Genomic DNA, 112107 nt, shown 5'->3' with positions numbered 1-112107 from the left:
CGCCGCGGCCGCCGACGAGGCCACCGCGGTCGGCCGCGAGCTGCGCTCGCCGGAGGTGCTGGCCTACGGGCTGATCCAGCAGTGCCTGACGGCGAGCTGGACCGGCGACCACGAGCGGGCGCTGCGCGCCGGCGAGGAGGCCGTCGCCTGCGACACCGGGTCGGGCGAGTGGTGGACGCACATGGCGCACGTCGCGCTCGCCACCGCGATCACCAACGCGGGCCGCACCGAGGAGGGCGCGGACGCCCTGGTCGCGGCGTGCGGGGACGGCACGCAGGGCCTGGACTTCAGCACGCTGGTGATGTGCGCCGAGCAGCTGGCCTGCGCGCGCGCCGCCCTGGGGGACGGCGAGGGCGCGGCCGGCTGGGCCGACATCGCCGAGGCCATCGTGCATCCGGCGCTGGCCGGTGACGCCGGGCTGGCGCGGCTGGCGCGCGCGCACGCCGTCCGGCTGGACGAGCCGTCCCGCGCCGCGAAGCTCGCGGCGGAGGCGGCCGGGCTGCTGGCGGGGACCGGGCGGCGGCCGGAGGCCGCGCGCGCCGACCTGACCGCCGGGATCGCGCACGCGGCGGCCGGCGAGCGCGGCCAGGCCCGCGAGCGGCTGCGCGCCGCGGCGGAGGTCTTCGAGCAGTGCGGGATGCACGGGCTGCACGCGCAGGCCGTCCGGGAGCAGCGGCGCCTCGGCGTCCGGGTGCCCGGCGGGCCCCGCACCGCCCCCGCCAGAGGCCGCGGCAAGAGCGCCGGCAAGGGCGAGCTGCCGTTCGGGCTGTCGCCGCGCGAGCACGAGATCGCGCTGCTGGTCGCCGAGGGCTGCAGCAACCAGCAGATCGCCGAGCGGCTGTTCCTCAGCGTCCGGACGGTCGAGACGCACCTGTCCCGGGTGTTCGCCAAGATCGGCGTATCGTCGCGGGTCGGGGTGGCGACCGCGATGAACCGGCATGAGTGAGCCGGCGCCCGCCGGACCTCTCACCTCACGTACGTAGTCATCCGGGGCCCCGCGCCCCCTTTCACACGTAAGTACGAGTTCTCCACGATGCCGGGCGGAAGGCCGCCTTTGGCAAGGTTGGGGCGTCAGGAAGCCGGAGGGAATGCCATGGACCAGCGGATCGCGCGCTTCACGCTCGCGGGCGTCGCCGACGCCGAGGTCTCCGTGCACCCCTTCGCGACCGAGGACGGCCTGGGCCTGAACCTCACCCGGTTCCGCCGCGCCGACAGCGACGACGTCGTCCTGCTGGTGCACGGGCTGACCACGTCCAGCGACATGTACATCATGCCGGAGCACCGGAACCTGGTGAACTTCCTGCACGACTCGGGCTTCGGGGACGTGTGGGCGCTGGACTTCCGGATGAGCGGCCGGTTCCCCTACGACGCCGAGACGCACCGCTACACCCTCGACGACATCGCCCAGTACGACCATCCCGCCGCGATCGCCGAACTGCGCCGGCACATCGGGGCCCGCCGGGTGCACGTGATCTCGCACTGCCTTGGATCGGTGTCGTTCGCGATGGCGGTGTTCGCCGGCACCGTCACCGGCATCACCAGCCTGACCTGCAACAGCGTCGCGCTGACGCCGCGGACGCCGCTCTGGTCGAGGATCAAGCTCGGCTACGGCCCGGCGTTCCTGGAGTACCTGCTCGGCCCGGCCCACCTCGACCCGCGCTACGGCACCGCTCCCGTGCTGACCCGCGGCTGGATGATCGCCAAGGCGGTCGGGCCGTTCCACCCCGCCTGCGACGAGCCCGCCTGCCACATGCTCAGCTTCATGTGGGGCGGCGGCAAGCCGATCTTCACCCACGCGAAGATGTCGCCGGTCACGCACGGGCGGCTGCCCGACCTGTTCGGCTCCGTCGGCGTCCACTACTACCGGCACGTCCACAAGATGGTGAAGGCCGGCCGCGCGGTGAGGTACGACCCGCGCGACCCCCGCCACGCCGGCCTGCCCGCCGACTACCTGTCGGGCGCCGCGGACGTCACCACCCCGATCCTGTTCCTCACCGGAGACCGCAACCACGTGTTCACCGACTCCAACATCGTCTGCCACCGCACGCTCGAGCGGGTCGCGCCGGGCCTGCACGAGCTGGAGATCCTGCCCGGCTACGGCCACCAGGACCCGTTCATGGGCGCCGAGTCCGCCGCCGAGGTGTTCCCGCAGGTGCTGGACTTCCTGAAGCGGAAGGCGGGCTGACATGGGCGCGTCCCGCGAGAGCGCCGAGCACGCCGACACCGTCGTCATCGGCTCCGGGTTCGGCGGCTCGGTGGCCGCGTACCGGCTGGCGGAGGCCGGGCGGCAGGTGGTGCTGCTGGAGCGCGGGCAGCCGTACCCGCCGGGAAGCTTCCCCCGCTCCCCCGCGCAGATGCACCGCGCGTTCTGGGACCCGGCGGCCGGGCTGTACGGGATGTTCGACGTCTGGAGCTTCGACGGCTGCGACTCGGTGGTGTCGGCCGGCCTCGGCGGCGGCTCGCTGATCTACGCGAACGTGCTGCTGCGCAAGGACGAGCACTGGTTCGTGCACGACCAGCCGATGCGCGGCGGCGGCTACGAATCGTGGCCGATCTCCCGCGCCGACCTCGACCCGCACTACGACGCGGTCGAGGAGATGCTGGGCGCGACGCCGTACCCGCTGGACCAGGCGCCGTTCGACGACACCCCGAAGACGCACGCGATGCAGGACGCCGCCGCCGAGCTGGGCCTGGACATCACACTGCCGCCGCTCGCGGTGAGCTTCGCCGACCGCCCCGGCGGCACGCCGGGCATCAGCCTGCCGATCGCCGACCCCGGCTACGGCAACCTGCACGGGGTCGGGCGGCGGACGTGCCGGCTGTGCGGCGAGTGCGACATCGGCTGCAACGAGGGCGCCAAGAACAGCCTCGACCACACCTACCTGTCGGCGGCGGCGCACCACGGCGCCGACATCCGCACCTCCCGCGAGGTGAAGGCGATCCGGCCGCGTCCGGGCGGCGGGTACGAGGTCGACTACGTCCACCACGCCGACCTGACCGCCCAGGAGAAGCGGCCGCGGGTCGCGACCATCTCCTGCGACCGGCTGGTCCTCGGCGCCGGCACCTACGGGACGACGTACCTGCTGCTGAAGTCGCGGGAGGCGTTCCCCGGGCTGAGCGAGGCGCTCGGCACCCGGTTCAGCGGCAACGGCGACCTGCTGACGTTCCTGCTGAACGCCAAGGACCGCAACCGGGTCCGGCCGCTGGACGCCGCGCGCGGACCGGTGATCACCACCGCGATCCGGCTGCCGGACGAGGTGGACGGGGTGCCCGGCGCGGGCCGCGGCGCCTACATCGAGGACGGCGGCTACCCCGGCTTCACCGACTGGATCGTGCAGGGCTTCGACACCGGCCACGAGATCGAGCGCGCCGTGCGGTTCCTGTGGAGCCGGTTCACCGAGTTCTTCAAGGACGCGCCGGACACCAACCTGTCCAAGGAGATCTCCGACCTGATCGGGGACGGCGCGCTGACGGTCAGCTCGCTGCCGCTGCTCGGCATGGGCCGCGACACCGCGGACGGCCGGCTGCACCTGAAGGGCGGGCGGCTCGCCGCGGACTGGACGGCCGAGACCAGCGAGGCGCTGTTCACCCGCGTCCGCAAGACCATGCAGGGCATCGCGGACGTGCTCGGCGCGCACTACGCCGACAACCCGATGTGGTTCCGCAAGCGGATCATCACGGTGCATCCGCTGGGCGGCGCGCCCATGGGGGCGCATCCGGGCGAGGGCGTCTGCGACGCCTTCGGCGAGGTGTTCGGGTTCCCGGGCCTGTACATCGCCGACGGGGCGGCGATGCCGGGCCCGGTGGGCCCGAACCCCTCGCTCACGATCGCCGCGCAGGCCGACCGGCTCGCGACGCGGCTGCTGGAGGACCTGCCCGCGCCGGGGGGCGCGGGACGGGCGGAGGGTGCGGGGACCGTCCCGTCCGACACGGGGGCCGAGCCGGCCGGGGGTGCCGGCTCGCCGGACGGGGCGGGGCGCGACTCGGCGTACGGCCAGGGCTCGGGGAGCCGCGGGGGTCCGGGGGGACCGTCCGCCGCGGCGCCCGGCCGTACGTCGCTGTCGTTCACCGAGGAGATGAAGGGGTCCATCACCTTCGGGGAGCGCGACCCGCGGGTCGGGGAGCGGGCCGACGGGCGGATCCCGCTGTCGTTCCGGCTGACGATCACCGCGCACGACGTGGACCGGTTCCTGGCCGAGCCGGGCCACACCGCGACGGCCGAGGGGTGGGTCGACGCGCGGGGGCACGGGGGCCGCCGCGAGGTGGAGCGGGGGTGGTTCAACCTGTTCGTCCCGGACGGCGGGGAGGACCGCCGGCTGATGAAGTACCGGCTGTACTTCACCGACGGGGCGGGCCGGCCGCTGACCCTCGCGGGGCACAAGAACGTCCTGCACGGTCCGCCGACGCGGATCTGGCCGGACACCTCCACGCTGTACGTGCGGCTGCTGGAGGGGCACGTCCCGGAGGAGGCGGAGGACGGGGCGCCGGTCGCGGGGGCGGGCGTCCTGCACATCCAGCTGTCGGACTTCGCGCGGCAGCTGACCACGTTCCGCACGTCCGGTCCGGGCGGGGTGGAGTCGCTGCTGCGGTTCGGCCGGTTCTTCGCCGGGGAGCTGTGGGAGGTCTACGGTCCGGATCACGCGGACTGACCGCACCGGGCCGGTTCGGGGGATCGGGGGTTCAGAACGTGCAGGCCGAGGGAACTGCGGGGTGCTCTCGGCCTGCACCTCTTTTCCGGCCGCCCCTGCCGCGGCGGGGGCGGCTCAGAGGTCGCCGGCGCGGCGGGCGGGGCAGTCGGGCGGGCAGTGCTCGGCGTGCGCGGGCAGCCAGCGGGTGAAGGCGTCGATCATCGCCTTCAGGCCGAGGCGCAGCAGCGGGCCGGTGCCGGGGATCAGCGGCTCGAAGCGGGAGTTCCAGCGGATGAACGTGCCGGTGCCGCGCTGGTCGAGGTACACGTCGGAGCGGTAGCGGCGCAGCGGCAGGCCCTTGAGCGCGATGTAGGCGAAGTGGGTGTCGGGCTCGTAGGCGACGGTCTGCTCGGCGGCGGGCCAGATCGCCTTGACCGCGCCGACGCCGTAGGTGGAGGTGTCGCCCTTGCGGGTCTGCTTGGCCGGGGTGGGGAACTTGCCCCACGCGCCCCACGCCTCGGGCACGGCGAGGTGCCGGAAGACCTCTCCGGGCGCGGCGGTGGTGGCGGCGGTCGCCTCGATCTCGTACGCCATGCTGTGCCCCTCCCGGTCGTGATTACCGCACGGTAGCCAGCCGGGTACCGGCGCACAAGCCCTTCACGTCGGCGGTGGTCACGCGGTGTGTGCGCGCGCACGGAACGCGGCCGTCTTGACGCGGTTCTGGCAGGCGGTCGAGCAGAACCGGCGCTTGCCGTTGCGGGAGGTGTCGACGTAGACGCGGTCGAGCTGGCCACCCTGCCGCGGCCCGGCGGGCTGTTCCTCAACGGCGACAACCTGCACGTCGACGACGTCTCCCCCGGCCTCGCCGGGGGAGACGACGCGCTGCGCGAGCGCGGGATCGCGCGCCGCGCCGCCGCCGGCGCCCGCCCGGAGAACTGGGAGCAGTGGTGGAAGGCGATCGGCGCCGACCCCGCCTTCGCCGAGCTGCGCGGCGCGAGCACCGAGGAGGTGACCGGCCACCACGGCTCGCCGTCGCGGCTGCTGTCCGCGCACGCCGACGCGCTGCGCGCCGCCGGGTTCGCCGAGATCGGCACCCTGTGGCAGCACGGCGACAACCGTCTGCTCGCCGCCCTCCTCCCCGGCTGAGCGGTGTCCGGCGCCGGGCCGGGCGCGTCGGCGGCGGCGCCCCGGCCGGCGTCAGCGGGCCATCCCGTACAGGTGCTCGACGTGCAGCTTCACGACCAGCCGGCCGTCCTGCACCATCACGCGCCGGTACTCGTCCCAGTCGGGGTGCTCGCCGCGGATGTCCCGGTACACCGCGACCAGCTCCTCCACCGCCGCGTCGTGCGGGTCGGCGGCCACCTCGCTCAGCTCGGCGGTGCCCTCGGCGACCGCGTACGACCAGCCGTCCGGCGCGCTGACGTGCAGGCTCGCCCGCGGGTCGCGGCGCAGGTTGCGGGCCTTGGCGCGGTCGGCGGTGATCGAGACGCGGATCAGCCGGGACGCCGCGTCGAAGTGGTAGTTGACGTTGGACAGCTGGGGCCGCCCGTCCCGCTTCAGCGTGGCCAGCACGCCGAGGTCCCGCTCCTGCAGCAGTTTCACCAGCGCCGCGTCGTCCGCCATCGTATGCCTCCCGGTTCGTGATCGTCTCCTGGGCACAACCGCGCCCGGTTCCGATCACTTCCCGGTCGGACGGCCCGGACACCGGTCAGCGCGCCGCCAGCGCCGGGAAGTCGAACACGCGGGCGTCGCCGGCGGGAACGTCCCCGCCCGGCCCGCCGCTGCCGCCGCTCTGGCCGCCAGGGCCGCCCGCCGGGGCGAGCACGGCCCCGTCGGTGAGGATGTGGCCGCGGAACACCGCGCCCTTGGCGGTGACCTTGATCGGGTGGAACGCCTCCGGGCGCAGCGCGCAGAACCCGGTCCGCACCACGTCGTCGAAGAGCGAGTCCGAGACCACGTAGGCCAGGTCGCGCTCGGGGTCGTCGGACAGCAGCCGGCGCAGCGGCCCGGCGTCCAGCAGCCGCTGGACGACGATGGGCGCGTCGCCGGCGGGCCCGAACGGCCCGGCGGTCATCGTGCCGTGGTGCAGCGAGAGCCGCACCCGCAGCCGGAACCGCGCGCCCGCCCCCAGCGCCGCGCGGTTGATCTCGCGCAGCGCGCCCGCCAGCCCGATGACGAAGTCGCCCGCCACCGGCGCGGGGTCGATCCCGTCCGGGAGCGTGGCCAGCTCGCCGTCGCCGCCGACCTGCTTGTCCCAGCGGGACCGGTCCAGGCCGACGCCGCGCGCGGCGCGGTCGAGCGTCTCCGACAGCTGGTGCTGGGCCAGCAGCTGCTCGCTGGTGTCCCGCTTGCTGTATCCCTGTATGTCCACCGCCATCAGCAGGCGGTAGTGCAGCGGCTGTCGCTCGTTCCCTTCCACTCCGAATCCGCCCCTCGTCCTCCGAGCAAATAGAGGGCCGGTTGCCCCGCATTCGCTCCACTGTGGAGTGAGTGTTGCCTGATGGAGGATCGCCGCGGTCGTCCGGTGTCATAGGGGGGGTCGTGCGTCGCCTCCTCCGCTCTCGTGTGACGTCGTTTCCGGTCACTTGGACGGGACGGCGGCGCCGTCGGCGCCCTCGAGTAAGTAATACCTAGCGAACAAGGAAGGGCGCTACCGGAATAACCACCGCAAACCGGCGGGCGGGGCCGCGGGGCCCATGCCGTTCCGGTCCCTTTTGAACCGGCCGTCGCCTCCGTCGCGTACTGCCTCCCGACGCGACACCCGGCGCACCCACCGTCCCGTGCGCCGCGTCCCCGCCCCCGCACCCGCCGGAGAGCACGATGGCCAACAGATCGTCCACCGCAGCGCCGTCCCGCGCCCGCCCGCCCGCCGCGTCCGGCCCGTGGAGCTGGTTCCGCGGCCCGCGGCCCGCCGGCGCGGTCGACGACCAGGTGATCGTGACCGAGCTGTACCGGGTGTACGGCCGGCCGCTGCTGTCGTTCGTGCTGCGGCTCACCGGCGGCGACCGGCACTGGGCCGAGGACGTGGTGCAGGAGACCATGATCCGCGCCTGGCGCAGCGCGCACCAGCTCGACGAGAACGCCGCGTCGCTGCTGCCGTGGCTGGCGACCGTCGCGCGCCGGATCGTCATCGACGACCAGCGCCGCAAGAACGCCCGGCCGCAGGAGGCGGGCGAGGGGCCGCTGGAGAACATGCGCGTCCCCGACGGGCTGGAGGACCTGCTGCGCTCGGTCGTGGTGTCGGAGGCCCTGCTCGCGCTGTCGCCCGCGCACCGCGAGGTCCTCAACGAGACCTTCTTCCGGGACCGGTCGGTGAACGAGGCCGCCCGGCACCTCGGGATCCCGGTCGGGACCGTGAAGTCGCGGGTCTACTACGCGCTCAGGGCGCTGCGGGTCGCCCTGGAGGAGAGGGGCGTGACGCCATGACCGCGCCCGCCGCGCACGTCGACGTCGGCGCCTACGCGCTCGGCCTGCTGGAGGAGCCGGACCGGCGCGCGTTCGAGGCGCACCTGTCGACCTGCCTGCCGTGCCACGAGGAGCTGGCCGCGCTCTCCGGCGTCGCCGCGACGCTGGACGGCATCGGCCCGATCGCCGAGGCGCCGGGCGGGCTGCCCGAGCCGGCGCCGGTGCCCGAGCTGCTGCGCCGCCGCATCCGGCGCGAGCGCCGCGGCCGCACGGCGCGGGCGCTGGTTGGCGCCGCCGCCGGGCTCGTCCTGCTGGGCGGGGCGCTCGGCGCCGGGTACACCGTCGGCGCCGACCGGTCCCCCGCTCCCGCGCGCGCTTCGGGCGGCGCCGACGCCAGTGCCGCCGCGCTGCTGCGCGACGGGCACCAGGTGAGCGCCTCCGACGCGGGGACGGGCGCGTCCGGGACGGTCTCGATGCAGGGCACCGCGTGGGGCAGCCGCGTCGCGCTGCAGCTCAGCAAGGTCCGCGGGCCGCTGGAGTGCGAGCTGGTCGCGGTGGACGGCGCGGGCCGCGCGCACACCGTCGTCGGCTGGTCGGTCCCCGCCAAGGGGTACGGGCTGCCCGGCTCGGCGCAGCCGCGGCTGACCGTGCAGGGCGGCGCCGCGATCAAGCCCGCCGACATCACCCGGTTCGAGGTCCGCACGCTCGGCTCCGGCGCGCGGACGCTGCTCACCGTCCCCGCCTGACCGGCGGGTCAGGGCGTGGCGGGGACCACGGGGGCGGGTCGCCTAGGCTGGGCGGATGAGCAGGACCCGACCGTCCCCCGGCCCGCGGCTGATGCTGCCCGGCCTCCGCGAGGTCTACGCGGCGTTCGTCCGGGAGGCCGGCGCGCTGCCCGCGCTGCCCGGCGCGCTGCAGGCCGAGGTGTGGACGTCCGCGCAGCTCGGCACGCTGGAGGCCGCGGCCCCGCACGAGGCGGGCCGGCGCGCCGCGCTCGGCGACCTGATCATGTCGCTGCGGGCCGCCGCGACGCCCGGCGCCCGCACGTTCCTGCGCGCGCTCGCCGCGATCGGCCCGCAGGTGGGCCGCACCGCCGCGGGCAAGGCGGCGGACGCGCTGCGCGACCTTCCGGCGCCGCCGTGGGAGGGCATGCTCGGCCGGGTCGTCCCCGGGCAGGCGTGGCTGATCCAGGAGGGGCCGCTGGACGGCGACCGCCTGGTGTGCGAGTTCCGCTACGCCGACGCGGGCACCGCCGGCATGCACGCGCTGGCGGCCCGGCTGTCCTACGGCGGCTCCCCCACCGAGGTGGTGATCGTCGGTGACGTCCCGGCGCTGATGACGGCGGCGCGGCAGGCGATGCAGGCCGAGCTGTGCGTCGTCCAGCCCTACGACGCGGCGGCAGCGGGCGAGCGGCTCCGCACCGCGCTGAACGGTACGGAGCCGCTACCCCAGGCGTGCTACCCGGCGCTGGCCCTCGCCCGGCACCGGGCCGCGCTGCTGGCCTAGCGGCCGAGGGCGCGGTAGCGCCGGACGGCCAGCGGGAAGAACACCGCCGTGATCGCCAGCGGCCACGCGACCGCGAGTAGGACGCTGTGCCCGGCCGCCCACGAGCCGCTCGACAGGGCGTCGCGGGACGGGTCGCCGAACAGCTCGCGGCAGGCGGTGACGGTCGCCGACATCGGGTTCCATTCGGCGATCGCGCCGAGCCAGCCCGGCATGGTGCTCGGCGCGGCGAGCGCGCTGGACAGCAGCCCGACCGGCCACACCAGCACCTGGATCAGGGTGACCGACTCCGGGCCGCGGGCGAGCAGGCCGAGGTACACCCCGATCCAGATCAGCGCGAACCGCAGGAGCAGCAGCAGGCCGAGGCCCGCGAGCGCCCGCGCGATCCCGTCGTGCACGCGCCAGCCGATCGCGAGCCCGCACAGCGCCATGACCGCGAGGGAGGCGAGCGCCTCCGCCATGTCGGCGGCGCCGCGCCCGACGACGACCGCCGACGGCGCCATCGGCATCGCCCGGAAGCGGTCGGCGATGCCCCGCGCGGCGTCGACGGCGATCGCGGTGAAGGTGCTCTCGACGCCGAACACCATCGTCATCGCGAACATGCCGGGGATGATGAACGCCCGGTACTCCCCGCCCGGCACGTCCACCTGGCCGCCGAACAGGTAGCCCATCATCAGGACGACGACCACCGGGAACAGCATGCTGACGGCGAGCTGGTCGGCGCTCTTGATCCGGTGGGTCAGCGCCCGCGCGGTGAGCGTCCAGCCGTCGGCGGCGGCCCACCGCAGCCGGCCGAGGGAGGTCGGCGGGGCGGGCGGAATGTAGGGCGCGGTCACGCGGGCACCTCCTGGTCGTGGGCCGGCCGGTCGGTCCCGGTCGCGGTACCGCCGGTGAGGTGCAGGAACACCTCGTCGAGGGTGGGGCGGCGCACGCCGATGTCGGCGACCCGCACGCCCGCCTCGTCCAGCGCGCGGACGGCGCCGGTGAGCGCGGCGACTCGGTCGGGGACGGGCGCGCCGACCGTCAGGGCGGCGGCGTCCACCTCGGGTTCGGCGCCCGACAGCCGGCCGGCGATCGCGGCGGCGGCGCCGAGCGCGCCGGGGTCCTCGACGACGATCCGCAGCTGGTCGCCGCCGAGCCGGGACTTCAGCCGCTCCGGGCTGCCCTCGGCGATCACCCGGCCGCGGTCGATCACCGAGACCGCGTCGGCGAGGCCGCCGGCCGCGAGCACAACGGCGCCGTCGGCCCCGTCCACGCCTTCGAGTTCGGCCTCGCCCGCATCCTCGACGGCATCCAGGCCCTCGTCGACTCCCGCACCCGCCCCCGTTGAGTTGGGGGGGGGGGGGGGGGGGGGGGGGGGGGGGGGGGGGCGAGGGGGGGGGGGGCGGGGGGGGGGGGCCGGGGGGGGGGGGGGCGGGCTGGGGGGGGGGGGGGGGGGGGGGGGGGGGGGGCCCCCGGGGGGGGGGGGGGGGGCGGCCCCCGCCCCCCGGGCGCGGTCCGCGGATCCGCGGGACTCGCCGCCGTCCGGGATCGGCGGGGCCTCGGCCCGTCACCGCTGCTCGACGGCACCGCCCGTGATCAGGCCGCGGGCCTCGGCCGGCGAGAAACCCCAGTCGAGGAGGACCTCCCGTGAGTGCGCGCCCGGCAGCGGGGGCGGGCCGGCGATCGCCGCGGGCGTCCGGTCGAAACGCGGAGCGGGCGCCGGCTGGGTCACGCCGAAGGCCCGCGAGTAGGAGCCGCGCGCGACGTTGTGCGGGTGCCGGACCGCCTCGGTGACGCTGAGCACGGGCGTGACGCAGGCGTCCGTCCCGTCGAACACCTCGGTCCACTCCTCGCGGGTGCGGGTTCGGAAGATCTCCGCGAAGAGGCGCTTGAGCTCCGGCCAGTTGGCCGGATCGTCGCGGTCGGGCAGCTCGGCGATGTCCAGGCCGAGGCCTTCCACGAGGAGCGCGTAGAACCGGGGCTCGATCGGCGCCACGGCCATGTAGCGGCCGTCGCTCGTCTCGTAGCTGTCGTAGTACGGCGCGGCGCCGTCGCAGAAGTTGCTGGCCGGCTCGTCGATCCAGCGCCCCTGCGCCATCATCGAGTGGACGAGCGTGGTCAACGAGGCGACGCCGTCCACCATGGCGGCGTCGACGACCTGCCCGTGCCCGGACGCGCGGCTCTGCAGGAGCGCGCCCAGCAGCCCGAGCGCGAGCATCAGGCCGCCCCCCGCGAAGTCGGCGATGAGACCGGGCGGGGTCGCCGGCGGCTCCGTCCCGCGGCGCAGCAGCGAGAGCGCCCCGGTGAGCGCCTGGTAGTTGAGGTCGTGCCCGGCCATCGCGGCCATCGGCCCGGTCTGCCCCCAGCCGGTCATCCGGCCGTAGACGAGCCCGGGATTGCGCTCCAGGCACGCCTTCGGCCCGAACCCGAGGCGTTCGGCCACCCCGGGGCGGAAGCCCTCGATGAACAGGTCGGCCCGCTCCACCAGCCGGAGCAGCGTGTCGAGGCCCTCCCGGCGCTTCAGGTCGATGGTGATCGAGCGCCGCCCGCGGCTCAGGGCGTACCGGTCGGCGCCCTTCTCCGGGGTGCCCGGACGGTCCACCCGGACGACCTCGGCGCCGAGGTCGGACAGCAGCATCGCGGTGTAGGGGGCGGCCCCGAGGCCGGCGATCTCGATCACGCGGACCCCGGCGAGCGGCCCGGCGGTGCCCGGGTTCGCCGGCCGCCCGTTCTCCCGCGCGCCGCCGGCGGCCTCCTCCGGGCCGGTCGCGGCCTCCGACTGTCCCTGCACGTGCACCCCTTACGTGATGGCGGTGACTTGCTATGATTAAGTTAAACTATATAACTATAGGCGCGAAGTGGTCCGGATACGGGTGAAGCGCCGGCGGGTTCGTGCCGGCCGTCCGCCCGCCCGGCCGGCACGAGGGAATGGACCGCCATGACAGACGACTCCCGATCGCGTCGGCTCCTCCAGGAAGCGCGGCTCCCTGAGGTCCTGACGGCCGTGGTCGGAGGCAAGCCCCTCCCGCGCGGGCACGGCACGCTGATGGACATCGACGACCCGGCCGAGGAGACGACCGTCGGCCGGTTCGAGGAGACGCAGGCCGGCGACGTCGCCGCCGCCGTCGAGGACGCGCACGCCGCCTGGCGCGGCTGGTCGCGGCTCGCCCCGGTGCGGCGCGCGCGGCATCTGGCGGACATCGCCGCCAAGCTGACCGAGCACGCCGACCTGCTCGCCCGGCTGGAAACGCTCGACTCCGGCAAGCCGCTCTCCCAGGCGCGCGCGGACATCGCCGGCAGCGCACGCTACTTCGAGTACTACGCGGGCCTCGCCGACAAGATCCACGGCGAGACGATCCCGCAGCCCGAAGGCACCTTCACCTACACGATCCGCGAGCCGTACGGCGTCGTCGCGCACATCACGCCGTGGAACGCGCCGCTCACCCAGATGACCCGCGGGGTGGCGCCGTGCCTGGCCGCGGGCAACACGGTCGTCGTCAAGCCGTCCGAACTGACGCCGCTGACCACGGTCCTCGCCGCGCTGCTCATGGTGGACGCGGGACTCCCCCCGGGCGTGTGCAACGTCGTGCTCGGCCCCGGGGCCACCACGGGCGAGCAGCTGACGGCCCACCCGCTGGTACGGCACATCACCTTCACCGGCTCGGTGGCCGGCGGGCGCCGGGTCGGCGCCGTGGCGGCGGAGCGGATCGTCGACGTCAACCTCGAACTCGGCGGCAAGTCGCCGACGATCATCTGCGCCGACGCCGACCTCGACGCCGCCGCGCGGGCCGGCGCGCTCGCGGTGATCCGCAACTCCGGCCAGTCGTGCTTCGCGACGACCCGGCTGCTGGTCGACCGGGCTGTGCACGACGCGTTCGTCGAGCGGCTGGCCGGGCACGTCGCGGGTCTGTCGGTCGGGCACGGCCTGGACGACCCGGACGTCGGCCCGCTCATCTCGGCCCGCCAGCGCACGCGCGTCCTCGACCACGTGGAGCGCGCCGCCCGCGACGGCGCCCGCGTCGTCGTCGGCGGCGGCACGCCCGCCGGCGCGGAACGCGGCCACTTCGTCCTGCCCACGCTGCTCGCCGACGTCACCAACGACATGCCCGTCGCCCGGCAGGAGATCTTCGGGCCCGTGCAGTCGGTGCTCGCGTTCGAGTCGCTCGACGAGGCCGTCGAGATCGCGAACGACACCGAGTACGGGCTGTCCGCGGGCGTCTTCACCCGCGACGTCGGCACCGCGCACCGCGTCGCCGCGGCGCTGCAGGCCGGGCAGGTGCAGGTGAACCGCTACACCGGCGCCGGGGTCGAAGTGCCCTTCGGCGGCTACAAGAACAGCGGCCTGGGCCGGGAGAAGGGCACCGAGGCGATCACCCACTACACCCAGCTCAAGAGCGTCATCGTCGCCACCGCATGAGCGGCTCCACGGAGGGTTCGAACATGGCAGACAAGCCTGTACTCGGTTTCATCGGCCTCGGTGTGATGGGGTCGCGGATGTGCGCGAACCTGATCCGCCGATCGGACGCGAACGTGGTCGTCTACGACCCGGTGGCGGAGGCGGCGGACGCCGCCGCGGTCCTCGGCGCCCGCAAGTGCGGCGACGCCGCCGAGGTCGCGCGCATCGCCGAGATCGTCTTCCTGTCGCTGCCGAGCATCCGCGAGGTGGAGACGGTGTGCGCCGACCTCGCCGGCGCCCCGGACCGGCCCCGGATCATCGTCGACATGAGCACGAGCGACGTCGGGCGGACGCGCGCGCTCGCCGCCCGCCTGAAGGACCGGGGCGTCGCGCTCGTCGACGCGCCCGTCGCGCGCCTGCGCCAGGCCGCCGAGGACGGCACGCTCCTCATCACCGTGGGCGCCGACGAGCCGCTGTTCGCCGAGCTGAAGCCGTTCCTGTCCTGCATGGGCAGCGACGTCGTCCACGCGGGCGGCACCGGCAACGGCCAGGTGATGAAGATCCTCAACAACATGGTGCTGTTCCTGAACATGAACGCGCTCGCGGAGGCGCTCACCATCGGCCGCGCGGCAGGGGTGGACGGCGCGCTGCTGTTCGAGACCCTCGCCCTCGGATCGGCGGACAGCTTCGCGCTGCGCAGGACCGCGACGGCGACGATGATCCCCGACGAGTTCCCGGTGCGCGCGTTTCCCACGAACTACGCCATCAAGGACCTGGCGCTCGCCCTGCAGCTCGCCCGCGACGAGGGCATCGACGTCCCCGCCGCGAGCCAGACCATGGACCTGCTCGAACGCACCCGTGACGCGGGATACGGCGAGAACTACTACCCCGCGATGATCAAGCTGGTGGACGGCCGTGGCTGACCGCTCTCCGCTCCCCGAGTGGGAGGTCTGGGCCCTGCGCCTGGGCTCGGTCGACCGCCCGGCCCGCGACAACTTTCTGATGCCCTGCGCCCGGTCCGGCGCCATGCGCCTCGACTTCACGATGTGGGTCGCCAGCTACGGTGGTCACACCGTCGTCGTCGACACGGGCTTCAGCGAGCGCGCGGGCGACCGCCGAGGACGGCGCCTGGACCTGCGGCCGGCCGAGGCCGTCCGGAGAGTGGGGGCGGATCCGGGCCAGGTCAGCGACGTCGTGCTGACGCACCTGCACTTCGACCACGCGGGGAACATCGGCGACTTCCCTGGTGCGCGCGTCAACGTCCAGGCCGACGAACTGGCGTACACGACCGGGAAGCCCATGACGCACGAGGCCCTGAACCACTTCTACGAGTCCGACGACATCGTGGACGTGGTCAGGCGGGTCCACGCGGGCGACGTCCGGGTGGCCGAGGGCGACGTCGAGCCGGCTCCCGGGCTGGAGCTGCACCTCGTCGGCGGCCACACCCGCGGCCTGCAGATCGTCCGCGTCCACACCCGCCGCGGCTGGGTCGTGCTCGCCTCCGACGCGCTGCACTACTACGCCAACTTCCAGGAGCGGAACCCGTTCCCGGCGATCCTCGACCTCGGCAGGCTCCTCGACGGCTACGAGCGCCTCGGGGAACTGGCGTCGAGCCCCGACCACATCGTCCCCGGGCACGACCCCGAGGTGTTCGAGCGCTACGCCGATCCCGACGCCGGCCTCCCCGACGGCGTGGTGGCCCTCCACACGCCTCCGGCGACCGTGCCGGCCCACTGACGAAAGCTGGACAGTTTCATGGACTTCTCCCTGCCGCCCGAGGTGGACGAGTTCCGCCGCTCCGTCGAGTCGTTCTCGACCGAGCGGCTCGCTCCCGAGGCCCACGCGCGGGCGCACTCCGCGGACTACCCGTGGGACGTCGCCAAGGCCATGGCGGAACAGGGCCTCCTCGGCCTGACCATCCCGGAGGACAAGGGCGGTCAGGGCGCCGGCCTGCTGGCGGCGATCACCGCCGTCCAGGCCGTGGCCAAGGGATGCCCGCGCAGCGCCGACGTCGTCCAGGCGGGCAACTTCGGCGCGATCAGGACGTTCGCCGAGTACGCCACGCCCGGCCAGCGCGAACGCTACCTGCCCGGCCTGCTGGCGGGCGAGACGCTGATCGGCCTGGGGATGACGGAACCGGAGGCCGGGTCGGCCGTCACGGATCTGCGCACGTCGGCCACCCCGAAGGGCGACGGCTTCCTGATCAACGGGACCAAGATCTTCTCGACGCACAGCGCGGAGGCGACCGTCTTCCTGGTGTACGTGCGCTTCGGGCCCGGCGTGGGCGGCATCGGGTCCGTCCTGGTGGACCGCGACACCGAAGGGCTGACGATCGGCGAGCCGTCGATGTTCATGAACGGCGAGCACTGGTGCCAGCTCTACTTCGACGACTGCTACGTACCGCCCGAGCAGGTCCTGCTGGGCGAAGGCGGCTTCAAGCGGCAGATCAGCGGCTTCAACGTCGAGCGGCTCGGGAACGCGTCCCGGTCGATCGCCCTCGGGCGCTACGCCTTCGACCAGGCGACCGAGCACCTCAACACGCGGTTCCAGTTCGGCCGGGCGCTGGCGGAGTTCCAGGGGCTGCAGTGGATGTTCGCCGAGGCGGCGGTGAAGCTGGAGTCGGCCCAGCTGCTGCTGCACCGGGCCGCCCTCGCGGGGGACCGGGACGGCATCCCCTCGGCCTACGACACCGCGGTCGCCAAGTTCGCCGCCAACCAGGCCGGCTTCGGCGCCGCCGACGTCGCGATGCAGGGCATGGGCGCCACCGGCTTCAGCACCGAGTCGCTGGTGGAGTACTGCTTCCGCCGGACGCGCGGCTGGATGATCGCGGGCGGTTCGACGGAGGTGCTGAAGAACCGGATCGCCGAGCACGTGTTCGGCCGGCGCTTCAGCCAGCGCGGCGGCGCCTCATGAGCGCCGTGCCCGCCGGGCCCGCGGCTCCCTCCTGGTACGACGCGCTGCTCCATCCGGACACGGTCGCGATCCTCGGCGCGTCCGGCACCCCGGGCAAGACGACGGCGCGGCCGCTGGAGCACCTGCGTCTGCACGGCTGGCGCGGAGAGGTGTTCCCGGTCAACCCCGCGCGCGACTCGGTCCTGGGGGAGCAGGCCTGGCCTTCGGTCCGGGCGCTCCCGGTGGTGCCGGACCACGTCCTGATCCTCACCGGGGCGGACCAGGCCGTGGAGGCGGTCCGCGAGTGCGCCGGGCTCGGCGTCAAGGTGGCCACGGTCCTGGCGGACGGCTTCGTCGGCGGCTCGGGCGACGGGGCCCGCAGGCGGGCGGAGCTGCGCCGGATCCTGGACGGGAGCGACCTGAGGCTGCTCGGGCCGAGCAGCCTCGGCGTCGCCGCCCCCGGCCGCCGCTTCGCGTTCACCGCGAACGCGGCCTTCGCCGAACCCGACCTCGACGACGGCGGCGTGTTCGTCGCCTCCCAGTCCGGCAGCGCGATCGGGGCGCTGCTCTCCCGGGGCAAGGAGATGGGGATCGGCTTCCACGGCATGGTCTCCACCGGCAACGAGGTCGACCTGACGCTCGGCGAGATCTGCCTCGCCTCGGTCGACGATCCGCGCGTCCGGAGCTACGCGCTGTTCCTGGAGAACCTCACCGCCGCCGAGGACCTGCGCGCCTTCGCGCGCGCCGCAGCCGAGCGCGGCAAGCCGGTCCTGGCCTACAAGCTGGGCCGGACCGAGGCCGGCGCAGGCCTCGCGGTCGGGCACACCGGCGCGCTCGCGGGGGACGACGCGGTCGCCGACGCCCTGCTCAAAGACCTCGGCATCGCCCGGGTGCGCACCTTCGAGGCGCTCCTCGAGGGCCAGAACCTCGCGGTCGGCCTGCCGATCCGTCCGGCCGGGGCGGCACGGGCCCGGGTGTGCGTCGTCTCCACCACGGGCGGCGGCGGCGCCATGGCGGTCGACTGCCTGGCGGCGGCGGGCGCCGAGCTTCCCGGGCCGTCGGCGGAGACGGCGGAGCGGCTCGCCCGCGCCGGCGTCGACGCCGGAGGCGGCGCCCTCATCGACCTCACCCTGGCGGGGACCCGCTACGAGGTGATGAAGGGCGCGCTCGATATCGTGCTCTCGGCGCTTGAGTTCGATGCCGTGGTCGCCGTGCCGGGCAGTTCCGCGCGCTTCCATCCCGAGCTGGCCGTGAAGCCGATCGTGGACAGCGGGGGCTCGGGCACGCCGCTCGCGGCCTTCGTCGTCCCCGCGGCGCCGGAGGCGCTCCGGCTGCTGAGAGCCAACGGCATCGCCGCCTTCCGCACGGCCGAGTCGTGCGCCGACGCCCTCACCGCGGTCTTCGACCGCCGGCCACCGACCGACCGAGCCCACTACGCGGCGCCCACGGGGACCCCGTCCACGGTCTTGGACGAGGCGGAGTCGTACCGGGTGCTCGACGGCATCGGCGTTCGCACCGCGCAGTACGCCGTGCTCGATGCGCGCGACCTGCCCGGTGACCTGCCCGTCCCCGGGCCGGCAGCCGTCAAGGTCCTCTCGTCCGAGGTGCCGCACAAGTCCGATGTCGGCGGGGTCGTCCTCGGGGTGGCCGACGGTGCGGAGCTCCGGGGCGCCGCCGAGCGCATCCGGCGCTCGGTGCGGCAGCGGGTGCCCGGGGCCGCGGCCGACCGGCTTCTGGTGCAGACGATGGTGCGCGGGCTCGGAGAGGCCCTCGTCGGGTACAGGTACGAACCGGACGTGGGGCCGGTGGTCGTCCTGGCGGCCGGCGGCGTGCTGGCCGAGCTCTACCAGGACCGCAGCGTACGGCCCGCCCCTGTCGATCTCGCCGCCGCGCGCGAGATGGTCGGTGAGGTCGTCGCCTTCCGCGCGCTCGGCGGCTACCGCGGCGCGCCCCTCGGGGACCTCGATGCGCTCGCCGACGCCGTGGTCGCCTTCTCCAGGCTCGCGGAGCTGGAAGGCCCGCCGGTCCTGGAGGCGGAGGTCAATCCCCTCATCGTGCTCCCGCAGGGAGAGGGCGTCGTCGCGGTGGACGCGCTCGTGCGCCGCGAGAGGGAGGGCTGACGCATGGTGCAGGCCAAGACCGTCGCCCAGGAGCTCGCGGCGCTGGCGACGGCCATGAGGACGACGCCGCTGAGCACGGACACCGCCGAGGCCGCAGAGCGGGCGCTCGTGGACTGGCTGGGCGTCACGCTGGGCGGCAGCCGTGCCGCACCGTCCGCGGCGCTGACCGGCGGATTCGGGCCACTGGCCGGACCGAGCCGCCTGCCTCGGCGGCGGCACGGCGCCGCCGCCCATCGCCGCGCTCGTCAACGGCACCGCCGCCCACACGCTGGAACTCGACGACATCTACGCCCCCGGGCTCTTCCACCCCGGAGCGCCGATCATCGCGGCGGCCCTCGCCGTCGCGGACCAGGCGGACGCTTCGGGCGATGGCTTTCTGCGCGCCATCGTGACGGGATACGAGGTCGGCTGCCGGGTCGCCGCGGATCTCGGCCCGGAGCACTACCGGAACTGGCACACCACGGGCACGGCCGGGAGCATCGGAGCCGCGGCGGCGGCCGCCGAGCTCCTGGGCCTCGACGAGCGGGCGGTCGCCCATGCGCTCGCCCTTTCCGCCACGATGGCGTCCGGTCTCCAGCAGACCTTCCGCGGCGACGCCATGGGCAAGCCCCTGCACGCCGGCAACGCGGCCCAGGCCGGAGTCGTGGCGGCCACCCTGGCGCGGGGCGGAGTGACGGGTGCGCCGGACGTGCTCGAAGGCCCATCGGGCCTCGGAGCGGCGACCGGGGGCGCGGCGTCCGGGTGGGCGAACTGCCGCGCGGGAGCCGGCCGCGGTCTCACCGTCGGGTCCATCAGCGTGAAGCCCTACCCGTGCTGCGGCCACGCCTTCGCCGTGATCGACGGGGTGCTGCTCCTCCGGGAGCGCGGGCTGGCGGCCGACGACGTGGAGCGGTTGGAGATCGGCACGTACGCGGCGGCGCTCGACGTCGCGGGCATCGCCCGCCCCGCGACGGTGCCGGAACGCCGCTTCAGCATCCCCTACCTCGCGGCCGTGGCACTGACCGAGGGCGCCGTCACCGAGGAGTCGGTCGAACGGGACAGGGACGACGGGCGCTTCTCCGAGCTCGCCGGAGCGGTCGCCCTGAAGGTCGAGCAGACCTACGAGGAGCGGTTCCCGAGCCGGCGCGGTGCCCGGGTGACGGCCGTGGCCCGCGACGGCCGCCGGATGACGGCGGAGATACCGGATCGCTCGGGAAGCCCGCAGAACCCGCTGCCCCAGGACCGCTTGGAACAGAAGTTCCTCGCCACCGCGACGGCGGTGCTGGGGGCGCGGAGCCGTGACCTGCTGGAGCAGGTCAGAGGGCTGCGCCACGGCGGGCGCGTCTGCGATCTCTTCCTCGGCGGCCAGGAGTCCGGCACCGCGTGACGACCGGAACGCCTGTGCCCCGGCCGCGCCTGTTCGGTCCGGGGCACAGGAGCTTCGCGGTGAGGCTCCCGAGTGGGGAGCCCAGCGGAAGCCGGGCCGTCAGGGCTTGGCGGGCAGCAGCCCGATCGGGCGGCCGGCGGGCGCGGCTCCGTACAGCTGCGGCATCGCCTCCACCAGTTCCTCCGCGGTCACCGGGCCGTCCGCGCGGGCGTGGTGGGTGGCGGAGATCGACCATGACTGCATGCGATTGACCTTGTCGCCGTCGATCCGCAGGACCTGCCCGGTGAGCCAGCCGGCGGCGTCGGAGGCGAGGTAGACGACCGCGCCGGAGGCGTTGGCCGGGTCGAGGGGGTCGAAGCCCTTCGCGCCGGAGTCGCCGTCGCCCAGCATGTCGGCCGTCATGCGGGTGGCGGCGATGGGGGAGATGGCGTTGACCGTGACCCCGTAGCGGCGCATCTCCATGGCCGCGATCGTGGTCAGGTTGGCGATGCCCGCCTTGGCCGCACCGTAGTTGGCCTGGCCGACCTGGCCGAACAGGCCCGTGCCGGAGGTGGTGTTGATGATGCGGCCGGCGACCGGCTCGCCGCGCTTGAACGCCTCCCGCCAGTAGGCGCACGCGTGCCGGGTGAGCCCGAACGTGCCCTTGAGGTGGACGGCGATCACCGCGTCGAAGTCTGCCTCCGTCATCGAGAAGATCATCCGGTCGCGGAGGATGCCGGCATTGTTCACCACGATGTCGAGCCGGCCGAACTCCTCGACCGCCGAGGCGACCAGCGCCTCGGTGGCCTGCCAGTCCGCGACCGAGGCCGCGTTGGCGACCGCGCGCCCGCCGAGCTCGGTGATCTCGGCGACCACCTCGTCCGCCGGGGACTCCTCGGCCTGCTCGCCGTGCAGGCCGGCGCCGAGGTCGTTGACGACCACGGCCGCGCCCGCGCGGGCGAGCGCCAGGCAGTGCGCGCGGCCCAGCCCGCGGCCGCCACCGGTGACGATCGCCACCTTTCCATCCAGAAGCCCCACGAGCGGCCCTCCTCCTGCGTTGACCCTGCGTCTATTATGAGCTTAATTATCTTACTGTATCTGATCTGGTGAGGCGATCGCGGGGCGCCCCCTTGTCACTTATAGATAAATAAGATAGATATTTTAGTCGAAGGAGTTGAGATGAAGGTCGGTCTCTGGTTCGATCTGCGCAACCCGCCCCGCTGGCGGCGGGATCCGGCGCGCCTGTACGCGTTCATGCTGGAGATGTGCGAGGAGGCGGAGCGGCTGGGCGCCGACTCCCTCTGGTTCTCCGAGCACCACGGGTTCGAGGACGGATACCTCTCCCAGCCCCTCACCTTCGCGTCCGCGGCCGCGGCCCGCACGAGGCGTGTCCGGATCGGGACCGGCATCCTCATCGCCCCGCTCCGCAAGACCGTCCAGCTGGCGGAGGAGGCGGCTGTCGTCGACCTGGTCAGCGGGGGCAGGCTCGACCTCGGGCTCGGCGCCGGCTACCGGGTGCCGGAGTTCGAGACGTTCGGGGCCGACATCAGCGCGCGTTACCGCACTCTCGACGCTCAGGTGGGGGAACTGCGTCGGCTCTGGGGCGAGGACGGCGTCACGCCCGGCCCGGTCCAGGAGCAACCGCCCATCTGGCTCGGCTACCAGGGACCCAAGGGCGCCGAACGGGCGGGGCGGATGGGGGAGTGCCTCCTGACGGCCAACGGCGAGTCCTGGCCCCACTATCGGGACGGCCTCGTGGCGGGCGGACACGATCCGGCGAGCGCGCGCATGTCCGGTGGGATCGACGGTTTCGTCACCGAGGACCCCGAGCGCGACTGGGCGCTGGTGGCTCCGCATACGGCCTACCAGTTCGACAGCTACCGCCGCTACATGGTGGAAGGCACCGGACGCCCCGTGCCGCGGCCCGTGGATCCCGACCGGCTGCGGTCGCGCGGTCCTGGCCGCCCGCTTTCCTCGTTCCTCTTCGACACTCCGGAGAAAGTCGCCGCCGGTGTCAGGGAGTACGTGGCCGGGGCACCGGTCGAGACCGTCTGGTTCGGCGCGTCCGTCGCCGGGATGCCCGAGGCCGCCGTCGCTCAGCACGTCAACGTCATCTGCAACCGGCTCCGGCCGCTGCTCCAGGACGCCGGCTCTCCGGTCTCGGGGGCCGGTACCGATCACAGGGGGACCGCACGATGAAGAGGCTCAAGGACAAGATCGCGATCATCACGGGTGCCGCTTCCGGAATCGGCGCCGCGACGGCGCGGCGCGTCGCCGCCGAGGGAGCGCGGACGGTGGTCGCCGACCTGAACAAGGACGGCGCGGCCACGGTGGTGGAGAAGATCGCGGCCGCCGGTGGCACGGCGATGGCCGTCGAGGTGGACCTCGGGGACACCGACTCGGTGCGAGCGATGGTCGACAGTGCGGTCTCGGCATTCGGCGGTCTCGACATCCTGCACAACAACGCCGCGGCGACCCACCTCGCCGCACGGCGGGACCTGCCGGTCGCCGAGGCCGATCCCGCTGTCTGGGACGAGACCATGCGCATCAACCTCAGAGGCACGATGGTCGCCGTCCAGGCCGCGGTCCCGCACATGATCGCCCGCGGCGGAGGCTCGATCATCAACACCTCGTCCGGATCCGGGCTCGCCGGTGACCTGAGCAATCCCGCCTACGGCGCGTCCAAGGCGGCGCTGATCAACCTGACCTGGTACGTCGCCACCGAGTTCGGCAAGCAGGGCGTCCGCTGCAACAGCATCACGCCCGGCTTCATCGTGACCGAGGCCAGTTCCGGATCCGCGCACGGCGCGATCCAGGACACGATGCTGCGCCACCACCTCACCCCGCGGCTCGGCACGCCCGAGGACGTCGCGGCGGCGGTCGTCTTCCTCGCCTCGGACGAGGCCGCCTTCATCACGGGACAGACCCTCGGCGTGGACGGCGGCCTGCTCGTGCACCAGCCGTACGTCGCTGACATGCGCCGCAGCTGACCGGAGCCGCGGACGCGGCTCCGGCACACCCCGCCCCGCCTCGAGGAGAGAGCAGTGGTCACCGTCGACGTCGAACTGCACAGGAGCAAGGCGGCAACGGACCTCCCGCGTCCGCGCCTGATCATCGGGGGTGAGGACGTCCTCGAGGTGAGCGGCGGTTTCCACGACCACGTCGATCCGGCGACCGGCGAGATGCAGGCGCTGTTCGTGGATCTGGCACGTCGGGCCGGAACCCGGACGGCGTGATCAACGTCGTCACGAGCCTGGCCGAGGCGGGCGAGGCCATGGTGATCCATCCGGCCATCGACAAGATCTCCTTCACGGGCTGGCCGTCGGCGATCCCCTCGACCCCGCCACCTACATCGGTCCGCTGATCAACGTCGCCGCCCGCGAGCGCGTCGAGGAAATGATCGAAAAGGCGGTCGCGGGGAAGGCCGGGCGGCTGGTCTTCTCAGGCGAACGCATCCAGGCGGAGGGCTTCTTCGTCGCGCCCGCGGTGTTCGCCGACGTCGGCAACAAGAGCAAATTGGCGCAGAAGGAGGTTTTCGGCCCCGTTCTGGCGATCACGCCGTTCGACACCGACGACGAAGGCGTGGGCCTGGCCAACGACAGCGAATACGGCCTTTCCGCCTACAACCAGTCCGCGAACGTCGACAGGCTTGATCGCCCGTGCCGCGCCTGCGGGCCGGGACCGTCTACGTCAACCCCGGTCCGAACCCGATCACCTGCGCGGGGATCCCCTTCGGCGGCGCCGGGATCAGCGGGTTCGGCCGCGAGGGAGGCAAGGTGGGGCTTGACGAGTTCATTCGCGTCGAGGGGGGGCGGCGTCGGGCGGCCCTGACCTGATCAAGCAGCGCGCCGGAGGGACGCGACGGCCTTCCGCGCCGCTGTACGGCGAGCGATCTCCCCACCATTGTCAGTGTCCGATTTCGGTGTTAGTGTCGGTCCATATTCAGGCCGAACCACCCCCCTTGTCGCGGCTTGCGGATGGTGAATCATGAGGAGCTCGGACCTGCGGAAGGCATTCCGGGGGGTCGACTGGAGCGTGGCCACGGCGGACGCCCTCGCGTCCCCGGACGCCATGCCGTGGCGGCCCGCCGCGTCCGGCCCGGCGCGCCAGTGGTCCCTCGATCTGGCCGCCGTGGTGGGCGAGGTCTCGCCGTCACCGCAAGTGATCGTCGGGTGGCCCCACCTCCAGCCCGAGGGGCCGGGCTCATGGGACTCCGAGGCGCTCGACCGGTGCGACCGGAGACTCGATCAGCTGCTGGAGCAGGGGCTCAGGCCCGGTCTCACCCTCCTCCACGTCGACATGCCGGCATGGGTCGACGCCTCGGACGGCTGGTTGAACCGGGACACCGCCGTGCGCTTCGCCGACTTCGCGGCGGTGGCCGCGGAGCATTTCGGCGATCGCGTCCACCGGTGGACGACCGTCAGCGACCTGCTCGTCCATTCCATCGCCGACTACGTCGCCGGAATGCTGCCGACGGGCCGAGGCGTCGGCATGCGCGGGCTGGTGGCCCTGCATCACGTGCTTCTCGGCGCGGGCCTTGCCACGCGGGCCGTCAAGAACGCGGACGACGGCGCCGAGGTGGGCACGGCGATGACATTGGTCGGGGGGTACGCGGCGACGGACGACCTTGCGGACCGTGTCGCCCTCAGCCAGATGGAGTACTGGGCTTACCGGCTGTTCCTCGATCCGTTGCTCCTCGGGCAGCACATGGCCGACGAGAACGACCGCTCCCCGGTGGAGGAGACCGGGTGCGTCAAGGACGGCGACATGGCGGTCATCTCAGCTTCCCTCGATGAGCTCGGGCTCGTCTGGCACGTGCCCACCAGGGTCGCGGCGCCCGAGAACCTGCCGAGGCTGCTTCCCGTGCGCCAGTGCTTCAGCGCGCTCAACGACGCGAACCGCGTCCTCGCGCCCCTGGGATTCGTGCTCGCTCCGATGGAAGCGGTGAAGACCACCGCCTACGGATGGCCGATCGTGCCCGAGGGCCTGGCGGACGCGGTCGCCGCACTGTACGAGATCTACGGCGATGCGCTGCCGCCCCTGCGCGTGGTCGACAACGGCATGTGTGACCTCGGGGCGGCGGACGCTCTGGACGATGACCGGGAGCGGCGGTCGGCCCTCACCGCCCAGCTCACCTGGCTGGCCCAGGTGATGGCCGAGGGAGTCCAGGTTCGCGGGTACGAGTACTGGTCGCTCGCCGACAACGCGGCCTGGAAACTGGGCTACACGCGGCACTACGCGATGGCGGCGGACGCCGGCCTTTATCCGCCGCAGCCCCGGATCCCGTCCGACTGGGTTCACCAGGATGCATTCGGTGGCCGGGTCGGCTTCGGGGTGGGGACGCCGGGTGTCCGGGGTAAGCGCACCCTCCATCCGGTCCAAACGGCGCGACGGCCGTGAGGCGCCTCCGGCCGACCTGACCGATGTGCCTCTGGCCGGGCATGGCCGATGATCAGCCAGAGGCGGCGGCGACGGGGGTCGCTCGGTGCAGGCAGTGGTCCACCCGCCGCAGGTAGTCGTCGAACGACTCGTCCGCAGGCCAGGTCTGATAGGCGGTGTTGCTCGCCGCCAGCGCCAGGTTCAACTGCAGGATCGCGGTCAGGTCGTCGGCGCCGGCGCGGGCCGTCACCCAGTCGTGCAGGTCGGCGCGGAACTGCTCGCTCATGGTCTGGGCCGACCGATCGAGGGCGGGCGGACGGATCTCGAGCCGGCGCTGCAGCGACATGCGCTCGCGCAGGGTTCCGTTGAAGTCCAGCAGGATCGCCCTCAGCTGCTCGGCACTGGGCGGGAAGTACTCGCGCCTGTTCGTCGGGCTGACCAAGGGCTGGTACACGCCGGGTCCAGAGGCGCCGACCTGCGAGGACATCGTCGAGCATCTGCCCGAGATCGACGACCGCGCGAGCTGTGACGTTCCGCTCAGCGGTCTCGACGAGATGGACACGGTCATCTCGGCCAAGCGCGGACTCGGCCGGTCCTAGCCGACGCCACGGGACGCAGTCCTCACGTCATTTCGGCGTCATGATCGCGAAGAGCGCTCCGGCAGGGTCGGCCAAGAGGGATCGGCGGCCGTGCCGGACCTCGGCGGGCGGCGACGACGGTGCCGCCCGATTCCGCCGCCCCGGCGGCCGACGCATCGCAGTCAGTCACCTGAATATGTGGGATCCATACCGCCGGTCGCTGGGCAGGCCAGGTCCCGTCCATGCGAGCCAGACCGGCGACCGGTTCTCCGCCGGCCGTCCAGTCGGCGCCAGAGGAGCCGTCCCCATCGTGTTCCACGGCACGCCAAGCGAAGACCTTCTCGTAGAAGCGGCGCGCAGCCTCGACATCAGGTGTCACGAGTTCTGCCCAGCGCATCGTGAACGGCTCGCCGGCGGCCGCGAACATCGGATAGTTACCGGGCTGCACAAGGCCGAAGTCGGCGCCCTGTGGATCAGAGCAGAGCGCCATCCTGCCGAGCCCGCTGTTCCGGGCTGACCAGGTCCAGCCACGCCGGCCGACCGATCGCGGCCTCGTTCGCATCGGGCATCGTCCGACCTCCAGAGCAGACGTATCCCCAGGCTATGGACGGTCACGCCATCGGAGCGGTCCGCCCGACGCTGAGGTTTGCATGGGGAGTGCAAAGTCTCGCAAGGAAGGCGGCGTGTCGGTGCGACCCTCGGGTGGCTCTTGCCGCCACTCGATTGAGGCATATAGTTCAACTATCTAATTCCTTTTGAGTCGCGTGATCGAGGTCTTCATGAGGATGCTAGACAAGGTCGTCGTCATCACCGGCGCCGGATCGGGACTCGGCCGGGAGGCGGCCCTGCTGTTCGCGGCCGAGGGCGCCAGGGTCGTCGTCACCGACTTGAGCGCCAAGCGCAGCGAGAAGGTCGCCGGGGAGGTGACAGAGGCCGGCGGGCAGGCGGTCTGGCGCGGCGCGGACGTCCGCGTCGAGGGCGACATGCAGGCCGCGGTGAAGCTGGCCGTGGACACCTGGGGACGGCTGGACGTGATGTTCGCCAATGCGGGCATCGGGGAGATCGGCTTCGGGGCCGTCGCGTTCGAGGACCTGACGCTGGAGAACTGGAACGCCGTCCAGGCGACCAACCTCACCGGGGTGTTCCTGGCGGCCAAGGCCGCCGTGCCGGTGATGAAGGCGCAGGGGTCGGGGAACATCGTCGTCACGAGCTCGGCCTCCTCGTACGCCGCGTACCCGCACTTCATCAGCTACACGGCGTCCAAGCACGGCGTCAACGGCCTCGTGAAGGTCCTGTCCCTCGAACTGGGCCGGTACGGGATCCGCGTCAACGCGCTCTGCCCGACGCACGGGATGTCCGTGAACCTCGCGATGCCTCCGGACGCCGAGGTGCTCGGGAAGTCGTACGAGGAGATGGGTCCGTGGGACAAGGGCGCCGCCGCCATGCCGCTGCGCCTGGACCGGCCCCCGACGCTGCGCGACAACGCCAACGTCGCGCTCTTCCTGGCCTCGGATGACTCCGCCTACATGTCGGGCGTCTGCCTGCCGGCGACCGATGGCGGCACCCTGTCCCGCGTCGCGATCATCTTCCCGGAGGACGTGGGCGGGGACGGGCTCGGCGCACCGGTTCCCGCCAGCTGAGGTCGGGCGGGGATGATGGGCCGGTCCAGGGACTCTTGCTCCTGGACCGGCTCCCGACCGGGCGAAGCGGCGCCCTGGACCGCGCGGCGGGCTCACAGGCTCCGTCAGCCCGAGGACGTCGCCGAAGCGTCCTGCTCCGCCAGCCACCGCTCGTGGCGGTCGAAGTGGCCCGTGTCGCGGGTCACCCAGATCCCCGACGCGCGTGCCAGCACTGCCCTGCCGGGCAGGAGCGTCATCTCACCGGAGATGTACCAGCGGGAACCCTCCCGCTTCTCGACCCACGCCCTGACTCTGAGGGGACGGCCGACGGGGACCGGCTTGACGAAGCTGACCGACAGCTCAGCGGTCACCGAGAGGGTGGAGTTTAGCAGCGGCACATGCCCCAGGCACTCGTCGAGGACGGAGGCGGTCCAGCCCCCATGGGCGACGTTCGGTCCGCCCTCCTGCTCGTGGGGGCACGAGACGTCGAACCACGCGGTCCCGGCCTCGTCCAGCCGCTCGCGCTCGACGCCGAGCCTGCAGGCGCTCGCCGCGCGGCAGGCGCCGCACAACGCGACGCCGCCCGCCGTGCGGGGCGGGTCCTGGAAGTCGGACCCCGCCCACCGCCGGTTGGGGGTCCTGGCCCGATCGCCACTGGTGGACATGCGCACTCCCGCAATCATAGGTCAAATCAGTAATATTATTTTATCGTACGTCCCTTGGGTTCTGCGGCGCAGGGCCACCCCGTCGCGGGCGCCGGGTCGGCGGCATGAGGAGGAGAGCACATGGAGTTGGAGAACCGGTTCACGGTGCCCGTGGGCGTCGACGAGGCGTGGAAGGTGCTTCTCGACGTCGAGCGGATCGCGCCGTGCATGCCGGGCGCGACGCTCGAGTCGGCCGACGCCGACACTTTCACCGGGCGCGTGAAGGTGCGCCTCGGCCCCATCTCGGTGGTCTACCGGGGGAAGGCGTCGTTCACGGAGAAGGACGAGGACGCTCACCGCGTGGTCATCGCGGCCTCCGGGAGGGAGGCCAGGGGTAGCGGGACCGCGAAGGCGACCATCACCGCGACTCTCACGGCCCAGGGGCCCGAGACGCTGGTCCTCGTCCGGACCGATCTGGCGATCACCGGACGCCCGGCCCAGTTCGGTCGCGGCATCCTGGCCGATGTCAGCTCGGCCCTTCTCGGCCAGTTCGCGGACGCGCTCGCCGAGGAGGTGGCGGCACCGCCGGTGACGATGGCGCCGACCGAGGAGGTGAGCGACGCCGTCTCGCGCGCCGATCTTCCGAGCGCCGGTGAGGTGCCGACGACCCCGTCGGCGCGGCCCTCGGCCTCTGCCGACCTGGACCTGATCAGGACGGCGGCTTGGCCGGTCGCGAAACGGGCGCTTCCGTTGCTCGGCGCCGCCTTCGTCCTCCTGGCCTGGGTTGCTCGCCGTCGCGGCAGGTGAGGCGGGAGCCCGCCGCCGGGGCGAGGCCGGACGCGCCTGCGGAAGCCTTTCGGTGACGGCCTCCACAGGCTGATCCGGATCGGCTACCGGTCTTCCGTCGCGGCCTGGTCGAACAGCCGCATGCGCGACCTGACGCGGCGCTCCAAGAAGTCGCCGAGGACGCGGTCGAACACGGCGTTGTCGTCCCCGGCGACCATGTGGTGGGCGCCCTTGACGCTGGCGAACTCGGCGTGCGGCACGAGTTCGAGGAAGCGCTTGGAGTCGGCGACGCTGAGCACGTCGGACTCACCGCCGCGCACCAGCAGCGTAGGGACGCGCAAGGACATCGCCGCCGCGCCGAGCCGTGCCGGGTCGATGAGCTTGTCGCGCTGGACTGCCTGGTCGCGCGGGGAGCGGAGAAAGGCGGGGTCCCAGTGCCAGAAGAACCGGCCGTCCACCTCACGGAGGTTCTTGCGCAGCCCTTCGACGCTCTTGGGACGCGGCCGGTGCGGGAGGTAGGCGGCGACGGCGTCCGCGGCCTCCTCCAGCGATGCGAACCCCTCGGCGCCGCTGCTCATGAACTCGCTGATCCGGCCGGTCCCCTTGGGCTGGAGGAACGGCGAGACGTCGACGAGCACCAGGCCGAGCGCGAGCTCCGGCCGATGCCCGAGCGCCGCCAGCGACGCGTTGCCGCCGAGGGAGGCGCCGACGAGGACGGGAGCGCGGCCGAGGAATTCCACGATCCGGACCACGTCGCCGGCGAAGGTGTCCAGGCCGTAGCGCCCGTCCGGAGACCAGCCGCTCTCTCCGTGGCCGCGCAGGTCGACGGCCAGCGCGTACCATCCGGCGTCGCCGAGGTCGCGCGCGGTCGCCCGCCAGGAGTGGCGGGTCTGGCCGCCGCCGTGCAGCAGGACGACGGGCGGATGGGCCTCGTCGCCGTACGCGTCGGCCGCCAGCACGACCTCGCCGTCGCAAGGAACCTTGAGTGCCGCCTGCGCTGTGCTCACCGGGCCTCCTTCGCCTCGGCGTGGTCCATGCGACCACGCCTGACCGGGTAGAGCACCGTTCCCGGAAGCCGCCGAAGCAAGCGCCGTTTCCGGTCGGAGCTCTTTAAAAATAGTTAGATTAGTGTATTTTATCCTCAACGATCCCAGCGGCCGGTGCCGCGTGCGAAGGAGTCCACTCCGATGAAACCCGCTCCCTTCGGCTATCACGCACCGGCCGACGTGGCCGAGGCCACCGCTCTGCTCTCCGAACTCGGCGACGATGCCAAGGTGCTGGCGGGCGGCCAGAGCCTGGTCCCCATGATGGCCCTCCGGCTCGCCCGGCCGGAGCAGGTGGTCGACGTCAACCGGGTCGCCGGGCTCGGCGGGGTGCGCCGCGAGAACGGGACGCTGGTCGTGGGTGCTACGACGCGACACGTCGCCCTGGAGCGAGATCCGGTGGTGGCGGCGGCGGTGCCGTTGCTCGCGCGAGCGGCCCCGTACATCGGGCACTTCCAGATTCGCAACCGGGGCACCCTGGGCGGGTCGCTCGCGCACGCGGACGCCGCGGCCGAACTGCCGGCGGTGGCTCGCGCTCTCGATGCCGAGTTCGAGCTGGCCGGGCCCGACGGCACGCGTCGCGTGGCGGCCGCCGCCTTCTTCCGGACTCTCTTCACCACGGCATTGGAACCGGACGAACTGCTCGTCGCGGTCAGATTCCCGATATGGAGGCCGCGCAGCGGGTTCGCGGTGGCCGAGGTCGCACGCCGCCATGGTGACTTCGCCTTGGCCGGGGCCGTGTGCGGCGTCCAGGTCGACGCCGGACGGATCAGCCGGGTCGCCATCGGCCTGATCGGGATGGGAAGCGTGCCGCTGCGGGCCGAGGCTGTCGAACGCTCGCTCACGGGCTCGGAGGCGGCCGCGCTCGATCTCGACGACGTGGGCGCCCAGGCGGTGGCCGGCACCGACCCGCCCTCGGACGTGCACGCGGGGACGCACTACCGCGCGAAGGTCGGCGCGGCGCTCGTCGCACGTGCTCTCTCGACGGCTCTGAAGGAGGCGGACCATGGCTGAGATCACCGCGACGCAGGACGCCGGCACCGAGATGGAGGTGGCCCTGACGGTGAACGGCGAGGCTCGGAGAGTCCGGGTCGAGCCGCGGAAGACGCTCGCCGACACGCTGCGCGAGGATCTCGGGCTCACCGGGACCCATCTGGGCTGCGAGCACGGCGTCTGCGGCGCCTGCACCGTCCTGCTGGACGGTGCGGCCGTGCGGGCATGCCTGGTCTTCGCCGTCCAGGCCGAGGGAGCCGAGGTCACGACCATCGAGGGGCTCGCGGCGGACGCCGACTCGCTGACAGCGGTTCAGCGGGCCTTCCGCGAACATCATGGGCTGCAGTGCGGCTTCTGCACGCCAGGGTTCGTCCTCTCGGTGACGGCCTTCCTCCGCGACAATCCGGCTCCCGGTGAAGAGGAGATCAGGGACGGACTGTCCGGGAACCTGTGCCGGTGCACCGGCTACCAGGGGATCATCCGCGCCGTGAAGGCGGCGGCCGAGGAGATGGGACGTCGGTGAGCACGGACTCGTTGGGCACGGAACCGGCGCGTACGGCGCGAGAGAACCCGGTCGTCGGCGCGAACGGCGACCAGGCGGGGCCGTTCGGCGGCGCCACGGCCGCACGCTGGGTGGGGCGGCGGATGCCGCGCCGTGAGGACGCCCGCCTGATCACCGGGCGAGGACGGTACGTGGACGATCTGAATCCACCGGGCACCGTGCACGTCGCCTTCGTACGCAGCACCGTCGCCCGCGGCAGGATCGTCGGACTCGACGTGGACGCGGCACGGGAGATGCCCGGTGTGGTCGCGGTCCTGACCGCCGCCGAGGTGAACTCGCCCTCCCACCAGTTCTGGCAGACGATGACCGGACCGCAGTCGGTCGGCACGCCCGGCCGGGTTCTGGCCGACACCGACGTCCGGTACGTGGGCGAGCCCATCGCGCTGGTCGTCGCCGAATCGCGCTACCTGGCCGAGGACGCCGCCGAACTCGTCGACGTGGACATCGACGTGGAGGACCCCGTCGTCGGGTTCGCGGCGGCCCTGGCCGAGGGCGCCCCGCGCGTGCATCCCGAGTTGGCGGACAACATCGCCGAAGAGGTCCCGACCGCCGACATCCCGGGCTTCGAGGAGCGCTTCGATACGGCGCCCCACGTGTTCACCGAGACCTTCGACCAGCACCGGTACCTGTGCGTCCCCATGGAGACCCGCGGCGTGGTCGCGCGATGGGATCCCTGGACGCGGCGGCTCGAACTGACCCTCTCCGGGCAGGGCGTGCACGAACCGCGCCTGTTCTACTCGCGCATGCTGGGCATTCCCGAAGACGCCATCCACGTCACGATGGGTGATGTCGGCGGCTCGTTCGGGCAGAAGATGTTCCCGATGCGCGAGGAGCACGCCGTCGTCATCGCGTCGCGGCTGATCGGCGGCCGCCCTCTCAAGTGGATCGAGGACCGGGCCGAGAACCTTATCGGCGGCGGGCACGCGCGCGAGGAGCGGATCGAGATCATGGTCGCCACCGACGACCGGGGCGTGCTGCTCGCGGGCAGGGCCGACCACCTGGAGGACGTGGGCGCCTATCCGTACCCCGGCAACGGGTCGGCGGCCGGGAGTGCCGCCGGGATGTTCCCCGGTCCGTACCGCTGGGCCGGCCCCGGATCGGTGAAGTACACCGGGCGTGCGGTGTACACGAACACCTGCGGACGCTGTGCGTACCGCGGCCCGTGGATGATGGAGACCACCGGCCGCGAACAGATGATGGACGTGGTGGCACGGAAGCTGGGGATCGATCCGCTGGAAATGCGGCGGCGCAACGTCATCTCGCGCGAGGAACTGCCTTTCACCTCGCCGAGCACCCTCGTCTACGAGACGATCAGCCCGGCCGAGACGCTGGAACAGGCGGCCGAACTCATCGGCTACGGGCGGTTCCGCCGCGAGCAGGAGGAGGCAAGGGCTCAAGGCCGGCTGCTGGGCGTCGGGCTGTCCCTGTACGTCGAGCCGCAGTTCGGTTTCGGCAACCTGAGCACCGAGGCGGCGACGATACGCGTCGAGCCCAGCGGCAAGGTCAACGTCTCCATGGGGACCGGAAGCCACGGGCAGAGTGTCGAGACGACGATGGCGCAGGTCGTCGCCGACGAACTGGGCGTGCCGATCGACGACGTGCGGATCGTCCAGGGCGACTCCGCCGCGACGCCGTACGGGCCGGGCACGGGCGGCAGCCGGACCGGCGCGGTAGCCGGGGGCGCGGCCCACGCCGCCGCGGCGCTGATGCGCGAACGCGTCCTCGGTATCGCAGCCCACATGCTGGAGGCGAGCCCGTCCGACGTCGAGATGGTGGACGCCGTGGTCGGCGTGCGCGGCGTCCCGGGAGGACCGACCGTGACGCTCGCGGAGATCGCCGGCCTCGCGTACTTCGACACCGACGCGCTGCCGCCCGGCAGCGAGCCCGGCCTTGAGGTCTCCAGGCGGTACAAGGCCCCGCTGTTCATGTTCTCTAACGCCTGCCACGCCGTCACCATCGAAATCGACCGCGAGACCGGCAAGGTGGACATCCTCCGCTACGTGGTCTCCGAGGACTGCGGGAACATGATCAACCCGATGGTCGTGGAAGGGCAGATCGCCGGCGGCGTGGTGCAGGGCATCGGCGGCGTGTTCTACGAGCACATGATCTACGACTCCGACGGCAACCCCACGACGACGACGTTCATGGACTATCTCGTCCCGACCGCCGCGGAGGTGCCCGACCTGGAGTACGGGCACGTCGTCACGCCGTCCACGACGCCCGGCGGCCACAAAGGCCTCGGCGAGGGAGGCGCCATCGCCTCGCCCGCCGCGCTGGTCAACGCCGTCCGCGACGCGCTCGCACCGCTCGGCGCGACGGTGAACGGGCAGTCGCTCTCACCCGATCGGATCCTGGAGATCATTGAGGCCGCCGAATCTGCCACGGCGGACGAGACACCCTCGTAGTGCAGGGCCGCGAGGTGCGACCCGTTGTCATACGCGCGGGCTGTTGACGTTCCGTGCGGCTCGCAGTTCATCTCGGTGCTGGACGGCCCAGTGCCTGAAGCCGGTGAGGTCCAAGCCGTATGCCGCGGCGTGGTGCGGACGTGCCGGGTAGCCGACGCCGTCGAACCATGCCTGCGTCGCCGACCACGACCGGCGGCCCATGCGGGCGTCCACCTCCGGGCGGGGCAGGCAGCGCGGCGACACGGGTGCGCCGGTGACCTCCGCGATGGTCGCCGCGATCTCGGGGAAGGTACGCGTGTCGCCGCCGAGTTCGATCTCGGCGCCTTCGAAGCGCCGCCGATCTGTGACGGCGGCCGTGACGGCGCACCCGAGATCGCCGGCGGCGACGAGGGCGACCTCGGTGTTCTCGTCCGTGGCGACGACGAGCTCGCCGCCGGCGAGGTGGGGGAACATGTGCCCGGTTTTCGGAGGCAGGAAGTTCTCCATGAAGAAGGCCGGTTTGAAGATGGTGTAGGCGTTGAAGCCCGCGGAGCGGACCAGCGCCTCCACGTCCTCCTTGCTGTCCCAGTAGTTGCGCATTTCACCGGCGTCGACGGCGGGATGGTGTGCACGCCACCCCGTTCCGGACACGGAGGTATGGACCAGGTGGACGACACCCGCCGCGCGGGCAGCGTCGATCAGGGCGCGTGCCTGCCGCCTCTCGGAATCCGGGTCGGCGAACGGGGCGGGCTGCACCGAGAACACCGATGTGCAGCCGGCGCACGCCTCCTCGAGTGAGGCGGGAGCATCGAAATCCCCGACCGCCAAAGAGATGTCTCCCGCTCGGAGTGCGCGTGCCGCGGCGCTCGCTGGATCGCGTACCAGCGCGACGACCCTGATCCCCGCGTGTCGCAGTGATCGGGCCACCGCACCGCCCTGCATGCCGGTCGCGCCGGTGACCATGACGGTGAGGTCCGCGTCGCGGCCTGACGGGTCCTTCTCCATTCAGCTCCCCTTCAGCGGCTCAGACGGACCATTTCGAGGGCTGGGTGCTGCGCCAGCGTTCGAGCTCGTCCTCTTCGGCGGCCAGCGCGTCGTCCAGGGAGAGGTCGCCGTTCTCGTCGTAGAGCCTGTTGACGACGGCGACGAGTTCCGGCTTTGCCGCGGCGATGGCTCCGGCCAGCTCGTGAGCTCGCGCGAGGAGCGCGTCGTTCTCGACGACCTCGGCGAGCAGGCCCGCCCGGAGCGCCGCCCCGGCGTCGAGGCGGAGCCCGGCCAGGCTCATGGCCTTCGCCGTCCGGACACCGACGGCCCGTTCGAGCCTCGCGGTCATCCCGCCGCCGGGGAAGGCGCCGATGCGGACATGGGTGTCGGCGAACATCGCCCTCGGTCCGCCGATCAGGAAGTCGCAGCCGAGGGCCAGTTCGAGACCGCCCGCCACCGCCGGTCCGTTGACGGCCCCGACGACGGGCTTGGCGAGCCGGCCGAACCGGCGGAGCAGGTCTCCGACGGACCGGCGGTCCGCTCCGGCCGCGGCGAAGACCTTCAGGTCGAGCCCGGCGCAGAAGGCCGGCCCTCGCCCGGTGATCACGGCGGCGCGGATGCCGTCGTCCTTCTCGAACCGGGTGAGCGCGGCGTCGAGGGCGGTGACGAGCTCGGGGGACAGGGCGTTGCGGGCCTCGGGCCTGTTGAGGGTCAGCGTCATCACGCCGCCCGCCGCCTCGGTGAGCAGGACGGTGCCGTCGTCTCGGGTCGTCGCGGGCATCAGAAGATCCCGTATCCGCCGTCGATGCGCAGGCAGTCCCCGGTATGGAAGGACGAGGCCGGGCTGGCGAGGTAGATGGCGACGCCCGCCCAGTCGTCCGGTGTGCCCCAGCGTCGCAGGGGTATTCGCGCCATCACCTTTTCGCCGACCGCCGGGTTCTCGAGCCAGCCGTCGAAGACGGGCGAACGCGTCCATCCGGGGAGCACGGCATTGGCCCGGATGCCGTACCGGCCGAACTCCACGGCGAGGGAGCGGGACAGCGACAGCAGGGCTCCCTTGGCCGCGGAATAAGCCTCTTCGCGGGGTGCTCCGAAGAGGGCCGCGATGCTCGAGGTGACGACGATGCTGCCGCCGTTGCCCAGATCGACCATGTGCCGTGCCGCCTCACGGGTGGTGAGGTAGGCGCCCTCCAGGTCGACGCGCATGAGATGCCGCCACTGCTGAAGCGTCGAGTCGAGGAAGCGGGGGTTGGTCATGGCGTTGGCGAGGGCCGCGTTGGCGAAGCAGGCGTCCAGGCGCCCGTACTCTTCGATCAGGCGGCCGAAGCCCGAGACGACGGCGTCCTCGTCGCCGATGTCGATCGTGTCGGCGGTGGCCCGGTGGCCATGTGCGGTGAGGCGTTCGACCGCGGCCCTGTTCTTGTCGCGGTCACGGCCCCAGACGCACACGTCGGCGCCGGCGCGGGCCAGCCCCTCCGCCATGCCGAGGCCGATGCCGGAGTTGCCTCCCGTGACGAGGGCCACACGGCCGCTCAGGTCGAGAGGATGCGGGGTCGGCACGTCCGGGTCCCTCCTGTGCGGCGGTGGGTTCTGCGGGCGCCGACCCGTCCCCCGCACCACGGGGGCCGGGTCGGCGACAGCGAGGGCCACAGCGACCTTAAAGAGCTATATAGAAGTAACAGTTTAACTATTTTGCGTCAACGTCGGGCCGGTGCCGGCGCCATCCGCCCGCGCCTCCCATGCCGCCTGCTCGGCGAGGGCCGCGGCGTAGCGCCGCCGGGCGGCCTCGCGGCGCCCCGGGAGCCACTCGGTCGGCCAGGGGCCGGGGGCGGGGGAGAAGTCGCGCAGCACCTGCCGGGCGACGGTCGTCGTGTGGGCTTCGGTCGGTCCGTCCCAGATGCCGAACATCGGGACCTGCATCCACATCCGCGCCAGCGGCATCTCGTCCGACACGCCGAGCGCGCCGTGCACGTGGACCGCGCGCTCGACCACGTCGTGCACCAGCTTCGCGCCGAGGTTCTTGATCGCTGCGATCTCCTTGCGGACGCTCGCGGTGCCGCCCTGGTCGATCAGCCACGCGGTGTGCAGGACGAACAGGCGGTACTGGCTGATTTGAGCCCACGAGTCGGCGATCGCCTGCTGCACCAGCTGCTTGTCGGCTACGAGCGAGCCGTGCGCCCGCCGGCTCAGCGCGCGCTCGCACATCATCTCGAACGCCCGCGTGGCGACGCCGACGGCTCGCATCGAATGGTGGACTCGGCCTCCGCCGAGCCGCGTCTGGGCCACGACGAACGCCTGTCCCTCCCCGCCCAGCATGGCCTCGGGCCCGACGCGGACGTCGCGGTAGCGCAGGTGCGGGTGCGTCATCCCGCCCGGTTCCTCGCCATAGGTCATGGTGGGGCGCACGACCTCGATGCCGGGCGTGTCCGCCGGCACCAGGAACATCGACATGCCGCGGATCGGGTCGGCGTCCGGGTCGGTGACCGCCATGACGATGACGAACGCGGCCTGCTCGACGTTGGAGGAGAAGAACTTCTCGCCGTTGATCACCCAGCCGTCGCCGTCGCGGACCGCCCGGGTGGTGAAGAGCCGGGGGTCGGCGCCTGCCTGCGGTTCGGTCATCGAGAAGCAGGAGAAGACCTCTCCCTCCAGGAGCGGACGGAGGTAGCGCGCCTTCTGCTCCTCCGTCCCGTAGTGGGCGAGGATCTCCGCGTTGCCGGTGTCCGGCCCCTGGACGCCGAAGATCGTCGGCGCCCACTCGTTGCGACCGATGATCTCGTTCATGAGCGCGAGCTTCACCTGCCCGTAGCCGTGACCGCCCAGCTCCGGCGGGAGGTGGCAGGCCCACAGCCCCCGGTCGCGGACGCGCTGCTTGAGGGGGTCGATCACCTTGCGCAGCCACGGCGGCGGCGGGGTGTGGTCCATGCCCGGCCAGAGCAGGCACAGCGGCTCGGTCTCGGTCTCGACGAACTCCCGCATCCAGTCCAGCTCCTGCTGGAACTCCGGATCCGTGGAGAAATCCCAGGCCATGGTGTCCTTTCCGGGGGCGTGGTGGTGATCAGACGAGCGCGGTGCGGGCGCGGGCGATCATGTCCGGTACCTGCTCTGCGGCGCGGGCGCCGAAGCCCGACGTCTCGCCGCGCCGTCGCGCGTTCTTGGCGATGAGGGCGGACGCGGCGGCCAGCTTGAACAGCGCCAGGGCCTCGAACCACTCGAGGTTTTCCGTCGAGGGGCCTCCGGCGTCGGCGTAGACGGCACGCAGTTCGTCCGGGCCCGGCATTCCCGGTGCTCGCCGCTGCGCGGAGGGATGCGCGTCGGGGTCGGCGGTCAGCAGGAACCAGGCCAGGTCGAGCCGGGGGTCGCCGATCGACCAGATCTCCCAGTCGATGACCGCGCGCAGGCGACTGCCTTCGCACAGGGTGTTGCCCAGGCGGTAGTCGCCGTGCAGGAGCACCGGATCGCATGCCCTGGGCACGGTCGCGCCGAGCTGCTCGGCCACGGCGTCGGCGCCGGGGCGCAGGTCGTCGGGCACCGTGCCGAAGGCGCGCACCCATCGGTCGATCTCGGCGGGAAGGGTGCCGGCGGGTTCGCCGTCCAGGCCCGTCCGTGCGAGATCGGTGCGGTGCAGGGCCGCCAGGGTCTCGGCGGCGTGCCGCGCCCGGCCGGTGACGTCTGCCGGGGCAGGCAGGGTGATGTCCGGGTCGATGTTGGGATCGAGTGACTCACCGGCGACGAACGACATCCCGAACAGGGGCGGGACGTCCGGCGGGGTGCCGGCGTCCTCGAAGAGGACTTCCGGCACGAGGACGTCCTGCTCTTTCGCGAGCGAACGCAGGACTTTGGCCTGCCTGAGCACGTCACGGTTGCGCACAGGGGGGACGCCCGGCGGAGCGACCTTCAGCACGAGCGGTTCCGAGGCGGGCCCGTCCGCCCATCGCGCCCTGAAGGTGAGGCTGGAGGCGCCGCCTTGAAGCGGGACGAGGTCGCGTACGGGGCGTCCCGCGGCGGCAGAGGCGCGTTCGGCCAGCTCCGCGGGCTGTACGACCGGGTGATCGGGGCCGGGCGTGCCGGCTTGTCCGGGCATGGGACTCCAAACCTTGCGCCGTGTTCCTTGAATGAGTTATCTATATAACATGATTTTACTTTATCGTCCATATCCTGGTCGGAGTGCCGCCCGGAGACCCCCGGACGGAAGGGAGGCGTGGATGAGGCAGCCCGAAGGACCGCAATACCTGCGCAGGGATCTGGTCCCGAGCCGCTCGGAGAGACGGTCGCTCGCCTCTCGGACGGCACGCAGGATCGAAGAGATGATCATCGAGTCGGGCTGGGCGGTGGGGACCGTCCTCGGCTCGGAGGCCGAGCTGACCGTCCGGCTCGGCGTGGGGCGGTCGGTCCTGCGCGAGGCGGTCAGACTGCTGGAGGCGGAGGGGGTCGCGCGGCGCCGACCGGGCCCGGGCGGCGGGCTGGTGGTCACGGCTCCGGACGCCGAGGCCGTCCTCGGCGCCGCCCGGCTCTTCCTGGACTACCGGGGCGTCCGCTCCGAGGACCTGTTCGACGTGTGGCTGACGGTCGAGGTCGCGGCCGTGAGCCGGCTGGCCGCGACGATCGACCCCGAGAGCGCGGCCCGGTTGCGCGCGGTGCTCGCCGACGGGCTCCTCGCGCGGGGCGGCGAACCCGCCGAACTGCCGAACGTCCATGTCGAGATCGCACGGCTCTCCGGGAACCCCGCGGCCGAACTGTTCCTCCGGGTAATCATCGACCTGTGCCTCGAGCACGGGATCCGGGAGATCGACCACCGGGACCGCACCTGGCTGGACGAACGCCACACGGAGATCGTCGAAGCCGTGGTGAGCGGCGACGGCGCCCTCGCCCAGCAGGCCGTCCGTCGTTACATCGCGCGCCTGTCGTCGTGGGGCGCCCTGCCCGGCCGCGCCCGTCCGGGCCGGCCCTGTTCGCGGACCGAGTCCGCACCGGAGGTTTCTTGATGACGAACCCGTACGACCGTACCGACCTGTTCGACCTGAAGGGCAAGATCGCGCTTGTCACCGGCGGAAGCCGAGGACTCGGGCGCGAGATGGTCCTCGCCTTCGCCGCCGCCGGCGCCGACGTCGTGATCGCCAGCCGCAAGCTCCCCGCGTGCGAGGCGGTCGCCGCCGAAGTCCGCGACCGGACCGGCCGCCAAGCCCTGCCGATCGCCTGCCACGTCGGCGAATGGAGCCAGATCGACCGCATGGTCGACGAGGTGTACGACCGCTTCGGACGCGTCGACGTCCTGGTCAACAACGCCGGGATGTCACCGCTCTACGACAACGTCCTGAACGTCAGCGAAGATCTCTACGACAAGGTCTTCGCCGTCAACCTCAAGGGTCCTTTCCGCCTGATGGCCCAGGTGGGCACGCGGATGGCGGCGGCCGACGGCGGTTCCATCCTCAACATCAGCAGCATCGGCGCGATCCGTACGGGCGCGGACGTCATCCCCTACGCGGCGGCCAAGGCCGGGCTGAACAGCATGACCGCCTCGTTCGCGCACGCCTTCGGCCCCAGAGTACGGGTCAACGGGATCATGCCGGGCGGGTTCTTCACAGACGTGGCCGCGCACTGGGATCGGGAGGCGTTCGACAAGCACGCCGCCGAGAACTTCGCCCTCGGGCGCGGCGGAGAGCCGTCCGAGATCGTCGGCGCGGCGCTGTACTTCGCCTCCGCCGCCTCCAGCTACACCACCGGCTCGATGCTCGTCATCGATGGCGGCGTCCCGGCCTGACGAGCCCGGATCGACGAAAGGAGAACGACATGGGTCTTCTGCAGGACAAGGTCGCGGTCGTGACGGGCGCGGGCTCGGGAATCGGGCGCGCCATCACGCTCAGGTTCGCCGCCGAGGGCGCCACGGTCGTGGCCGCGGACGTGTCGGGGAAGGAGCGGGACGTCGCGAAGGAGGCCGCAGGCCAGGTGGAACCCTTCACGTGCGATGTGAGCGATGAGCGATCGATCCTGTCGCTGATGGAGCACTGCCGTGCACGGTACGGACGCCTGGAGGTGCTCGCCAACAACGCCGGGATCGCCGGCGGCCGTGCCCGCATCCACGAGATGGACATGGCGGAGTTCGATCGTGTGATGGCGGTGAACGTGCGCGGGTCCTATCTCGTCCTCAAGCACGCGCTGCCCCTGCTGCTCGAGGCGCCGTCGGGAGCGTCGGTGGTCAACACCGCCTCCATCGGCGGCTTCAGGGCGACCCCCGGTTCCTCCGCCTACATCACTTCGAAGGGGGCGCAGGTGATGATGACCAAGGTCGCGGCGCTGGAGTACGTCAAGGACGGCATCCGCGTCAACGCGGTCTGCCCCGGCACGACGCAGACCGCGATCCTGGACGGCAGCACGCCGGAGATGCTGGAGATGCTGTCGGCGAGAATCCCGATGGGCCGCCTCGGCGGCCCGGACGAGGTGGCGAACCTGGCCCTCTTCCTCGCCTCCGACCAGGCCTCCTACATCACGGGCCAGTGCTATGTGATCGACGGAGGAAGGAGCGCGGGCTGAGAAACGGGACGCGCCGGGCGGTCGGCGAAGACCGCCCGGCGCGCCCGGGAGCGGTGTCCGGTCAGACGGCCGCCTGCTGGGGAGTCTGGTCGGGGACCGTGAACAGCTCTTTGAACGCGCCCCGGGTGACGCGCTCGCGGACCTCGTCCGGCACCCCGTCGAACAGGCCGCGCAGGGTCTCCTGCGTGTGCCCGTAGGTGCCCTCCAGGTGCGGGTAGTCGTCGCCCCACATGACGTTCTGGTAGTCGGTGTACCTCACGGTGTCCACGGCGCTGACGTCGTGCTGGAACGACGCGTACACCTGCTGCTTGATGATCTCGCTGGGCAGGCGGCTCAGCTTCGGGCGCACGAAGATCCCGTGCTGGCGGTACGCCTCGTCCATCCGGTCCGCGATCGCCGGGAGCCATGAGGCGCCGCCCTCGGCGATGAAGATCTTCAGGTCGGGGTGGCGATCCAGGGCGCCGCCCGCGACCATGTGCGACACCACCCGCATGCCGGGGTAGGTCGTCTCCATGAAGTTGACGACCGCGCCGCCGGGGCCGCGGTAGACGACCGTGTCGCCGCCGGTCCCGATGTGGAAGGCCAGTGCCATGCCGGCGCGCTCGGCGACCGTCCACAGCGGCTCCCACCGGTCCAGGCCGTACTCCTCGCCGGCCGCGGTCTGGGTGGGCAGGAACACCGCCTGGAAGCCCAACTCCGCGGCGCGCTCGAGCTCGGTGACGGCGTCGTCCATGTTCGCCATCGAGACGCAGGCCGGAGTGAAGATCCTGTCGGTGCGCTGCATGATCTCCGCGTGCGCCCAGTCGTTCCAGGAGCGGACGACCTCGCGGGCGAGCTCCTGGTCCCGGATGAGCACGTGCCAGAAGCCCATCGAGGGGAAGGCCACCTGGCCCCAGACGCCCTCCTGGTCGAGGTCCTTGAGCCGGACGTCGAGGTCGCGGGCGCCCGGCGGGCGGATCGCGTCCATCATGTCGTTCAGCTGTCGGCTGACCTGGTCGCCGTCGATGTAGAGCACCTCGAACCGGTCGCCGCGCTCGCTGCGCGGCGCGCGCTCCGCCAGCCGCTTGGGCAGCGCCTGGAGCCACAGGTCGTCGGGTTCCAGCACATGCGAGTCGGCCGAGTTGGCCCAGATCTTGGTCATCAGACCTCCTGAACATCCCCGAGAAGATGAAACTATTCTATATATCTAGCTATATCCCGCAAGGTGAGGCCCGGTGCTCCAGGCCTGTCCTCGCCTTGTTAAAGTAGTAGAATTATGTAACTGTATCCCACGCAGAGAGGGAGGTCGCATGGGTGGTCTGATCGCCTACGGCGCCTACGTCCCGCACCGTCGGCTGCGCCGGGCGGAGATCGCCGCGGTGCTCGGCGGCCCGGCCGCGCCGGGGACCCGCGCGGTCGCCGGGCATGACGAGGACAGCACCTCACTGGGGGTCGAGGCCGGCCGTACCGCGCTGCGCGGCCTTCCCCAGGGGCACGCCCCTCGCAGGCTGTTCTTCGCGTCGTCGGCGCCCGCCTACACCGACAAGACCAACGCCACCGCCGTCCACGCGGCCCTTCGGCTGGACCGGTCGGCGCCCGCCGCCGACATGTGCGGCGCCATCCGGTCCGGGCTGGACGCCGTCACCGCGGCCGTCGACTCGCCGGTCCCCGCGCTGGCGGTGCTGTCGGACCTGCGCGGCGGGCTCCCCGGCGGAGCCGACGAGCGGGACGGCGGCGACGCGGCGGCGGCCCTGCTCTTCTCCGGTTCGGGGGACGAGGCGTCCACCGCGCCGGTGATCGCCGAGCTGCTCGGCCAGGGCTGGGCGACCGCGGAGTTCCTCGACCGCTGGCGCCCCCAGGGCGACATCTCGTCGCGGATCTGGGAGGAGCGTTTCGGTGAACAGGCATACGTGCCGCTGGCCGAAGCCGCGTTCGCGCAGGCGCTGAAGAAGGCCGACCTGACGCCGGACGCCGTCGACCACCTCATCGTCGCGGGCGCCCACGGCCGCGCCGTCCGGGCCGCCGCCGCGCGGACCGGCGTGCCGCGCGAGGCATGGGCGGACGACCTCACCCGCGCGATCGGCAACCCGGGGACGGCGCAGTTCGGCGTCGTCCTCTGCGACGTGCTGGACCGCGCGGGGGCGGGCGAGACCATCGCCGTCCTCTTGCTGGCCGACGGCGCCTCGTCGCTGGTCTTCCGGACGACCGAGGCGCTGGGCGAGCGCCGCTCCTCGCCGGCGGTCGCGGAGCAGATCGCGGGCGGCGACGACTCGCTGCCCTACGCGACCTTCCTGACCTGGCGGGGCCTCCTCGACCGGGAGCCGCCCCGGCGCCCCGACCCCGAGCCCCCGTACGCGCCGCCCATGTACCGCTCGACGGACTGGAAGTACGCGTTCGTGGCGGGTCGGTGCGCGTCCTGCGGGACGCGGCATCTCCCGCCCGCCGACGTGTGCCGTGCCTGCCGTCACACGGGGGAGATGGAGCCCGAGCCGATGGCCGACGTCCCGGCGACCATCGCGACCTTCACCGTCGACCATCTGGCGTACTCGCTCAGCCCTCCGGTGATCTCCGCCGTCGTGGACTTCGACGGCGGCGGCCGGCTGCGGTGCGAGCTGACCGACACCGATCCCGGGGCGGTCCGGATCGGGGACCGGGTGGAGATGTCGTTCCGGCGGACCCAGACCGCCCGCGGCGTCCACAACTACTTCTGGAAGGCGCGGCCCGCGCGCCGCGTCCCGGGGCAAGGCTGAGGAGGAGACCAGTGGGATCGAACGGTATCCGCGACCGCGTGGCGATCGTCGGCATGGGCTGCACGGCCTTCGGCGAGCACTGGGGCCGGTCGGTGGCGAACATGCTGGTGGAGTCCACGAACGCCGCCGCGCAGTCGGCGGGGATCGACCTGCCGGACATCGACGCCTTCTGGCTCGGCACCCAGGGGTCGGGCGTCTCGGGGCTGACGCTCAGCCGGACGCTGCGCATCGCCGACAAGCCGGTCACCCGCGTGGAGAACTTCTGCGCCACCGGCTCGGAGGCCCTGCGCCAGGCCTGCTACGCGGTGGCGTCCGGCGCCTACGACGTGGCGATGGCCGTCGGTGTCGAGAAGCTGAAGGACTCGGGCTACTCGGGACTCGTCGGCACGGCGGTCCCCGATGACGGCACCGTGGGCATGAACGACATGACGGCTCCGGCGGCCTTCAGCCTCCTCGCGCCCGCCTACGCCGAGCGGTACGGCGTCGACCAGGACCAGTTGAAGGACGTGCTGGCCCGGATCGCGTGGAAGAACCATGTGAACGGAGCCCGCAACGAGCGGGCGCAGTTCCGCAAGGAGGTGCCGATCGAGCGCATCAAGGCGGCGCCTCCGGTCGCCGGCATGCTGGGCGTGTTCGACTGCTCCGGCGTGTCGGACGGGTCCGCGGCCGCGATCGTGGTGCGCGCGGAGGACGCCCACCGCTACACGGACAAGCCGATCTTCGTGAAGGCACTGTCCTTCGTCGCCGGGGCCGCCACCGGCACCAGCGATCCCGACTACGACTTCACGACGTTCCCCGAGGTGGTCGCGTCCGCCCAGGACGCCTACCGGCAGGCCGGTGTCACCGACCCGCGGACGCAGATCGCGATGGCGGAGGTTCACGACTGCTTCACCCCCACCGAGCTCGTCCTCATGGAGGACCTGGGGTTCTCCGAGCGGGGGCAGGCATGGAAGGACGTCCAGGCGGGCGCGTTCGATCTCAACGGGGAGCTGCCCGTCAACCCGGACGGGGGACTGAAGGCGTTCGGCCACCCGATCGGCGCCTCGGGGCTGCGGATGATGTTCGAAGCCTGGCTGCAGCTGCGCGGCGAGGCGCCGGCGGAACGACGGATCGACTCCCTCGCCGAAGGCCGCCGGCTCGCCCTGACCCACAACCTCGGGGGCGCGCCCGGCGAATGCGTGTCCTTCGTCTCCCTGGTCGGCGCCGAACCCGGCGCATGACACCGCTCCCGAGAAAGGACGGCGAATGACCGTCACTCGTCCCGGCCCCCTGAGCGAGGCGGAACAGCAGGAACGACGGGAGTGGTTCCGCGAGCACTGGCAGCGTGGAGTCGCGTTCAACAGCGACTGCGGGATGCGCGTGCTGCGGTGGGAACCCGAGGGAATCGAGATGAGCCTCCCGTACGCCGAGCGCCTCTCCGCCCATGACGGGGTCTTCCACGGCGGCGTCGTCTCGGCCCTCATCGACACGGCCGGGGGCGGCGCCGTCATCGCCGGCCACGACTTCGGCAAGGGCAGCCGGCTGAGCACCATCTCGCTGACGGTGCAGTTCCTCGCTCCCGCGGCCGGTCCGGAGGTCGTCGCGCACGCGACCTGCGTGCGGCGGGGAGGCCGGGTCCACTTCGCCGAGGTCGAGGTCCGCAGGACCGACGGTTCGGTGTGCGCCCGGGGCCAGGTCGTCGTGAGCGTCTCCGGTGAGCGGCCTCGCGTGGGCGAGCCGGTGCCGGGCGGAAACGGAGGAGAGTAGATGTCGGAACAGGACGATCTCGTCCTCTACGAGGTGGACGCGGACGGCGTGGCCACGCTCACGTTCAACCGCCCCGAGCGGAAGAACGCTTGGAACATTCCCATGGAGGAGCGGTTCTTCGCGATCCTGGACCGGGCCGCGGCCGACCCGGACGTCCGTGCGCTGATCGTCACGGGCGCGGGAACGGCCTTCTGCCCTGGGATGGACATGCAGCGGCTGGAGCGCAACTCCCAGCCCGGGCAGACCCTGAACCTCAAGGACCGCACCCCGATGTACGGCCGGCGGCTGCTGCCCAAGCCGATGATCGCCGCGATCAATGGCGGCTGCGCGGGGATCGGTCTCATCCAGGCGCTGATGTGCGACGTGCGGTTCGCCGCCCGCGGCGCCCGCTTCACCACCGCCTTCACGCGGCGCGGGCTGGCGGGCGAATACAACATGCCCTACGTCCTGCCCCGGGTCATCGGCCTGGAGAATGCCCTCGACCTGCTCCTGTCCGGACGGACCTTCGACGCCGACGAGGCGAAGTCCCTCGGATTGGTCAGCCGTGTCGTCGAACCGGCTGACCTCCTGGACGCGGCCCGCGCGTACGCGGGTGACATCGCGCGCAACTGCTCGCCGCGGGCCATGGCGGTCATGCGGCAGCAGGTCTACGGCGATCTCGACCGGAACTTCGACGATGCCCTGTCGCGAAGCTATTCGGTGATGGAGTACTTCGCCGGATCGCCGGACTTCCGGGAGGGAGTCGAGAGCTTCACGCAGAAGCGTCCGCCGAAGTTCGAGGGCCTGCCTCCCGATTTCGATCCCCTGGACGCCGTCGCCGACCCGTTCCTGCCGGGCTGAGCGACTGGAGTGCACACGAGAATGACGACGAGCAACGGGACCTCCGGTACCGTCGGCGGGACTCTGTCGGCGGCGGCCTGGCACGACCTCAGGTCGCTCCTGGACCTGACGCCCACCGGAGCCGATCGCTTCAGCGCTCCGGCCACCATGACCGGGCACCGGACCCTCTTCGGCGGCCTTGTCGCGGCACTCGCGGTGCTCGCCGCGGGGCGTACCGGTCGGCCAGGGCAGCTCCCACATTCACTGCACGCCTATTTCCTGAGGAAGGCGAGTGACTTTCCTTTCCTGGACATCCGCGTTCACCGCATCCGGGACGGGCGAGCCTTCGCGGTCCGCGAAGTCGAGGTGAACCAGGAAGGCCGGACTCTGTTCACCATGATGGCGTCGCTTCATGCGGCCGAAGCAGGCGACGACTGGTACGAAGGCGAGGAAGGGGGCGTCGACGACCCGGCCACCGCGGTGACGGTGCAGCCGACTCAGAGGCTGCGGGATGTCGGCTTCCCCTTCGAGATACGCCACGTCGCCCGCCCGCGCGCCGACGGGTTCGTGCCCCTGCACCCCATGTGGCTCCGGCATCACCGGCCCCTGCCGGCGGACCCCCTGTGGCAGGCCGCGGCGCTGACCTACATCTCCGACCTCGGCGTCGTCATGGACGCCCGGCCGCCCGGCTCCACGCTGCCGCACGACTTCGTCGGGACGAGCCTCGACCACACGGTCTGGTTTCACCGGCCCGTCCGGCTGGACGACTGGGTGCTGATGGAGTCCGACCCCCTCAACAGCAGCGGCGGCCGAGCACTGAGCAACGCCCGGATCAGGGACCGCTCCGGCCGGCTCGTCGCGACGGTCCTCCAGGAAGGACTGCATCGACGTGTCGACTGATCCGTCCTCCTCGGCGCGGGATGCGACCTGGTCGGCGATGGTGGCAGGCGCCTACGATCACGACCGGTCTGCCGTGCTCTACGACGAGACGGCGTGGAGCGGGCGCGAGCTCATGGACCGCGCCGGCGGCGCCGCGTGGTGGCTCGACTCGCTCGATCTCCCGGTTGGGGCGCCGGTGCCCGCTCTTGTCGCCTCGTCACCCGAGGCGCTCGCCCTAGTGGTCGGCGGCGCCGGAAGCGGGCATCCGATCGCGCCGCTCGGCGTCCGCATGACGGCCGCCGAGATCGCCGCCGTGGTCCGTCCGATGGCCTCGCCGGTGGTGGTGGCACAGGAGGCGTACGCGTCTCTGGGGCACGACGTGGCGGAGCGGACCGGCCGCCGCCTGGTGCTGGTGCCGCCGCTTGGAACCCGGCAGCTCGAACTCCATGCGAAACCGGACGACGTGGCGATCGTGTTGCACACCTCGGGCACCACCGGCGTGCCGAAGCCGGTCCCGATGCCCCAATGGCGCCTGGCCGCCCGCGCCCGCGTGAACGGCGGCCTCTGCCAGTTGGATCCGGAGAGCCTCTACGGCGGCAGCGCACCCTTCCACCACATCTCCGGGCTGGGCAACGTGGCGGTCGCGCTCGGCGTCGGTGCCCAGATGACGGGGATCCCACGTTTCACGGTGGAAGGCTGGCGGCTGCTGTGTGAGAGAGGCGCCACTCACACGAGCATGGTCCCGGCCATGCTGGAGATGCTCCTGGCGGAGGGCGAACTCCAGTCTGCGAAGTGGCGGGTGCTCCAGTACGGCGGGGCCCCGATCCGTCCCTCGACGCTCCGCCAGACCTACGACGCCGTCCCCGGCGTCCGCATGCTCAACATGTTCGGCCAGACCGAAGGCTCCCCGCTCTCGGTGCTGACCCCGGAGGATCACCGGGCCGCGGTGGCCGGCCGGGAGGATCTGCTCCTGTCCGTCGGCCGCGCGGCCCCCGGGGTCGAGTTGCGGATCGAACGGCCGGACGCCGACGGCGTGGGAGAAGTGCTCGCACGAGGCGATCACTTCTTCGTGCTGGACGCGGAGGGCTGGTTGCACAGCGGCGACCTGGGAAGGGTCGCGGCCGACGGTTACGTCTACCTGTCCGGCCGGCGCAGCGACATGATCATCCGGGGTGGCGAGAACGTCCACCCCGTGGAGGTCGAGACGGTGCTCGCCGCGCACCCCGCCGTCGCCGACGTGGCGGTGGTGGGCGTGCCCGACGACCGGCTCGGACAGACGGTGGCCGCATTCGTGGTCCCCGCGGAGGCCGCGGGGCCTCCGGATCCTGCGGACCTGCGGACCTTCGCCCGCGCCGAGCTGTCCGGGTTCAAGATCCCGGCCTATTGGCACTTCGTCGAGGAGTTGCCGCGCAACGCCAACGGCAAGGTCCTGCGGAGGTTCCTCCGCGAACAACACGCGTAGGGAATGGACACGGCCCGGTGCGGCGGACTTCCGCCGGCACCGGGCCGTTGCCTTTCCGGCATGCACGGTGGCGGGCCCTATCGTGCGCCCGCCGCCGTGCACGCTCGCCGGCGGGATCAGCCGGATCCGATGTAGCTTTCGAAGATGTCGCCCTTCAAGAGTTCGGCCGGCTCGCCGTCGTAGGCGATCTCGCCTCGCCGGAGCACGTAGGCGTGCGTGGCGATCTGCAGGACCCGCTGCGCGAACTGGTCGACCACGAGGAGCGCGACCCCTCGTTCGGCGAGCGACTCCAGGAAGGCGAACACCTCGTCGACGATCACGGGTGCCAGTCCGAGAGAGGCCTCGTCCACCATGACGAGCGCGGGCTCGCCGAGAAGCGCCTGAGCCATGGCCAGCATCTGCTGCTGGCCGCCGCTGAGCGTTCCGGCCGTCTGGTCGAGCCGGCCCGACAGCGACGGGAACGCTTCGACGGCGCGGTCGATCGCGGTGGCGTCCCTCGTACGCGCCTGGAGCCGGAGGTTCTCCCGGACGGTCAGGCCCCGGAACACGGCATGGCCTTCCGGGATGTAGCACAGGCCCCGCCGGACGCGCTGGTGGGCGGCCAGTGCGCCGACATCCTCGCCCAGCATCTCGATCCGCCCGGACTTAAGGCGGTTGAGCCCGCCGACCGTCCGCAACAAGGTCGACTTCCCGGCGCCATTGGCGCCGAGGAGGGCCACGACAGCGCCCTTGGGCACGGTGAGGCAGACCCCGTGCAGGACGGTGGTCTCGTCATAACCGGCCCGGACGTCATGCAATGCGAGGACCGGCGACGCGGCGCCGGCGACGCTCGCGGCGGACTGCTGCAACTCGGTCATGCTTCGGCCTCCTGAACGTCCCCGGTGGTGTGGAGCTCTTCGGTACCGAGGTAGGCGGCGCGGACCGCCGTGGAGGAGCGCACGCTCTCCGGGACGCCCTCGTGCAGCAGCTTCCCGAAGTCGAGAACGTAGATGTAGCTGCAGATACGCATGACCAGGGACATGTCGTGCTCCACGATGAGGACGCCGATTCCGCGGTCCAGCACCACCCTTTCCAGCACGTTCGCGAACCGCGCGGTCTCCACCTGGTCCAGGCCCGACGAGGGCTCGTCGAGCAGGAGGACGTCGAAGCGGCCCGCCAGGCACCGCGCCAGCTCGACCAGCCGCCGCTCGCCGGTGGACAGTTCGCCCGCCTGCCGGTGGGCCAGGTGCGCGATGCCGCACAGCCGCATCGCGTCGTCGGCGGCGGTCCGGGTCTCGCGCCGTTGCGCGCGCGTGGCCGCGAGCTGCGACCAGGGCCGGGAGCCGGCGAGGCCGCTCTCGTGGCCCAGCGCGACGTTGTCGGCCACCGTCAGCGAGTCGCAGAGGTTCATGATCTGGAACGTGCGTCCCACGCCGGCGCGTCCTCGGGCGGCGGCCGAGGCGCGGGTGATGGCCCGGCCGGCCATGGAGACGTCTCCACGGTCCGGTTTGAGCAGCCCTGTCCCGGCGTTGAACAGCGTGGTCTTGCCGGCCCCGTTGGGGCCGATCAGCCCGGTGATGCGCCCGATCGGGGCGTGCAGGTCGATCCCGTCGACGGCCGTGACACCGCCGAACCGCACGGTCAGCCCGCGGATCCGGAAGCCCTCGCCGGCCTCGGGGACGGCGGAGCGGTCGAGGGAGGCGTTCGGCGCGGTGTCGTCCTCGTCCGGTGCCTGCCCGCCCGTGTCCGGAGCGTGACGTCCGCGCCTACCCAGGCGTTCCATCGCGGCGCGGAGCCGGGCCGGGGCCGCCGGGGTGCCGCCCGCCATGGCGACCTGGACGGCGAAGAAGCCGAACGCCGCGTTCAGCCAGTACGTGGTGTCCTCGCCGGGCAGGTAGCCCGGGATGATCGCCACCATCCCGATGAAGACGGCGTACCAGGGGTTCGCGAAGGGCGCGAGGGCGAGCGTCACCAGGAGGATGATCGAATAGAAGGACGAGTAGTGCGAGTCCGTGGTGCCGGCGGAGTGCAGGGCCGATCCGTAGAGGATGCCGGAGACGCCCGCCATGAACGCCGAGACGCAGAAGACGATGAGCTTGGTGACGCTGATGCTCAGGCCCGCGGTGGACACCGCGGTCGGCGCTTCCGCCATTCCCCGCAGCATCCGGCCGATCCGGGCCCGTTCCGCGGCGACCACGGCGGCACCGCACACGACGACGATCGCGAGTACGAAGAAGTAGTAGGCGTCGTCGCTCTGGGCGAACGACGGGCGCGGCATCACGCGTCCGGTGCTCACCGGGGTGAACATCCAGTCGAGCGGGTAGAAGAGCCGCTCGACCATGATCCCGAACCCCAGGGTCGCCAGGGCCAGGAAGACTCCGGACAGGCGGAGCGCGGGCAGGGCCACGAGGGCGCCCACGGGAACCACGACCAGCGCGCCCAGCAGCAGGGCCACGAGCCAGGGGAGGCCGTGGTCCACCGCGAACTGGGAGAACGCGACGGCGCCTATCGCCCCGAAGGCGGCGTGGCACAGCGAGACCTGCCCGGACGTGCGCACCAGCAGCCCGAGCGACATGAACATCACGACCTGGGTGAGCGCCACGATGTAGAAAGTGAGCTTCGTTCCCGCGAAGGCCGGAACGGTGGCCAGCGCGCCCACCACGACCACGGCCGCCACCGCCCGTGCCCGCCACGGGGCGTGCCATTGCAGGGGCGGACGGCGCTCGATCAGTGACGCGGCCATGAGCTTGCGCCGCGGCATGACCAGGAGCGCCACGACGAGGATGACGAACGGCAGGCTCGCGGGGAGCCCGGCCAGCCAGCTCACGTCCAGCACGTAGTTCTTGGACACGTCGGTGGCGACGCCCAGGGCGAGCCCGCCCAGGAAGGTCAGCGGGACGCTGGTGAACGCGCCGATCGCGGCGGCACCGAACGCCGTCACGACGAGGAAGGTGAGGGCGATCGGCTCCAGCCCGACGAGCGGGAGGAGCAGGACCCCGGAAAGGGCGGCGAAGGTCGAGCCGATCAGCCACGCCGCCCGCCGGACCCGTACGGGGCCGACGCCCTTGACGGCCAGCAGATCGGGATCGTCCACGACGGCACGCATGGCCAGGCCGATCCGGGTGTAGCGGAACAGGGCCCACAGCGCCGCCACGGCCACGAGGGCGATCACTGCCGTGAACAGGAACTTGTACTGCACGTTCACGGACCCGACGGCGAAGGAATCCTCGGATTTCGGGAGGAAGCCGTCCACGCTGATGGCGTCGGGGCCGTACTTGATGGTCCCGAGGCCCTGGACGAGCAGGATCAGGCCGGCGGTTCCGACGATCTTCATGGGAACGCGCTGGGGCGCCAGCCGCCGTGCGATCAGCTCCATGAGCAGGCCCATGAGCGGACCCGCGACTAGGACGGTGACCGCCGCGGACACCTGCCAGCCCAGGCCGAGGTCGACGTGCAGCCAGTAGAAGCAGTAGGCGGCGACGGTCGCGAGCGCTCCGTGCCCGAAGTTGAAGATGCCGGAGGTCTTGTAGGTGACCACCAGGCCGCTGCCGATCAGGCCGTACACGGCTCCGATTGCGAGGCCGCTGATCAGGAAGGGGATAAGGTCCTGCATGGACGGTCCTCAGCCCGCGGCCGGCGCGGCCATGCAGTCGGACTTGAGCGGACCGCTGGCGGCACTGTTCCCGGACGGGCCCGAGAGAGGCGCGCTCGCGAACTTGCCGTTCTGCATCTTGTACACCCACAGGCAGTTGATGGCGGGGCCGGGTTTGCCGGCGGTGTAGGTGAGCTTCTGCGCGAGCAGGCCGCCGAGGTCCTCGTCCTTGATCGTGTGGAGGCCGGCGGTCATGTCCTTGCGCGTGGGCTTGTCCGGAAGGTTCGCCGCCGCCTTGCGGATCAGCTCCAGGGTCGACCAGACCGCGGTCGAGGCGGGGTTGGCGTAGTCGGCGTCCGGGGCGTACTTCTTCATGGCGTCGCGGAACTGCTTGACCTGCGGGGTGTCCGCCCACCAGGGGAAGCCTTGCAGACCGCCGACGAGCTTGGCGTTCGGGGTCTTGGTGATGTCGGCGTTGACCGCGCCGGCGGTGACGCCGAAGTATCCCTTGTAGCCCTGGCCGGTGCAGTCGGAGATGAGCTTGCGGCCGGCCGCCGGGGCGATCGAGATCTGCACGAGGTCGGCGCCCATGTTCTTCAGCCGCAGGCACTCCGCGGTGTAGCTCGGGGCCGTCGTGGAGGCCGCCACCGAGCCGACGTACTGGACTCCCTGCTGCTGGGCGATCGGCCCGTACAGGCCCACGGCCTCCTTGCACGCCGCGATCTCGGCGCAGTAGACCGCCGCGAACTTGTGCGCGCCGACCGCCTTGGCCGAGGCGATCTGGACCGCCACCGTCGCGGGGAAGGCCTGCGGAGCGGTGGGGAAGTAGTTGGGCTGCGCCGTCCAGATCTTGGTCTGGTAACCGGTCGCACCGACGACGGGGACATCCTTGCCGCCGAGCGCGGAGGCCACGGGCTGCTCGGTGTTGCTCGCCTCGGTGGTGATGGACAGGACGTTCGGGTCGGCCAGGAGTTCCTGCGCCGCCGCCGTGGCGGTGGCACCGTCGCTCTTGTCGTCCTTGACGACGATTCGGACCGGATGGCCGGCGATCCCCTGGCCGGCGTTGACCCAGCGCTGCCAGGCGAGCGCGACGTCGGCTCCGCTCTTGTCGGAGGAGGAGCTCGTTCCGGTCCGGGACACGATGAGGCCGAGCTTGATCTCGGACTTTGTGAGGGCGGGGTTCACCGTCGTCTTCTTGGCGCCGTCGTCGCCGTTGCCGCCGCAGGCGGTCAGGGCGAGCGCCGAGGCGCCGAGGCAGGCGATACCGGCAAGGCGAAGTGATCGGGTCATGGCAGGTGACTCCCTCGCGCGTGAGACCGCTGAGAAGGGTTGGGGTGGGCAGCCGGGCGCGGCTCCACGGCACGTCCTGGGCGGACGCGCGTGAGGAAGCTAACAGAGCAACAAGGTCAAGTAAACAGATTGGTTATATGTTTCAGCTATATCGAAGAAGTTACCCAGTGGGAAGGGACGGCGGATGGAACGGTCGGATGCGGAGAAGTCGCAGGTGGGAACGGTGGGACTGCCGAGGCGGGGCACGCGGATGCGAGGCCGCGTTGCCCTCGTGAGCGGGGGCGGCGGGGGTTCGGACGCCGATTTCCTGGGAACGGGGGCGGCGACGGCCCTGCTGTTCGCCGAGCAGGGCGCGGTCGTGGGAGTCCTCGACCGTGACGAATCGCGCGCGGGCCGGACGTGCGAGCTCGTCCGTGAACGGGGCGGGCGGGCCGTGCCGCTCACCGCCGACGTGACCGACGAGGCGGCCGTCGAGCGGGCCGTGGCCCACCTGGTGGCGGAGGCGGGCCGGCTGGACGTCCTGGTGAACAACACCGGCGTGACCGGCGGCGCGATCGACGCCCCAGATCTTCGCGACTGGGACCGCGTGATGGCGGTCAACCTGCGCGGCTGCGCGGTGACGAGCCGCGCCGCGCTCCCGCATCTGCGCGCGGCAGGGGGCGCCGCCATCGTCAACGTCTCGTCCGTGGCGGCGATCCGCGCGTTCGGGAGCGGTGCCTATGGTGCGTCGAAAGCGGGAGTGATCGCTCTGACCCGTGACCTCGCCTACGCTTGGGGGCGGCACGGAATACGCGTGAACTGCATCGTCCCCGGCCACCTGCACACGCCGATCGGGAACCACGGCGGTGCGGAGGGCCGGGACCTGCGGCGCCGGGCCAGCCTGCTGGCCACCGAAGGCAGCGCCTGGGACGTCGCCTGGGCCGCGCTCTTCCTCGGGGGCCCGGAGAGCGCCTGGATCACCGCGGCCGCGCTCCCCGTGGACGCCGGCTCGACGGCCGCAACCGCCCTGGGGCTCCTGCCCCTGATGTGACCGGAGCCCCGGATTCGCGCCTCGGGGCTTCGGCCCGCCGGCGGAGGCGGCCGGCCCCGAGCGCGAGCCGACGTCAGGAGGTCAGCGCCTTCAGCGCGTTGTCCCGCAGGAACTTCCTGCGGTTCTCCTCGCCGAGGCCGGCGACCATGTCGAAGTAGTCCCTCGGGTCGGCCAGTCCCTCGGCGTGCGGCCAGTCGGACCCCATGACCAGCGAGTCGACCGTCCCGAGCCGGTCGGCCAGGCCCGTGATGTCGTCCTCAGGGTAGGGCACCACCTTGACGTGCTTGTGGAAGACGTGGCTCGGCCGCTCGGCCAGCTGCCCTCCGAGCCACACGCCGTTGCGGCCCATCCCGCGGCTCTTGTCCATGTGCTTGAGGAAGTGCGGCACCCACTCGGCGCCGAACTCGCTGACGATGACGTTGATGTTCGGGTACCGGCCGAAGAGGTTGTCGAAGATCAGGGCGGAGAGCGTGTCGGTGATGGGGCGCTCGCCGTAGGTGTTCTGCCACTGCCATGCGGAGAACTGGAAGGGCGGGACCAGGCCCCATCCCCAGTGCGAGGCGACGTTGGCCTGGTAGTGGAACTCGGAGATGTGGAAGGCGACGTTCGCCTTGGCCTCGTTGATGCGGGACCAGAACGGATCGAAGTAGGGGTCGCCCGGCGAACGCCCGTAGGCCGGCCCGGCGGGGAGCAGGATGAACCGGGCGCCCGCATCCAGGACGGTGTCGAGCTCGGCGACCGCATGGTCCAGATCGCGGAGGGAGAGCATGGCGGGGGCGTAGATCCGGTCCTTGTAGTGGAAGCCCCAGTCCTCGTCCATCCAGCGGTTGAAGGAGCGCAGGTTGTCGTAGAGCGGCTCGATGCCGTCCAGGTAGGCCTCGGCCATCAGCGCCCAGCCTCCGGGGTACATGAGGGCGCGCTCGATGTGCTGCTCGTCCATCTTCGCCAGCCGCGCGTCCCTGTCGAGGTACTCGTCCCTGATGTCCTCGAAGAACCGCTCGGCGTCGGCCGAGTCGCCCTGGGAGCGCTGCCGGAGCATCTCGGCGAGCGAGCCCGGGACGTAGGCCTTGTCCAGGTGGTTCTCCAGGGCGTTGACGATGCGATGGTTCGCCAGCAGGGCCTGCTGTCCGGAGGCGAGCGTCACCGGTTGCACCGCCGTGTCGATCTTGTCCTTCGGCATGAACCGGGTGAAGCAGTCGGTGGTCTCGTACGAGTGGGTGTCGAAGTCGATCATTCGGTAGGGGAGTGCGCCGCTCATCGGCCGTCCTCTCTTGGCAGGGTAGGTCTACTTCTAATATAGCTATATAAATACAACTTGCTAGCTTTCACCTGGTGGCTGGCGGAGCGGAACGGCGAGGTGACGGTGTATGGACGCGGTCGATGTGGCTGCCCTGCTCGTTCGGGTGGTCGTGGGTGCGACGATGGTGGTCCACGGCTGGAATCACCTGTGGGGCGGCGGGGGAGTGTCGGGCACGGCCGGCTGGTTCGCCTCGCTCGGCATGCGGCCGGCGAAGGTCCACGCGCTGCTGAGCGGAGCCGGTGAGATCGCCGCCGGGGCCGCCCTGGTCCTCGGTCTCCTCACGCCGCTCGCCTGCGCGTTCGTGGTGGGCACCATGGTGGTGGCGGGCGTGACGGCCCACCGCAAGAACGGCTTCTTCGTCTTCCGCGACGGCTACGAGTACGTCCTAGTCCTGGCGGTGACCTGCGCGGCGCTCGCCCTGCTCGGGGCGGGCTCGGCCTCGCTGGACCGGCTGATCGGCGTCGAGGACGACCTGCGCGGACCGCTCGGCGCGGCGATCGCGCTGGCCGGCGGCGTCGGCGGTGCGGCGCTCCTGCTCGCCGCCACCTGGCGGCCGAGCCGCGCGGCGGGCTAGTTCACGACCTCGAGGCCAATAACCGCTGAATCAGTTGACTAATTCAATGCTTTGTCTGATGATGTGGGTGGCCTGCGTCACAACCCGAGGCCGCGCCATCGCACCCGCGCCGGGCCGCGGCCGTACGGCCACCGTCGACACGGCCGCCCGCGCCGCTCGGAGCCACCTTCCCGAGCCCCGTTACGAGGAGGGCCCATGCCGGATGACAGATACCTTGAACCAGCGGTCGAGACCATGTCTCGGACGGCGCTCCGCGAACTCCAGGAACGGCGGATCCTGGACCTGGTGCCGTCCGCCTACGAGAACTCGCCGTTCTACCGGGAGCTCTGGGACTCCCACGGTGTCCACCCCCGCGACATCTCGTCGCTGGACGACTTCCGGGAACGGATCCCGTCCTTCGGCAAGGACGCCCTCCGCGACTACCGGGCGCGCACCGGCGACCCCTTCGGAGGCCTGCTGCGCGTTCGGCCGTCCGAGCTGACCTCGATCACCTCCAGTTCCGGCACCACGGGCGATCCGGAGTTCTTCGCGGAGATCTGGGACGGGGCTCCACCGCTGGTCACCGCGCAGCTCCGGGACCTGTGGGAGCTGGGACTGCGGCCGGGGGACAGGGTGCTCAGCCCTCCGGGGACCTTCCGCAACCTCATGGACTACGGCTACCACGCCCTCGGCGCCGTCGTGATCTCCACGAACACGTGGTTCGGGCGGATGCGCGAGACGCTGGAGGCGGTCCGCCGCTACCGGCCCGCCTACATGCAGTTCATGTACCCGCAGCTGGTCGAACTCGAGCACCTGGAGAACGAGTACGACCTCAAGGAGATCTTCGCGTCGTTGAAGGGCGCCGCGTGCGCCGGACAACCGATCAGCCCGCGGATGCGGGAGAAGGTCCAGAACGAGTGGGGCGTCGAGCTCTACGAGTACTCGAGCGCGGCGGACACCGGAACGGCCTGGGAATGCCGTGAGCACAACGGTTTCCACCTGTGGGAGGACACCGTCTTCGCCGAGTGCCTGGACCCGTCCGGCGACGAGCCGGTCGAAGAGGGTGAGATCGGCGAGCTCGTCGCCACCGACCTCGACAACCGCGCGGCGCCGCTCATCCGCTTCCGCAGCGAGGACCTGGTGCGCATGACGAGTGAGAAGTGCGGCTGCGGCCGGACGCACGGGCGTATGTGGGTGTCCGGCCGAAGCGGCGACGAGACCGTCGTCGACGGCAGGCCGGTCGTCCTGCGCGACGTGTGGCAGGCCGTCGAGGCCGAGCCGGAGACCGTCGGCGGGTTCTTCCAGATCGTCCGGCCGGCACGCGAGGTCGACCGCCTCCGCGTCCGCGTCGGCTATGACCCGTCCTTGAGCGGCGACACCGCCGACCTCGCCGACCGGCTGCGCGCCGGCATCGCGAAGCGGACCGGAGTGGAGCCCGATCTGGAACTGCATACCGAGGAGGAACTCATGCGAACCGTGCGCAGTGTGGCCAAGTTCCCGAGGGTGGTGAAGCAGTGATGGTGCGACAGGACACGCTCTCCCGCGCCTGCATGCTCGACCACCCGCCGGTCGCCTACCTCCTTCCGGTGCCTGGCCCGGACGGCATCGCCGACTGCGAGGTCGGCTGGGACGACCTCGGCAGGGACGCCGCCTGGACGCAGGAGCGGCTCCAGGCGCACGGGTTGGCACAGGGCCACCACGCGGTCGTCAGTTTCTCCGGACACGAAGGGGCCTGGTTCCAGCCGGTCATCGAGGCGCTCCGCAACCTGGGCGTGGTGTACGGCAGCGTGGAGACGATGGGCTGGGACCACGTGCGCACCAGGGTGTTCCAGCGTGAGCTGGACCTCCACGCCATTCTCGGCCTGAGCGGGGAGACACTGGAGGCGCTGAGCGGGCAGAGCATGATCGGCGACTTCTTCGGCGAGACGCCGGTCGTCATGGCCCGCCCGGACGGGATCGCGAAGCTGCGCGACGCGGGGGTGTCCGCGGCCGTCATCTCGACGCTCGGACCCGCGCTGGCCATCGAGTGTCCCGAACGCGCCGGCGCGCACGTGAACCGCGCGGAATGGACGGTAACCGAGCGGGACGGACGCCTGTCGGTGACGGCATCGGCCGAGCGAGCCGTCGGCGGACGGGAGTTCCTCCTCGAGACAGCGGGGACCGTCCGCGCCGACCCCTGCGCCTGCGGTAGTGACGATCCCCGCGTGATGTTCACCTGAGAGCGACACGGGTGCTCACGAAGACGGCGCCGGGGTGTGATGTCCGGTCACACCCCGGAGCCGTCGCCATGCTGAGGCTCCTGCGGTAGAGAGGCCGCAGACGGGACGGGGTCCCTGCTTCGCGAAGTTCGCCGCAGCATCTCCATCTCCTGGCGCCGTGCCCGCATCTTCCGTATCTTCGTTTCGAATCATCGTTCCGAAACGATGACGGCGGCAGCCTATCGACGGAGGTCGGCATGGATGCACGAGTCAGGTACACCCACGACGCCGGGGTCAGCAGTATCGACATCGACGACGGCAAGGTGAACGTCATGTCGCCTCAGATGCAGGCCGAGCTGACCACGGCGTTCGACCGCGCCGAGCGTGACGACGGTGTGGTCGTTGTGCGCGGGCGTCCGGGAGCGTTGTCCGCCGGGTTCGATCTCAACCTGCTCGGAGAGGCGTCCGGTGAGAGTGCCGGGATGGTGGTCGGCGGTTTCGAACTCGCGCTCCGGATCCTGTCGTATCCGCGTCCGGTCGTGATCGCCCGTACCGGCCACGCCGTCGCGATGGGCGCCTTCCTGCTGCTGAGCGGCGACTACCGGATCGCGACCACGGCACCGGCGCGCCTGACCGCCAACGAGGTGGCCATCGGGCTGACGATGCCGCGCGCCGCGATCACGATCCTGAGGCAGCGCCTGACCCCGGCGGCGTTCGAACGGGCAACCCTCCTGGCCGAGGTCTTCGGTCCCCAGAGTGCGGTGGGCGCCGGCTTCCTCGACGAGGTCGTCGAGCCCGACCGTTTCGACGAGAGGATCGCCGAGGTGGCGAGCGCGCTGACCCGGCTCGACCGCGATGCGCAGTGTGCGACCAAGCGGCGGACGAGGGCGCCGTTGATCGCCGCCCTCACAGCGGCGATCGAGGACGACCGCGAGGAATTCGCCGCCCGCGTGGCCTCGGCCGCGGTGAACTGATCGGTCGAAGGAGCCGCCATGCCGCCGGCCAAGGAACGAACTCCGGAGCTGCGTCGCCACATACTCGACACGGCGATCGACGTCCTCGCCTCGGAGGGGGTCGCAGCGGTGACGACGCGTAAGATCGCCGGACTGGCCGGAACATCTCCTCCGGCCATCTACGAGCTCTTCGGCCACAAGGCCGGACTCATCCGTGAGTTGTTCTTCGAAGGGTTCCGGCGACTCAACGCCGCGTTCGAAAGGCTCGGCACGAGCGGTGATGCGGTCGCCGACCTGGCAGCGACCGTACACGCGTTCCGGACCTTCGCCTCCGACAACCCGAACCTTTTCAACGTGATGTACAACAGGCCCTTCGACGGCTTCGAACCCGACGGCGCCAAGCGGTCGGTCGGTGACGGCACCCGTCGGTTCCTCGTCGACCGGGTCGGACACTGCGTACAGGCGGGCGTCATGGCCGGTGACCCGATCGACATCGCCCATGCGCTGCTCGGCCTCGCCATCGGCCTCGCGACTCAGGAGAACGCCGGCTGGCTCGGGAGCACGGCCGAGTCGCGCGACAGGCGGTGGACCCTCGCCGTCGACGCCTTCATCCGGGGATTCGCACCCGCACGCTGACGACCGGCGCGCGAAACGGCCCGCCGCGGGTGCGGCGGGCCGTCGACGAGGGCGCGGTCAGAACCCGAGACGCTCCAGGAAGCGCTCGTGATAGGCGTGCGGGCCCCCGAAGAGGAGTTGCGAGGACTTGGCCCGCCGGAAGTACAGGTGCGCGGGGTGCTCCCACGTGAAGCCGATCCCGCCGTGCACCTGGATGTTCTCCGCCGCGGCGAACATGTAGGCCCGTGAGCAGCACACATGCGCGGCGCTCGCCGCCACCGCGAAGGCCGTCTCGTCGCCCTTGTCGGCGATGACGGCGGCCTCGCGGGCACTGGCACGCGCCAGTTCGAGTTGGACGAGCATGTCGGCGCACTTGTGCTTGACCGCCTGGAAGCTGCCGATCTGGCGGCCGAACTGCACGCGGGTGCGGGCGTAGGCCGTGGCGCTTTCCAGGCAGAGTTCGGCTCCGCCCGTCTGCTCCGCGGCCAGCCCGGTCACGGCGAGGTCCAGGATGCGCGCCATCAGGCGGCCGCCCGCTCCGTCGGTGCCGACCAGCCGGGCGGGTGTGCCGCCGAGACGAACGCGAGCCATCCTCCGGGTCCCGTCGAGGGTCTCCAGCGGTTCGGCAGTCAGGCCCGCGGCACCGCGGTCCACGGCGAACAGCGACGGTCCCGCGGTGGTCCGCGCGATCACCAGGAGGAGATCGGCCGAGACGCCGTCGATCACGAAGGACTTGGTGCCGGTCAGCTCCCATCCGGCATCCCCTTCGCCTCGCCGGAGCGCGCGCGTCTCGATCTGTACCGGATCCCAGGCGCCGGTTCGTTCGGACACGGCGAGTGCGGCGGTCGTCGTGCCGTCCGCGATTCCGGGAAGGTACGCCGCGCAGGCTTCCTCGTCGCCGGATGCCAGCAAGGCCTGTGCGCCGAGGACCACCGTCGCGAAGAACGGAGAGCACAGCAGGGCCCTGCCCGTCTCCTCCAGGACCGCGCCGAGCGCCACCTGACCGAATCCGTCCCCGCCGTACTCCTCGGGAATGATCAGCCCGGGAAGGCGCAGCTGCTCCGCCATCTGCGACCAGACCTCCGGGTCGTATCCCAGGTCGGTCTCGATCACCTTGCGGACGGCCTCCTCCGAGGACTTGGCCTCCAGGAAGTCCCGTACGGACGATCGCAGCTCGCGAAGCTCCGATTCGGAGAGCTCGGTGATGCCGGTCATGCCGCCCCCTCTCCGGTGCCCGAACGGCGCAGCTCGCGGAAAGGCGACCTGGTGTCGATCCCCGGCTCCTTGGGGAGGCCGAGCACCCGTTCGGCGAGGATGTTCTTCATGATCTCCTCCGTGCCGCCGAGGATCCGCAGCGCGGGCGTCGCCAGGAGGAGTTCCGACCAGGCGTAGGTGCCCCACTCGCCCGAGTCGGCGATGGCGCGGGGACCGAACACGTCCGTCACGAGATGGGCCGCGCACGTGAGGTTCTGCGCGTACATCAGCTTCGCCACCGACATCTCCGGCCCGGGAGTCACCCCGGCGCGCATCCCGCGCAAGGCGCGCGTGTTGAGGTGCTCGGTCGCCATCACGTCGGCCAGTAGCTCCGCCGCCTGTGCACGTACCGCGCGATCGTCGAGCGTCCAGCTGGCGCGCAGGACCGCGTAGAGCCGTTCGGGCGTCAGCGCCGCGGCGGCGGGTCCGCCGTTGTCGCCCCCCACCGTCGCGCGCTCGTTCATCAAGGTGGTCAGCGCCACCGTCCACCCGCCGTCGACCTCTCCGAGCCGGTGGTCGTCCGGCACCCGGACCTCGTTGAGGAACACCTCGTTGAAGTCCGCCCCGCCGGTCATCTGCCGCAGCGGCCGGACCTCCACCCCCGGAAGGGTCATGTCCACCAGGAAGGCGGTGATGCCCTTGTGCTTCGGGGCGTCCGGGTTGGTGCGCGTCAGCGCGAGCCCGAGCCTGCTGTGGTGCGCGACGGACGTCCACACCTTCTGCCCGCTCAGGACCCACGCGTCGCCGTCCCGGACGGCGCGCGTCCGCACGCTCGCCAGGTCGGACCCGGCCTCGGGCTCGCTGAACAGCTGGCAGGCGATCGCCTCGCCCCGGTACATCGCCGGGAGCCAGCGGTCCTTGATCTCGTCCCGGGCGTGGGCGAGGATCGTCGGGCCGATCATCCCGAGGCCGACGACGCTGAGGACGCCGGTGTCGGGAACGTCGTACTCGGCCTCGATCGCGTTGTAGACCATGTCGTGCACGGGCGTGAGGTCGCGGCCCCCGTACTGGGCGGGGCCGGTGATCCAGCCGAAGCCGTTCTCGTATCTGGTGCGCTGCCAGGCGCGGGCCTCTTCGAGCTTGCGCTGCTCCTCCTCTGGCGGATCGGAGCTGAAGTAGGCCATCCGGTCGTCGCCCTTGCCCCAGACGAACGTCCCGGCCTTGTCCTCGCGCGCGGTGCCGCCGGGCGCGTGGGCGTCGAGGAACGCCCGGACCTCGGCCGTGAAGGAGGCGAGGTCGCCGGCGTCGGCGTGCGTGTCATGAGCCATTGATGCGTTCCTGAACTGTGCGTCGACCCGAGGTCAGGTGGACAGGATGGTGACGGCGGAGACGCCCGGAGCGCCGTACAGGTGGGTGTAGCCGACCCGGGGCGCCCCGGGGACCTGGCGGGACCCGGCGGTGCCGCGGAGCTGGTGCACGACCTCGTGGATCTGCCGCAGCCCCGAGGCGCCGATCGGCTCGCCGTTGCCGATCAGGCCGCCGTCGGTGTTGACCGGCAGGCGACCGCCGGGCTCGGTCGCGCCCTCGGCGATGAGCCGCTCCTGCTCCCCGTCCTTGCAGAGCCCGTTCTCGGCCATGTGGATGACCTCCGAGCCCGCGTCGGTGTCCTGCAGCTGGGCGATGCCGACGTCCTCGGGACCGATGCCCGCGGCCTCGTAGGCGGCGCGGGAGGCGTCCACGGTCGGGCTCGGTGCATGCTCCCCGGCGGGCATCGCCGGGCTCTGCACCTCGAACGCCCCGAGCCTGCGGCTGCGCAGCACGCTGGCCCGTACCCGCACGGGCTTGTTGGACGTGTACTTGTGCGCCTGGTCCGCCCGGCACAGCACGACCGCGGCGGCGCCCTCGTCGGGCCCGCAGTACATGAACTGGCGCAGCGGGTAGTTCAGCACCGGCGAGGCGAGGATCTCCTCCTCCGACAGCGGCTTTCGCCGCCACGCCTTCTCGTTGCCGGAGGCGTTGCGGAAGTTCTTCGCCGCGACCCGGGCGAGCGTCCGCTCGGTGATGCCGTGGTCGTGCATGTAGCGGTTGATCTTCATGCCGAAGAAGTGGGTGGTGAGGAACATCCCCGTCTGGCCGTACCAGTCCGGGAGGCCCGCCACCGACGGGTCCGCCGCGAAGGCGCCGCGCGGGTGCTTGTCCATGCCGATGGCGATGGCGAGATCGTGCTCGCCGTTCTCGATCGCGTTCGCGGCCATGGAGATCGCCGTCCCGGCGGTCGCGCATCCGTTGAAGACGCCGCGCAGGGGGATGCCCGTCGGGCCGAGGCGGCCGACGATCGCGTCCGGGTTGGCGACCTCGAGGCTGCCGATGAAGCCGCCCTGGATCTGCGGCCACCGCACGCCCGCGTCCGCCAGCGCGAGACGCACCGCGTCGGCTCCCATGTCCATCGCCGACTTGCCGGGGAAACGGCCGAAGGGGTGCAGCCCCACGCCGATGATCACCGCTTCCATCATGCCTCCTCGGTGGCGCCGGCCGGCGCGAACGCGAACGTCAGGACCTCGGTGCCGTCCTCGGTGACGCTGTAGGGGACGACGACCATGCGCATCGGCTGCCCGATGCTCAGCGCTTCGGGATCGGGCTCGGTGAGCCTGGCCTCGACCAGGACCTCCTCGGGCAGCTCGATGTAGCCGACGGTGTACGGCCGGAAGGTGTCGGCCGTGTCGTTGCCGTCGTAGGGAGGGGAGGGGGGACGGAAGCCCTGGGTGGTGAAGGTCCAGAGCGTCCCCCGGTCCGAGAGCAGCCGCCGCTCGGCCTCCGTGCCCCCGCAGCGGGCGCACTGGTCGGCGGCGGGAAAGGCGACCAGTCCGCACTCGGCGCACTGGGAACCGATCAGCCGGGGCTCGTCGGAGGGCCAGGTGAACAGCTCCTCGGCGACGGGCTTGGTCTTCGTCATCGGCCACTCCATTCGTTCCGGGCCGGGCAAGCGCGTGCTGTGGCCGCAGCGTATCCGGAATTAGTTAGATATGTAAATTAGTTCGTCTCTTGCTGGAAAACGGTGATCAGAGGTCCAGGGGGTTCTTCCGCCCGACCGCCTCGAAGTCCGGGCGCCGCTTCTCCCGGTGCGAGGCCACGCCCTCCAGGACCTCGGGTCCGCCGAAGCCGAGGAACTCCAGCCCGAGCGACGCCTCGAAGATCGGCGAGGCGCTGCGGTACCAGTGGTTGAGGGAGCGCTTCGTCCAGCTGATGGCGCTGCCGGCGCCGGCGGCCAGGTTCGTGGCGATCCGCAGGCCCTCGGCCTGGACCCGGTCGTCCTCGACGCACTTGGACACCAGGCCGATCCGCTCGGCCTCCTCGCCGGACAGCGACTCGCAGGTCAGCAGGTAGTACTTGGCCTTGGCCATCCCGCACAGGAGCGGCCAGCAGATGGCGGCGTGGTCGCCCGCCGCGACGCCCAGGCGGGTGTGACCGTCCACGATCTTCGCGGTGCGTCCGACGACCGAGATGTCGGCCATCATGCCGATCACCAGGCCGGCGCCCACCGCCGGGCCGTGGATGGCGGAGATCACCGGCTTCGAGCAGTTCAGGACCCCGTAGACCATGTCGCGGGCCTCGCGCATGACGCGCACCCGCACCGCGTGCTCCGCCGTCATGCGCTCGATGGAGTCGAACGTGCCGCCGGCCGAGAAGGCCTTGCCCGCCCCTTGGACGAGCACGGCCCGGGTCTCCTCGTCGCGGTCGATCACCGGCCAGATGTCGGCCAGTTCGCCGTGCATCCGCGGATCGACGGCGTTGAGGTTGGGCGCGTCGAGGACGAGCCGCAGCACGCCGGGCGCCGGGCGGTCGAACTTCAGGGAGGTGAAGCTCGCGTACGGGTCGGACATGGCACTCCTTGATGTCGGTGCGGCGGGGCGGAGACGTGCGCTCAGGGCTGGGCCGGCCGTGGTTCGCGCGGCAGGCCGAGGACCTTCTCGGCGAGGATGTTCCGCTGGACCTGCGAGGTTCCGGCGTAGATGGTCCCGGAGCGCGCGATGAGGTAGGTGGCGGACCAGGACCCGGAGGAGTTGGCCGCGCCGGGGTCGTCGGTGCGGTAGGTGCGCAGCGGCGGCCGGCCGGTGGGCACCTGGGCGTGCATGCCCATGATGTCCATCGCCAGCTCGGTGACCTTGAGGTGGTACTCGCTCCAGTAGAGCTTGGCGATGGAGGACTCGGGGCCGGGCTCGGCGCCCTTGAGCCATCCGGTGAGGATGCGGTAGCCGAGGAAGCGCATGATCTCGACCTTCGACCAGCACCAGGCGATGCGCTGCCGGATCAGCGGATCGGTGTCCTTGCCGTACTCCCGGGCGAGATCGATCAGGCGCAGCACCTCGGCCTTGAAGAGGATCGGGTTGGTCGCGGCCTCCTCGCCCCGCTCCACGCCCAGCAGGCTCTGCGCCACCGTCCAGCCGTCGTTCACGGCCCCGACGACGAGGTCGGCGCGCGTCCGGGCGCCGGTGAAGAACACCTCGTTGAAATGCTCCTGGCCGCTCATCATGCGGAACGGGCGCACCTCCACGCCGGGCTGGTCGAGCGGCACCAGCAGGAAGGAGATGCCCCGGTGCTTGGGCGCGTCCGAGTCGGTGCGCGCCAGCACGAAGATCCAATTCGCCTGGTGCGCGCCGGAGGTCCACACCTTCTGCCCGTTGATGACCCACTCGTCGCCGTCCCTGTCGGCGCGGGTGGTCAGCGACGCCAGGTCCGAGCCGGCGCCGGGCTCGGAGTACCCCTGGCACCAGACGTCGTCGCCGTTGAGGATGCGGGGGAGGAAATGCGCCTTCTGCTCCTCCGTGCCCCACCTCAGCAGGGTGTTCGCCAGCATCTTGACGCCGAAGGTGTCGTGCGGGAGCCCGAACGGGACGCCGGCGAGCGCCAGCTCCTCCATGAGGACGACCTGGTGGAGCTTGGTGAGCCCCCGTCCGCCGTACCGCTCCGGCCAGGCGATCGACAGGTAGCCGTGCTCGGCGAGGATTGTGCGCCACTTGCGGGCGAACTCCCAGGCCGGCTCCTCGTCCAGTGCGCCGATGCCCGCCCAGTCGGCGGGCAGGTGCGCCGCGAGGAACCCCTTGACCTCCGCCCGGAACTCCTCGGCCTCGGGAGGGTAGCTGATGTCCACGGCCCGGCCCCTTCTAGTAGTTAGATAATTGTACTTTATCGGGAAGGCTTGGCCGCTGGACCCGTGCCCCGGACGAACGGGCCCGGTCCCGACCCGAACCGTTCCCGCAGCGGTCCGATGCGGACCTTGCCCGCCGGGCTCCTCAGCTCGTCGCGGGTGAATTCCAGAGAGCGGGGGCACTTGTAGCCCGCCAGCTGGGCGCGGCAGTGCTCGAACAGGCGTTCGGCGGTGTCGCGGTCCGCGCGGCTTCCGACCTCCAGCTGGACGACGGCCTTGACCTGCTCGCCCATCTCCTCGTCCGGGATGCCGAAGACCGCGGCGTCGGCGACGTCGGGGTGCAGGACCAGCGCGTTCTCGACCTCCTGCGGGTAGATGTTGACCCCGCCGGAGATGATCATGTTGGTGGCGCGGTCGGTGAGGTACAGGTAGCCGTCCTCGTCGAGCCGGCCCATGTCGCCGACCGTCCGCCACCCGCGCCGGTCGGTCGCCGCCGCCGTCTTGCCGGGGTCGCCCCGGTACTCGAACGGCGTGCCGCCCTCGAACCAGACGACGCCGACCTCCCCCGGCGGCAGCTCCTCGCCGTCATCGTCGAGAACGTGCGGCGTCCCCATCAGCGGACGCCCCACCGAGCCGGGCTTGCGCAGCCACTCCTCCGACGTGATCGCCGTGGCGCCGATGCCCTCGGTGGCCGAGTAGAACTCGTACAGCAGCGGGCCCCACCACTCGATCATCTTCTGCTTGACCGGCACGGGGCAGGGCGCGGCGGCGTGCACGGCCCAGCGCAGGCTCGACAGGTCGTAGCGGCGGCGGACCGCCTCGGGCAGCTTGAGCAGCCGGACGAACATGGTCGGCACCCACTGGCCGTGCGTGACCCGGTGCCGCTCGATCAGCCGGAGCGCCTGCTCGGCGTCGAAGCGCTCCATGACGACCACCGTCGTCCCCGAGCGATGGCACGCCATCGACCAGGCCAGCGGTGCCGCGTGGTAGAGAGGGGCCGGGCACAGGTACACGTCGCCCGGCCGCATGCCGAGGGTCTCCCTGAGCCAGTGGCCCGGGACGTCGGGATAGCTGCCGATGGGCGTGCCGGTCACCTCCCGGCGGATGCCCTTGGGGCGCCCCGTCGTCCCGGACGAGTAGAGCATGATGTCGCCCTCGCACTCGTCCGGGATCGGCGTACCGGGAAGGCCGGCGACGGCGTCCTCGTACCGCTCCCACCCGGGGACCGCCGCGTCACCGATCATCAGACGCCGCTCGACGCCCGGCGCCCGGTCGGGCGAGAGGCCGCGCGCGGTCTCCGCCAGCGCGCTCGTTGCCACGACCACCCTGGCGCCGCTGTCGGCGACGATGTAGGCCGACTCCTCGACGGTGAGGTGGTGGTTGACCATGGTCAACTGGAGACCTGAGCGCTGGGCGGCCCAGGCGAGGTCGAAGACCTCCGGCCGGTTCTCGCTCAGCACCGCGAGCGTGTCACCGGGGCGCAGCCCCTGGTCGCGGAGCAGATGCGCGAAGCGGTTGGAGCGGGCGTCGAGGTCGCGGTAGGTCACGACCTCGCCGGAGCCGCCCATCACCACCGCGGGCCGGTCTGGGCTGGTCTTGGCGAAAGTCCCTGGGTACACGGTTCCTCCCGGAGGGGCTCGATGTAATGGCGGGCTGGTCGCGGCGGGCGCCGCGGGCTCAGACGCCGATGGCCTGGGCCAGCAGCTCGCGGTGCCGGTCCGGGTCGCCGAAGAGGAGTTGCGAGGTCTTCGCGCGCTTGAAGTACAGGTGGGCCGGGTGCTCCCAGGTGAACCCGATCCCGCCGTGGACCTGGATGTTGGACTCGGTGGCCTTCAGGCACGCCTCCGAGCAGAACGCCTTGGCCAGGCTCGTCGCCGCCGGCACGTCCTCGTCCTCCTGCAGGGCGAGGAGGGCGGCATAGGCCGCGGCCCTGGCCGACTCCACCTCCAGCAGCACGTCGGCCAGCAGATGCTTGACGGCCTGGAACGACCCGATCGCGCGCCCGAACTGGTGCCTGACCTTGGCGTACTCGACGGCCATGTCGAGGGCGCGGGACGCCACTCCGACCTGTTCGGCCGCCAGCGCGGCGACGCCGTGCCGCAGGACGACGGCGACCAGGTCCCAGCCGTCCCCCGCCGTTCGGAGCCGGCGCGCCGCCACCTCCCGGTACTCCAGCCGGGCCTGGCGCCTGGTCGGGTCCAGGGTGGGCAGGGCCGTGCGGGTGAGGCCGTCCGCGCCCGCCTCCACGAGGAAGAGGCCGATGCCCTCCGGTGCCTGGGCGACGGTGATGATCGTGTCGGCGGCGGCGCCGTCGAGGACGAAGGTCTTGTGCCCGTCGAGCAGCCAGCCGTCTCCGGCGGGACGGGCGGTGAGGGCGACCCCCTCGCGGTCCCACCGGGCCGAGTCCTCGGTCAGCGCCAGGGTGGCCACCCGGTCCCCGGACACCAGGCCCGGCAGCAACTCGGCGCGCGCGCCCTCGTCGTCGCCGCGGACGAGGGCCGTCGTCGCGAGCACCGACGACGAGAGGAAGGGGGCGCACAGCAGCGCGCGGCCCATCTCCTCCATGACGAGCCCGACCTCGACGGGCCCGGCGCCCGCGCCGCCGTACTCCTCGGGCACGGCGAGCCCCTGCAGGCCGAGTTCCGCGCCCATGCGCCGCCAGACGGCGCCGTCATAGCCGGTCGCGGTCTGCATGGCCCGGCGGGTCTCGCTCTCGGAGGCCGCGTCGGCCAGGAAGCCGCGGACCGCCTGGCGCAGGTCCTCCTGGGTCTCGTCGAAGGCGAAGTCCATGATCACTCCTGTGGGGTCGGGGCCGGGGGAACGGCCTTGCGAGCGGGCAGTGGCCGGTCTCAGTCCTTCGCCAGGAGCTTGTCCACGAGCGCCACGTGTTCGGGGGAGTGCATGCTCTCCCGCTCGGCGGTCAGAGCGGCCTCCAGGCCGGCCGACATCGCCCGCTCCAGGTGCAGGTTCACCGCCCGCTTGGTGTCGCGCAGCGCCTGCGCGGGCATCTCCGCCAGGCGCTGCGCCAGCTTCATCGCCTCGTCCACCACCTGCTCCCGGGGCACGACCGAGTTGACGAGGCCGAGGTGCTCGGCGTCCTGCGCCTTCACCTTGCGGCCCAGGAAGAGCAGCTCCTTGGCGCGTGCGAGCCCGACGATCAGCGGCAGGACCAGGGCGCCGCCGTCGCCCGCGACGAGGCCCACCTGGAGGTGCGGGTCGGCGATGTGCGCGCTGTCCGCCATGACCACGATGTCGCTCAGCAGCGCGAGGCTGCAGCCGAGCCCGACGGCCGGCCCGTTGACCGCCGCGACGACCGGGACGGGGCAGCGCACCATGCCGGTGATGATCCGGCGCGCCTCGACCACGTTCTGGTGGCGGAAGGCCTCGTCGCGCTGGACCCGCCGCATCACCTCGAAGTTCCCGCCCGCGCTGAACGCGCGGCCGCGGCCGGTCAGCACGACCGCCCGGGCCCCGTGGTCGGCGGCGACGCGGTCCCACACCTCGGCCAGCGCGGTGTGCATGCCCTCGCTCGCGGAGTTCAGCTGGTCGGGGCGGTTGAGCTCGATCAGCCGGACCGGCCCGTGGGCGGTCACCGCCAGGTCGGGGGACAGGTCGTACATCGCACCTCCATGCGCTTGCCAGGTAAAGGGAAGCATAGTTGAATGGTCTAACTAAATATACTGAGGTCGATGCTTCAATGCGGGCGAGGGGTGCGTGTGGGCGAGACGCTCCGGTGGGAGTACGAGACCGTGCTCGCGGACCTGGAGGACGGGATCCTGACGGTGACGCTCCACCGGCCGGACCGCCTGAACGCCTTCACGCCGCAGATGATGGAGGACCTGCTCGCCGTGCTCGACCGCGCGGACGGCGAGGACGGCGTGCGGGCCGTCATCGTGACGGGCGCCGGCCGGGGCTTCTGCGCCGGCGCCGACGTCGGCGCGGGGAGCGGCTCCTTCGACCACCGCGAGGCCGGCGCCTGGCACCGCGACATCGGCGGCAAGGTGGCCCTGCGGCTGTTCGCCTGCCTCAAACCCGTGATCGCGGCGATCAACGGGCCCGCGGTCGGGGTGGGGGCGAGCATGACCCTGCCCATGGACGTCCGACTCGCCTCCACCGAGGCGAGGATCGGCTTCGTCTTCGCCCGGCGCGGCATCGTGCCCGAGTCGGCCGCCAGTTGGTTCCTGCCGCGGGCGGTCGGTGTCCAGCGCGCCATGGAATGGGTCGCCACCGGGCGGCTCTTCGGGGCCGAGGAGGCCCGCGGGGCCGGCCTGGTCCTGTCCGTGCACGAACCGGAGGATCTGCTGCCCGCGGCGCGCCGCCTGGCGAGAGAGATCGCCGACAACACCGCTCCCGTCTCCGTGGCGCTGGCCAGGCAGATGATGTGGCGCATGCTGGGCGCCCCGCATCCGATGGAGGCGCACCGCCTCGACTCGCGGATCATGAGCCAGATCGGCGGCGGCCCCGACGCGGCCGAGGGGATCGCCTCGTTCCTGGAGAAGCGGCCCCCGCGCTTCCCCGGCTCGGTGAGCACCGACATGCCCCCGGTCTATCCGTGGTGGCACGACGAGGGCTTCCGTCCGCTGGAGGCCGACCGGACAGAAGCCCCATCAACAGATTAAATAGTTTAGCTATATATTCCCATCGGTAGCGCCCCGAACCCTGCACAGGAGTGCCAGTGACCACGAACCGCCACATGACCTTCGGCGATGTGATCCGCGAGCATCGCCGTTCCTTCGCCGACTCCGCCGCGCTCGTCGACGGCGACCTGCGTCTCACCTGGTCGGAGCTCGACGCCAGGACGAACCGGCTCGCCAACGCGCTCACCTCCGCGGGCGTGAACGCCGGTGACCGGATCCTCTGGCTCGGCCAGAACTCCTTCCGGGTCTACGAACTGCTGGGCGCGGCGGCCAAGATCGGCGCCATGGTCTGCCCCGGCTACTGGCGCTGGGCCGCACCGGAGATGGTCTTCGCCATCGAGGACTTCGATCCGAAGGTGGTCATCTGGCAGCAGGAGGAGATCGGGGAGACCGTCGCGAAAGCGCGGGCCGAGACCGCCGACCGCAAGACCCTGTGGCTGCGGCACGACGGTGCGGAGGCGGACGAGGACGGGTACGAGCGGTTCCTCGCCTCGGGCTCGGGGGACGACCCGGAGCGAGAGGTCGACCCCGACACCGCGCTCCTGGTCATCTACACGGCGGCGATCAGCGGCCGCCAGTGCGGATCGATGCTCTCCCACCGCAACCTGCTGACCATGGGCGCCAACGGGGCCTGGCTCGGCGACATCGGCCAGGAGTCCGCCTTCCTCAACGCGGGCCCGATGTTCCACATCGGCAACTACCAGCTCTACGGCATTCCCGTGTTCGTCCAGGGCGGCAAGAACGTGGTGGTGCGCCGTGTCGATCCCGAGCAGCTGCTTCCGCTCCTCGTCCGGGAGCGGTGCACCCACGCCTACCTGATGCCGCCGACGATCGTGCGCATCGTGGAGCTCAACCGCGAGGCCGGGCACGACCTGTCGTTCCTGCGCGCCACCATCGCGCCGCAGCTGTGGGACGGCATGGCCACCACCGACTCGAGCCGGTTCGCCCGCAACGGCGGCGGTGAGGGCCGCGCCTACGGCCAGACCGAGGTCACGGGCCTCGCGGTCACCCAGGCCACCGGCGGAGCCGGTATCGGGAACGCGGGGCGGCCGGGGCCGTTCGCCATGGTCCGCATCCTCAACGGCGAAGGCAAGGAGTGCGCGGTCGGCGAGGCCGGCGAGATCTGCGTGCGCGGCGACCTGGTGCACCTGGGCTACTGGAACCGCCCCGAGATCAACGCCGAGCGCTTCAGGTTCGGCTGGTGGCACACGACCGACCTCGGCCGCCGGGAGAGCGACGGGACCATCAGCTTCCTCGGCACCACGACGAGGATGCTCAAGTCCGCCGCCGAGAACATCTTCCCGGCCGAGGTCGAGAACTGCCTGGAGTCCCACCCCGCGGTCCGCGAGGCCGCCGTCATCGGCGTTCCGAACGAGCGCTGGGCGCAGGACGTCAAGGCCGTGGTCGTCCTGGTCCAGGACGCCACGGCGACGGCCGAGGAACTGATCGAGCACTGCCGCGAGCGCATCGCCTCGTACAAGAAGCCCAAGACCGTCGAGTTCGTCGACGCCATTCCCCGCACGGGTGCGGGCGCCAAGGACTACGAGGCGCTGGACGAGCGGTTCGGGGGCGGCGGCTACCCCGGGACCGAGTCGCTCGGAGCGGGGCGCTGATGCGGACGGCCGTCACGATCAGGGAGGTGCGATGACACCGAGGAGAGCGGTCATCGTCGGAGTCCACGCGACCGAGCAGGCGCTGTCGCTGCCGAACCGCACCGCGATGGATCTCGCCATGGAGGCGGTCAAGGGCGCGCTCGCCGACGCCGGGCTCACCGCAGCGGACGTGGACGGGGCGCAGCTCGACTGGCCGGGCCCCGGAGGCGTGGAGGGGGAGGGCAGTTCCTGGGCCCGGGCGTTCGGCAGGGACCTGCGCTGGACGAGCGACTCGATGCTCGACAACTCGGGCGCACGAGGTCTGCTGAAGGCGGCGGCCGCCGTCACCGCCGGCTACGCCGACACCGTCGTGGTGGGAGGCTGCCGCCTGGTGTCGCGAGGACCCGCCAACGCCCCCGTGGGCGCGGGGGTCCCGCTGGAGTTCACCGACGTCTGGGGCTCCTATGTGGTCGCCCAGTTCGCCCTCGTCGCGGCGCGCCACATGCACGAGTACGGCACGACCTCGCGGCAGCTCGCCGAGGTCGCCGCGACGATCCGCAACAACGGGTCCTCCAACCCCGAGGCCATGATGTACGGGCGGGGCCCCTACACGGCCGAGGACGTGCTCGCCTCGCGGATGGTCGCGACCCCCTTCCACCTGCTCGACTGCTGCATCGTCGGCGAGGGGGGCGCGGCGTTCGTGGTGACGACCGCGGAGCGCGCGCGGGACCTGCCGGCCGCTCCCATCGCCGTGCTCGGCGGCGGGATGGAGTACCACCAGGCCGCGTACGCGAACCCGGCCCTCTACCGGGAGGTCGGCCGGATCGGCCGGGACGCCTCGGCCCGCGCCTACGCCTCGGCGGGGATCACCGCCCACGACATCGACGTCTTCTCGCTCTACGACCCGAACTCCTTCGAGATCATCCGCCAGATGGAGGCCCTCGGGGTGTGCGGCGAGGGCGAGGGCGGCCCGCTGGTCGAGAGCGGGGCCATCGGCTTGGACGGCAAGCATCCGGTGAACCCCGACGGCGGGTGCCTGTCGTACGCGTGGAACGGGACCCAGCAGATGACCCTCAAGGTCGTCGAGGCCGTCCGGCAGCTGCGCGGCACGGCGGTCCACCAGATCGACGGCGCGAGCCTGGCGCTGGTCGGCAACGCGGGCTCGGGCGCCCAGCACTACGAGATGGCGATCCTGGGGGAGGACCGATGACCCGGCCGACGCCCGTGCCCACGGAGCTGTCACAGCCGTTCTGGGAGGGGACCCGCCGCGGCGAGCTCCTCATCCCCCGCTGCGCGGACTGCGGGACGAGGTTCTTCGTCCCGGAGCCCGTCTGCCCGAACTGCATGTCGGCGACATGGAGCTATGAGCCGTCGAGCGGGCGGGGAGTGGTGTACGCGGTCACCGTCGTCCACCGCGCCCCGGGGCCCGGCTTCGACGTCCCGTTCGCCCTCGCCGTGATCGACCTGGACGACGGCGGGGCCCTGCTCTCCCATGTCGTGGACGTCGAGCCGGACGAGGTGGCGACCGGGCTCCCGGTCCAGGTGTCGTTCCGGCCCCTCGACGAGTCGATCACGCTGCCCTACTTCGTGCCGGCCGACGCTCGCGCAGCGGACGATTAACGTCTTTTAATCATTTAACTGTATTGTGGCCCGTGTCGGGCACATAGACGTTCAGGAGGACACGTGGAACTGGAGGGCAGGGTCGCCCTGGTCACCGGCGCCGGACGCGGCATCGGGGCGGCCATCGCGGACGCGCTGGCCGCCCGCGGCGCCGCCGTCGGCGTATGCGATCTGGACGCCGAGTCCGCCGCGAAGACCGCCGCCGCGGTCGCCGAGCGGCACGGGGCGCGGACGGCCGGCGTGGCCGCCGACGTCTCGGACGGCACGGCGGTCCGCGCGGCGGTGGCGGAGGTCGCCGACCGGCTCGGCCCGATCGACGTCCTGGTCAACAACGCCGCCGTGGACGTGGTCAAGCGGTTCGTGGACAGCACCGAGGAGGAGTGGGACCGGATCATCTCGGTCAACCTCAGGGGCACCGTCACGGTGACCCGCGCCGTCCTCGACGCCATGATCGAGCGCGGTGCCGGCAAGATCATCAACATCGCGTCGGACGCCGGCCGGGTCGGGTCGTCGGGCGAGGTGGTCTACTCCGCCACCAAGGGCGGCGTGATCGCCTTCGGCAAGGCGCTGGCCCGCGAGGTGGCCAGGAACGGCGTCACCGTGAACACGGTGTGCCCCGGCCCGACCGACACCGCCCTCCTGGGGCAGGTCGCGGAGTACAGCCAGAAGATGTACGACGCGACGATCCGCTCCATCCCGCTCCGCCGCGCGGCCGAGCCGGCCGAGATCGCGGGCGTCGTCGCCTTCCTCGCCACCGCCGACGCCGCGTACATGACCGGCCAGACGCTGTCGGTCAGCGGCGGCCTGACGATGGTGTGAGGAGCGTCCCGATGACCGACGTCCTGACGAGCGAGGTGCGCGACCGCGTCGCCGTCCTCACCCTGAACAGGCCCGACAAGCTGAACGCCATCGGAACGCCGACGCTGGACGCGCTGGAGGCCGAGCTGGACCGGCTCCGCGACGACGACCGGGTGCGCGTGCTGGTCATCGCGGGAGCCGGCCGGGCGTTCTCCGCCGGCGCGGACCTCGACGAGATCTCCCAATGCGCGACGGCGTACGACTTCCGGGCCTTCGTGCACCGCACCACGGACGTCTTCGCGCGGCTGGAGGAGTTCCCGAAGCCGTCGGTGGCCGCGATCCACGGGTTCGCCTTCGGCGGCGGCTTCGAGCTCACGCTCTCGTGCGACCTGCGGGTCGCCGAGGAGGGCGCGAGGCTGGGCGTCCCGGAGATGAAGCTCGGCGTCCTGCCGGGTGCCGGCGGGACGCAGCGGCTCCCGCGGCTCGCCCCGCCGGCGGTCGCCAAGCAGATGATCCTCACCGGGGAGCCGATCTCCGCCGAGCGGGGCCACGAGATCGGCCTCGTCAACGAGCTCGCCGAGTCCGGCGGGGCGCTGAAGACCGCGCTGGAGCTGGCCGGGCGGCTGGCGGCCGGCGCCCCTCGCGCCCTGGAGGCGGGCAAGCGGCTCGTCGACCGCGGGCTCCCGCTGGAGCTGCACACCGCGATCGGCTACGAGCGGGAGACCGTGTCCACGCTGTTCACCACGCTGGACCGCGAGGAAGGGCTGAAGGCGTTCCGCGAACGGCGCGAGCCCGACTTCCAGGGCCGCTGAACCGCGGGACGAGACGAGGGAACACGACCATGGACTTCAGCTTCAGCGAGGAACAGGACGAGCTCCGCGCCACCCTGCGGTCGTTCTTCGCGCGGTACTCGACCGAGAACGACGTGCGCCGCATCGCCGAGAGCGGCGAGGGCTACGACCCGGACGTGTGGCGGCGGCTCGGCGGGGATCTCGGGCTGCAGGGGCTCGCCGTTCCCGAGGAACTGGGCGGCTCCGGCTTCGGCTACGCCGAGCTCGGTGTCGTCTTCGAGGAGATGGGCCGGGCGCTGCTGTGCGCCCCCTACTTCGCGACCGTCGCCCTGGCGGCCGAGACGCTCCTGCGCTGCGGCGACGAGCAGGCCGCCAAGGACTACCTGCCCGGCATCTGCGCGGGCGGCACGGTGGCGACGCTCGCGCTGACGGAGGAGGGCGGCGCCTGGACCGAGGCGGGAGTCCAGCTCGCCGCGTCCGCTCGGAACGGCGGCTGGACCCTCGCGGGCGCCAAGACCTACGTCCCGGACGGGCACCTCGCCGACCTGCTCCTGGTCGCGGCGCGCACCGAGCGGGGCGTCAGCCTGTTCGCCGTGGACGGGGCCGCGCGGGGACTCGAAAGGACCGCGCTGCCGACCCTCGACCAGACGCGGGGGCAGGCGCGGCTCGAGTTCTTCAACACGCCCGCGCGGCTGATCGGCGAGGAGGGCGGGGCCTGGCCGGGCATCGAGCGGGCGCTGGCCACCGCGGCGATCCTGCTCGCGGCGGAGCAGGTGGGCGGCGCGGCGGCGGCCCTGGACACCGCCGTCGAGTACGCCAAGGTCCGCGAGCAGTACGGCCGGCCGATCGGCTCGTACCAGGGGATCAAGCACCTGTGCGCCGACCTCCTGACCGAGCTGGAGTCGGCGCGCTCCGCCGCCTACGGGGGGCTGTGGGTGCTCGACGCGCACGACGAGGCCGAGGTCCGCACCGCGGCGGCGCTGGCGAAGGTGTACTGCTCGGAGATGTTCACGCAGGTCGCGAGCGGCAGCGTGCAGATCCACGGCGCCATCGGCTTCACCTGGGAGCACCCCGCCCACCTGTACTTCAAGCGGGCCAAGAGCTCCGAGGTCTTCCTGGGCACTCCCGCCCATCATCGTTCGCTCCTGGCCGCCGAGCTGGGCATCTGACGTCAGCGCCCGGCCCTGCGGCGCGCGAGGAGGAAACCGTGATGGAACTTCAGTTCGGACCGGGGGTCGCCGACTTCCGGGAGGAGGTCCGCACCTGGCTCGCCGAGCACCTCGTCGGCGAGTTCGCCGAGCACCGCGGCGTCGGCGGGCCGACCGACGGGGAGGCGTGGGAGGTCCGGCTCGCCTGGGACAAGGAGCTGTCGGCCGGCGGCTGGCTCGGTCTCGGCTGGCCCGTCGAGTACGGCGGCCGGGGCCTCGGGCTGCTGGAAGAGATCGTCTTCGAGTACGAGTACGCGCGGGCGGGTGCGCCCTTCCGCGCCACCGGCAACGGTCTGGACCTGCTCGGCCCCATGCTCGTGGCGATGGGCAGCGAGGAGCAGAAGCGGCGCTTCCTGCCGCGCATCCTGGCCGTCGAGGAGCTGTGGGGCCAGGGCTTCAGCGAACCGGGCGCCGGGTCCGACCTGGCCGCCGTGCGCACCAGGGCCGAACGCGACGGCGACGAGTGGGTGATCAACGGGCAGAAGGTCTGGACGACCTTCGGCATGCACGCGGACTGGCTCTACGTCCTCGCCCGGACCGATCCGGACTCCCAGCGGCACAAGGGCCTGAGCATGCTCCTGGTCCCGGCCGACCAGCCGGGCGTGGAGATCAGGCCCATCCGCTCCCTCGCCCGCCAGGACGAGTTCGCCGAGGTCTTCTTCACCAACGCCAGGACGCGCGCGGACCTGGTGGTCGGAGAGGTCGGCCAGGGCTGGCGCACCGCGATGGGGACGCTCGGCATCGAACGGGGAGCGACGCTCCTGCCGCTGCAGCTCACCTTCGAGCGCGAGATGGACGCCCTGCTCGACCTGGCGCGCGAGCGGGGCGCGCTCGCCGACCCGATGCACCGCCGGGCCGTCCTGGACGCCTGGATGTCGGTGCGGATCATGCGCACCACCAACCTGCGCACCGTCGCCGAGCTGCTGCAGGGGCGCACGCCCGGGGCCCAGGCCACGACGGCCAAGCTCTACGCCTCGACGCGGCACCAGACGATGGGCCACGTCGCGATGGAGATCGCGGGGGCGAGCGGCCAGATCGTCGGCGACGGCTACGCGCTCGACAACCGGCAGCGCTCGTTCCTGCTCTCGCTCGCCGAGACGATCTACGGAGGGGCGAGCGAGATCCAGCGCAACATCATCGGCGAGAAGGTGCTCGGGCTGCCGAAGGACCCGAGGCCCGCGTGAGCGGAGTGGGGAGCGGTACGGTGACGGGCGCGCCCGTCACCGCGCCCGCGGGCTCCGGCGCGTCAGTCGAGGAGCTCCAGCAGGGTCTTCGGGCCGGCGGCGTTGACGACGTCGTCGGCGGCGGTGATGTGCCGGTGCCACAGCTTGACCGCCTCCTCCGCCTTCCCGGCCTCGATCAGGTTGACCAGCCGCACGTGGGCCCGGTGCCCCTTGCGGGCCTGCGCGGTGTGCTCGGGGTTGTCGCCCTCCTCCGCCACGTGCGCCGCGTTGGCCCGGTCGACGATGTACCGCAGCATGCCCGCCAGCAGGATCAGGGTCTGGTTCCCGGTCAGTTCCACGACCAGCGCGTGGAAGCGGTCCTGCGCCTCGACGAGCGCGTCGGGGTCGTCCAGCGCCGCCTTCTCGGCTTCCACCGCTTCGCGCAGCTGCTTCACGACGGCCTGGGACGGCCGCTCCGCGAGCGACCGCACGCACGCCGGCTCGATGATCGCGCTCGCCCGGAAGACGTCGCCCAGCGTCGTGTCCTTGTACTCCAGGATCAGCCCCGCGTACCGCGCGGCCACCTCGGGGTCGGGCGCGCTCACCCGGGCGCCCCCGTGCACGCCCCGGCGCACCGTGATCAGCGATTCCGACTCCAGCACGCGGAACGCCTCGCGGAGCGTCGGCCGGGAGACGCCGAACTCCTCCATCAACGCCGATTCCGACGGCAGCGCGGCGCCCTGTTCCAGCTCGCCCCGCACGATCTGCCTGCGCAGGGCTCCGGCCACCAGTTCCGCCGTCTTGGGCACGCGCACCTGGCGGCCCACCCGTGCCCGCGCACCGGCGCCCGCCCTCGCCGCGAGAGCCGGAGCCGGTCCGGTCACCGAACGCGCCACCTCTGCCAACGCCCACACCCCCACAAGAACAGATGTTCAGTCAGATGATTTCGCCAAGCTCAAACAAGACTACCAGTGAGTCCAATAAGCGATCATCGGGCGACGTGTCAACGGGGGGTCATGTCGGAAGCCGACCGAGGGATGTCACCAGTGCCCGATAGAGACGCCGTGGACGACCGGCTCGACCGGATCGAATCCCATCTGGCCATCGGCCAGCTGCCCATCCGCTATGCGATCGCGGTCGATTCGCGCGATCTGGACGCCTGGGCGGCATGTTTTCGCCCGGACGTCGACATGGGCCGGCACGGTGCCGGCCGCGAAGCCCTGCGCGGCCATATCGAGCCGCTCGTCCGGGGGTTCTACCGGTCGATCCACCAGATCTGCGGTCACCGCATCGAGTTCGTCGACCGCGACCACGCCACCGGGGTCGTGTACTGCCGGGCCGAGCACGAGGTGGGGGACCGGTGGATCGTGATGGCGATCTGCTACCTCGACGACTACGTCCGCATCGACGGTGAATGGTTCTTCTCCCGCCGGCGCGAGAAGCACTGGTACGCCGCCGACGTGACCGAGAGGCCGCAGGCCGTGGATTTCGGGTCCTGGGACGGAGCGCCGTCTCCCGCGCTGCCCGCGCACTTCCCGTCCTGGGTGAGCTTCTGGCAGGACGATCCGTCGGTCGGGCGGCTGACGGCGCGTCCCTGAGCCCTTGACTTCGAGCGACATCACCGATGAAGGAGCCTGATATGTCCGAGAAACTGTGCGACGGGCGCGTCGTGGTCATCACCGGAGCCGGCAACGGCCTGGGGCGCGCGCACGCGCTGGCGTTCGCCGCGGAGGGCGCCAAGGTCGTCGTCAACGATCTGGGGTCCGGCCGCGACGGCGACGGCGCGTCGGGCGGTCCGGCCCAGCGGGTGGCCGACGAGATCGTCGCCGCCGGCGGCGCCGCGGTCGCCAACACCGATGACATCTCGTCCTGGGACGGAGCCGGCCGCCTGGTGCGGCAGGCCGTGGAGGAGTTCGGCGGCCTCGACGTCCTCGTCAACAACGCCGGCATCCTGCGGGACCGCATGGTCTTCTCGATGACCGAGCGGGACTGGGACAGCGTGATCGCCGTGCACCTGAAGGGCACGTTCGCGACCCTGCACCATGCGGCGGCGTACTGGCGCGAGCAGGCGAAGAAGGGCCTGTCCGTGGACGCCCGGGTCATCAACACGACCTCGCCCTCGGGCTTGTTCGGGAGCGTGGGGCAGACGAACTACGGTGCGGCCAAGGCCGGCATCGCGAGCATGACCATCATCGCCGCCGCCGAACTCGCGCGGTACGGCGTCACGGTGAACGCCGTGGCGCCGACGGCGATGACCCGGCTCACCGAGGACATCGAGATGATGCGGCAGGCGGCCGAGACCGCGGACCTGAGCCCGGAGGCGATCTCCCCGCTGGTGGTCTGGCTGGGGTCCGCGGCGTCCAAGGACGTGACGGGCCGGGTCTTCGCCGCGATGGGCAACCGGATCACCGTCCTGGAGGGCTGGGTCAACGGTCCGGCCGCGGACTCCGGCGAGCGGTGGGCCCCCGCGGCGCTCACCGGCGTCGTGCCCGCGCTGGTGGCGAAGGCCGCGCCCAACGCCGGCGCCATGGGCGGCCGGGCGTGACATGGGGCACGCCGGCAAGGTAAGGCCTCCTCCGCTTGCGCTGGGAGCCGGATCCAGTAAATAATCTAACTAAATAAGCCATATTCTAGATCGGGAGCGCTCGTGGACTTCGCCCTGACAGACGAGCAGGAGATGCTGCGTGAGACGGCACGGCAGTTCGTCGCGGACGTGTGCCCGGCCGAACGCGCCAAGGAATGGGACGAGCACTCCACGGTGCCTCCCGAGCTCTTCGAGGGCATGGCCGAGCTGGGCTGGTTCGCACTGCCGTTCCGCGAGGACGAGGGCGGGGACGGCGGCGGGCCCGTCGAGCTGATCGTCATCGCCGAGGAGCTGGGCAGGGCGAGCTTCGACATCGCGATGTGCTACATCGGCGTCCTCATCCCCGGGCTCACCGTGTTCCGCTGGGGCAACGAGACCCAGCGCGCGTTCATCCGCGAGCGCGTCATGACCGGACGGCACCGCCTCGCCGTCGGGCTCAGCGAGCCCGACAGCGGGTCGGACGCCGCCGCGCTGCGCACGCAGGCCGACGACCAGGGCGGCCACTTCCTCGTCAACGGCCAGAAGGCCTGGTGCACGGGCGCCGGGCTGCCCGACACGACGATCGCGACCTACGTGCGCACGGGGCCGCGCGAACCCAAGCACGGCGGCATCAGCCTGCTGCTGATCGACCCGTCCACCGAGGGCGTGGAGGTCCGGCGCACGCCGACGCTGGCGCGGCACATCCTCGGCACCAACGAGGTGTTCCTCAACGACGTCGTGGTGCCCAAGGAGAACCTCGTCGGCCCCCAGGACGAGGGCTGGAAGGTGATGCTGTCCAACATCGAACTGGAGAAGGTCATCATCACCGGCGGCTACCTGGGTGCCGCACAGGCGACCCTGGACGAGATGCTGGCGTTCGCGCGCGACCGGCACGCCTTCGGGCGCCCGATCGGCAACTTCCAGTCGCTCGCCCACGCCATGGCCGACCTCCAGACCGAGATCGACTCGGCGCGCCTGCTCGCCTACCGGGCGGCCTGGCTGCTGGCGCAGGGCAAGCCGTGCACCCGCGAGGGCTCCATGGCGAAGCTCAAGGGGTCGGAGACCTACGTGGCCGCCGCCCGCCTCGGCATGCAGGTGTGCGCCGGCCACGGGTTCTCCACCGAGAGCGTCATGAGCTTCCGGTACCGGGAGTCGATCGTCGCCACCATCTCGGGCGGCACCAGCCAGATCCAGCGCAACGGCATCGCGCGCAGCATGGGCCTGCGCAGCTACTGAGAACGCACACCGCAACGCCGGTCCGCAAGCGACCGCGAAGGAGGTAGGTCGATGGGATACGTGACCGATCGGTCGCTCGCCGACGCAGGGACGGCGGGGGTGGATCCGGCCAAGCTGGAGACGCTCCTGCGCCGGGTGAGGCTGGCGGTCGAGGACGGGCCGCTGCCCTCGGCGCAGGTCGCCGTCGCCAAGGACGGCCGCCTCATCGCCTTCGAGACCGTCGGCGACGCCGACCCCGGGACCAGGTACATCCTGCAGTCCGTCGGGCGCTCGGTGGTCGCGGGCGCGGCGTGGAAGCTGCTCGGCGAGGGCCTGCTCCGCCTGGACGAGCGGATCGCGGAGATCATTCCCGAGTTCGCCCCCAACGGTAAGGAGACGGTGACGGTCGAGCACGTGCTCACGCACACCGCCGGATTCCCGTTTGCGCCCCTCGGATATCCCAAGATGTGCGATCGGCGGGAGCGCCTTGCCGCCTTCGGCAGATGGCGCTTGGACCACCCGCCGGGGACGCGGTTTCAGTTCCACCTCACCTCCGCCGCCTGGTTGATCGCCGAGCTCGTCGAGCGGCGGACGGGCCTGCCCTTCGCGCGGTACCTGGACGAGCGGATCGTGCGGCCCCTGGGGTTGTCGAGCATCGAGCTCGGTGTTCCGGTCGAGCGCCAGGCGGAGAGCGTGGCGCCGATGATCGCGACCGACCGCAGGAGCGAGGAGGACGAGGTCGACCCGTGGGGCCCCTGGTACCTGTCGAACCCGGAGGTGCTGGCCGCGGGCGAACCCAGCCACGCTCTGGTCGGGACCGCGGCGGACGTGGCCCTCTTCTTCCAGGCCATGGAGCACTCCGACCTGTGGCCCGCCGGTGCGGTCGCCGAGGGCAGGAGGATGCGCTTCGCGGAACGGCCTGCTGGCGATGGGCTCTACGGCGGCTCGGACAAGCGCACCGGGATGGGCCTCTTCGTCACAGTGGCCGGCCCCGATGCCGGCAGCAACCTTCCCGCGACCGGTTCGGCCGCTCTGTACGGCAACAGCGGCGCCGCCTACCAGCTCGCGTTCATGGATCCGGAGAGCGGGCTGTCCTTCGCGTGGCTTTGCAACGGTTATCCGCTGTCCGGGTACGACCAGACGTCCTGGGGGACGGCTCTGCTGGCCGGGGTCGCCGACCTTGCCGCGGACCTCTGCTGAACCGCTCAGCGGCACGTCACCGCGCACGGGACCGGGCACAGCCGGCCGGTCCCGTGCGCTTTTCGGGCGCCGGCATGAAGACGGCTCTCTAGCCCGCTGCCTCTGACAGCCCCTCGCGAAGGACGTGCTTGCGGATCTTCCCCGAGGCGGTCAGCGGGAACTGATCCACGAAATGCCAGACCCGCGGAACCTTGTACGAAGCAAGCCGGGCGCGGGCGAAATCCTCCAGATCCGACGGGTCGGCGGTGGCGCCGGCGGCGCACCGGACGAAGGCCGCCACGATCTCCCCGAGGCGTTCGTCGGGAAGCCCCAGGACGGCCACGTCCGCGATCGATGGATGCGTGAGAAGGGCCTCTTCGACTTCGCGCGGGTAGATGTTCTCCCCGCCGCGGATGATCACTTCCTTGCTCCGGCCGTGAATGCGCAGGACGCCGTCCTCGTCCATGCTGCAGATGTCGCCGGTGTGGAGCCAGCCGTCCGCATCGATGGCCTGCGCGGTCTCGTCGGGTCGATCGTGGTACGCGGTCATGTTGAGCGGCGAGCGGATCAGCAGCTCTCCGTGCTCGCCGATGCCGGCCGTCCCTCCGCCGAGGCGTTCGATGCGCACTTCGCGATGGGCACAGGGCCGGCCGAGCGTCTCCGCCTTGACGACGTCGCTGTCGGACAGGTCGGTGGACGTCGCATAGGGACTCTCGGACTGGCCGTAGGCGATGCTCAACTGGACGCCCAGGCTGGTCTCGAAGCGCCTTATCAGCTCCGGCGGCACCGTCGATCCGCCACCGCAGACGACGCGGAGGCTGCTCAGGTCCCGGGTGCGCAGATCGGGGCTCGCCAGGATGTCGGTCATCATCGTCGGCACGAGTCCGAGGATCGTGGTCTTCGACCTCTCGGCGAGCTCCAGCACGCTCGCGGCGTCGAAGGCGGGCGCGAGCACCAGGGTGGCGCCCACCGATGCGGCGGTGAGCACGGCGCAGACCGAGGCGCCGACGTGATGGAGCGGCAGCGGCGTGCAATAGACCTCGGCCGTTCCGGGCTCGTGCAGTTTCTTCATGCCGAAGCGGCCGCTGTTCACGCAGGCCAGATGACTGAGCACGGCGGCCTTCGGCAGGCCGGTCGTCCCCGAGGTGTACTGGAGAAGGAAGGGGGACTCGGGAGCGGGCAGTGGCAACGACGAGGGATCGGGCCGTGCGGCCGTCCGCCAGGCGTCCATGCCGAGTACGGGGCAGGGCTCGGCATGCTCGCCCGCGAGTTCGATCGCGCGGTCGCGCAGTGGCCTGCCGCGGTGCTCGTCCGCCGCGATGATCAGCCGCGCCCCCGATTGGCGGAGCTGGTACGCGGCCTCGGCGTCGGTGAGATTGGGGTTGACCGGCACCAGGGGAGTGGCGGCCAGAGCGGCTCCGTACTCGAGCACCACCCAGTCCGGTGAGTTCGGGGCCCAGACGGCGAGCGGCTCACCGGGGGAGAGGAGGGAGAGGACGAGGCCGGCGGCGCGCTCCGCTCCCGCCAGGAGTTCGGCCCACGTCATCTGGGCGATCCGGTCTCCCTCGGGCCACATGAGCGCCGCGCGCTGGGGATGCCTGCCCGCCAGGTCGCGGAGGAGTTCACCGACGGTGATCTCCCAGAGAGGGGCGGCGGTGTCGGCCGGTCGGTGCGCGGCCGCGAGCGGGGCGGGGGTGGTCGGAGTCATCGCCGTCACAGCCCCAGGGAACGGCCGACGATCTCCTGCATGATCTCGGAGGTCCCGCCGTAGACCCGCTGGACGCGGTTGTCCCGCCAGATGCGGGCGATCTCGTACTCGTTGACGTAGCCGTAGCCGCCGAAGAGCTGCATGCAGCGGTCGATCACCCCCCATGCGGTCTCCGATGTCCAGTACTTCGCCGCGGCGGCGTCGTCCGCCGTCAGGTGCCCCTCGACCAGCGCCATGATGCAGCCGTCGACGTACCCTCGCGCGGCGTTCAGCTTCGCGCGGGCGTCGGCGAGGGCGAACCTGTTGGCCTGGAAGTTCCCGATCGGCCGGCCGAACGCGGTCCGCTCGCCGGCGTACTGGAGAGTGATCGCGAAGGCGCGCTCGGCGGCGGCGAGGGACGACACCGCGATCGCCAGCCGCTCGGTGGGGAGGTTGCCCATCATGTGGTAGAAACCGCGCCCCTCCTGTCCGATCAGGTTCTCCGCGGGGACCCGGACGCCGCGGAAGAACAGCTCGGCGGTGTCCTGGGCCATCATGCCGATCTTGTCCAGCTTGCGGCCCCGCTCGAAGCCGTCGGCCCCCCGCTCGACGACGATCAGGCTGATGCCCTTGTGGCCCGCCTCTGGGTCGGTCTTGCAGGCGACGACGACCAGGTCGGCGAGGATCCCGTTGGTGATGAAGGTTTTCGATCCGTCGATCACCCACTCGTCGCCGTCGCGGCGTGCGGTGGTGCGGATGTTCTTCAGGTCCGAGCCCGCGCCGGGCTCGGACAGGGCGAGGGCGCAGATGGTCTCCCCGGCGACGACGCCCGGTAGCCAGCGGGCCTTCTGCTCATCGGTGGTCAGCCCGCCCAAGTACGGGGGGATGACGTCGTTCTGCAGACCGAGGCCGATGCCGACCGAGCCGGTCGAGGCCATCTCCTCGGCCATGATCGCGTTGTACCGGAAGTCCCGGACACCCTGCCCTCCGTGCTCCTCGGGGAACTCCCAGCCGATCAACCCGGCCTTGCCGGCCGCCGCCCAGGCGTCCCGGCTCACCTGGCCGGCGCGCTCCCAGTCGTCGACATGGGGGGCGCACTCGCGTTCGAAGAACGTTCGGGCGGTCTGACGGAAGAGTTCGTGCTCTTCGCTGAAGATCGTGCGACGCATCGGCCGGCCTCCGGGCTCGGGTGAGGAGAGGGGCGCCCCTGAGGGGTGGCCCTGAGCATTGGCGTTAGATTAGTGTATATAGCTAAATCATTCAGAGTCACTGCGTCGATGGAGGTTCGGTTGCGGCCGCTCGAGGGATACCGCGTCGTGGAGCTCGGCACCTGGGTCGCGGCCCCGGCCGCCGCGGCGATGCTCGCCGACTGGGGCGCGGACGTGATCAAAGTGGAGCCGCCGCGCGGCGACCCCTTCCGCTACACCCTCCGGCACGTGGGGCAGGACACGGAGGCGGCACCCCCCTTCGAGACCGACAACCGCGGCAAGCGCGGCGTCGTCCTCGACCTCCGGCAGGACGAGGGGCGGCGCGTCATGGACCGGCTGCTGGAGACCGCCGACGTCTTCGTGACCAACATGCGCCCCGCGGCCCTGGAACGACTCGGGCTCGACCCGGCGACGGTGCGCTCGCGCCACTCCCGGCTGGTCATAGGGACGCTCACGGGGTACGGCTGGTCCGGCCCCGACAGGGACCGGGCCGGATACGACGTCTCGGCGTTTTGGGCGAGTTCCGGAATCGCCTCGATGCTGAATCCGGCGGGGGAGGCCCCGCCCGCCATCCGTCCGGGCATGGGCGACCGCGCGGCGGCGGCCAACCTGGTCGCCGGCGTTCTCGCCGCCCTCCTGCGCAGGGAGCGGACGGGAGAGGGCGGCGTGGTGGACGTCTCGCTGCTCCGGTCCGGGACCTACGCGATCGCGAACGACCTCGCCATCCAGAACTTCTTCGGCAAACGAGGCCGGACGCGCCCGCGCACCGAGCACGAAACTCCCCTGTACAACTGCTACCGCGCAGGCGACGACCGCTGGTTCTGGCTCGTCGGCCTGGAAGGCGACCGGCATTGGCCGGGCCTGCTCAAGGCGCTCGGCCGCGAGGACCTCGAAGACGACGAGCGTTTCGCCACGGCCCGGGCCCGCCGCCGCAACACGCGGGAACTGATCGAGATCCTCGACCGCGAGTTCGCCTCGCGCCCGATGGCGGAATGGGCGGCGAACTTCGATGCCGCAGGAGTGTGGTGGGCGCCCGTCCGGACGCTGCCGGAGATCATCACCGACCCGCAGGCGGAGGCCGTCGGAGCCTTCGTCGAGCAGCCCGGCATGGCCGGGACGCCGCCCCTGCGCACTCCCGCCACACCCGTGGCCTTCTGGGACGTGGACGGCAAGCCGCGGTCCGCGGCCCCCGCTCTGGGCGAGCACACCGACGAAGTCGTCGGGGAGCTGGGCGCCTCGTCCGCCTGATGCCCGAAGCCGACCCGATTCTGCGGCGACTCGCAGATCCCACTGAAAGGACGATGTCCATGCCGGTGCCGAGGTTCCCGGTCGAAGCCGGGCACGTGCTGATGTTCGCACGTGCCATCGGAGACGACGACGCGGCCTACCAGGCCGAGCTCGCCGACCCGGAGGGCCGTGCGGCGGCCCCGCCCACCTTCACGATGGCCGCCGCCCAGTTCGACGACGACTATCCCCTGCGGCCCAAGCCCGGCCAGAAGTGGTTCGGCTCCGGCGCCGGGCCCGGCGAGGCGCTCGAAGGCTCGGGCGGTCTTCACGCGGAGCAGCATTTCGAGTACCACCGGCCGGTGCGCGTCGGCGACATCCTGTCGGCGGAGAGCCGGCCGGGCCGTTCGTGGGAGAAGACCGGCCGCGCCGGGCTCCTGCGGTTCAGCGAAACGATCACCGAGTACCGGGACGCCGCGGGCGACCTCGTGGTGACGGCCCGCTCGGTCGGCGTGCTGGCGGAAGCGTCCGGGCCCGCCTCGGACGCCGAGGACAACGGAGGGAACGGCTGATGCCCGTTCGCAGCGACGAGATCAAGGTCGGCGAGTCGCGGGAGCGCGTCGTCGTCGAGGACCTCAAGCGGACTCAGATCGTCCAGTACGCGGGTGCCTCGGGAGACTACAACCCGCTTCACACCGACCACGAGTTCGCGACCGGGATCGCGGGATATCCCGGGGTGTTCGCTCACGGGATGCTGACCATGGGCCTGACCGGCCGCCTCCTCACCGACTGGTTCGGCAGGGACTCCCTCCTGCGCTTCGGCGTCCGATTCAAGGCGCAGGTCTGGCCCGGGGACACGCTCACCGCGACCGCGACCGTCGAGGAGATCACGACAGATGAGGGCGGCTCCCTGGCGGAGCTGTCCGTCCGGACCGTCCGCCAGGACGGCACCGAAGTGGTGAGCGGAACCGCCGCGGTGCGGCTCGAAGGGGTGGCCTGAACCATGACGACGTCGACCGAAGACCCGGCGACACCGAACGCCGGCGCGGAGGCCGCCCCGGTCGCCTCCGGCGAGCCGGTGATCCTCAGCGAGCGCACCGACGACGGGGTGCTCGTGCTCACCCTCAACCGTCCAGGCCGCCACAACGCGTGGACCCTGGAGATGGAGCTGCTCTACAACGAGCTCTTCGAGCAGGCGGAGACCGATCCGCGAGTGCGGGCGGTCGTCATCACCGGGGCCGGCCGCAGCTTCTGCCCCGGCATGGACATGGCGGTGCTGGACGCGGCCTCGTCCGGCGCCAAGCCGTATCCGACCGACCAGCTGCCGCCGCGCACCCGCCCCGTCGACCTGCCCAAACCCGTGATCGCCGCGGTGAACGGGGCGTGCGCGGGCATCGGGTTCAACCAGGCGCTGATGTCGGACGTGCGGTTCGCGGTGCCGAACGCGAAGTTCGCCGCGGCATTCAGCCAGCGGGGCCTCGTCGCCGAGGACGGGGTGGCATGGATCCTCCCGCGCGTCGTGGGGTTCGGGAACGCGAGCGATCTGCTCCTGTCCTCCCGTCCCGTGACCGGTACGGAGGCGCTGGAGATGGGTCTGGTGAACCGCCTGCTGGAGCCGGAGGAGCTCCTGCCCGCGGCCGTGGAGTACGCGGGCAGGCTCGCGCGCCAGTGCAGCCCGTACGCCATGTCGCTGATCAAGAGGCAGCTCCGCGACGATCAGGCGCGCAGCTTCGCAGAAGGCAACCAGGATGCCCGCGCCCTCCTCAAGGAGGCCCGGAAGGGGCCGGACTACCGGGAGGGCGTGCGCAGCTTCATCGAACGGCGGCCACCGCGCTTCGAGGGACTGGGGAAGGGCGAGTGAGCGCTCCGGAGGAGGCGCTGGCCGCAACGGGGGAGAGCCGCCAGCGTGGAGGCCGTCTCGCCGGCAAGGTCGCCCTGGTGACGGGCGCCGGTCAGGGCGTGGGACGCGGAGTCGCGCTGGCCCTGGCCGCCGAAGGGGCGGCCATCACCATCACCGGCCGTACGGAGAGCAAGCTGCATGCGGTCGCCACCGAGATCGAGGCCCGTGGCGCCCGGGTGCACTGCGTGGTCGGGGACGTCGGGCTGCGCGCGGACATCGAGCGCATGGTCCAGTCGTGCGCCGAGACCTTCGGCCGGCTGGACGTGCTGGTCAACAACGCCCAGTCGTCGGTGCAGCGGCTGCTGGCGGACACCGATGACGACGACGTCGACCTTGCCTACCGCACCGGTCCGCTCGCCACCTTCCACGCGATGCGCGCCGCGCTGCCGCACCTGCGGAAGTCCGCGGGGAGCGTGGTGAACTTCGGCTCCTCGGCGGCGGTGGAGGGCGAACGCGGGTTCGGCTCCTACGCGATGGCGAAAGAGGCGATCAGGGGACTGACGCGGGTGGCGGCACGCGAGTGGGGACCGTTCGGCATCCGCGTCAACGCGATCTGTCCCGCGGCCCTCAGCCCGGCTGCCGAGGAGTTCCGCGACGCGGACCCGGACCGCTTCGCCCGCATCATCGCGCAGATACCCCTCGGCCGCATGGGCGACCCGGAGGGCGACATCGGACGCGCGGTCGTGTCACTGGCCTCCGACGACATGGCGTACCTCACCGGCGCGACGCTGATGCTGTGCGGCGGCAGGACCCTCCTCGGCTGACGTTCCGACCGCGCAAAGCGTTGCTCTCATCATCCAAGAGGGCAGGCGCACGACGGCGCCCGTCAGTGCCCGGAACGAGCCATCACGGTCCTGCCGGGACTGATCCCCTCGCGTCGCCGCAGGCGTTGAGGACCTCCCTGGTCGGGAGACCCTCAACGCCTGTTCGCTATCCGGCCAGTGCCTGGCCGTTGAGCAGCTTGCGGACGCTGCGGGCGCCCTCGATGGTCTCCTGCGCGCCGGCGTCTCCCGGGATCAGGTTGAACGACCGGCATCCCGCCCGCACGTACCCTCGCAGGGCGCCCGCCACATCCTCGGCCGTCCCGTACGGGGTATAGCGTTCGAACTTCTCGAAGGGAGTCCGGTAGATCTGCTCCATGCTGCCGGCCAGCGCGCTGCGTGCTTGTTCCGGAGAACGGTCGAACCCGCACCAGACGTGCATGCCGTGCCGCCAGCCGTCAGCGCGGGGCCCATCGGCCGCCGCCAACTTTTCGATCTGGGTGCACGCCTTTGCATATCGTTCAGGGCTGACCCACAAGGCGAGCCAGCCATCCGCGTGGAGGGCGACGCGGCGCAGTGCGGCCTCCGAACGGCCCCCGACCACGATCGGCACGGGCTTCGACGGGATCGGACGGATGCAGACGTCCTCCAGCGGAAAGAACTCCCCGGACGCCGTCACCTCCGCTCCGTTGAGCAGCGCTCGGACCACGCCGAGTGACTCGTTCATCCGCCGCCCCCGTGACCGGGGATCCACGCCGCAGGCACGGTACTCCGCAGGGTCCTCGCCCCCGACGCCGACACCGAACACCACACGCCCCGGAGCGAACTCTGCCAGGGACGCGACCTGGCGTGCGACCGGGACGGGATGGCGCAGCGGGAGCAGGTAGACGGCCGTCTGGATCGTGATCCGGGTGGACACCGCCGCCAGCGCGGTGGCGTGCACGAGGCCGTCGAAGCCTTGGCCGCCCTTGAAGGTCACGTGGTCGCCGACGCAGAGCCGATCGATTCCCGCTTCCTCGGCGCCGGCCACGAAGTCCCGCAAGGCCGCGGTATCACTGAACAATCCGTGCGGAACGCGCACGCCCACCGTGATCTCGTTCTCCATGCTGCCTCCTCGAACGTCCACTTCTCCGGGAGCCGGTCAGGCGCCCATGCTCAGCCCACCGTCCACAGTGATCACCGAGCCGGTGATGTAGGCGGCGCGCTCGTCGAGGAGGAACCGCACAGCGTGGGCCAGTTCCGCCGGGTCCCCGCGCCGTCCCAGCGGGATCATCGACCGAATGGTCTCCTGGTCGGCGGAGTCCATGGCATTGGTCATATCGGTCTCGAAGACGCCGGGGACCACCAGGTTCACGGTCACGCCCTTGCGGGCCGCCGATCGTGCCAGCGAACGCGTCAAACCGAGAAGCCCGGCCTTGGCCGCGGCATACCCGGCCTCCATCGGGTTGCCCATCGTGGCCGTCACACTGCCGACGTTGACGATGCGGCCGAAACGGCGTTCGGTCATCGGGGCGAGAACGGCCTGAGCCAGGTTGAAGGGGCCAGTGAGATTGACCCTCAGCGCCTCGTCCCATTCCTGGGGCGTCATGTCCCTCGCCTTGTTCTCCACCAGGAATCCGGCGTTGTTCACCAGATGATCGACGCGGCCATGGAGGGACAGGACTTCGCGGACCAGGCCGAAGCAGAAGCCGCGATCGCCCACATCTCCTCGGTGCACGGATATCGAAGCGCCGTCGTCCGCCAGTTCCTCGGCGAGCCTTCGGGCCGCCTCATCGTCCTTCGCGAAGACCGCCACGACATGCATGCCGTCGGCGGCCAGGAGGCGGGTGATGGCGGCACCGATCCCGCGCGTCCCGCCGGTGACGATGGCCACCTGGTCGTGCCCGTTCATGCTTCCTCCGTATCTCCGCGACCAATGCCGCCGTCTGGTCGAACACCCGAACCAGCTGAGCGTGGGGGATCGTGCCTCACCGCTCTGACCAGCGCGGCGGACGCTTCTCGGCGAACGCGCGCGGTCCTTCCACGGCGTCGTCGCTCTTGATGAGCCGGGCATGGTATGACGCGGTCAGCGCCCACGCCTCAGCTTCAGGCAAGCGGGCCGTCTCGTAGACCGCGGCCTTGCTCATGCGAACCGAGAGCGGGGCGTTCTCCGCGATGATCGACGCCAGGCGTAGAGCGGTCGCGAGCACCTCCCCCTGCGGGGCAAGCGTGTTGACCAGGCCCCATTCATGGGCGGTCGGCGCGTCGATCGGCTCTCCGGTCAGCAGCATCTGCAGAGCACGCCGCTGCCCTACGACGTCCTGCAGACGGACCAGGCCTCCGCCGCTGGCGAGCAGGCCGCGTTTCACTTCGGGAAGGGCGAACCGGGCATGGGAGGCACTGACGACGAGGTCGCAACCCAGCATCAGCTCCAAGCCCCCGCCGTAGGCGAGTCCGTTGACCGCCGCGATGACCGGGGTGGCTATTCGCTGCTGCACCAGCCGTGTCACGACGCGCACCCCGCGGCCGGACCGAGTGCTGCTCGCGTCGATCTCCTTCAGATCACCGCCGGCGCAGAAGGCGCGCTCACCGGATCCGGTGATGACGATGGCCCGCACGTGCGGATCGGCGTCCGCCGCACTCAGGGCGTCTCCAAGCCGGTCGCCCAGAACGGTCGTGATCGCGTTCAGGGCATGCGGTCGGTTGATGGTGAGGACGCGGACGTGCTCGTGATCGGAAACGAGCAGCTCACCGTCCGCTCCGACTGCCGGGCCGAAGCCCTTGAGCTGATGCATGACCCTCAGCTTAGGTTAAATGATTAATCTATATTTAGGCCAGGTGTCGTTTCGGCGCATGACGACGTGGGGCGGTGCCTCATCCGTTGGACCACCGTGCTCTCCGCCGTCAGGCGAAGGCATCGAGCAGACGTGCCAGCTCAACAGGCCTGTCACCTTGGACCGAGTGGCCCGCGCCCTCCACGGTCTCGACTCGTGCATGAGGGACGCGGCGCGAGAACTGATCGACGTCGTCGGGGGAGACGACGCCGGAAAGCGAGCCCCGGACCAGCATCGTCGGCACCTTCACCGCCGCGAGGTCGTCCCAGAGTCCCTCGAAGGCGAGGCGGTCTCCCGGAGGCCGGAGGCGGTCGTACCGCCACTGCCACGTGCCGTCCTCGCGACGACCGGCGTTGTGCATGATCCCCCTGCGCAGCGAGCTGACCGACCTGCTCGGGTTGAAGCGGATCGTCCGTTCCAGCAGTTCATCCAGGGAAGCGAACGTCTCGGGGCCGTCGACGAACGCCGCGATGGGCGCGGCCTTCTCCAGGTTGACGCCCGGTGTCACGTCCACCACGACGAGCTTCCGCACTAGCGCAGGGTGCCGCGCCGCCAGGCGGATCGCCGTAAGGCCGCCCAGCGACATGCCTACGACCATTTCGGCCTCTGGAGCGAGGCGTTCGATGACCGTGGCGATCGCCTCGGCGTTGCGGACGGGCCAGTAATCCCGGTCCTCGCGCCAATCGGAGTGTCCATGCCCCGGCAGGTCGATGGCGATCAGCGGGCGGTTGAGAGCCAAGGCGACGGTGTCCCATGTGTGCGCGTTCTGCGCACCGCCGTGCAGCAGCACGGTGCGGGGCGCCCCATCACCCCAGATCAGGGCGCTCACGCGCTGGCCGGCACCGACATCGACGAACTCTCGCCGCACCGCCGGGCGTCCCGTCCAAGGCAGTCCTGCCTCCCGAGCGTTGTCCTCGAAGAATCCGAACTCGTTGTAGCGCATACACCTCACCTCATCACGGACCGGCTCAGTGGCGGAGTGTCATGGTGCCTGCCCCCGACGGTCGCGGTGTGCCCGAGGCGGCTTCTCGGCCGCGACCAGCAGCAGGCCGGCTTCGAATCGGCCGTGTCGTGTGCGCGGATGGCCCGCCATCTTCTGAACCGGACACGAGGCCTCCCTCGGCGACGCTCAGGATCTGGACAATATAACTCAATCATTCAACTGTCTATCTTTTTATTTGGATTCGTTCTTCCAGGTCAGGCTGCATGCGAGGGCGCCAGAACGGTCGGACGGGGGCGCTGACTCCATTGACACATCGGAGTCGCAGGCTTAGCTTCCCTGGCACACGGCGTCGGCACGACGAGGATGACCAGCACCCTCCGGGACCATCTCCGCCGCAGGCGCGATCGGCGAGCGTACGTCTCGTCCGGCCTGCCGCGTCATGAAGCCCATGAGAAACGAGTGGTCGAAACGCTCCTCGGCTCTGCCCTGCCGACGTCAACTTCGGTGATCGGAGGATCACGTGCGCAAGATCGGGAAACGGTCGGTTGCGGCGGTCTCGGCCGCCCTGGCGCTGGCCGGAGCGGGCACGGCCACCGCGGCAGCGTCAACGAGGACCACCGTCGCGACATCCGCACAGATCACGCCGGCGTGCCCGCCGGCGAGTCAGCTGGCCTCGACTGGATACTCGACCGGCTTCGGCGGCTACCTGTACGAGCTGGACCTCACGCGGCTGAAGGCGACCGGATCGATCTCCGGGCTGAACGGCCCATCCAACAGCTACGTCTCCAAGGACGGCAAGACCGTCTACATCGACAACTGGGGCGGCGGCACCGTCGAGGTGCTCAATGCCTGCACCCGGCAGATCGACAAGTCGGTCAACGTCAACGGGCCGGTGCTGGGTGCGATGAGCCGCGATGGCCGCTACCTGTACGAGGTGGGCTACCAGGGGCTCGGCGCGACCGGCCGGGACACGACGGTGTACGTGATCGACACCAGCTCGAACACGGTCGTGCGCACCTGGCCGGTGAAGGACTCGTTCGCGCTGACGCTCAGCCCCGACGGAAGGCGGGTGTACGTCGCCGGCGTCGATGACGTGTACGTCTTCGACACGGCCGGGAATCGGCTCGACACGCTTTCGACCGGGCATCTGCCCGAATGGCTGGCGGTCACGCCCGACGGGCGCACCCTCCTCTCGTCCAACTACGACGGGACGACGACCGCCACGAATATCGCTACCGGTGCCCGACTGGCCACGATCGACCACGGGGCCAAGAGCGCCCCCGAGTACGTCACCATCACCCCTGACGGCACGCAGGCCTGGGTGACGCTGGGCATCGGCGGGGTCGCGGTGATCTCTCTGGCCGACTACTCGTCCACGGTCGTGCCGACCAGTGGCATGGGGCTGACGGTGACCTTCTCCAACGACGGGAAGTTGGCCTACGTCAGCGAGGGCGGCCCGGACACGGTCAATGACGATGGCGTGGCCGCCACCGAGAAGGCGGTCTCCGGCACCTGGAAGACAGGCCCGGGCAACATCCGCGTCTTCTCGGTGGCCACCCACAAGGTGGTCACCACCATCCAGACCGCGCCGTTCCCCGGCAACGTGTCGCACCAACCTTCCTAGCGCACGCACTCTCCCTGGGCATCTTTCGGAACCGTCAGCGGGCATCGCGTGACGGCAGGTCCAGCGAGGCTCGAAAAGCGGACCCTCCGGTGCCGAGGCATGGTCGTCGAGATGCCGCCTCGGTGACCGTAAACGGGAGGCACAGCGCGGCGTCCTCTGCTGATGTGCGTCGGTTCACCCGCGGTCATCGTGCCTTCCCGCTCTGTCGGGCGGGAAGGCACGACTTTCGGGAATCGCGCGGTGGCGTCGCCGTCGTCCGAACAGCCGCGCAGAACCGGTGGTCCCTTCAGGCTCCGCGCTCTTTGCGTCCGACGCCGCAGTACACCCATCGAGTGCCGGCGCCGTCTCCGTCGTCGGGTCGCCACTGGCTCACCCAGACGACGCCTGGTTCCAGCAGCTCGAAGCCGCGGAACATGGCTTGAACTTCGTCTCGGCTACGGCCACGGATTCGCGCCGAGGCGTTGCGCCACGCGTCTTCGGTGGAGGAGCCATCCTCGGGGTGGCCGTCCGGCGTACCGTGGGAGATGACCAGTAGGCTCCCGGAGGCCATGGCCTCGTGGAACGCAGCGATCGTGTCCCGTACCTCCTCGTCTGTGGCGAAGTGAAGCACGGCGAGCATCAAAACGGCGACAGGCCGCCGGAAGTCGATCAGTTCCTGCAGGCGCGGATTACCAAGGATGGTTAGGGGTTCACGCAGATCCCCTTGGATCACGGTCGTGGTGTCGGACAGCGAAAGCAACGCTCGCGCGTGCGCCAGCACGATCGGGTCGTTGTCGACATAGACGGTGCGCGCCTCAGGAGCGCGGGACTGTGCGATCTCGTGGACGCTGCCCTGCGTCGGCAGCCCGGTGCCGACGTCGATGAATTGTCGGATCCCCGACTCGATCGCGAACCGTACGGCGCGCCCTAGAAAGGCTCGGTTCTCACGCGCGGCCAGCGGGATATCGGGACCGGCCTGCAGAGCGAGCTGAGCGGCGGCGCGATCGACGGCGAAGTTGTCCTTACCGCCGAGGAAGACATCGTAGATCCTTGCCGGGCTCGGAGTCTCCAGGTCGACACAGGGCGGAGCGCTCTCCTCTGTCATCCCGCCACCTTATATTCATCTAGCGATATTTGCTCTTGAGTTGAGAAGATCCGTGTCTCGTGTGCTGTCTCGATGCCCGGCTCGGTGTCGTCCACGCCGGAGGTGAGCCCGCCCAGCTGCCGGCAGATGCCGGAGGCGCCCAGCACGTTCGGAACTGGGGGAGTGGCCGAAGAGGCGTGCGTGGTAGGTGTGGACTGGCCACCCGAACCGGCCCGCCACCGGGGCGGCCGATCGTAAGCGAACGACTCGGGTCACCCCGCCACTACTCGGGTCACTCCGCCACATGCCGGGGCAATATGGCCGAATCCCCGCCGACTGCGGGTACATCGCGCGTCCCCCGACACGAACAATGATGCGACCCCCCGGCCGCCTTCGCATCAGAGGAGATCGTCATGGACGACCGAACATCAGCCGACATACTGTCACGTGCGTCACCGTGTATCCGTACCCACGGATCACCCACGAACTCAGGATCGGTCGGGCCATGCTCGTATGAGCAGGCTGGCGCTGTCCCTGCTTCTCGCACGGGAGCCAGTTTCGGGAGCCAACGCCTTCAGGCTCCCATCGACTTGCAGCGACTTTGCCAGGAAGTTTTTGCAGGTCAGAGGCTCCCCATCCGACTCGAATCGACCAAGATCGACTTCCCTTGATTGCTTCACACCGAAGAGGTCACTGGTTCGAACCCAGTATCGCCCACCCAGGTCACGGGCCACTCCAGTTGCAGCGGAGTGGTCTTCTGATCTTGGTGACTGACTAACTGCCTGACTCGCGCGGATACGCGGCATCGCGCTGGCATGAGGTTGCCCGCAGGGCCCACCGCTCTTCGGTGTATCCGGGGGCCTGGTTGAGCAACTGCGTTAGTGCACACCCCCAACTGGCGAAGGAGTCACTTGTCTCCTCCTGCAGAGCAGTTGAAGAAGGTAGCTCTGGAGCAGATCGAATCTGTAGAGCAACTCTTCATTGATCTCAAGCATCATGCCGAATATCTGGACTTCTCCGGCCAGACGAGCGAGTACGGTCTCCGCACGCAGTTCAATGCACGATGCCTTGCGACTCTAGAGCGAGGCGCTGCGGCAGGAGGCGCTCAAGTACGGAGTTCGGGTCACGGTCATCGAGCCCGGGATCGTGACCACTGAGATCGCTGATCACATCACCCATGACCGGGTCCGGGAGCAAGTCAAGGAGCACTACAGCTCGTTCGAGGTGCTCACCGCTGACGACGTGGCATCTGCGATCCTCTACTCCCTGGATAGGCCTTCACATGTCGCGGTTAACGAGCTCCTCATTCGGCTGGCACTTCAGCGTGAGTAGAATAACGGTGCCAATAGAGGCATCCATGAAAATGGCGTGCCCGTCCGTGCGGTCGCCGGGCATATCAGGGCCCTGACCGGACAATGTCGCTGCTTCTTCCGCAGAGCAGCCTGGAGCTGCGTGAGAACTTTAACGTGCCCTGGACGTGCCTCGGTGCGTCCAGGGCACGCCATTTAGCCGTGTCAGCGCGGGGCCATCCGGATGGCCCCGTCGATCCGGATGGTCTCGCCGTTGACGTAGGCGTTCTCGATAAGGAACTGCGCGGTCTGGGCGTATTCGTCGGTTGTCCCGAATCGCTGCGGGTTCGGAATGGACGCCGCCAGTGACTGCTTGACGTCGTCGCGCAGCGAGTCGAACAGGGGCGTGTCCATCAGGCCGGGTGCGATGGTGTTGACCCGGATGTGCTTGGAGGCCAGGTCGCGGGCCGCCACGATCGTCATGCCGACGACGCCGGCCTTGGAGGCGGTGTAGGCGATCTGGCCGATCTGGCCCTCGAACGCGGCCACCGACGCGGTCAGCACGATGGCGCCGCGTTCGCCGTCCACCGGCTCTCCGGCCGCCATGGCGGCGGCGCCCAGGCGGAGCGCGTTGTAGGAACCGATCAGGTTGACCCGGACGACCTGCTCGAATGCCGGAAGGTCACCCGGCTCGCCGTCGCGTCCGACGACACGGATGGCGTGGCCGATGCCGGCGCAGTGCACTAGAGCACGGAGCGGGCCGGCCTCGCGGGCCACCTCGATGGCGGCATGCAGTTGCTGCTCCGACGTGACGTCCGTGGGCACGAACCGCACGTTGTCCCCGAGTTCGTCCGCGACCTGCGCGCCGCGTGAACGGGGCAGGTCGGCGATGACCACGCGGGCTCCGGCCTTCGCCAGCCGGGTGGCCGTACCGAGGCCGAGGCCGGACGCCCCGCCTGTGACCAGTGTGCTGATGCCTTCGACGCGCATGTAGTGCCTCCCTGGATGTCGACATCTGGTTCACATAGGATACTTCGTGAACTATGTTGCCTTGGAGGGTGGGTGATGTGACCGAAGATCCGCTGGTCCAAGGGCTCGGCGCGCTGAGCGTCTACCTGGACCGCGTGCTGGACGGCGGGCTGCGAGGAGACCTGACGGCGTCGTTGATCGGCGGCGGCCGCTCCAACCCGACCTACCGGCTCGCAGATGACGAGCGTGTGTGGGTGCTGCGCCGGCCGCCGTACGGACACCTGCTGCCCAGCGCGCACGACATGAAGCGCGAGTACACGGTGATCCGGGCTCTTGCAGGCAGTACCGTCCCGGTCCCAGAGGCAGTCCACCTCTGCGAGGACGCGTCGGTCATAGGGGCCCCCTTCTATCTGATGAGCCTGGTCGACGGCGTCCCCGTCGGGACGCTGGAACAGGCCTCTGCCCTCACTCCGGACGAACGCCGGCAACTGGGCTTCGCCCTTGTCGACACTCTCGCCGACCTTCATTGCCTAGAGCCCGCGGAAGTAGGACTCGGCGGCTTCGGGCGGCCGGATGGCTACCTCGCGCGCCAGCTCGACCGCTGGGCGCGCCAGTGGGAGGCGTCCCGAGGCGCGGACAGGCCGGAGGTGGCGATACTGCTCGGAAAACTGCGTCGTGCCCTTCCGGAGACGCGCCGTTCGGGAATCGTCCATGGCGACGTCAAGCTCGACAACGTGCTCGTGTCCGCGCGCGACCCTGCCCGCATCGTCGCGCTGCTCGACTGGGAGATGGCGACGCTCGGCGACACGCTCGCGGACGTCGGGATCATGCTGAGCTTCTGGGACGTCCCGGGGGCCGAGCCCAATCCCATCACCCGGGGGTTGGCCACACTCGACGGTTTCCCCAGCCGTGGCGAGATGGTCGGGCGGTACGCCGACCGATGTGGCATCGAGCGGCCAGAAACCGACTGGTACACCATTTTCGCCGATTTCAAGGTCGCCGTGATCCTGGAGGGCATCCGTGCCCGCCATGCAGGTGGCGCGACGGTCGGCCAAGGCTTCGACGGCATCGCCGAGATGGTTGAGCCATTGCTGCATCGCGCGCTCGAGCTCGCCGCCGAGTCCAACCATCCCGAACTACGCCGCTAGACGATCATCAAACTGGAGAGAACTCAATGGATTTCGAGTACGGGCCCAAGGTCATGGCCCTGCGGGAGAAGCTCATCTCCTTCATGCAAGAACGAGTGCTTCCGGCCGAGCCGGTCTTCGAGCGGCAGCTCCAGGACGACCCCGGCCGCTGGGGCGCGCCCCCGATCATGGCGGAGCTGAAAGATGCGGCCAAGGCCGCCGGTCTGTGGAATCTCTTCCTCCGTCAGGAAGGTGGCCAGGGTCTCACCAACCTTGAGTACGCCCCGCTCGCCGAGCTGACGGGCTGGAGCCCCGCCATCGCACCCGAGGCGCTCAACTGCTCGCCGCCCGACACGGGCAACATGGAACTGCTGACCCGTTACGGTACGCCCGATCAGCGAAACGAATGGCTCGTTCCCTTGCTCGACGGCGCGATCCGGTCCTGCTTCTCGATGACCGAACCCGACGTCGCCAGCTCCGACGCGAACAACGTCCGGTTGGAGATCCTCGACGAGGGCGACGCATGGGTTCTCAACGGCCGTAAATGGTGGTCGACCGCCGCACTGCGTGAGGACTGCCGAGTTGCGCTGGTCATGGGTGTGACCGATCCGGATGCTCCCGTCGGCCGCAGGCACAGCATCGTGCTGGTGCCGACGGATACTCCCGGCATGACCCGGACCCGGTCGACGATGGTGCTCGGCTTCGACGACCGGCACGAAGGCGGGCACGGCGAGATCGTGTTCGACGGCGTCCGCGTGCCGAAGGAGAACCTGCTCGGTCCGCGCGGCGGCGGTTTCGCAGTCGCCCAAGCGCGTCTGGGGCCCGGCCGGATCCATCACTGCATGAGGCTGATCGGCATGGGGGAGCGGGCCATAGCTCTAATGACCGAACGGGCTCGCACCCGCGTCGCGTTCGGCCGGCCCCTGGCCGACGAGGGGGTGGTGCAGGCGACCGTCGCCGACGCGCGAATCCGCCTCGATGCCGCGCGCCTCATGGTCCTGCGCGCGGCCTGGCGGATGGACGTGGACGGCCCCAAGGCCGCCCGGCACGACATCGCGGCCGCGAAGGTCATGACGCCCTTGACGGTCAAGCACCTCGTGGACGAGGCCATCCAGATCTTCGGCGGCGCCGGTCTCTCGCAGGACACCCCTCTGGCGATGCTGTTCGCGCAGGCACGGTATCTGCAGATCGCCGACGGTCCTGATCAGGTGCATCGCCGTTCGATCGCCCGAGCCGAGTTCGCCTCCGACCCGGTACTGAAGAAGATCGGCTGACGCACCCGTGCCATGCCGAGTCGCGGTGCAGGACATCGCCCGCTCTGCGCCCCCGGAACACGATCGGCACGGATACTTGTCAGGGGACGCTTACGACCCCGCCGCGAAACAGGACGGTGCTCGCCGCACGGGTCCTGATGAAGGAGTGAAGGAGTTTCCATGAGTTCTCTCGCCGGCCGTACGGCCCTGGTCACCGGCGGCGGCCGGGGGATCGGTCGCGCGATCGCGCTGGCCCTCGCCGCCGGCGGCGCCCGGGTCGCGATCGCCTACCGGCGCGACGAGGAGGCCGCCCGCAAGACCGTCGCCGACATCGAGGCCGCCGGCGCGCACGGCCGCGCCTTCCAGGCGTCCGTCGACTCCCTCGACGCCTGCCGGGCGCTCGCCGCGGCGGTCGAGGAGGAGCTCGGCGGGCTGGACATCCTCGTGCACAGCGCCGGGATCGCCAGCCGCGGCGACAGCGTGGCCGACACCGATCCCGCCGAGCTGGAGCGGGTGCTGCGCGTGCACGCCTTCGGCCCGCACCACCTCAGCCAGGCGCTGATCCCGCTGCTGCGGCGCGCCGAACGCAGCGACATCGTGTTCGTGTCCAGCGTGGTCACCGACCTGTTGCACCCCAACTCGGGCCCCTACGCGATGGGCAAGGCGGCCCAGGAGGCGCTGGCGCAGGTGCTGGCGAAGGAGGAGCGCGCCAACGGCATGCACGTCAACGTGGTCGCGCCAGGCGTCGTGGACACCGACATGGGGCGGCGGCTGGTGCGCGCCACGATGGGGGTCGACGACATCCGCCAGGTGGACGCAGCCTTCCCCTACGGCCACGTCTGCACGCCCGAGGAGGTCGCCGAGGTCGTCCGGTTCCTGGTGTCGGACGGCGCGTCCTACCTGACCGGGCAGCGCATCGTCATCGACGGCGGCACCTTCTAGGGCATGTCCAGGTCCGGTGCGTGAGGTTTCCTCTGGCCGGCCCGCAGCGTCTCCGCGGCGGTCAAGGTCTGGCGGGTGCCGGGGGTGGCGAGTGGAGGAGCGCGGTCGGACGCCCGGAAGCGGATCATCCGACCCCGCTTGCCTTTACTCGCCGCGCCAGACGGGCGGGCGCTTCTCGGCGAAGGCGGTGGCGCCTTCACGGGCGTCGTGCGAGGTGAAGATCGGCCGGATCAGTTCCTCCTGCCGCTCGAACGCCTCGTCCGAGGACCAGTCGGCGGAGGCGACGATGACCTCCTTGGTCGTGGAGACCGCGAGGGGTGCGTTCGCGGCGATGCGGGCGGCCAGGTCCCGGGCGGCGTCCAGGGCTTTGCCGTTCGGGGCCACCTCGACCACCAGGCCGTACTTCTCCGCGTCCGAGGCTGAGAGGAACTCACCGGTCAGCGCCAGCTTCATGGCGACGGCGTAAGGGAGACGCCGGGGCAGCCGGATCAGGCCGCCGGCGCCGGCCACCAGGCCTCGCTTGACTTCGGGGATGCCGAACTTGGCGTCCTCTGCCGCGACGATCAGGTCGCAGGCCAGCGCCACTTCGCAACCACCCGCAAGAGCGTAGCCCTCCACGGCGGCGATCACCGGCTTCCGCGGGGGGCGCAGGGTGATGCCCGCGAGACCGCGGCCGGGGACCGTGACGTTCTCACCGGCGACGAATGCCTTGAGGTCCATACCGGAGCAGAACGTGCCGCCGGCGCCGGTGATCACAGCCGCGGTGAGGTCCCTGCGCGATTCGAATTCGTCCAGCGCGGCGGCGATTCCGTCGCTGACGGCCCGGTTCACGGCGTTGCGTGCCTGGGGCCGGTTGATGGTGATCACGGTGACGCCGTCGGCGTGTTCCACCAGCACTTCGTCTGACATGACATACCTCTTCTGATCTGGGTGATCGTTAAGTTAGGCGGGATTGGAATCGCCGGGGAAGGAGGCTCCGAGCGGCCCGGCGGTCCGATCACATTCGACGACGGTCAGCGCGAGATGAAGACCTCGCAGGCCGCGGCATGCAGGACGGCCACGCCGGGGCGGCGTCGTACGGGGACGGTCATGGCGCCAGGCTCCCTGTTGGACATCCGGGCGGCCCGTGCATGGGACGCCCCGTTCATGCTGACATAGAATACTTCGTAAACTATGTAGGGTGGGAAGGGAGTGGGGCATGGAACTCGTCATCACCGATGAGCAGGCGGCTCTCGTCGAGGCGGTGCGTCAGTGGCTGGAGGCCACATCGGCCCTGGAGGACGCCCGTTCGGGGGACTCCGGCCGTAGCCGAGTCCGCCGAGAAGGTCTCGGTGCCGCGGCGGCCATGGGTCTGCTCTCGCTGCTGCGCTCCGGCGAGGGCGGGACCCATGCCGACCTGGCGCTGGTCGTCGAAGAGGTCGGACGCGCGGCGACGCCGTTGCCGATCGGGCAGTCCGCGCTGGTGTGCCGGGCGCTGGACGACGCGGGCATCGCCGCGGACGCGACCGCGGGAATCGCCGAAGGTAAGGTCGTCGCGGTCCCCGCTCAACCAGAACCGGGTGAGAAGTGCGTCGCCGGGCTGGAGCAGGCCGATGGCGCGCTGTCCCTGAGCGGTCGCGTGCCTCTGGTCGTCGGGGGCCTGGCCGCGGAGTTGTTCCTGGTGCCCGCCGTAGCGGCGGACGGCTCCCATGTGCTTGCCCTGGTCCCGGCCGCCTCCGACGGGTTGTCTCGTATCGCTCGGACGACCCTCGACCTCACCCGCGACTTCGCATCCGTTGTCCTCGACGGCGTGCGGGTTCCGGCTGGCTCATGGGCGAAGACGGAGGATGACGCCGCCGAAGCCATGGCCGACGCGCTCGCTCTGCACCATGCGGCGGACGCCGTCGGGGCGGCGGAGCGCCTCCTGGAGATGACCGTCCAGTACGTCCAGGAGCGCCAGCAGTTCGGGCGCGCGATCGGGAGCTTCCAGGCGGTCAAGCACCATTGCGCGACCATGGCACTGGACGTGGAATGCGCCCGCATCACCGTCAGAGCCGCCGCGCAGACCCTCGATTCGGCCGGCCGGGCCGCTCGCCGAACGCAGGTGTCGTCAGCGGCGTCCTTCGCCGGCGAGGCATGCTCGCGCGTCGCCGGCACGGCGCTGCAACTGCACGGTGGAATGGGCTTCACCTGGGAACACGATCTGCACCTGCTGTTGCGGCGCGTGAAGACCGGCGAGCTGCTCGGTGGATCTCCGCGCCATCACCGAGCCCGGCTCTTCGACCTGGTCGCCTGAGGTCACCGCCGCTTAGCGCGTCCTGAACAGGTCATTTCCCGAGATTCGCCTTCCCCGGGGCCCGTCACTCATGGCGGGCCTCACTCATGTCCAGGGTGCATGCCGGGGTCACTGCATCCGTGCAGCTAGATCGGGTGATCGCGTCGGCCTGGTGGTCAAGGAGCGGCGTCGGGTACGACCGCGCACCCGCCGCGCTTGGCGCGCCGGCGTGCGCGTATACCGCGAAAAGTGGTCTCTGTCACCCTCTTGTTCTCTCGGGGCGTCCGTCGCATACTCCTTCCAATCCAAGTTGACCTAGTTAACGGAGTTGCTCATGTCTCGAGTCTTCGGCGCCCCACCCCGGCCGTCGACCGGCAGGGTCGCCGCCGCGGCTCTGGCCATCGCCGCGCTGGCGTTGACCGCCGCCTGCGGCGACAACGGCGGCAAGAGCGGCTCGTCCGGCTCCGGTGACGACGCGGCGATCGAGCTGCCGACGAACAAGGCGACCGGCGCACCGATCACGGTCGGCCTGATCAATGACGACACGAGTCCCCTGGGCAGCTATGCCGAGATCAGCAAGGCTGCGCGCGCCGCCGTCTCGTACATCAACGACAGCCTCGGCGGTGTGAAGGGCCGCCCGCTCAAGCTGGCGGTCTGTACACCCAACGGATCCGCCGCGGCCTCGGCCAACTGCGCCGCCGAACTGCTGCGGCAGAAGCCCGCCGCGGTGGTCGGGGGTCTCGATCTCGGTGCGGACGGGTCCGTCCCGGCGCTGGCCAAGGCCGGGATACCGTACGTGCCGTCCAGCCCGATCGGCGCGGTCGAGTTCACCTCCCCGAACTCCTTCTCGATGCTGGCCGGCGCGCCCGGATCGGTGAGCGCGGGCTCGGTGTACGTCGCCGACAAGCTGAAGCCGAAGAAGGTCGCGGTGATGTTCAACGACAATCCGCAGGCTCGGCTCGCGGCACAGGGGTACGTCCAGAAGGTCCTTCAGGCCAAGGGCGTCACGAACATCGCCATGGTCGCCTTCGGTAACAACGAGACCGACCTGACCGGCCCCGTCAGCCAGGCCATGAAGGGCGGCACCGATGTGGTGATCGGCATCATGCAGGGCAGCGGCTGTGCCAACGTCATCAAGGCCAAGCAGTCGCTCGGTAGCACCGCCAAATTCCTGTTCCCGGGCTCGTGCGCGGACCCGCAGGTGCTCAAGGCGGCCGGGCCGGGGGCGGAGGGCACCTACTATGCCGTCCAGCAGCTCCTGCCGGGTTCGGGCGACCCCGAGGTCAAGGCGTTCGAGGCGGCGCTCGCCAAGTACGACAAATCCATTCCCGAGTCCGGTTTCGCGCAGGGAGCGTTCGGGACGGTCGTGACGCTGTCCGAGGTGATGGCCACCGCCTCCGCGCCGGACCAGCCCAAGGCGGTCACGGAAGCGCTGAAGAAGACCGCGAGCCTGAGGTCCTTCATGGGCCCGACGGTCACCTGTGACGGCAAGCAGCTCGCGGGTCTCAGCGCGTTCTGCACCAAGCAGGCGCGCATCGCCCAGTACAAGAACGGCAAGCTGGTCGACACCGGCGGCGAATGGTTCTCCGCGTGATGGGGGATTTCCTGCAGTTCGCCATCCTGGGCCTGGGCGCCGGCACCGTCTACGCGGCGCTCGGGACCGGGGTGGTGCTCACCTACCAGGCGGCCGGCGTGGTCAATGTCGCGCTCGGCGCTCTGGCCATGTACGTGACGTTCACCTACGCGTTCCTCGAGAACGAGGGGCGGCTCGTCCTTCCGGTCGGCGGCATCCGGATGGCCGGGCTGCCCGTCGTGGTGGAGATCCTGCTCGCCTTGGCCGTGGCCGCCGTCCTCGGCCTGCTTGCCTACGCGCTGGTGTTCCGTCCGCTGCGGACGGCGTCCGGCCTGCTGAAGCTGGTCGCCACAGTGGGCGTGACGGTCCTGCTCCAGGCACTCGCGGTTCTGCGGTTCTCGACCAGCGCAAGCACGGTGCCGACGATCCTTCCGGACAAGCCGGTCCAGGTCGCCGGCGCGACCATCCCGCGCGACCGGCTCTACCTGGCGGCGATCGTCATCGTGGTGGCGGCGCTGCTCTGGGCCTTCACCCGGTTCACCCGGACCGGCGTGGCGATGCGCGCCGTCGCCGAGGACGAGCGGGCGGCGACGTTGCTGGGGCATTCGCCGGAACGGCTCTCGGCGCTGGCCTGGATCTGCGCGTGTGTCGTCGCGGGCCTGTTCGGAATTCTCGCCGGCCCTGTCACCGGGCTCGATCCGGTGACGAACAGCCTGTTCGTGGTGCCGGCTCTGGCGGTCGCGCTCGTCGGGCGGCTCCGGTCGTTCGGGGCCACGGTCACCGCCGGCATCGTGCTGGGGATGCTCCAAGGCGTTCTGCTGAAGCTCCAGCAAGACTGGTCGTGGCTGCCGCAGGTCGGGTTGCGCGAAGCGCTGCCCTTCGTGGTGATCGTGGTCGCACTGGTCGTCCTCGGCGCACGCCTGCCTACGCGCGGCACCGCCGAGGAGGCACGGCTGCCGAAAGTGCCGCGCACCCCGCCGCGTCCCCTGTCGGTCACCGCAGCCGTCGTGGTCGCCGTGATCCTGACGATCGTGCTCACCGGCCCGTACCGGACGGCGCTGACCACGTCGATCGTCGCGACGCTCGTGTGTCTGAGCATCGTCGTCCTCACCGGGATGCTCGGGCAGATCTCACTGGCGCAGATGACGTTCGCGGGTGCGGCGGGTTTCGTGCTCAGCAATCTCACAACGCGTGCGCACATTCCCTTCCCCGTCGCGCCACTGCTCGCCATCGTCGTGGCGGTGGCCGTCGGTGTCCTGGTGGCGATCCCGGCCCTGCGCATTCGCGGCGTCACCCTGGGCGTGGTGACGCTGGGGCTCGGCATGGCGGTCAACGAATTCGTCTTCAAGAACCCGGACTGGACGGGCGGGCTCGGTGGCAGCAGGGTGCCCGAGGCGTCGCTGTTCGGCCTCGGGCTCGGGGGCTCCGGTGACCTCAGCTTCGCGCTGTTCGCGCTCGCCGTCGTCACCGTCCTGGCGCTCGCCGTGCTCTGGCTGCGGCGGACGCGCCTCGGAGGGCAGATGCTCGTCGTGCGCGCCAACGAGCGGGCGGCCGCGGCGGCGGGTGTGAACGTCGCCGGCGTCAAACTCGCGGGGTTCGGGATCGCGGCAGGTCTGGCCGGAACGGCCGGGACGCTTCTGGGCTACCAGCAGCAGAGCCTGTCGTTCCAGGACTTCGACGTGTTCGTGTCGCTCACCTATGTCGCCGTCGTCTACCTCGCCGGCATCAGCCGCGTTTCCGGGGCGGTCATCGCGGGTGTCCTCGCTCCTGGCGGCCTGCTGTTCTACGCGCTGGACAAGTGGATCCACCTCGGCAAGTACAGCGCGCTGGTCAGTGCCATCGGCTTGATCGCAGCGCTCGTCACCACGCCGGGCGGGGTCGCCGGGCGGCTGGAAGAGCAGGCGCAGTGGCTCGGGAAGAGGCTGCGGAGCGGTGGAACGCGGCCAGGAGCCGCGTCCGGGAACGGGAACGAGGAGGGCGCGCATGTCGTCGCTGGAAGTTCGTGAGCTGAGCGTCACCTTCGGTGGCGTTCGCGCTGTCGACACCGTCACCCTCAAGGCCGAAGCAGGAAAGCTGACCGGCCTGATCGGGCCCAACGGCGCCGGAAAGACCACTCTCCTGGACGCCTGCACCGGCTTCGTGCCCTCACGCGGTGAAGTGCGACTAGCCGGTGAACGCATCGACCGGTCGCCCGCCTACCGGCGCGCTCGCCGGGGGCTCATCCGGACGTTCCAGACCCTCGACCTGTTCGACGACCTGACAGTGGGGGACAATGTCGCCGCCGGTACGCCACCGGAGGGGCGCCGCCGCTGGTGGCATCAACTGCGCTCCATGCCGAGTGCCACCTCGGCCGCTGTCCGCGAGGCGCTGGAGGCCGTCGGCCTGGACGGCTGCGCCGCCTTGTTCCCCGGTCAGCTCAGCCAGGGCCAGCGCAGTCTGGTCTCCCTGGCCCGCGCCCTGGTCGCGCGGCCCGATGTCCTGCTACTGGACGAACCCGCCGCCGGCCTCGACTCGCACGAGAGCGACGAACTCGGCGAACGCCTGGCCGCGATTCGCGACAAGGGCACCACCATCCTGCTCGTCGAGCACGATATGGGTCTCGTCCTCGGACACTGCGATCACGTTCACGTCCTTGACGGCGGCCGGATGCTCGCGTCGGGCACTCCCGGCCAGATCCGGGAGAACCCGGTTGTGCGGGCGGCCTACCTGGGCGAAGCCACCGAAGCGGCAGAGGAGGGGATCGCCAGGTGAAGATCTTGGAAACCCGCGGTCTCAGCGTCGGCCATGGTGCCACGACCGTCGCACGCGATCTCGACCTCGAGGTGGCGGCGGGGGAGATCGTCGGGATCTTCGGACCGAACGGGGCAGGGAAGACCACCGCCCTGCTCACCCTGGCCGGCTGCCTGCCCGCCCACGGGGGCACGGTCACGGCCCTCGGCTCCTCCGTGGGACGTTCGACGGATGCTCGCGCCCTGGCCCGTCGGGGTGTCAGGCTCGTCCCAGAGGACCGCGGGCTGTTCCGCCAGCTCACGGTGCGGGAGAACCTCATCCTCGGCCTTCCCGGCCGGCGCGCCGGCAAGAGCGCCTTGGACGAGACGCTCGACGCGTTGCCGAAGCTGCGGGCGCTGCTGCCACGCCGCGCCGGCCTGCTGTCGGGCGGGGAACAGCAGCAACTCGCACTCGCGCGCGCCCTCCTCGGCCGCCCGAAACTGCTGCTCGTCGACGAGATGTCGCAAGGACTGGCGCCGACCATCGCGATGGGGCTGCTGCGGATGCTCAAAGACCAGGCCGCCGAGCACGGGACGTCCGTTCTGCTCGTGGAGCAGCACGTCCCGATGGCCCTGGACGTCGTCGATCGCGCCTACGTGTTCGGGCACGGAAGGATCATGTTCTCCGGAACGGCCTCCGAGCTGGCCGGTTCACCGGACCTTCTCGCCGCCGTCTATCTGGGTGCTGACAGCAAGGCAGCGAGGGGCCCCGCCGGAGGGTCGTCACTTAACCCGAACGAGTGACCAAGACGAAAGGAAATCGGCAGTTGAGGAACAGGGCCGGCGACAGGTTCGCCGGTTCGCGACTGAAGCGGCAGTCGACGAACTGGCCGTGAGCCGTTGCGGCGCGCCCGTACCCTCCTCGTGGAAGATGTTCCCGTCCAGCTGCCGGCCGGTACGGCTTAGTCCAGGACGTCGATCACGCGGGTGGCCTGGTGGCCGGCGAGCACGAGCTCGTCGGCCACCTCGAGGTGGCGGCGCCAGAACCGTTCGGCCTCGTCGGCTTCGCTCGCGCGCACCAGCTCGATCAACTTCTCGTAGGCGCGGACCGCACGCCGGTAGTTGGCCCGCGGGTCACCGTGGGCGGCGCCACCCGGCCCCTCGGCCTCGGCCTCGCGGGTACGGACGGAACTCTGCGTCTGGCGCAGAATGATCTCGTGCACCATCCCCGCCATCATGGCGAGCGTCTGGTTGCCGGACAGCTCGACGAGGCGCAGGTGGAACCGCGCAGTGGCGACGGCGAACCGCTCGGCGTCCTCGATGCAGGCACGCACCTCCTCCAGTGCCTCTTCCAGTCCGCCGTGGTCGGCATCCGAGTTCAGGGCGAGGAGGCGCGCGGCCGTCGGTTCGATCGCGCTGCGGGCGACGTAGACGTCGGCGAGGGTCGCTCGGCCCAGCTGGAGCTGGAGTGCGGCGGGACGGGCGACCACCTCTGGTCCGGGGACGGTCACCCGTGCACCTGTGCGCGATCCGCGACGCAGTTCGATCAGGCCCTCGGCCTCGAGCACGCGGACGGCTTCCCGAAGCGTCGGCCGGGAGACACCGAAGTGCTCGAGCAGGGTGGACTCGTGGGGGAGGAAGTCGCCGTCTTGCAGTTCCCCGTCGACGATCATGCGCCGGAGCCGCCGTGCGACGAGTTCTCCCATCTTCGGCGGCCGGACGTCGGCGGGGGGCATGGCAAGGGTCGCGCCTCGCCGTCCGGAGTCCGGCTCTGCCATCGCTGCGTCATCCTCCTCAGGCGGCGGTGACGGCCGCCGGCCATTGTCTCTGCGTCCCTCAGAATAGCTACCGGGCGGTCGCTTCCGGGCCGCGCGACCGCGTGTTCAGCCGGCCATGAGCCGGATCGACTCGGTCGCGTACGCGGCGCGGCGCCGCTCGCCGACCATGAAGGCCGGGGTGGACAGGAACGCCAGGTCCGGCAGGACCTTTCGTGCCGCGAGCTGGTCGCGGGCTTCGGCGCGGGTTCCGCAGAGCGCGATCGCGTGCAGGATCTCGTCGGTCACGGCGGCGGCCATCGCGTCGATGTCGCCGCGCCGGAACGCTTCACGGATCTCCGCCGTCTCCTTCTGCCAGCCGTGCAGCTCTGCGAAGGTGTCGTAGGTCTTGACGGTGAGGTAGAAGGCGATCTGGAGCCGCGCGTCGCGGCGGGCGCGGTCGGGGTCGTCCTCGTTGATCGCGGTGATCAGCCAGCCCCAGCGTCGCGGCTCGGTGGTGTCGCGGCCGGCCGCCGAGGCGCTCTCCGCCAGCTCGGGGTTCACCACCTCCGACCACCACCGATCGGTGAAAAGGCCGTGTCCGAGGACGCCGTCCGCGATCTGCCCCGCGGTGCGGATCATCCGCCGATTGAACGCACCGAGCAGGATCGGGATGTCGAGCCGGCCGAGGACCGGTGCCTTGATGGCGGCGTTGATCGGGTAGAACTCGCCCTCGTTGACGACCCGTTCCCCGTTCTCCGCGTGCAGGTAGGCGCGGACCGCGGCGACGAGGTCGGCCATCCGGCGCACCGGCTCGGTCGCCGGAACCGCGAACCAGTCGGTGTTCATCCGGCGGGTGCCCGAGCCGAGACCGAGGAAGAGCCGTCCGGGCGCCTGCCTGGAGAGCTGGCGGAGCGCGGAGGCGTGCACGAACGGGGAGCGCGCGAAGGCATAGGCGATCCCCGGCCCCACCATCGCGCGCTCGGTGGC

110 protein-coding genes and 2 pseudogenes (2 of these 112 running past the window's edge) are annotated in these 112107 nt (G+C 71.2%); 69 read left to right on the top strand and 43 right to left on the bottom strand.

The window, feature by feature from the left end; all coding sequences use genetic code 11:
• From F8568_RS11415 to F8568_RS11405, 3 genes are all read left to right on the top strand, one after another.
• A protein-coding gene (locus F8568_RS11415; protein ID WP_202124798.1) for a helix-turn-helix transcriptional regulator crosses the window boundary here: on the top strand, positions 1 to 946 show its 3' end. 2057 nt of this gene lie to the left of the window's left edge; only the last 946 of its 3003 coding nucleotides appear in the window; its start codon lies off the left edge, out of view; the stop codon is at positions 944 to 946.
• Positions 947 to 1093: 147 nt separating this feature from the next.
• Positions 1094 to 2185, top strand: a complete 1092-nt coding sequence (locus tag F8568_RS11410; RefSeq protein WP_151593496.1) for an alpha/beta hydrolase — start codon at positions 1094 to 1096, stop codon at positions 2183 to 2185.
• A gap of 1 nt (position 2186) precedes the next feature.
• Complete coding sequence (locus F8568_RS11405; protein WP_151593495.1) at positions 2187 to 4649, top strand: FAD-dependent oxidoreductase; 2463 nt, start codon at positions 2187 to 2189, stop codon at positions 4647 to 4649.
• 114 nt (positions 4650 to 4763) lie between these two features.
• Here F8568_RS11405 and F8568_RS11400 read toward each other — a convergent pair whose 3' ends face one another.
• Positions 4764 to 5222 carry an SRPBCC family protein gene (locus F8568_RS11400; protein WP_151593494.1) on the bottom strand — a complete coding sequence of 153 codons (459 nt, stop codon included), beginning with the start codon at positions 5220 to 5222 and terminating at the stop codon, positions 4764 to 4766.
• 78 nt (positions 5223 to 5300) lie between these two features.
• Entirely contained in the window at positions 5301 to 5468 is a 168-nt protein-coding gene (locus F8568_RS11395; protein WP_456236959.1) for a CGNR zinc finger domain-containing protein, read from the bottom strand.
• 168 nt (positions 5469 to 5636) lie between these two features.
• On the opposite strand from F8568_RS11395, the gene F8568_RS11390 reads away from it, so the two are divergent.
• Entirely contained in the window at positions 5637 to 5774 is a 138-nt protein-coding gene (locus F8568_RS11390; protein ID WP_160573586.1) for a hypothetical protein, read from the top strand.
• Between the two features lie 51 nt (positions 5775 to 5825).
• Here the strand turns inward: F8568_RS11390 and F8568_RS11385 are convergent, their stop codons facing one another.
• Both F8568_RS11385 and F8568_RS11380 read right to left on the bottom strand, forming a co-directional pair.
• The gene (locus F8568_RS11385; protein ID WP_151593493.1) at positions 5826 to 6251 is read right to left on the bottom strand and encodes a PPOX class F420-dependent oxidoreductase; all 426 of its coding nucleotides are present in this window, start codon (positions 6249 to 6251) and stop codon (positions 5826 to 5828) included.
• Positions 6252 to 6336: 85 nt separating this feature from the next.
• The gene (locus F8568_RS11380; protein WP_202124797.1) at positions 6337 to 7047 is read right to left on the bottom strand and encodes a hypothetical protein; all 711 of its coding nucleotides are present in this window, start codon (positions 7045 to 7047) and stop codon (positions 6337 to 6339) included.
• A 401-nt stretch (positions 7048 to 7448) separates the two neighbouring features.
• On the opposite strand from F8568_RS11380, the gene F8568_RS11375 reads away from it, so the two are divergent.
• Genes F8568_RS11375 through F8568_RS11365 form a run of 3 tightly spaced genes read left to right on the top strand, consistent with a single transcriptional unit; the run spans position 7449 to position 9539 of the window.
• Positions 7449 to 8054 (top strand): sigma-70 family RNA polymerase sigma factor, encoded by a 606-nt coding sequence (locus tag F8568_RS11375; protein ID WP_151545513.1) that lies wholly within the window; start codon positions 7449 to 7451, stop codon positions 8052 to 8054.
• The gene (locus F8568_RS11370) at positions 8051 to 8779 is read left to right on the top strand and encodes an anti-sigma factor family protein (protein ID WP_151593492.1); all 729 of its coding nucleotides are present in this window, start codon (positions 8051 to 8053) and stop codon (positions 8777 to 8779) included. The genes F8568_RS11375 and F8568_RS11370 overlap by 4 nt, the downstream gene beginning before the upstream one ends.
• 55 nt (positions 8780 to 8834) lie before the next feature.
• Positions 8835 to 9539, top strand: a complete 705-nt coding sequence (locus tag F8568_RS11365; protein ID WP_151593491.1) for a hypothetical protein — start codon at positions 8835 to 8837, stop codon at positions 9537 to 9539.
• Here the strand turns inward: F8568_RS11365 and F8568_RS11360 are convergent.
• From F8568_RS11360 to F8568_RS11345, 3 genes are all read right to left on the bottom strand, one after another.
• The gene (locus F8568_RS11360) at positions 9536 to 10372 is read right to left on the bottom strand and encodes an ABC transporter permease (protein ID WP_151593490.1); all 837 of its coding nucleotides are present in this window, start codon (positions 10370 to 10372) and stop codon (positions 9536 to 9538) included. The genes F8568_RS11365 and F8568_RS11360 overlap by 4 nt on opposite strands.
• Positions 10369 to 10791, bottom strand: a complete 423-nt coding sequence (locus tag F8568_RS11355) for an ATP-binding cassette domain-containing protein (RefSeq protein ID WP_160573585.1) — start codon at positions 10789 to 10791, stop codon at positions 10369 to 10371. The genes F8568_RS11360 and F8568_RS11355 overlap by 4 nt, the downstream gene beginning before the upstream one ends.
• A 294-nt stretch (positions 10792 to 11085) precedes the next feature.
• Positions 11086 to 12309, bottom strand: a complete 1224-nt coding sequence (locus tag F8568_RS11345) for a CaiB/BaiF CoA transferase family protein (RefSeq protein WP_151593489.1) — start codon at positions 12307 to 12309, stop codon at positions 11086 to 11088.
• 147 nt (positions 12310 to 12456) lie between these two features.
• Between F8568_RS11345 and F8568_RS11340 the strand changes: the two genes are divergently transcribed.
• The 7 genes and pseudogenes from F8568_RS11340 to F8568_RS50285 all read left to right on the top strand — a co-directional run bounded on the left by F8568_RS11340 (position 12457) and on the right by F8568_RS50285 (position 20292).
• Positions 12457 to 13935, top strand: a complete 1479-nt coding sequence (locus F8568_RS11340; protein ID WP_151593488.1) for an aldehyde dehydrogenase family protein — start codon at positions 12457 to 12459, stop codon at positions 13933 to 13935.
• 23 nt (positions 13936 to 13958) lie between these two features.
• Complete coding sequence (locus F8568_RS11335; protein WP_160573584.1) at positions 13959 to 14837, top strand: NAD(P)-dependent oxidoreductase; 879 nt, start codon at positions 13959 to 13961, stop codon at positions 14835 to 14837.
• The gene (locus F8568_RS11330; RefSeq protein WP_202124796.1) at positions 14830 to 15651 is read left to right on the top strand and encodes an N-acyl homoserine lactonase family protein; all 822 of its coding nucleotides are present in this window, start codon (positions 14830 to 14832) and stop codon (positions 15649 to 15651) included. The genes F8568_RS11335 and F8568_RS11330 overlap by 8 nt, the downstream gene beginning before the upstream one ends.
• 18 nt (positions 15652 to 15669) lie before the next feature.
• Positions 15670 to 16827, top strand: coding sequence for an acyl-CoA dehydrogenase family protein (locus tag F8568_RS11325; protein WP_151593486.1), 1158 nt, complete (start codon positions 15670 to 15672; stop codon positions 16825 to 16827).
• Positions 16824 to 18926, top strand: a complete 2103-nt coding sequence (locus tag F8568_RS11320) for an acetate--CoA ligase family protein (protein WP_151593485.1) — start codon at positions 16824 to 16826, stop codon at positions 18924 to 18926. The genes F8568_RS11325 and F8568_RS11320 overlap by 4 nt, the downstream gene beginning before the upstream one ends.
• Positions 18927 to 19143: 217 nt before the next feature.
• Positions 19144 to 19641 (top strand): annotated as a pseudogene (locus F8568_RS50290) (MmgE/PrpD family protein); the annotation flags it as partial.
• On the top strand, positions 19615 to 20292 hold the full coding sequence (locus F8568_RS50285) for a hypothetical protein (protein WP_407924467.1): 678 nt from the start codon (positions 19615 to 19617) through the stop codon (positions 20290 to 20292). The pseudogene F8568_RS50290 and the gene F8568_RS50285, both read left to right, overlap by 27 nt.
• A gap of 99 nt (positions 20293 to 20391) precedes the next feature.
• Here F8568_RS50285 and F8568_RS11310 read toward each other — a convergent pair whose 3' ends face one another.
• A complete protein-coding gene (locus tag F8568_RS11310) occupies positions 20392 to 21309 on the bottom strand; it encodes an SDR family NAD(P)-dependent oxidoreductase (RefSeq protein WP_160573583.1) in 918 nt (305 codons plus the stop codon).
• Positions 21310 to 21450: 141 nt separating this feature from the next.
• Here F8568_RS11310 and F8568_RS11305 point away from each other — a divergent pair, with 141 nt between their 5' ends.
• The 7 genes and pseudogenes from F8568_RS11305 to F8568_RS11290 all read left to right on the top strand — a co-directional run bounded on the left by F8568_RS11305 (position 21451) and on the right by F8568_RS11290 (position 25671).
• Complete coding sequence (locus tag F8568_RS11305; protein ID WP_151593483.1) at positions 21451 to 22470, top strand: LLM class flavin-dependent oxidoreductase; 1020 nt, start codon at positions 21451 to 21453, stop codon at positions 22468 to 22470.
• A complete protein-coding gene (locus F8568_RS11300) occupies positions 22467 to 23261 on the top strand; it encodes an SDR family NAD(P)-dependent oxidoreductase (RefSeq protein ID WP_151593482.1) in 795 nt (264 codons plus the stop codon). Before F8568_RS11305 ends, F8568_RS11300 begins: the two co-directional genes overlap by 4 nt.
• Before the next feature lie 54 nt (positions 23262 to 23315).
• A complete protein-coding gene (locus tag F8568_RS46720) occupies positions 23316 to 23507 on the top strand; it encodes a hypothetical protein (RefSeq protein ID WP_202124795.1) in 192 nt (63 codons plus the stop codon).
• Entirely contained in the window at positions 23504 to 23635 is a 132-nt protein-coding gene (locus tag F8568_RS46715; protein ID WP_202124794.1) for a hypothetical protein, read from the top strand. The genes F8568_RS46720 and F8568_RS46715 overlap by 4 nt, the downstream gene beginning before the upstream one ends.
• Positions 23587 to 23868: pseudogene (locus F8568_RS50995) on the top strand (aldehyde dehydrogenase family protein); the annotation flags it as partial. The gene F8568_RS46715 and the pseudogene F8568_RS50995, both read left to right, overlap by 49 nt.
• 62 nt (positions 23869 to 23930) lie before the next feature.
• Positions 23931 to 24107, top strand: coding sequence for an aldehyde dehydrogenase family protein (locus F8568_RS50990; protein ID WP_202124793.1), 177 nt, complete (start codon positions 23931 to 23933; stop codon positions 24105 to 24107).
• A gap of 151 nt (positions 24108 to 24258) precedes the next feature.
• Complete coding sequence (locus F8568_RS11290) at positions 24259 to 25671, top strand: family 1 glycosylhydrolase (RefSeq protein WP_151593481.1); 1413 nt, start codon at positions 24259 to 24261, stop codon at positions 25669 to 25671.
• A 52-nt stretch (positions 25672 to 25723) separates the two neighbouring features.
• On the opposite strand, the gene F8568_RS11285 is transcribed toward F8568_RS11290, so the two are convergent.
• Positions 25724 to 25996: a hypothetical protein gene (locus F8568_RS11285; RefSeq protein WP_151593480.1), complete on the bottom strand. Its 273-nt coding sequence runs from the start codon at positions 25994 to 25996 to the stop codon at positions 25724 to 25726.
• A gap of 19 nt (positions 25997 to 26015) precedes the next feature.
• Between F8568_RS11285 and F8568_RS11280 the strand changes: the two genes are divergently transcribed.
• The gene (locus F8568_RS11280; protein WP_202124792.1) at positions 26016 to 26249 is read left to right on the top strand and encodes a hypothetical protein; all 234 of its coding nucleotides are present in this window, start codon (positions 26016 to 26018) and stop codon (positions 26247 to 26249) included.
• A 22-nt stretch (positions 26250 to 26271) separates the two neighbouring features.
• Here F8568_RS11280 and F8568_RS11275 read toward each other — a convergent pair whose 3' ends face one another.
• Entirely contained in the window at positions 26272 to 26718 is a 447-nt protein-coding gene (locus F8568_RS11275; protein ID WP_151593479.1) for a VOC family protein, read from the bottom strand.
• A 289-nt stretch (positions 26719 to 27007) separates the two neighbouring features.
• Between F8568_RS11275 and F8568_RS11270 the strand changes: the two genes are divergently transcribed.
• The gene (locus F8568_RS11270; protein ID WP_151593478.1) at positions 27008 to 27868 is read left to right on the top strand and encodes an SDR family NAD(P)-dependent oxidoreductase; all 861 of its coding nucleotides are present in this window, start codon (positions 27008 to 27010) and stop codon (positions 27866 to 27868) included.
• A gap of 104 nt (positions 27869 to 27972) precedes the next feature.
• Here F8568_RS11270 and F8568_RS11265 read toward each other — a convergent pair whose 3' ends face one another.
• Positions 27973 to 28512 (bottom strand): PaaI family thioesterase, encoded by a 540-nt coding sequence (locus F8568_RS11265; RefSeq protein ID WP_151593477.1) that lies wholly within the window; start codon positions 28510 to 28512, stop codon positions 27973 to 27975.
• A 150-nt stretch (positions 28513 to 28662) separates the two neighbouring features.
• Between F8568_RS11265 and F8568_RS11260 the strand changes: the two genes are divergently transcribed.
• Positions 28663 to 29298, top strand: a complete 636-nt coding sequence (locus tag F8568_RS11260) for an SRPBCC family protein (RefSeq protein WP_328600818.1) — start codon at positions 28663 to 28665, stop codon at positions 29296 to 29298.
• Positions 29299 to 29381: 83 nt separating this feature from the next.
• Here the strand turns inward: F8568_RS11260 and F8568_RS11255 are convergent, their stop codons facing one another.
• On the bottom strand, positions 29382 to 30284 hold the full coding sequence (locus tag F8568_RS11255; protein ID WP_151593475.1) for an alpha/beta fold hydrolase: 903 nt from the start codon (positions 30282 to 30284) through the stop codon (positions 29382 to 29384).
• 180 nt (positions 30285 to 30464) lie between these two features.
• On the opposite strand from F8568_RS11255, the gene F8568_RS11250 reads away from it, so the two are divergent.
• Genes F8568_RS11250 through F8568_RS11240 form a run of 3 tightly spaced genes read left to right on the top strand, consistent with a single transcriptional unit; the run spans position 30465 to position 34280 of the window.
• Complete coding sequence (locus F8568_RS11250) at positions 30465 to 31334, top strand: FAD binding domain-containing protein (RefSeq protein ID WP_151593474.1); 870 nt, start codon at positions 30465 to 30467, stop codon at positions 31332 to 31334.
• The gene (locus tag F8568_RS11245; protein WP_151593473.1) at positions 31327 to 31836 is read left to right on the top strand and encodes a (2Fe-2S)-binding protein; all 510 of its coding nucleotides are present in this window, start codon (positions 31327 to 31329) and stop codon (positions 31834 to 31836) included. The genes F8568_RS11250 and F8568_RS11245 overlap by 8 nt, the downstream gene beginning before the upstream one ends.
• Complete coding sequence (locus F8568_RS11240) at positions 31833 to 34280, top strand: xanthine dehydrogenase family protein molybdopterin-binding subunit (RefSeq protein WP_202124791.1); 2448 nt, start codon at positions 31833 to 31835, stop codon at positions 34278 to 34280. The genes F8568_RS11245 and F8568_RS11240 overlap by 4 nt, the downstream gene beginning before the upstream one ends.
• A gap of 27 nt (positions 34281 to 34307) precedes the next feature.
• Here F8568_RS11240 and F8568_RS11235 read toward each other — a convergent pair whose 3' ends face one another.
• The 5 genes from F8568_RS11235 to F8568_RS11215 all read right to left on the bottom strand — a co-directional run bounded on the left by F8568_RS11235 (position 34308) and on the right by F8568_RS11215 (position 39327).
• A complete protein-coding gene (locus F8568_RS11235) occupies positions 34308 to 35222 on the bottom strand; it encodes an NmrA family NAD(P)-binding protein (RefSeq protein ID WP_160573582.1) in 915 nt (304 codons plus the stop codon).
• A gap of 61 nt (positions 35223 to 35283) precedes the next feature.
• Positions 35284 to 36024, bottom strand: coding sequence for an enoyl-CoA hydratase (locus F8568_RS11230; protein ID WP_151593471.1), 741 nt, complete (start codon positions 36022 to 36024; stop codon positions 35284 to 35286).
• Positions 36024 to 36803, bottom strand: coding sequence for an SDR family NAD(P)-dependent oxidoreductase (locus F8568_RS11225; protein ID WP_328600817.1), 780 nt, complete (start codon positions 36801 to 36803; stop codon positions 36024 to 36026). Before F8568_RS11225 ends, F8568_RS11230 begins: the two co-directional genes overlap by 1 nt.
• 123 nt (positions 36804 to 36926) lie before the next feature.
• Positions 36927 to 38273, bottom strand: a complete 1347-nt coding sequence (locus F8568_RS11220) for an acyl-CoA dehydrogenase family protein (protein ID WP_151593470.1) — start codon at positions 38271 to 38273, stop codon at positions 36927 to 36929.
• 28 nt (positions 38274 to 38301) lie between these two features.
• A complete protein-coding gene (locus F8568_RS11215; RefSeq protein WP_151593469.1) occupies positions 38302 to 39327 on the bottom strand; it encodes a phosphotransferase family protein in 1026 nt (341 codons plus the stop codon).
• Between the two features lie 31 nt (positions 39328 to 39358).
• Between F8568_RS11215 and F8568_RS11210 the strand changes: the two genes are divergently transcribed.
• From F8568_RS11210 to F8568_RS11200, 3 genes are read left to right on the top strand one after another with little or no spacing between them, the layout of a single operon-like run.
• The gene (locus F8568_RS11210) at positions 39359 to 40228 is read left to right on the top strand and encodes a FadR/GntR family transcriptional regulator (protein WP_151593468.1); all 870 of its coding nucleotides are present in this window, start codon (positions 39359 to 39361) and stop codon (positions 40226 to 40228) included.
• A complete protein-coding gene (locus F8568_RS11205) occupies positions 40228 to 41004 on the top strand; it encodes an SDR family NAD(P)-dependent oxidoreductase (RefSeq protein ID WP_151593467.1) in 777 nt (258 codons plus the stop codon). The genes F8568_RS11210 and F8568_RS11205 overlap by 1 nt, the downstream gene beginning before the upstream one ends.
• 29 nt (positions 41005 to 41033) lie before the next feature.
• Positions 41034 to 41774 (top strand): SDR family NAD(P)-dependent oxidoreductase, encoded by a 741-nt coding sequence (locus tag F8568_RS11200; RefSeq protein WP_151593466.1) that lies wholly within the window; start codon positions 41034 to 41036, stop codon positions 41772 to 41774.
• Positions 41775 to 41835: 61 nt separating this feature from the next.
• Here the strand turns inward: F8568_RS11200 and F8568_RS11195 are convergent, their stop codons facing one another.
• Positions 41836 to 42915 (bottom strand): amidohydrolase family protein, encoded by a 1080-nt coding sequence (locus tag F8568_RS11195; protein ID WP_151593465.1) that lies wholly within the window; start codon positions 42913 to 42915, stop codon positions 41836 to 41838.
• 148 nt (positions 42916 to 43063) lie between these two features.
• On the opposite strand from F8568_RS11195, the gene F8568_RS11190 reads away from it, so the two are divergent.
• From F8568_RS11190 to F8568_RS11165, 6 genes are read left to right on the top strand one after another with little or no spacing between them, the layout of a single operon-like run.
• Positions 43064 to 44503 carry an OB-fold domain-containing protein gene (locus tag F8568_RS11190; protein WP_151593464.1) on the top strand — a complete coding sequence of 480 codons (1440 nt, stop codon included), beginning with the start codon at positions 43064 to 43066 and terminating at the stop codon, positions 44501 to 44503.
• A gap of 11 nt (positions 44504 to 44514) precedes the next feature.
• Positions 44515 to 45723 (top strand): acetyl-CoA acetyltransferase, encoded by a 1209-nt coding sequence (locus F8568_RS11185; protein WP_151593463.1) that lies wholly within the window; start codon positions 44515 to 44517, stop codon positions 45721 to 45723.
• 25 nt (positions 45724 to 45748) lie between these two features.
• Entirely contained in the window at positions 45749 to 46249 is a 501-nt protein-coding gene (locus tag F8568_RS11180; RefSeq protein ID WP_151593462.1) for a PaaI family thioesterase, read from the top strand.
• Positions 46250 to 47089, top strand: a complete 840-nt coding sequence (locus F8568_RS11175) for an enoyl-CoA hydratase-related protein (RefSeq protein ID WP_151593461.1) — start codon at positions 46250 to 46252, stop codon at positions 47087 to 47089. It begins immediately after the preceding gene.
• A 21-nt stretch (positions 47090 to 47110) separates the two neighbouring features.
• Positions 47111 to 47968 carry an acyl-CoA thioesterase gene (locus F8568_RS11170; protein WP_151593460.1) on the top strand — a complete coding sequence of 286 codons (858 nt, stop codon included), beginning with the start codon at positions 47111 to 47113 and terminating at the stop codon, positions 47966 to 47968.
• Positions 47958 to 49409: a class I adenylate-forming enzyme family protein gene (locus F8568_RS11165; RefSeq protein ID WP_202124790.1), complete on the top strand. Its 1452-nt coding sequence runs from the start codon at positions 47958 to 47960 to the stop codon at positions 49407 to 49409. Before F8568_RS11170 ends, F8568_RS11165 begins: the two co-directional genes overlap by 11 nt.
• 116 nt (positions 49410 to 49525) lie before the next feature.
• Here the strand turns inward: F8568_RS11165 and F8568_RS11160 are convergent, their stop codons facing one another.
• The 3 genes from F8568_RS11160 to F8568_RS11150 are packed head-to-tail and all read right to left on the bottom strand — an operon-like array spanning position 49526 to position 54270.
• Complete coding sequence (locus F8568_RS11160) at positions 49526 to 50266, bottom strand: ABC transporter ATP-binding protein (protein WP_151593459.1); 741 nt, start codon at positions 50264 to 50266, stop codon at positions 49526 to 49528.
• Complete coding sequence (locus tag F8568_RS11155; RefSeq protein WP_151593458.1) at positions 50263 to 53001, bottom strand: branched-chain amino acid ABC transporter permease/ATP-binding protein; 2739 nt, start codon at positions 52999 to 53001, stop codon at positions 50263 to 50265. Before F8568_RS11155 ends, F8568_RS11160 begins: the two co-directional genes overlap by 4 nt.
• Before the next feature lie 9 nt (positions 53002 to 53010).
• Entirely contained in the window at positions 53011 to 54270 is a 1260-nt protein-coding gene (locus F8568_RS11150; RefSeq protein ID WP_151593457.1) for an ABC transporter substrate-binding protein, read from the bottom strand.
• Positions 54271 to 54541: 271 nt separating this feature from the next.
• On the opposite strand from F8568_RS11150, the gene F8568_RS11145 reads away from it, so the two are divergent.
• Entirely contained in the window at positions 54542 to 55300 is a 759-nt protein-coding gene (locus F8568_RS11145; RefSeq protein WP_202124789.1) for an SDR family NAD(P)-dependent oxidoreductase, read from the top strand.
• A gap of 73 nt (positions 55301 to 55373) precedes the next feature.
• Here F8568_RS11145 and F8568_RS11140 read toward each other — a convergent pair whose 3' ends face one another.
• Entirely contained in the window at positions 55374 to 56558 is a 1185-nt protein-coding gene (locus F8568_RS11140; RefSeq protein ID WP_151593455.1) for an amidohydrolase family protein, read from the bottom strand.
• Between the two features lie 109 nt (positions 56559 to 56667).
• Here F8568_RS11140 and F8568_RS11135 point away from each other — a divergent pair, with 109 nt between their 5' ends.
• The 5 genes from F8568_RS11135 (at position 56668) to F8568_RS11115 (ending at position 60940) form a co-directional block, all read left to right on the top strand.
• Positions 56668 to 57174, top strand: a complete 507-nt coding sequence (locus tag F8568_RS11135) for a DoxX family protein (protein WP_151593454.1) — start codon at positions 56668 to 56670, stop codon at positions 57172 to 57174.
• 195 nt (positions 57175 to 57369) lie between these two features.
• Positions 57370 to 58671 carry a phenylacetate--CoA ligase family protein gene (locus tag F8568_RS11130; RefSeq protein ID WP_151593453.1) on the top strand — a complete coding sequence of 434 codons (1302 nt, stop codon included), beginning with the start codon at positions 57370 to 57372 and terminating at the stop codon, positions 58669 to 58671.
• The gene (locus F8568_RS11125) at positions 58671 to 59372 is read left to right on the top strand and encodes a hypothetical protein (RefSeq protein ID WP_151593452.1); all 702 of its coding nucleotides are present in this window, start codon (positions 58671 to 58673) and stop codon (positions 59370 to 59372) included. The genes F8568_RS11130 and F8568_RS11125 overlap by 1 nt, the downstream gene beginning before the upstream one ends.
• 236 nt (positions 59373 to 59608) lie before the next feature.
• Positions 59609 to 60325: a crotonase/enoyl-CoA hydratase family protein gene (locus F8568_RS11120; protein ID WP_151593451.1), complete on the top strand. Its 717-nt coding sequence runs from the start codon at positions 59609 to 59611 to the stop codon at positions 60323 to 60325.
• 18 nt (positions 60326 to 60343) lie between these two features.
• Entirely contained in the window at positions 60344 to 60940 is a 597-nt protein-coding gene (locus F8568_RS11115) for a TetR/AcrR family transcriptional regulator (RefSeq protein WP_151593450.1), read from the top strand.
• A gap of 57 nt (positions 60941 to 60997) precedes the next feature.
• Here the strand turns inward: F8568_RS11115 and F8568_RS11110 are convergent, their stop codons facing one another.
• The 9 genes from F8568_RS11110 to F8568_RS11070 form a co-directional block, all read right to left on the bottom strand.
• Positions 60998 to 62134, bottom strand: a complete 1137-nt coding sequence (locus F8568_RS11110) for an acyl-CoA dehydrogenase family protein (RefSeq protein WP_151593449.1) — start codon at positions 62132 to 62134, stop codon at positions 60998 to 61000.
• A complete protein-coding gene (locus F8568_RS11105) occupies positions 62131 to 63441 on the bottom strand; it encodes an acyl-CoA dehydrogenase family protein (protein ID WP_151593448.1) in 1311 nt (436 codons plus the stop codon). The genes F8568_RS11110 and F8568_RS11105 overlap by 4 nt, the downstream gene beginning before the upstream one ends.
• Before the next feature lie 33 nt (positions 63442 to 63474).
• Positions 63475 to 64626 (bottom strand): thiolase family protein, encoded by a 1152-nt coding sequence (locus tag F8568_RS11100; RefSeq protein WP_151593447.1) that lies wholly within the window; start codon positions 64624 to 64626, stop codon positions 63475 to 63477.
• Complete coding sequence (locus F8568_RS11095) at positions 64623 to 65066, bottom strand: Zn-ribbon domain-containing OB-fold protein (RefSeq protein ID WP_151593446.1); 444 nt, start codon at positions 65064 to 65066, stop codon at positions 64623 to 64625. The genes F8568_RS11100 and F8568_RS11095 overlap by 4 nt, the downstream gene beginning before the upstream one ends.
• Before the next feature lie 106 nt (positions 65067 to 65172).
• A complete protein-coding gene (locus F8568_RS11090) occupies positions 65173 to 65994 on the bottom strand; it encodes an enoyl-CoA hydratase/isomerase family protein (protein ID WP_151593445.1) in 822 nt (273 codons plus the stop codon).
• A 41-nt stretch (positions 65995 to 66035) separates the two neighbouring features.
• Positions 66036 to 67262: an acyl-CoA dehydrogenase family protein gene (locus F8568_RS50280; RefSeq protein ID WP_151593444.1), complete on the bottom strand. Its 1227-nt coding sequence runs from the start codon at positions 67260 to 67262 to the stop codon at positions 66036 to 66038.
• A 35-nt stretch (positions 67263 to 67297) separates the two neighbouring features.
• On the bottom strand, positions 67298 to 68878 hold the full coding sequence (locus tag F8568_RS11080; RefSeq protein ID WP_151593443.1) for an AMP-binding protein: 1581 nt from the start codon (positions 68876 to 68878) through the stop codon (positions 67298 to 67300).
• Positions 68879 to 68936: 58 nt separating this feature from the next.
• Positions 68937 to 70049, bottom strand: a complete 1113-nt coding sequence (locus F8568_RS11075) for an acyl-CoA dehydrogenase family protein (RefSeq protein WP_151593442.1) — start codon at positions 70047 to 70049, stop codon at positions 68937 to 68939.
• A 59-nt stretch (positions 70050 to 70108) separates the two neighbouring features.
• Positions 70109 to 70879 carry an enoyl-CoA hydratase/isomerase family protein gene (locus F8568_RS11070; protein WP_151593441.1) on the bottom strand — a complete coding sequence of 257 codons (771 nt, stop codon included), beginning with the start codon at positions 70877 to 70879 and terminating at the stop codon, positions 70109 to 70111.
• 96 nt (positions 70880 to 70975) lie between these two features.
• Here F8568_RS11070 and F8568_RS11065 point away from each other — a divergent pair, with 96 nt between their 5' ends.
• The 8 genes from F8568_RS11065 (at position 70976) to F8568_RS11030 (ending at position 79089) form a co-directional block, all read left to right on the top strand.
• A complete protein-coding gene (locus F8568_RS11065; protein ID WP_328600816.1) occupies positions 70976 to 71878 on the top strand; it encodes a crotonase/enoyl-CoA hydratase family protein in 903 nt (300 codons plus the stop codon).
• A 56-nt stretch (positions 71879 to 71934) separates the two neighbouring features.
• Positions 71935 to 73509 carry an AMP-binding protein gene (locus F8568_RS11060; RefSeq protein WP_202124788.1) on the top strand — a complete coding sequence of 525 codons (1575 nt, stop codon included), beginning with the start codon at positions 71935 to 71937 and terminating at the stop codon, positions 73507 to 73509.
• Positions 73510 to 73540: 31 nt separating this feature from the next.
• Entirely contained in the window at positions 73541 to 74698 is a 1158-nt protein-coding gene (locus F8568_RS11055) for a thiolase family protein (RefSeq protein ID WP_151593439.1), read from the top strand.
• Complete coding sequence (locus F8568_RS11050; RefSeq protein ID WP_151593438.1) at positions 74695 to 75108, top strand: Zn-ribbon domain-containing OB-fold protein; 414 nt, start codon at positions 74695 to 74697, stop codon at positions 75106 to 75108. Before F8568_RS11055 ends, F8568_RS11050 begins: the two co-directional genes overlap by 4 nt.
• Positions 75109 to 75171: 63 nt before the next feature.
• Entirely contained in the window at positions 75172 to 75927 is a 756-nt protein-coding gene (locus tag F8568_RS11045) for an SDR family NAD(P)-dependent oxidoreductase (protein ID WP_151593437.1), read from the top strand.
• An 11-nt stretch (positions 75928 to 75938) separates the two neighbouring features.
• Positions 75939 to 76718 carry an enoyl-CoA hydratase/isomerase family protein gene (locus F8568_RS11040; protein ID WP_151593436.1) on the top strand — a complete coding sequence of 260 codons (780 nt, stop codon included), beginning with the start codon at positions 75939 to 75941 and terminating at the stop codon, positions 76716 to 76718.
• A gap of 29 nt (positions 76719 to 76747) precedes the next feature.
• Positions 76748 to 77866, top strand: coding sequence for an acyl-CoA dehydrogenase family protein (locus tag F8568_RS11035; protein WP_151593435.1), 1119 nt, complete (start codon positions 76748 to 76750; stop codon positions 77864 to 77866).
• Positions 77867 to 77907: 41 nt separating this feature from the next.
• Entirely contained in the window at positions 77908 to 79089 is a 1182-nt protein-coding gene (locus F8568_RS11030) for an acyl-CoA dehydrogenase family protein (protein WP_151593434.1), read from the top strand.
• A gap of 62 nt (positions 79090 to 79151) precedes the next feature.
• Here F8568_RS11030 and F8568_RS11025 read toward each other — a convergent pair whose 3' ends face one another.
• Complete coding sequence (locus F8568_RS11025; protein ID WP_202124787.1) at positions 79152 to 79877, bottom strand: FadR/GntR family transcriptional regulator; 726 nt, start codon at positions 79875 to 79877, stop codon at positions 79152 to 79154.
• A 237-nt stretch (positions 79878 to 80114) separates the two neighbouring features.
• Between F8568_RS11025 and F8568_RS11020 the strand changes: the two genes are divergently transcribed.
• The 4 genes from F8568_RS11020 to F8568_RS11005 all read left to right on the top strand — a co-directional run bounded on the left by F8568_RS11020 (position 80115) and on the right by F8568_RS11005 (position 84046).
• A complete protein-coding gene (locus tag F8568_RS11020; RefSeq protein ID WP_202124786.1) occupies positions 80115 to 80666 on the top strand; it encodes a nuclear transport factor 2 family protein in 552 nt (183 codons plus the stop codon).
• Positions 80667 to 80707: 41 nt separating this feature from the next.
• Positions 80708 to 81613: an SDR family oxidoreductase gene (locus tag F8568_RS11015; protein WP_151593433.1), complete on the top strand. Its 906-nt coding sequence runs from the start codon at positions 80708 to 80710 to the stop codon at positions 81611 to 81613.
• Between the two features lie 102 nt (positions 81614 to 81715).
• Positions 81716 to 82867: an acyl-CoA dehydrogenase family protein gene (locus tag F8568_RS11010; RefSeq protein WP_151593432.1), complete on the top strand. Its 1152-nt coding sequence runs from the start codon at positions 81716 to 81718 to the stop codon at positions 82865 to 82867.
• Positions 82868 to 82918: 51 nt separating this feature from the next.
• The gene (locus F8568_RS11005; protein ID WP_151593431.1) at positions 82919 to 84046 is read left to right on the top strand and encodes a serine hydrolase domain-containing protein; all 1128 of its coding nucleotides are present in this window, start codon (positions 82919 to 82921) and stop codon (positions 84044 to 84046) included.
• Between the two features lie 88 nt (positions 84047 to 84134).
• Here F8568_RS11005 and F8568_RS11000 read toward each other — a convergent pair whose 3' ends face one another.
• Both F8568_RS11000 and F8568_RS10995 read right to left on the bottom strand, forming a co-directional pair.
• The gene (locus F8568_RS11000; RefSeq protein ID WP_268896225.1) at positions 84135 to 85733 is read right to left on the bottom strand and encodes a class I adenylate-forming enzyme family protein; all 1599 of its coding nucleotides are present in this window, start codon (positions 85731 to 85733) and stop codon (positions 84135 to 84137) included.
• A gap of 5 nt (positions 85734 to 85738) precedes the next feature.
• Positions 85739 to 86881, bottom strand: a complete 1143-nt coding sequence (locus tag F8568_RS10995) for an acyl-CoA dehydrogenase family protein (protein ID WP_151593429.1) — start codon at positions 86879 to 86881, stop codon at positions 85739 to 85741.
• Positions 86882 to 87001: 120 nt separating this feature from the next.
• Between F8568_RS10995 and F8568_RS10990 the strand changes: the two genes are divergently transcribed.
• The 5 genes from F8568_RS10990 to F8568_RS10970 are packed head-to-tail and all read left to right on the top strand — an operon-like array spanning position 87002 to position 90808.
• Complete coding sequence (locus F8568_RS10990; protein WP_202124785.1) at positions 87002 to 88168, top strand: CaiB/BaiF CoA transferase family protein; 1167 nt, start codon at positions 87002 to 87004, stop codon at positions 88166 to 88168.
• 59 nt (positions 88169 to 88227) lie between these two features.
• Positions 88228 to 88716, top strand: coding sequence for an FAS1-like dehydratase domain-containing protein (locus tag F8568_RS10985; RefSeq protein WP_151593427.1), 489 nt, complete (start codon positions 88228 to 88230; stop codon positions 88714 to 88716).
• Positions 88716 to 89144 (top strand): MaoC family dehydratase, encoded by a 429-nt coding sequence (locus F8568_RS10980; protein WP_151593426.1) that lies wholly within the window; start codon positions 88716 to 88718, stop codon positions 89142 to 89144. Before F8568_RS10985 ends, F8568_RS10980 begins: the two co-directional genes overlap by 1 nt.
• A 3-nt stretch (positions 89145 to 89147) precedes the next feature.
• Positions 89148 to 90005 carry an enoyl-CoA hydratase-related protein gene (locus tag F8568_RS10975; protein ID WP_151593425.1) on the top strand — a complete coding sequence of 286 codons (858 nt, stop codon included), beginning with the start codon at positions 89148 to 89150 and terminating at the stop codon, positions 90003 to 90005.
• On the top strand, positions 90002 to 90808 hold the full coding sequence (locus F8568_RS10970; protein ID WP_202124784.1) for an SDR family NAD(P)-dependent oxidoreductase: 807 nt from the start codon (positions 90002 to 90004) through the stop codon (positions 90806 to 90808). The genes F8568_RS10975 and F8568_RS10970 overlap by 4 nt, the downstream gene beginning before the upstream one ends.
• Positions 90809 to 90974: 166 nt before the next feature.
• On the opposite strand, the gene F8568_RS10965 is transcribed toward F8568_RS10970, so the two are convergent.
• The 4 genes from F8568_RS10965 to F8568_RS10950 all read right to left on the bottom strand — a co-directional run bounded on the left by F8568_RS10965 (position 90975) and on the right by F8568_RS10950 (position 94561).
• Positions 90975 to 91910: an LLM class flavin-dependent oxidoreductase gene (locus tag F8568_RS10965; RefSeq protein ID WP_151593424.1), complete on the bottom strand. Its 936-nt coding sequence runs from the start codon at positions 91908 to 91910 to the stop codon at positions 90975 to 90977.
• A gap of 36 nt (positions 91911 to 91946) precedes the next feature.
• On the bottom strand, positions 91947 to 92696 hold the full coding sequence (locus F8568_RS10960; protein WP_151593423.1) for an SDR family NAD(P)-dependent oxidoreductase: 750 nt from the start codon (positions 92694 to 92696) through the stop codon (positions 91947 to 91949).
• Positions 92697 to 92772: 76 nt separating this feature from the next.
• Positions 92773 to 93579: an enoyl-CoA hydratase/isomerase family protein gene (locus F8568_RS10955; RefSeq protein WP_151593422.1), complete on the bottom strand. Its 807-nt coding sequence runs from the start codon at positions 93577 to 93579 to the stop codon at positions 92773 to 92775.
• A 109-nt stretch (positions 93580 to 93688) separates the two neighbouring features.
• The gene (locus F8568_RS10950) at positions 93689 to 94561 is read right to left on the bottom strand and encodes an alpha/beta fold hydrolase (protein WP_151593421.1); all 873 of its coding nucleotides are present in this window, start codon (positions 94559 to 94561) and stop codon (positions 93689 to 93691) included.
• A 520-nt stretch (positions 94562 to 95081) separates the two neighbouring features.
• Between F8568_RS10950 and F8568_RS10945 the strand changes: the two genes are divergently transcribed.
• Complete coding sequence (locus F8568_RS10945; RefSeq protein ID WP_151593420.1) at positions 95082 to 96185, top strand: YncE family protein; 1104 nt, start codon at positions 95082 to 95084, stop codon at positions 96183 to 96185.
• 286 nt (positions 96186 to 96471) lie between these two features.
• Here the strand turns inward: F8568_RS10945 and F8568_RS10940 are convergent, their stop codons facing one another.
• Positions 96472 to 97269: an SAM-dependent methyltransferase gene (locus F8568_RS10940; protein ID WP_151593419.1), complete on the bottom strand. Its 798-nt coding sequence runs from the start codon at positions 97267 to 97269 to the stop codon at positions 96472 to 96474.
• 1125 nt (positions 97270 to 98394) lie between these two features.
• On the opposite strand from F8568_RS10940, the gene F8568_RS10935 reads away from it, so the two are divergent.
• Entirely contained in the window at positions 98395 to 98580 is a 186-nt protein-coding gene (locus F8568_RS10935) for a Rossmann-fold NAD(P)-binding domain-containing protein (RefSeq protein WP_151593418.1), read from the top strand.
• Between the two features lie 182 nt (positions 98581 to 98762).
• Here F8568_RS10935 and F8568_RS10930 read toward each other — a convergent pair whose 3' ends face one another.
• On the bottom strand, positions 98763 to 99527 hold the full coding sequence (locus F8568_RS10930) for an SDR family NAD(P)-dependent oxidoreductase (protein ID WP_151593417.1): 765 nt from the start codon (positions 99525 to 99527) through the stop codon (positions 98763 to 98765).
• Positions 99528 to 99604: 77 nt separating this feature from the next.
• Here F8568_RS10930 and F8568_RS10925 point away from each other — a divergent pair, with 77 nt between their 5' ends.
• The 3 genes from F8568_RS10925 to F8568_RS10915 all read left to right on the top strand — a co-directional run bounded on the left by F8568_RS10925 (position 99605) and on the right by F8568_RS10915 (position 102828).
• On the top strand, positions 99605 to 100654 hold the full coding sequence (locus F8568_RS10925; RefSeq protein ID WP_328600815.1) for a phosphotransferase family protein: 1050 nt from the start codon (positions 99605 to 99607) through the stop codon (positions 100652 to 100654).
• A gap of 26 nt (positions 100655 to 100680) precedes the next feature.
• Entirely contained in the window at positions 100681 to 101907 is a 1227-nt protein-coding gene (locus F8568_RS10920) for an acyl-CoA dehydrogenase family protein (RefSeq protein ID WP_151593415.1), read from the top strand.
• Positions 101908 to 102066: 159 nt separating this feature from the next.
• Positions 102067 to 102828 (top strand): SDR family NAD(P)-dependent oxidoreductase, encoded by a 762-nt coding sequence (locus tag F8568_RS10915; RefSeq protein WP_151593414.1) that lies wholly within the window; start codon positions 102067 to 102069, stop codon positions 102826 to 102828.
• A 144-nt stretch (positions 102829 to 102972) separates the two neighbouring features.
• Here the strand turns inward: F8568_RS10915 and F8568_RS10910 are convergent, their stop codons facing one another.
• Positions 102973 to 103737 carry a crotonase/enoyl-CoA hydratase family protein gene (locus F8568_RS10910; RefSeq protein ID WP_151593413.1) on the bottom strand — a complete coding sequence of 255 codons (765 nt, stop codon included), beginning with the start codon at positions 103735 to 103737 and terminating at the stop codon, positions 102973 to 102975.
• A 289-nt stretch (positions 103738 to 104026) separates the two neighbouring features.
• Between F8568_RS10910 and F8568_RS10905 the strand changes: the two genes are divergently transcribed.
• The 5 genes from F8568_RS10905 (at position 104027) to F8568_RS10885 (ending at position 110167) form a co-directional block, all read left to right on the top strand.
• A complete protein-coding gene (locus tag F8568_RS10905) occupies positions 104027 to 105103 on the top strand; it encodes an acyl-CoA dehydrogenase family protein (RefSeq protein ID WP_151593412.1) in 1077 nt (358 codons plus the stop codon).
• A 313-nt stretch (positions 105104 to 105416) separates the two neighbouring features.
• Complete coding sequence (locus F8568_RS10900; protein ID WP_151593411.1) at positions 105417 to 106676, top strand: ABC transporter substrate-binding protein; 1260 nt, start codon at positions 105417 to 105419, stop codon at positions 106674 to 106676.
• A complete protein-coding gene (locus F8568_RS10895) occupies positions 106676 to 108661 on the top strand; it encodes a branched-chain amino acid ABC transporter permease (protein ID WP_236008647.1) in 1986 nt (661 codons plus the stop codon). The genes F8568_RS10900 and F8568_RS10895 overlap by 1 nt, the downstream gene beginning before the upstream one ends.
• On the top strand, positions 108639 to 109406 hold the full coding sequence (locus tag F8568_RS10890) for an ABC transporter ATP-binding protein (protein WP_151593409.1): 768 nt from the start codon (positions 108639 to 108641) through the stop codon (positions 109404 to 109406). The genes F8568_RS10895 and F8568_RS10890 overlap by 23 nt, the downstream gene beginning before the upstream one ends.
• Positions 109403 to 110167 (top strand): ABC transporter ATP-binding protein, encoded by a 765-nt coding sequence (locus F8568_RS10885; RefSeq protein ID WP_151593408.1) that lies wholly within the window; start codon positions 109403 to 109405, stop codon positions 110165 to 110167. The genes F8568_RS10890 and F8568_RS10885 overlap by 4 nt, the downstream gene beginning before the upstream one ends.
• Positions 110168 to 110325: 158 nt before the next feature.
• Here F8568_RS10885 and F8568_RS10880 read toward each other — a convergent pair whose 3' ends face one another.
• Both F8568_RS10880 and F8568_RS10875 read right to left on the bottom strand, forming a co-directional pair.
• On the bottom strand, positions 110326 to 111069 hold the full coding sequence (locus tag F8568_RS10880) for a FadR/GntR family transcriptional regulator (RefSeq protein ID WP_268896224.1): 744 nt from the start codon (positions 111067 to 111069) through the stop codon (positions 110326 to 110328).
• A gap of 177 nt (positions 111070 to 111246) precedes the next feature.
• On the bottom strand, positions 111247 to 112107 hold the 3' portion of the coding sequence (locus F8568_RS10875) for an LLM class flavin-dependent oxidoreductase (protein WP_151593406.1). The gene runs 129 nt beyond the window's last position; only the last 861 of its 990 coding nucleotides appear in the window; its start codon lies beyond the right edge, outside the window; it ends in the stop codon at positions 111247 to 111249.

This window comes from Actinomadura physcomitrii, assembly GCF_008923205.2.
GTDB classification, from domain to species: Bacteria; Actinomycetota; Actinomycetes; order Streptosporangiales; family Streptosporangiaceae; genus Spirillospora; species Spirillospora physcomitrii.
The sequence above is the reverse complement of the archived record's forward strand: the minus strand, read 5'-3'. Positions and strand labels throughout refer to the sequence as shown.

Bases quoted from the DNA above. Each gene is read 5' to 3' on its own strand.
- F8568_RS11410 (WP_151593496.1), top strand. From the start codon at position 1,094: ATGGACCAGCGGATCGCGCGCTTCACGCTCGCGGGCGTCGCCGACGCC.
- F8568_RS11405 (WP_151593495.1), top strand. From the start codon at position 2,187: ATGGGCGCGTCCCGCGAGAGCGCCGAGCACGCCGACACCGTCGTCATC.
- F8568_RS11400 (WP_151593494.1), bottom strand. From the start codon at position 5,222: ATGGCGTACGAGATCGAGGCGACCGCCGCCACCACCGCCGCGCCCGGA.
- F8568_RS11385 (WP_151593493.1), bottom strand. From the start codon at position 6,251: ATGGCGGACGACGCGGCGCTGGTGAAACTGCTGCAGGAGCGGGACCTC.
- F8568_RS11375 (WP_151545513.1), top strand. From the start codon at position 7,449: ATGGCCAACAGATCGTCCACCGCAGCGCCGTCCCGCGCCCGCCCGCCC.
- F8568_RS11370 (WP_151593492.1), top strand. From the start codon at position 8,051: ATGACCGCGCCCGCCGCGCACGTCGACGTCGGCGCCTACGCGCTCGGC.
- F8568_RS11365 (WP_151593491.1), top strand. From the start codon at position 8,835: ATGAGCAGGACCCGACCGTCCCCCGGCCCGCGGCTGATGCTGCCCGGC.
- F8568_RS11340 (WP_151593488.1), top strand. From the start codon at position 12,457: ATGACAGACGACTCCCGATCGCGTCGGCTCCTCCAGGAAGCGCGGCTC.
- F8568_RS11335 (WP_160573584.1), top strand. From the start codon at position 13,959: ATGGCAGACAAGCCTGTACTCGGTTTCATCGGCCTCGGTGTGATGGGG.
- F8568_RS11325 (WP_151593486.1), top strand. From the start codon at position 15,670: ATGGACTTCTCCCTGCCGCCCGAGGTGGACGAGTTCCGCCGCTCCGTC.
- F8568_RS11320 (WP_151593485.1), top strand. From the start codon at position 16,824: ATGAGCGCCGTGCCCGCCGGGCCCGCGGCTCCCTCCTGGTACGACGCG.
- F8568_RS11305 (WP_151593483.1), top strand. From the start codon at position 21,451: ATGAAGGTCGGTCTCTGGTTCGATCTGCGCAACCCGCCCCGCTGGCGG.
- F8568_RS11300 (WP_151593482.1), top strand. From the start codon at position 22,467: ATGAAGAGGCTCAAGGACAAGATCGCGATCATCACGGGTGCCGCTTCC.
- F8568_RS11290 (WP_151593481.1), top strand. From the start codon at position 24,259: ATGAGGAGCTCGGACCTGCGGAAGGCATTCCGGGGGGTCGACTGGAGC.
- F8568_RS11285 (WP_151593480.1), bottom strand. From the start codon at position 25,996: ATGTCGCTGCAGCGCCGGCTCGAGATCCGTCCGCCCGCCCTCGATCGG.
- F8568_RS11275 (WP_151593479.1), bottom strand. From the start codon at position 26,718: ATGGCGCTCTGCTCTGATCCACAGGGCGCCGACTTCGGCCTTGTGCAG.
- F8568_RS11270 (WP_151593478.1), top strand. From the start codon at position 27,008: ATGAGGATGCTAGACAAGGTCGTCGTCATCACCGGCGCCGGATCGGGA.
- F8568_RS11265 (WP_151593477.1), bottom strand. From the start codon at position 28,512: ATGTCCACCAGTGGCGATCGGGCCAGGACCCCCAACCGGCGGTGGGCG.
- F8568_RS11250 (WP_151593474.1), top strand. From the start codon at position 30,465: ATGAAACCCGCTCCCTTCGGCTATCACGCACCGGCCGACGTGGCCGAG.
- F8568_RS11245 (WP_151593473.1), top strand. From the start codon at position 31,327: ATGGCTGAGATCACCGCGACGCAGGACGCCGGCACCGAGATGGAGGTG.
- F8568_RS11235 (WP_160573582.1), bottom strand. From the start codon at position 35,222: ATGGTCACCGGCGCGACCGGCATGCAGGGCGGTGCGGTGGCCCGATCA.
- F8568_RS11230 (WP_151593471.1), bottom strand. From the start codon at position 36,024: ATGCCCGCGACGACCCGAGACGACGGCACCGTCCTGCTCACCGAGGCG.
- F8568_RS11220 (WP_151593470.1), bottom strand. From the start codon at position 38,273: ATGGCCTGGGATTTCTCCACGGATCCGGAGTTCCAGCAGGAGCTGGAC.
- F8568_RS11215 (WP_151593469.1), bottom strand. From the start codon at position 39,327: ATGCCCGGACAAGCCGGCACGCCCGGCCCCGATCACCCGGTCGTACAG.
- F8568_RS11210 (WP_151593468.1), top strand. From the start codon at position 39,359: ATGAGTTATCTATATAACATGATTTTACTTTATCGTCCATATCCTGGT.
- F8568_RS11205 (WP_151593467.1), top strand. From the start codon at position 40,228: ATGACGAACCCGTACGACCGTACCGACCTGTTCGACCTGAAGGGCAAG.
- F8568_RS11200 (WP_151593466.1), top strand. From the start codon at position 41,034: ATGGGTCTTCTGCAGGACAAGGTCGCGGTCGTGACGGGCGCGGGCTCG.
- F8568_RS11195 (WP_151593465.1), bottom strand. From the start codon at position 42,915: ATGACCAAGATCTGGGCCAACTCGGCCGACTCGCATGTGCTGGAACCC.
- F8568_RS11190 (WP_151593464.1), top strand. From the start codon at position 43,064: ATGGGTGGTCTGATCGCCTACGGCGCCTACGTCCCGCACCGTCGGCTG.
- F8568_RS11180 (WP_151593462.1), top strand. From the start codon at position 45,749: ATGACCGTCACTCGTCCCGGCCCCCTGAGCGAGGCGGAACAGCAGGAA.
- F8568_RS11175 (WP_151593461.1), top strand. From the start codon at position 46,250: ATGTCGGAACAGGACGATCTCGTCCTCTACGAGGTGGACGCGGACGGC.
- F8568_RS11170 (WP_151593460.1), top strand. From the start codon at position 47,111: ATGACGACGAGCAACGGGACCTCCGGTACCGTCGGCGGGACTCTGTCG.
- F8568_RS11160 (WP_151593459.1), bottom strand. From the start codon at position 50,266: ATGACCGAGTTGCAGCAGTCCGCCGCGAGCGTCGCCGGCGCCGCGTCG.
- F8568_RS11155 (WP_151593458.1), bottom strand. From the start codon at position 53,001: ATGCAGGACCTTATCCCCTTCCTGATCAGCGGCCTCGCAATCGGAGCC.
- F8568_RS11150 (WP_151593457.1), bottom strand. From the start codon at position 54,270: ATGACCCGATCACTTCGCCTTGCCGGTATCGCCTGCCTCGGCGCCTCG.
- F8568_RS11140 (WP_151593455.1), bottom strand. From the start codon at position 56,558: ATGAGCGGCGCACTCCCCTACCGAATGATCGACTTCGACACCCACTCG.
- F8568_RS11135 (WP_151593454.1), top strand. From the start codon at position 56,668: ATGGACGCGGTCGATGTGGCTGCCCTGCTCGTTCGGGTGGTCGTGGGT.
- F8568_RS11130 (WP_151593453.1), top strand. From the start codon at position 57,370: ATGCCGGATGACAGATACCTTGAACCAGCGGTCGAGACCATGTCTCGG.
- F8568_RS11125 (WP_151593452.1), top strand. From the start codon at position 58,671: ATGGTGCGACAGGACACGCTCTCCCGCGCCTGCATGCTCGACCACCCG.
- F8568_RS11120 (WP_151593451.1), top strand. From the start codon at position 59,609: ATGGATGCACGAGTCAGGTACACCCACGACGCCGGGGTCAGCAGTATC.
- F8568_RS11115 (WP_151593450.1), top strand. From the start codon at position 60,344: ATGCCGCCGGCCAAGGAACGAACTCCGGAGCTGCGTCGCCACATACTC.
- F8568_RS11110 (WP_151593449.1), bottom strand. From the start codon at position 62,134: ATGACCGGCATCACCGAGCTCTCCGAATCGGAGCTTCGCGAGCTGCGA.
- F8568_RS11105 (WP_151593448.1), bottom strand. From the start codon at position 63,441: ATGGCTCATGACACGCACGCCGACGCCGGCGACCTCGCCTCCTTCACG.
- F8568_RS11100 (WP_151593447.1), bottom strand. From the start codon at position 64,626: ATGATGGAAGCGGTGATCATCGGCGTGGGGCTGCACCCCTTCGGCCGT.
- F8568_RS11095 (WP_151593446.1), bottom strand. From the start codon at position 65,066: ATGACGAAGACCAAGCCCGTCGCCGAGGAGCTGTTCACCTGGCCCTCC.
- F8568_RS11090 (WP_151593445.1), bottom strand. From the start codon at position 65,994: ATGTCCGACCCGTACGCGAGCTTCACCTCCCTGAAGTTCGACCGCCCG.
- F8568_RS11075 (WP_151593442.1), bottom strand. From the start codon at position 70,049: ATGGACTTCGCCTTCGACGAGACCCAGGAGGACCTGCGCCAGGCGGTC.
- F8568_RS11070 (WP_151593441.1), bottom strand. From the start codon at position 70,879: ATGTACGACCTGTCCCCCGACCTGGCGGTGACCGCCCACGGGCCGGTC.
- F8568_RS11055 (WP_151593439.1), top strand. From the start codon at position 73,541: ATGACACCGAGGAGAGCGGTCATCGTCGGAGTCCACGCGACCGAGCAG.
- F8568_RS11050 (WP_151593438.1), top strand. From the start codon at position 74,695: ATGACCCGGCCGACGCCCGTGCCCACGGAGCTGTCACAGCCGTTCTGG.
- F8568_RS11040 (WP_151593436.1), top strand. From the start codon at position 75,939: ATGACCGACGTCCTGACGAGCGAGGTGCGCGACCGCGTCGCCGTCCTC.
- F8568_RS11035 (WP_151593435.1), top strand. From the start codon at position 76,748: ATGGACTTCAGCTTCAGCGAGGAACAGGACGAGCTCCGCGCCACCCTG.
- F8568_RS11030 (WP_151593434.1), top strand. From the start codon at position 77,908: ATGGAACTTCAGTTCGGACCGGGGGTCGCCGACTTCCGGGAGGAGGTC.
- F8568_RS11015 (WP_151593433.1), top strand. From the start codon at position 80,708: ATGTCCGAGAAACTGTGCGACGGGCGCGTCGTGGTCATCACCGGAGCC.
- F8568_RS11005 (WP_151593431.1), top strand. From the start codon at position 82,919: ATGGGATACGTGACCGATCGGTCGCTCGCCGACGCAGGGACGGCGGGG.
- F8568_RS11000 (WP_268896225.1), bottom strand. From the start codon at position 85,733: ATGACTCCGACCACCCCCGCCCCGCTCGCGGCCGCGCACCGACCGGCC.
- F8568_RS10995 (WP_151593429.1), bottom strand. From the start codon at position 86,881: ATGCGTCGCACGATCTTCAGCGAAGAGCACGAACTCTTCCGTCAGACC.
- F8568_RS10985 (WP_151593427.1), top strand. From the start codon at position 88,228: ATGCCGGTGCCGAGGTTCCCGGTCGAAGCCGGGCACGTGCTGATGTTC.
- F8568_RS10980 (WP_151593426.1), top strand. From the start codon at position 88,716: ATGCCCGTTCGCAGCGACGAGATCAAGGTCGGCGAGTCGCGGGAGCGC.
- F8568_RS10975 (WP_151593425.1), top strand. From the start codon at position 89,148: ATGACGACGTCGACCGAAGACCCGGCGACACCGAACGCCGGCGCGGAG.
- F8568_RS10965 (WP_151593424.1), bottom strand. From the start codon at position 91,910: ATGGAGAACGAGATCACGGTGGGCGTGCGCGTTCCGCACGGATTGTTC.
- F8568_RS10960 (WP_151593423.1), bottom strand. From the start codon at position 92,696: ATGAACGGGCACGACCAGGTGGCCATCGTCACCGGCGGGACGCGCGGG.
- F8568_RS10955 (WP_151593422.1), bottom strand. From the start codon at position 93,579: ATGCATCAGCTCAAGGGCTTCGGCCCGGCAGTCGGAGCGGACGGTGAG.
- F8568_RS10950 (WP_151593421.1), bottom strand. From the start codon at position 94,561: ATGCGCTACAACGAGTTCGGATTCTTCGAGGACAACGCTCGGGAGGCA.
- F8568_RS10940 (WP_151593419.1), bottom strand. From the start codon at position 97,269: ATGACAGAGGAGAGCGCTCCGCCCTGTGTCGACCTGGAGACTCCGAGC.
- F8568_RS10930 (WP_151593417.1), bottom strand. From the start codon at position 99,527: ATGCGCGTCGAAGGCATCAGCACACTGGTCACAGGCGGGGCGTCCGGC.
- F8568_RS10920 (WP_151593415.1), top strand. From the start codon at position 100,681: ATGGATTTCGAGTACGGGCCCAAGGTCATGGCCCTGCGGGAGAAGCTC.
- F8568_RS10915 (WP_151593414.1), top strand. From the start codon at position 102,067: ATGAGTTCTCTCGCCGGCCGTACGGCCCTGGTCACCGGCGGCGGCCGG.
- F8568_RS10910 (WP_151593413.1), bottom strand. From the start codon at position 103,737: ATGTCAGACGAAGTGCTGGTGGAACACGCCGACGGCGTCACCGTGATC.
- F8568_RS10905 (WP_151593412.1), top strand. From the start codon at position 104,027: ATGGAACTCGTCATCACCGATGAGCAGGCGGCTCTCGTCGAGGCGGTG.
- F8568_RS10900 (WP_151593411.1), top strand. From the start codon at position 105,417: ATGTCTCGAGTCTTCGGCGCCCCACCCCGGCCGTCGACCGGCAGGGTC.
- F8568_RS10895 (WP_236008647.1), top strand. From the start codon at position 106,676: ATGGGGGATTTCCTGCAGTTCGCCATCCTGGGCCTGGGCGCCGGCACC.
- F8568_RS10890 (WP_151593409.1), top strand. From the start codon at position 108,639: ATGTCGTCGCTGGAAGTTCGTGAGCTGAGCGTCACCTTCGGTGGCGTT.
- F8568_RS10880 (WP_268896224.1), bottom strand. From the start codon at position 111,069: ATGGGAGAACTCGTCGCACGGCGGCTCCGGCGCATGATCGTCGACGGG.